Source organism: Paraburkholderia atlantica, assembly GCF_009362785.1.
Taxonomy (GTDB): domain Bacteria; phylum Pseudomonadota; class Gammaproteobacteria; order Burkholderiales; family Burkholderiaceae; genus Paraburkholderia; species Paraburkholderia atlantica.
Map to the genome: position 1 here is coordinate 400,501 of NZ_WHNQ01000002.1, position 89,795 is coordinate 490,295.

The following is an 89,795-nucleotide window of genomic DNA, read 5'->3' on the forward strand; positions in this document are numbered from 1 at the left end:
CCTCCGCGTTCAACTTCGCGAATCCGAACGCGTCGGTGCCGTCGCTGCCGAGCACGAGCGGCTACGTGCCGCCCGACCAGAACCGTCACCAGGACTACGTGCCGCAAGCGCCGACGGTGCAGACGGTGCCCAAGCAGGAAGCGGGTGTGCGCCCGGCTCGCGCGCTGCCGTACGAACTGTTCGTGCGCGTCGACGAAGGCTCGAACGGCAAGCTGACGATGCGCTTCGTCAATACGGGCCGAGTGGGCGCGGTGTTCCTCGTGTACGCGGCCAATAGCGCCGACGCGCCGCGCAGTTATACCGTCGAAGCGGGCAAGTCTCTGCAGGACACGCTGCTCGTCAACGCGGATGGCAGCTACGACTTCAGCGTGCACGGACCGAACGGTTTCCTGCGCCGCTTCGCGGGCAAGGTGGTCGCGCGCAACTGGTGGAATGGCTCGGATACCGCACGGCCGGCCGTCGCCGAAGGCTACGATGTCGCAAACGGCAATCTGCAACTGCGGCTCGAGAACGTGGGCAGCGCGCGTTGCCGGTTCACGATCGTCAACGCGTACGACAACAACCATGTGATCAAGCATTGGGTGCGCGGCGGCGACACCGACAATCTGTACCTCGATCTGCGCAAAGCATACGGCTGGTACGATCTCGCGATCACCGTCGATACCGACCCGACGTTCGCGCGCCGCATCGCCGGTCATGTCGAGACGGGCAATGACAGCATCAGCGACCCGGCGCTGGGCCGCTGAGCGTCGCTGTCACCCACGGCTGTAAAAGCAACGGCCGCTGGCTCTTCGAGCACAGCGGCCGCTTTTATCCGGCTATCGAGCGGGAAACCGCAGCCCCGCAAACCCACGCGAGCGTCTACGCTTCGAAATCGAGCCCGCCGATCAACGTAACCGGCTCACCCTGCGTATGCGTCGAGAAATCGAGTTCGCGCGCCTGGGTCCACGCGTTGAGCTTGCGCGGCAGCGCGGCCAGATATCGGGCGAAACGCGTCGCGCCCTGCTCCCCCATCAGTCTTTCTATTTCATCGCTGTCCCAGGTCAGATACAGATTCAACGGATGCGGGTAATGGCCGAGTTCGTCGAGCGGCGTCGCGTGAATCCGCAGGCGGGTGGGCTGCCCCTGTTCGCCATGCGGCAGCACGTCGGTGTGCACGGTCTTCGCGACACACGAGGCGATCGCCTCGGCAATGCGCGGCGCGAACTCCTGGTCGAAACGAATTGCACTGTCGGGGCGCATTCCAAGTCTCCGCTGTGATTCTCGTCGTGGGTGGGTCATCGTAGCAGACTCAGTTTTTCACCGGCGGGGTCGCGTCCGGGTCGTGCGTCACCGCCTCGCGCAGTGCCTTGCGGATCACCTTGCCGGTGGCCGTCATCGGCAGGCTTTCGACGAAGCGAATCTCGCGCGGATATTCGTGCGCAGCCAGACGCGTCTTTACGTGCTGCTGGATCTCGCGCACCACCGCATCGTCACCGACGAAGCCCGCTTTCAGCACGACGAACGCCATCACGATTTCTGTGCGCTCGCGATCGGGCACGCCGACCACGGCCGCCATCGCGACGGCGGGATGACGCAGCAGCGAATCTTCGATCGACGCCGGCCCGATCCGGTAGCCGGCGCTCGTGATCACGTCGTCGCCGCGCCCGACGAAGCGAATGAAGCCGTCCACGTCGCGCGTGCCGAGATCGCCGGTCAGCAGAAACTTGCCGCGGAATTTCTCGCGCGTCGCCGCCTCGTTGCGCCAGTAGCCGACAAACATCACCGGATCGGGCGAGGCCACGGCGATATCGCCGATCGCGCCGGGCGGCAGTTCGTTGCCGACGGCATCGACGATCGCGACATGGTGCCCCGGCACCGCGCGCCCGATCGCGCCGAAGCGCGGCTCGAACAGCGCCGCGCACGACGACACGACGACGTTGCACTCGGTCTGTCCGTAGAACTCGTTGATCGTGACGCCGAGCGCGTCGCGCCCCCAGCCGATCAGTTCCTCGCCCAGCGATTCGCCGCCGCTCGCGACCGATCGCAATGCAAGCCGCAGATGAGCGGGCCGCTCGACGCCACGCATCATCTTCAGCGCGGTCGGCGGTAAAAACGCATGGGAGACCGCGTGACGCGCGAGCAGATCGAACGCGGCGTGGCCGTCGAATTTCGCAAAACGGCGCGCGAGCACCGCGACGCCGTGATGCCACGACGGCAGCAGCACGTCGAACAGACCGCCGATCCACGCCCAGTCCGCGGGCGTCCACATCAGCGTCGCGTGGGCGGGAAAGCCCTGCTGCGACATCTCGACGCCGGGCAGATGCCCGAGCAACACGCGATGCCCGTGCAACGCGCCCTTCGGTTTTCCGGTCGTGCCCGACGTATAGATGATGATCGCCGGATCGTCCGCGGCGGTATCGACCGGCGTGAACTCAGCGGGAGCGCCATGCAACGCCTGCCAGAACGACCGCACGGGTGCGCCCGATGCTTCGTCATCCTGCTCGATATCGACGCTGAACACGTGTCGCAAGCCGGGCAGCGGGCCGCGGATTTCGTCGATTTTTTGCACGCCGGCCTGATCGGTGATCAGCGCGAGCGCACCGCTGTCGCCGAGCCGATGCTCGAGCGCGTCCACGCCGAACAGCGCGAACAACGGCACCGCGACCAGGCCTGCCTTGTAGGCCGCGAGATGCGCGATGGCCGTTTCGATCGATTGCGACAGGAAGATGCCGATGCGCTCGCCGCGCCGCGCGCCCGCCGCGAGCAGCGCATTGGCGAAGCGGTCGGACAGGGCTTTCAGTTCATCAAACGTATAGCGGGTCGCGCGGCCGTCGGCATCTTCGTAGATCAGCGCTAGACGCCCCGAGCCATCGGCCCACTTGTCGCATGCGTCGACGCCGATGTTATAGCGCGGTGGAATGCGCCACGTGAAATGGGCCGTGAGCGAATCGTAAGTCTCGCCATCGAGGTTCATCGTGTCTCCTGGATATCGTCGCTATCGCTGCATGACGTGATGCATGGCCCTCTTGCTTGCCGCCTCTGTGCGCGCATCGCGAGCGTTCGGCAGTTTAGCCCACGACCCTGCGGGTCCCGCTCGACGCCTCGCCTTGCGCAATTGAATTCGCCAGATACGACATAGTCCCGCCGATAATCGCCGACCCGTCGCGCTGAACTCAACATTTTGCGACAAGTCCTGTGTGATTCAAGCCCTTTACGTCTGACTTGTGCCGTGCCCGTCTAGGATCGTTACACAGCTTCGGCGCTTATGTTGCGCCGCATGATCGCTACCCCTGGATGACATATGCGCAAGGCAAGATTTGCATCGTTCTGGCACGGTCCGGAACTATCTCCCTATGAAATCGCCTGCCTGGATTCGTTCACGCAGTACGGCAGCGAGGTCGCGCTTTATAGCTACGAGCCGATCGCCGGATTGCCGCCCGGCGTGACCGCGAAGGACGCGACCACGATACTGCCGCGCGATTCGCTGAACGACTTCCCGATTCGCGGGGTGCCGTCCATCGCGCATTTCACCGACTATTTCCGCTTCGTGATGTTCACGAAGACCGACGAGATCTGGGTCGACACCGATATGCTGCTGTTGCGCGATTTCGATCTGAACGCCAAGGGCGATCTGATCGGCCGCGAGACGCCTTCGAGTATCTGCACAGCGCTGCTGCGGCTCGATTCGGATCAGCCGCGCCTGCACGAGTTGATTGAACGGGTCGAAGCGATGAAGGGTACGGCCATCAAGTGGGGCGACACCGGCCCTCGTCTGTTGACCGCCGTCTACGGCGTGAGGGCCGGTCTTCCCGAAAGCCTGTTCTATCCGGTGCATTTCAACGATTACTACAAGGTGTTCCTGCCGCGCTATTTCGAAGAGTGCGCGGCGCTCTGTTCCGACGCGTACACGCTGCATCTGTGGAACAACCGGGTCGTCAGGATGGGGCTCTTCAAGCGCATCGGCCCGCCCGTTGGGTCGTTCCTGCATCACGTGTTCGAGCAAACCGGCGCCACCGGACTGTTTCGCGAGTTTTATCCGGCGAGCGTGATGCAGGCGATGATCGACAACGCGGTGGAGAAGGTCGGCAGCGACGAAGGCGTGCGCAAGCTGCTGCGCGTCGGCGTGCCGATGGTCACGACGGCGATTGCGCGCAGACTCGGCGCCTGAGTTCGCCACTTCAGTTCGCGCCGCCCCTGCCCGAGCCCTGCGCCTGCTCCAGCACGAAGTCGATGAACGTCGCCGCCGCGCGCGTGTGATGCCGGTTCGGCATGTACAGCATGTACATGTGCGTGCCGAAGATACTGAGGCGCCAGGCATCGAGCGCGGTCAGCACGGCGCCGCGCTTCAAATCTTCCTGCACCACGTAGTCGGGCACGAGTCCGACGCCCAGACCGGCCAGCACCGCCTGCCGTAAAAATAGAAAGTTCTCGGAAATAATCGTCGGTTCGAGCAGCACTTCATGACGCTCGTCGCGCAGATATGCGGCGAGCCGCAACTGCTTGCCGATCACGGCCGCGGTGATCAGCGGCGCGGTGCGCAGGTCGTCGAGCGTCGCGGGCATGCCGTGCGTCCGCGCGAATTCGGGGGAGGCGCAGGCCACGTACCGGACCGGCCCCATGTCTCGCGCGACGAGGTTTTGGGGCGGCTCCGACATCACCCGCACGGCGATGTCGATCTCGTCGCGCATCAGATCCTCGACGCGGTTCTCGAACATCACATCGAGCACGATGCCTGGATAAAGCCGCTTGAACGCGATCAACCAGTCGGACATCACGAGCTGGCCATAGCCGCTCGGCACGCTCAGCCGCACCCTTCCTTGCAGACTCTGGCCCAGCGTCGTCACCGACTCGCGCGCGGCGAGCAACGCGTTGCGGATCGTACGGCCGTGCTCGTACAGCCGCAGACCGATCTCGGTCGGCTCGACGCGGCGCGTGGTGCGCCGCACCAATTGCAGGCCGACCGAACGCTCGAGCTGGTTCAGGTGATAGCTAACGTTGGCACGGCTCATCTTGAGCCGGCGCGCCGCTTCGCTCAGATTGCCGGCATCGAGGATGTCGACGAGCAGGGTCAGCGAATTGACGTCCATTGCGATGCCGTTGTCAAAATAATTTTGACAGTTTGTCAATCAACCATGTGATTGTCAATAAACGTTGACCACTCCAGAATCGGATGATCCGGCGCACTTCGCCAACTCAAACGGAGACATCCACGATGACCCTTTCCCCCTCAGCCGATGTCGTCACGCGCGAATTGCGCGGCAAGGTCCTGCTCGTCACGATCGACCACGCGCCGGTCAACGCGCTCTCCGCCGACGTGCGGCGCGGCCTGCTGGCCGCGATCGAAGCCGCTGACGCCGATCGCGCCGTCGAAGCCGTGCTGATCGTCGGCGCGGGGCGCAACTTCATCGCCGGTGCCGATATTCGCGAGTTCGGCAAGCCGCCGGTGCCGCCTTCGCTGCCGGACGTGTGCAACCGCATCGAAGCCTGCGCGAAACCCGTGATCGCCGCGCTGCACGGCGCCGCGCTCGGCGGCGGGCTCGAAGTGGCGCTCGCCGCGCATTACCGGATCGCCGTCGACGGCGCGAAGCTCGGCCTGCCCGAAGTGCAGCTCGGGCTGCTGCCTGGCGCGGGCGGCACGCAACGCACGCCGCGCCTGATCGGCGCGCCGGCCGCGCTCGATCTGATCCTGAGCGGCCGTCATGCGAGCGCGAAGGAAGCGCTCGCGCTCGGTCTGATCGACCGTCTCGGCGACAGCGGCGACATCCTCGCCGAAGGGCTCGCCTACGCGCACGAGCTGCTCGCCGCGCACGCCCCGGTGCGCCGCACGCGCGACGCCGCCGCCTTGAACGACCGCGCCGCGAGCCTCGCCGCTGTCGCGAAAGCACGCGACGAAACCGCAAAGAAAGCGCGCGGCCTGTTCTCGCCGCTGAAAATCGTCGACGCCGTCGAAGCCGCGATCGAACAACCCTTCGACGAAGGCCTGAAGTTCGAACGCAAGCTGTTCCTGCAATGCCTCGACAGCCCGCAACGCGCAGGTCTCGTTCACGCGTTCTTTGCCGAGCGCGAAGTGCTGAAAGCGCCTGAAACGCGCGACGGGAAACCGCGCGCGCTCGAGGCGATCGGCGTGATCGGCGGCGGCACGATGGGCGCCGGCATCGCGGTCGCGGTGCTCGACGCGGGGCTGCCCGTCACGATGATCGAACGCGACGAAGCGTCGCTCGCGCGCGGCCGCGCGCACATCGACAAGGTCTACGACGGGCTGATCGCCAAGGGCCGCCTCACCGCCGAGAAGAAAGCCGCGACGATGGCGCGCTGGAGCGGCAGCACGTCGTACGATGCACTTGCTCACGTCGACCTCGTGATCGAAGCCGTGTTCGAAGATCTCGACGTCAAAAAGGCCGTATTCGCCGAGCTCGATCGCGTCTGCAAGCCCGGCGCGGTGCTCGCGACAAACACGTCGTATCTGGATATCGAAGCGATCGCGGCCAGCATCTCGCGCCCCGCCGATGTGATCGGCCTGCACTTCTTCTCGCCCGCCAACATCATGAAGCTGCTCGAAGTCGTGGTGCCGAAGCAGGTCAGCGCCGACGTCGTCGCGACCGCATTCGAGCTCGCGAAGAAGCTGCGCAAGACGCCGGTGCGCGCGGGCGTGTGCGACGGCTTCATCGGCAATCGGCTGCTCGCCGTGTATCGCGCCGCCGCGGACGCGCTGATGGAAGACGGTGCGTCGCCGTATCAGATCGACGCGGCCGTGCGCGCGTTCGGCTTGCCGATGGGCCCGTTCCAGGTGGTCGATCTCGCGGGCGGCGACATCGGCTGGGCGGCGCGCAAACGCCGCGCGGCCACGCGCGATCCGAACGCGCGTTACGTGCAGATAGCCGACCGCCTGTGCGAGCGCGGCTGGTTCGGCCAGAAGACCGGCCGGGGCTTCTATCTGTACCCCGAAGGATCGCGCGGCGGCATGCCCGATCCCGAAGTCGAGGCGATCATCGACGCCGAACGCAAGCGCGCGGGCGTCACGCCGCGCAGCTTCACCGACGAGCAGATCATGCGCCGCTATATGGCCGCGATGATCAACGAAGGCGCGAACGTCGTGCACGAAGGCATCGCACTGCGCCCGCTCGACGTCGACGTGACGCTGCTGTACGGCTACGGCTTTCCGCGCTACCGCGGCGGTCCGATGAAATACGCGGACAGCGTCGGCCTGGCGACGATTCTCGCCGACATCCGCGAGTTCGCGAAGGAAGACCCGCTGTTCTGGCGGCCGTCGCCGCTGCTCGTCGAACTCGTCGAGCGCGGAGCGGATTTCGCGAGCCTGAACACGACGGCCTGAGCCGCCACGAACCGGACGGGACGACTGCGATGGATCTGAACTTCACCCCCGAAGAAGAAGCGTTTCGCGCCAGCGTGCTGGCGTTTCTGCGCGACAAGCTGCCGCGACGTCTCGCCGACAAGGTGCATGGCGGCCGGCGTCTGACCCGCAACGACATGGCCGAGTGGCACGCGATTCTGAACGCGCAAGGCTGGCTCGCGAATCATTGGCCCGAAGAGCACGGCGGCCCGGGCTGGAACCCGGTGCAGAAGTTCATCTTCGAAAACGAATGCGCGCTGGCCGGCGCGCCGCGCGTCGTACCGTTCGGCGTCAACATGCTCGGGCCGGTGCTGATCAGGTACGGCAGCGAAGCGCAGAAGCGTCACTGGCTGCCGCGCATTCTCGATGGTTCCGACTGGTGGTGCCAGGGCTATTCGGAGCCGGGCGCCGGCTCCGATCTCGCGTCGGTCAGGACGACCGCGGTACGCGGCACGGACGCGCAGGGTGAGCACTACATCGTCAACGGCCAGAAGACGTGGACCACGCTCGCGCATTACGCGAACATGATCTTCTGCCTCGTGCGCACCGCGACCGACGTGCGCAAACAGGAAGGCATCAGCTTTCTGCTGATCGACATGAATACGCCTGGCGTCGAAGTCCGGCCGATCATCACGCTCGATGGCGAGCACGAAGTCAATGAAGTGTTTTTCACCGACGTGCGCGTGCCGGCCGACAATCTCGTCGGCGAAGAGAACAAGGGCTGGACCTACGCGAAATATCTGCTGACCTACGAGCGCACCAATATCGCGGGCGTCGGATTTTCGGTCGCCGCGTTCAACCGTCTGCGCAAGATCGCCGCGCAACAGCGGCGCAATGGCCGGCCGCTCGCCGAGGATCCCGCGTTCGCGGCACGGATGGCGCGCGTCGAGATCGATCTCGAGAACATGAAGACGACCAACCTGCGCGTGATCGCGGCCGTGGCGGGCGGCGGCGTGCCCGGTGCCGAGAGTTCGATGCTGAAGATTCGCGGCACCGAAATCCGTCAGGAGATCTCGTCGCTGACCCGGCGCGCGATGGGCGCTTATGCCCAGCCATTCGTCGAGGACGCGCTGCACGAAGGCTTCGACGGCGTGCCGGTCGGCCCCGACGAAGCCGCGAGTGCCGCGTCGCAATACTTCAATAATCGCAAGCTGTCGATCTTCGGCGGCTCGAACGAAATCCAGAAGAACATCATTTCCAAAATGATCCTCGGACTGTAAGAGGCGCACGTCATGAATTTCCAGCACACCGAAGATCGCCGCATGTTGGCGCAAACGCTGAACCGGTTTATCAGCGAGCAGTACGGCTTCGCGACGCGCGACGAGATCGCGCGCTCGACGCAAGGCTTCAGCACCGAATTGTGGGCGCGCTTCGCGGAGCTTGGCGTGATCGGCGCATTGTTCGACGAAGCGAGCGGCGGTTTTGGCGGTGGCGGGTTCGATATTTCCGTGGTGTTCGAGAGGATCGGCCGGGGGCTCGTCGTCGAGCCGTTTCTCGATACGCTGATCGTCGGCCGGGCGATCGCTCGCAGCGGCAGCGACGCGCAAAAAGCGGCGCTCGGTTCGTTGATCGACGGCTCGCGGATCGTCGCGCTCGCGCATGGCGAACCGGACAGTCATTACGAACTGGCTCGGGTCGCAGCGACGCGCGCGCGGCGCAGCGTAAATGGCAGCAGCGGCACGTGGACTTTGCATGGCGCAAAGGCCGTCGTTCAGCATGGCGAGCATGCTCAGGTGGTCCTCGTCTCGGCGCGCACGAGCGGCGCGGACGATGCCGAAGCCGGCATCACGCTGTTTCTGGTGCCGACTGGCGCGGCCGGTGTGAGCGTGCGCGGCTATCGGAAGATCGACGGAGGACGCGCGGCCGAAGTGAGGTTCGACAATGTCACGCTCGACGACGACTCCGTGCTCGGCTCAGTGGACCAGGGCTTTGCGACGCTCGAATATGCGGTGAGCTGCGGCGTACTCGCGCTGTGTGCGGAAGCGGTCGGCGCCATGGACGTCGCGAAAGACTACACGCTCGACTATCTGCGCACGCGCAAGCAGTTTGGCGTGCCGATCGGCAGCTTCCAGGCGTTGCAGCATCGCATGGCCGATTTGCTGCTCGAAATCGAGCAGGCGCGCTCGGCGGTGATCAATGCAGCGGCGGCGCTCGAAGGCGGACGCAACGTGCGCGAGCGCGCGGTGTCGGCGGCGAAGTACAGCATCGGCCGGATCGGCACGCGGGTCGCGGAGGAATGCATCCAATTGCATGGCGGGATCGGCATGACGTGGGAGTTGCCGCTTGCGCACTACGCGAAGCGGCTCGTGATGATCGATCATCAGCTTGGGGATGAGGATCATCATTTGGAGAGGTTTGTGGCGTTGGGGGCCCAAGAGCAGTGATTCGCGCGCGAGTGCAAACGCGAACGCCGCACTCTGAGGGCTTCCCGGATAGGCGAATTCCCAAATTCACTTTTGACATGTCCTTGCCGGTGACGCGTCTGCCAGATTGCGCTCAGAGATGCGGATAGCCGCAGACGGCCGAAGCATTTGCATACGCACGCCTCGCCCAACTGTCGCCATGAGCGCGCAAGCGCGGCCGGTATACTTTCAAAAGGCACTTTGATATTGTCGCGGCCATGAATATAAACAATCATCGCGTGCGGGCCGCACTCGTCTTTCTGCTCGCTTTTATCGTTATCTGGTCTCGGGCAGCCATCCGGATTGAGCAAGGTTTTTTGTGGGCGGAAGACGCTCCGATCTTCATTCAACAAGCGCATCAGTTGGGCTTGCGCGCGATCCTGACAACCTATGCCGGCTACCTGCATCTGATCCCCCGGCTAATTGCGGAAACGCAGCGCGTTCTCTTGCCATTGCACGCGACTCCCTATTTTTTCGTGTGGTGCTGCGCGATCCTGACCTCAGGCGCATGCGCGTACGTTGCGTTTGCTCTGCGTGCGGTCACTCCTGTCACCGCGGCGTTCATGGGACTTGCGCCGGTTCTCGCGCCGCAGAACGGCGAAGTGCTTCTCACGATCACCAGCCTGCAATGGGTTCTGCTGCCTGCGCTGTTAGTGCTCCTGTGGGAAGCGGTATTTGAAAGCGACGGCCGCTGGGCTTTTCCGCGCGTCATCGCAGTGGGGTTGCTGGCACTGACAGGGCCGTTCGGCGTTCTCCTCGCGCCAGCCGTCTCTATAGGTATTGCACTGCGTCGGCTCCGGTCAAGGGCCGCGTCGCTGAACTGGCCGGTCATCGCGGCGTATTTCATTGCCATTGCGGTGCAGACTATTGTCATGCTGCGCCATCCGCAATCACCGAAAGGGATACACGATCTTCCGTGGCTCCCGTGGATGCTCCGGGCGATGTTCACGGACTTTCTACCGTCGGTGATGGCCACTAACACGGCCGGTTACCTGTTCGCCGTGCTCGTTACAGGTGTGTGCATTTTGTCGCGTGCGCGCTTGGTGTTCGTATGCCTTCTTTGGTTCAGCGTGCTGCTCTGGGGCTTGGGGGTCACGAGAGCGGAGCCGCTGATGCCGATCGTCTGGTACGGGTACGGAGCGCGCTACCTATATCCATGGGGCATTTTCTTGCTGTGGACTTTGACGTTATCGATCTCCACCGCCAAGAACGCGTTGCTCAAGCCGGTAGCGGGAGTTCTGATTTTCCTGGTTCTGCTCGCCTCGGGCGAAAGATTCGAAGCGGCTGTTCAGCAGCGGTGGGCAATTCAAACGAACGATACGTCCTATCACCTGACTGTTCCACCTGGCTGGTCGATCGATGTTCCGCGCTAAGTCTGATCGTTAGCATATTGCTAACTGCTAGCGTATTCTCTATCTCGCGTCAGCGCGACGGTGCAAGCGAGTTCGTTGCGGTACCGCATAGCGCAGGCCGTGAACCGTTCGAAGACTGCTGGAACGACCGTGTACTGATCTGTGAGGGTGGCACGCGTGCTGCCGTCGCTGCGCGGCGTACAGTCGCAGCGCGAGCTTCGCTCAAAACGATTCACGATAAAACACCGCGGGATGCAAAAGAAAAAGGACTTACAGTTTTCACCGTAAGTCCTTTTTTGATTTTGGTCGGGGCGAGAGGATTTGAACCTCCGACCACCTGCGCCCCATTTAGGTATATCGTCTTTTTCGCACCCTCCCGAGTCTTTCCGAGAACGACCAAAAAAGGCGTATAATCAGTGCTTTAGTTCAATTACTGGTTTTCAGACGTTCCCGGTCGATTCCGCGCGATTCTTCTTCGCGGTGGGGACACGGGTGGGGACACGGAATAGAAGGGCACAGCAATGAAGGTCTACACGGTCAGGCAACTGAAGGCGCTGACGACCGCCGACGCAGGCACGACGCTGCGCGAAGCGGGCGGGCTTGTCGGTCTGGTCCGCGCATCGAAGGCGGGCAACGTGACGGTCATGTTCAAGTTCGAATACAAGCGCGACGGCAAGAAGCGCGAACATGGTTGCGGCACATGGCCCGCCGTCGCCCTTGCCAATGTCAGGGCCGAGCGCGACGCTGCGCGGGCGCTTCTGAACAGCGGCGTAGACCCGATTGAAGCGCGACGCGCGGCCAGACTCGAAAATCAGGTGGCCGTCGAAACGCGGATTGAAGAAGCGCAAGCCGTACTTGACCGGGCGACCTTCGAAACGCGGTTCGGCGAATGGGAGCGCGCCGCACTGTCGAAGCGCAAGGATGGCGGCGCGGAAACCCGCCGCGCATTCGAGAAGGACATCTTTCCGGCGGTCGGCACGAAGGCAATCGAAGACGTGAAGCGCGCTGACCTGATGGCGGTCCTTGACGGCATCATTGCGCGCGGCGCAAATCGGCTTGCGAATCGTTGCCTTGGTGACCTGAAGCAATTTTTGACGTGGTGCGTTGACCGCGAAATTGTCGCCATGAACGTGCTTGCATCAATCACGAAAAAGAAGGTCGGCGGCGCGGAAGAAGAATCCGACCGTGTGCTGTCCGAAAAAGAATTGCGCGCCCTGCCCTTCGCCCTGAAGAACGCCAACCTGAAGAACACGACACAACACGCGATTCTGCTGATTCTCGCGACCGGCGTTCGCGTAGGCGAAGTCATTCGTGCAAGGAAGGCGCATGTCGATATGAAGGCGCGCGAATGGGTCATCCCGTCCGCCAATTCGAAGAACACTGACGCACACCGCGTCCACCTGTCCGACTTTGCCGCACATCACATGCGCTGCCTGCTGGAGTTTTCCGACAGCGAGGAATGGCTGCTGCCTGCCCGCAAGCGTGATGGCACTGAATCGCACGTCGATTTGAAGTCGATTTCGAAACAGATTGGCGACCGGCAATTGAAGTTCTTCGAGCGCGAAGCGCACGCGAACCGTTCAGTCAAGTTCGCGAATGCGCTTGTGCTGGTGCCCGACGCTGAAGAATCGTGGTCGCCTCATGACCTGCGGCGCACTGCCGCGACGATGATGCAGCAGCTTGGCGTGCTGCCAGTCGTGATTGACCGCGTGCTGAATCACCGCGAAGAAAGCAAGGTGCGCCGGACCTATGCTCGATACGACTATGCCGCGGAAAAGTCTGAAGCGTGGGGCTTGCTTGGCGAACGGCTGGAACTGCTGCTGCGGCCCGACGCTAGCAATGTTGTCACGCTTCCGGCCAATGCTGCCTGACCGCTTACCGGACATTCCCTGATACTTCCCGACCTACCACCTTGATACGATAAGTTTGATGGTCCGGCCTGCGACCCCGGCCCCCTGCACCTCAAGACTCCGGCTAGAGCTTGGATGCTGTCTGACATAGAGCCCCTTACCAGCGATGGAAGGGGCTTCGTCGTTTACGGGTCGCCTATTAACTTGGGAGACACATCACAAATGTCTATCGACATCAGAGAGGTTCTAGAACAGTCCCGCGCTGACCGTGTGGCGGCGGCCTTGCCACCTGGAAAACGCTGGCTAGTCGTGCAGGCGGCGTTCAAACGCTTTCGCGACGCGATGGAGGGAATTTCCGAAGTCGCGTCGGTAAACGCCGACAACTTGGCTGACCTCGGCGGCGACGAACTGACCTACCCGTTCAGGCTTAGCGAATACCTGGAGCCTGACCCGGAGTGCGGCGCCTGGTGTGTGCCGCTTTCATCGCTGCTCAAAGAAGCGCGCGTGATGGCGCAAATCGTCAACGACTGGACCGAACGGGTTCTGTCGGCGGCGAAGTCGCTTGAGTTGCGCGGCGGACAAGCCTATGACGCAGAGGATATGGCGATTCGAGACATACTGGCCGGTTTAGGCTATGAGGTGCGCGAAGATTTATCGATGGTCAACACGGCGTATGAACAACGGCTGGCAGAGTTGGGTGAACAGGTAGAGCGCCGGTCAAGGAGCAGGAAAGCGGACGAGGCGCGTGCGGGCTTCCGCCTTGTGCCGAAGACTGAAGCCGATAAGCAATCCCAAAAGCCGAAGCAGAAGCGCTGACACCTGAAACGGCAACTGCGCTCACGCAGCTAGCCATAAACGCGTCTCGCCGACGAACTCTAAAATCCGGCCCGCCACGCCCTCCGCAGCGGGTCGGCAGGGAAGATAATAGCTGGCATCGTCATCAGCACCTTCAGGGGGCTTCCATGACAGGTCGCGCTATTGCAACCAGTCCCGCAACTCGTGTGCGGAGCAACTCGCCCGTAGTCCTTCTCTGACAAATCGCAAGCTCTGCTCGCTGCTGGTATAAATGGGGAAGGGCGTGCAAACGACTCCGACAATCTCTGTGAAAGCTGAAAAATCGAAGTTGTCTCCAGCGGGTTCTCGATTGAGTCCTTCCACGACAGCATCCCATTGGGCGACATCTTCGTCGATTCTAAGGCGCTCATTTTCGACGATGCGGTAGGTACCCCGGTCGTATGCGCGGTCGTATATCCTGCTCTTGCTTGAAACAATCAGCAGCGTTCCGTCCTTCGTTGCCAAAGCATCGATGTCCGTGAGTCTTCGGCCTGCACGCCGAAGTTGTCGTCCGCGAAGTTCCCTAACGGCTGGAGGCGGTGCCCAAGGTGACTGGTCAACCATATCTTGACACTGCAACTCAAACGCTGCTCCGCGCACGTTGCCCAGCACCGGTGCCCTGGACATTTCTACCCGCTGCAAAAATGCGTGGGAGCAGCCTGCAATGTCTAGCAAGTACTGATTGGCATATCGACGACAAACGTTGCCAGCCATCACGGGCCAGAGAGACGCGTTGATTTGATTGACACTCGCAAGCCATTCGGCGGCCGTGGTAGGCCATTGGAAATCCGGCGTTTCTCTTGTCAGTATGGCTGCGACATCGGGAAGATAAGCGTCGAATAACTCTCCCATCCGTGTCGCGCCGCAGAAGAAGTAGCCCTGCTGGAGGATTGACCCAAATGCCCAAGGAATTTGTGCGATAAAAGCCGGCAACATAACGAGGAGTTGGACTAATGGTGCGACATCGCGCAAATACTCAGGTAATCGGGCTTCCCCATCGAACGGCTGGAGGACGTTACGCAAATCTAACGTCTTGAGCATATGGCGGGCCTCCACGGTGATTTCCACTTGAGCGCCGTTTGCATCTGGGTATTGAATGTCGGGATAGTAGCTTGGGTGGCAGCCAAAGGCCAAAAAGGCGGTCAGACCGAAGCGCTCAGCCGATTCAACTAAATCTGAATAGCGTGGCTCGACAGTGGCCAATCCAAGACCCGAGCCGAAGAATTCATGCGACCGGTCGTGCCGCTCATCGTATATTGCGATTGCGCTATCAATGTCAGGCGGAGTTTTCGCGACAAGGATTGCCTGACGTGCATCAAGCGTTGCGCCCTTGCCAATGCGCCGATAGACAATGTGTAGCTGCGAAAGTAGCTTCACCCGACCGACGAACGAGGCGAAATGACGGATAGCAGCGTCATCAACCGGGAAGGTGATTCTGTTGGCTAACTCGCTCCGGTCTTCCTTTGCGAATGCAGATGACACGACTTCCGCAAGAAGTTTGTCGTACCCTAATGTCGTGCCGTAACTACCGGAAAAGAAATCATCAGGCGCTCTCCGCAAGTACCATAGCCAGCGTACACCACCATACCCCGAATGCTCGCGCTGGATATGCGCTTGCGTGGCTGCAATGAATTGCTCCAGGTATTCGGCTGCTTCCGCGCCAACCAACTCAGCGCGGTTCGGGGGATTTTCCCTAAAGACCGCGACTGCGGTTTCAATCGCAGCCCTACCTGATACGTTACGCCATCCACCAGAAGCCGCACGGCCAAAGGCGATAACAGCAGGGTCAACGGCGAATGGGGTCATGTCAACTAACATCCATGTGTTAAGGTCCGGCAAGATAATCCCATGGCCAAGGTGTGTTTGTCAGCTTCCTTGAGCGTTGAGGTGCTGGGACGCCCGCCTCTCTTGAGCAACTTGCGATAACCATTGGGAACGCCGTTCGTGGAAGCGGTCATTCCGATGACGCCTGTCAGGTCGCGCCAGTTCCAACGGACGGAGAGTCTGGGCAACGGTTTATGGTTAATTCGTCGATGCACCGAAATCGCAAGGCGGCCAAGGGTTTCCATCGGAGTCGGGTGGGTATCGCGTAAGGTCACGCGCCGGTCAGCCCCGCGTCATAAACAGGATGTTTAGCGAAGAAGAAGTCTCCGGGCGGTGTCCGGTTGCATCGCACAAATCCGGAAAACTCCCCCCGGGTCTCTCCCTCTGTGTCGCCGCGTCACCGCCGCTACTTCCATAGAATCGGCGCATCTTCAGATGCGTGAATCACGGTCGATTGCTGACCCGCGCTGCGCTCCGCCTTGTCACTGGCTGCAGGGTTCGCGCGCAGCAGGATTCCAACGCCACCATCGAGTTCGACCAGCATGCGCGTGCCAGCGCCACCGCACTTCGAACCTTCCGGCCACACCATCGAGACTCCGACGACGCGCGTCTTCGCTGCGACGACCTTCGCAAACAGATAGTGCAGCGCACGTGCCGCTTCGAGGTTCGACAGATAGTCCGCCGCCTCCGCCATTTCCGGACTGTTCTGAAGCAGCGACTTCGACCAGCGACCCACTGACGCCGGGTCCATCGCCTGCGAGAGATAACGCACAGGCCTGCTTCCTTCACGCATGACCGCCTCCCTGCATCGAGCGCAGTGCATCAGCGTAGGCCATCGCAGTGCAAAGCTCGCACGCCATGAAACCAGCAATCACGACCGCTTCCTGAATGCCGGTCATCGGCTCGCCACGTTCTGCGCGCCCGCGGTCGTCTGATGCGATGGTCGATAGCACGGCACTGGCGAATTGTTGGATGAACTTCGCAGACACGCAGTCCTGTTCTCCGGTCATCATGTTTTCGCTCCCTTGCCAGTGGATGCAGTGGTCGCTGTGGCTTTGCCCGACTGCCTGAGCGCACGACTGACAGCGCCGGCATCCTGTACCCACGTTGCGACAGATGCATCCATCAGTGCCCAGTTCACAAAAGCGACGGCACGCATCGAGACAAGGTTCTGTTGCCATAGCGAAACCAGCTGCACCGGACCCTGTGCATTGGCGACACTGACTGCCGCCTGCTTGCTGGCGTCAATACCGACGCCGGAGTCAATCAGCTTCACGCGCGACGGGTCAATCAGCCCGAGCATGCCGTCGTCCATGCCAGTGGTCGTCACAGCCGGAATGCCGCAGATGTAGCCACCTTGCGCGCCGACCTGGTCAATCCCGAGCGTATTGAACACCGCCGCCATCAGCGGCGAACACACGAAGACCGCGCTTTCAATGTCGCCCTCGAAGTCAGCGATAAGCTGCGTTGCATCGGATAGCAGGTCGCCAGTCGAAGTAATCTCGGTGCCGTGATAGAAGATGCCACCCGGGCTGGTATCAGAAGGGGCTGCGGTCGAACAGAAGGTCTCGGTGATTTTGTCAGCGACAGCACGGGCCAGGTCGCGGTTCAGAATCGCATCACTCGCGTCCGAGATGACCTTGGCGAATTCTTCGGTCACGATGACCATGCCTGCCACTTTCATCGGCGACATGCGTTCAATTTGGAAAGCGGCGTCAGTCACCGGAATGACCAGAGCCTCCCCTACCCACGCCGCCGCCGTGCCTTCCGTTTGCTTGAGCATGGCCGCATAGGGCAGCACACGATGAAACCCGCCTGCAGTTGCCTCCCGGATTTTCGCGATGATTGAGCGTCGGTGAATGAGCGAAACGAAGTCCGCAGCGACTCCCTGCAATGCCACGTTATCTGGATTGTCCAGCGAATCCGTAGTCGTGATGGCCCGCTGCACTGCCTCTGCCTGCGGGCTGTGCAAACCGTGCTGCGCCGCCAGCATCGACCGGGCCTCGATAAGGTTGCCGCGCGACAATGCGACTGCGCGTGCTACCTGAATAAATCCGTATCGGGTCGCCATGACGTTTTGTCTCCGATGAGAGTTGAGTCATGACTGATGATGTGCATGCACGGCCTACCACTCCAGCGCGTTCTGCGCATCCTGCGCGATTTGCGCGGCAATGTCGCGCAGCAGGTAGCGCCTCCAGCCATGCGGACTGATACTGCACGGCCTGATGCGGGAGCGGCCCTCCTGCACCTGCATGCGCAACCCTGACGGCGAGAGATTCAGCAGTGCCGCTGCAACAGGTTCGCCAACATCACCAAGCGGCCCGATGCGGTGTCCGTTCTCGGCACACCACGCGCGCAGCAGCACTTCCGCTGCATCGGCATCAGGCATACTCGCCGACCAGCGAACCGCCAAACAGTGCATCCAGCATTGCAACCCCCTTCCTGTTAGTCCGGATGTGTGACACTGGTGACGCTAGTGACGCTTACCTTCTTTTATCTCTCCATGCGCGCGCGATATGTATCGATAGAGGAAACAAGCGTCACATGCGTCACAGCCGTCACGGTTCATCGTCGTCAAACACACCGAGTCCGACACAGCGATAAAGGCGCTCGCGTCGGGTGCGCTCATGGACTGCGCCCAAGTCGAGCATCCGCACCTTGAATTCCCTTGGCGATGCATACCGCCCTTCGTGGCCGTTCGCTTCGAACCATCGCCGGTAATCCGCATAGGCACGACTCGCAGACACAGACATGTCCTTGTCGAGCAGAAGTCGTTCACCTGCCCACAGGGCAAAGGTGTCGTTTTCCGAAAAATATTCGTCAGTTGCCTGCGTGACAGAGACAGGCATCGCGCCGAAGCCTTCGGCAATGACAGCCTTCGCGCCTTCGACCATCCACGCAGCGATGGCCGGATATTCCTGACGCAACGCGTCTTCAAGCGTTGAATCACGCCTGTTTTCTGGAACCTTGTGGACGAACGGAATGATGCGAAAACGCCGCTTTTCGGCTTCGCCCGTCTGCCGCAAACGCGGACGATGATTGCCAACGAACAGCAGCTTGCAGACCGGCACGAAGTCGTAGAAGTCCTGACGCATGTGACGCGCCGACATCTTCTCGCCGGACGAAATATCCTTGACCCGCTGCGAGTTCCACGCGCGGTTATCCGGCAGTTCGCCACAGGCCGCGAGTCGCGCGCCTTCGATATGCGCCATGCCGGTCGGGTGCTGGTCGTGCGCCGATTGAAGGAAAGTTTCGACCGCGACGGACACGAAGTAATCGCCCAGGATTTCACGCAGCACGCGCAGAAAGGTCGTCTTGCCGTTCGCACCGCCGCCAAAAAGCAGGAACACAAATTCGTGGCGCGTCGAGCCGGTCAGGAAGTACCCGCACATGTGCTGCAAAAACCGCATCATGTCGTCATCGTCCTGCGCCTTGCGCGGCTCGCCGTGCTCATCGAAGCCGTGAATGCATGCTCCGAGAAATGCGCGCCAGCGCGGGCAGTCGCCGCCGAAGTCTGGTGCGCACCCCGTCAGGCGGGTCATCATGTCTTCGGGGCGCGCGGCGCGCATCGAGCCGTCGCGCAGGTCAACGACACCTGTGGGTGTGGCAAGCAGCAGCGGACTCGCGTCGAATGTTCCCAGCGGACAGGTGCGCTCATCGGTGCGCGCGAGCTTTTCAACCGCGTCGATTACGCGGGCCGTCAGCCAGCGCGGTTCACCCCGGCACATTCCGCGTACCGTGCGGCGAATCATTTCGCGTGTCACGCGTGCGCCATCGTCCCGCTTCCAGTGCGTGCCCTCCCAGCGGAACCACTTGCCGCGCAGCGTTTCGAAAAGCAATTTTCCCTGCTGGGCGGATGCGAACACCACGGCAATCGCGTCTTCGTTCAAATCGACTGTCGCGGCGATTTCACCGGACAGATGCGGCGGGACCGCATCGAGCGGCACGAACATGCGTCCATCATTGCCGCGCGTCCGCTTCGCCTTCGGCGCAGTGCCGTTCGTGGAGCAGGCCTTCGCGAAAAACTTCTGGCGTGCGTCATCCACCCTCTGCGCATCGGCTTCAAGCGCGGACGGGGCTTGCCGCTGCGGGCTCGCATCGTCGGGGCGGTCAAGCACGCGGTCGGCGCTCATGCCTCCCCCTTCGGTCAGCATACTGACCGCGCGTGATGTGCGTTCGCTGCTCCTGATACGGATGTCGAATCGGCATGGGGACCTCCCTACACCGCCCAATTAGTTAGGACTGCTTTTTCTGTTTGGCACACTTCGGGCCGATATGCATGATGGCCTGCTATGCGATTGCTTCGGCTTCTGCGATGCGTGCAGCAATCCACGCATCAACCTGAGATTCGAGCCACGCGACGCGGCTTCCGCCGATAGGCACTGGGCGCGGGAACGTGCCTTCGTTCATGCGCCGGTAGATGGTCGTGGTCTTCAGGCCAGTCCGAGCCCTGACTTCCGGCAAACGGACAAGGCGCTCGCCGCGGCCATCTGATGCGCGGCAAGTGCGGTCGGGTATCGATTGGGATTGAGACATCTCCGTTCCTTCTGGAAAGAGCCCGGCGGGTCCGGGCTTTGAACGAAGTATTTGTTATCGAATACGGCGCGTCATGTCTAGTTTTCGCGATAAGTGAACATGACAAGAAGCGGAGACTGTTCTAGTGGCCAATCCAAAAGCGGTCTCGTAGCTCCTTGTAGGCTACTTCCCCGTAGTGCGGCTCAACGCCGAACGCCTCGCATACTTGCGCAGCGGCCTTTGCTACGCTCATCTTTGGGTTATCGCAGAGTACACGGTACACAGCCCAGCCGACCTTCAGCTTTTTATTTTCGGTGTGCGAGCGGATTTCGTCGTCAGTCGGTGCCGGCAACCACGGGAGAGGGAAAGCTTCACGCCATGACGCGCCGCGAAGCACAGACAGGAAGCGAAGGCGTATTTCTTCAAGCGCCCATTCGGGCATGTTTTCACGGTCGCGGGCGAACCATACGAGCAACTTGAAGGTGTAATCGTCATCGTCCCGTTTGCCCCGCCGCACGGCATCCATATGCGGACCAAAGTCGAAGTCAAACAGGTCTTCAATCAATTGGTCATCGGCCCTAGCGGCCCAGCGCGGGTCGGGGCGCTCCTCTTTCGGTTTACGTCCCATAACGTCCCCCGAATATCGACAGGACATTTTCAGGACGTTGCCGCGTGTTTTCAACACTGCCCAAGATTCGGGTGGGGACAAAGTGGGGACACGGGAAGCGGAAAAGAAAAAAGGACCTACGGCTTGCACCGTAAGTCCTTGATTCGTTTGGTCGGGGCGAGAGGATTTGAACCTCCGACCACCTGCACCCCATGCAGGTACGCTACCAGGCTGCGCTACGCCCCGAACAGAAGAAAAATTATAACAGACACTTCATTCGATTAGAACTGCCCGACACGAACAAAACGAACGAGTCCATGAACTAGTGGCCCAGCAGATCGATTACGCTCTGCAGTTCCTCGCGCAACTTCTCGACATCGACAGCAACCGTTGCCGCCGATGCCTGCTCCCGCCCCGCGACTGCGGCGGCAGCTTCACCCTCTTCGACCACCGCATCCGGCCCACCGCCGCCATGCGAATCGAGCCGGTTGCGCGCCCCATTGATCGTAAACCCCTGCTCGTACAGCAACTCTCGAATCCGCCTGATCAGCAGCACCTCGTGATGCTGATAATACCGACGATTGCCGCGCCGCTTGACCGGCCTCAACTGGGTGAACTCCTGCTCCCAGTAACGCAGCACGTGGGGCTTCACCCCGCAAAGTTCGCTGACCTCACCAATCGTGAAGTAGCGCTTCGCCGGAATCGGAGGCAAGACGACTTTTTCGATCGTCGCTGTCATCGTCAGTTAGCCGTGATGGGTTGCCCGAAAGCGCGCCAGTCGATCAGCGCGCGAAGCTCGCTTCGGCGCCGTTTTCGACGAGCGCCTTCAGCTTTTGACTTGCATGAAACGTCACCACGCGACGCGCCGCGATCGGAATCGCCTCGCCCGTCTTCGGATTTCTGCCAGGACGCTGCGGCTTGTCGCGCAACTGGAAGTTGCCGAAGCCCGACAGCTTGACGCTGTCGCCGCTCTCCAGCGCATCGCGGATCACCTCGAAGAACGCCTCGACCATGTCTTTCGCTTCCCGCTTGTTGAGCCCGACATTGTCGAACAGCAACTCGGCAAGTTCCGCCTTGGTGAGCGTCGGCGTTTCATTGGAAACGACGGCGGGTGATGTCGGAATATCTCGAATCATGGCGCTGCGTTGCGCCGTAAGAAGGGCTTCGAAATCACTCGAGTTCATTTCATTCATATCTATCAAATGGCGCGCCAAGCGTAAAACAATGGATGCGGAAACAGCCGTGCAATTGTTAAATGCGGGTTATCCGCGCAACCGTGCGCCATATACTCGAGCCAGACGTTCCACCAGAGTTTGAATAGCCAGATCGACCGTTTCATCCTGAAGGGTTCCGCCAGTATCTTGCAAGGTCACCCGGAACGCAAGGCTTTTCTCGTGCGCGGCCAGACCACCGGAAGTGTTTGATTTTGGACGAAATTCGTCGAAAAGCGCAACCTTCTGGACAGCCTTGCAGGCCGGTTCGGACAGCGCCTTCTGAAGCTCGTCGAGCAGCGCCTGAACCTCGATTTTCTGATCGACGACAACCGCAATGTCTCGTCGTACCGGCGGGAATTTTGAAACTTCCGACGGAATCGGCAATACGCGGTGCATTAATGCTTCCGCTTCGATTTCAAACAGAATCGGCGCATGCGGCAAATCATATTTTTGCATCCAGCGCGGATGCAATTCACCAATCCAGCCCACTGCGCGACCATTCAATTCGATACGCGCGCTGCGTCCTGGATGCAGCGCCGGATGCTCGGCCTTTGCGAACCGCGCGACCGCCGGTGCCACCAGCGCTTCGATGTCGCCCTTGACGTCGAAGAAGTCGACGGCACGCGTCGGTGCGCCCCACTGCTCATCGAGCGCGGGACCATAGGCGAGCGCGCCGATCATCTTCGGCTGGGCGAAGCCTTCGACGGTCAACTCGCCAGCCTTGATCGACGGATCGTGCAGGAACACGCGGCCTGCTTCGAACACACGTACGCGGTCCGCCGCGCGACGGTTCAGGTTTGTGCGCAGCACATGAATCAGGCTGCCGAACAGCGTGGTGCGCATCACCGACAGCTGGCTCGCGATCGGGTTGATCAGACGCACCGGCTTGCTGTTGCCCGCGAAGTCCTGCTCCCACTCGGCGTCGACGAAGCTGAAGTTCACCGTTTCTGCGTAGTCGCGCGCGGCGAGCGCATGACGGATCGCGTGGATCGAGCGTTGCGTCTCGTTGGTCGCGCGCATTTCGCTGGTCGCGACCGGCGGGCGCGCCGGAATCTTTTCGAAGCCGTAGATACGCGCGACTTCTTCGATCAGGTCTTCTTCGATTTCGATATCGAAGCGGTACGAGGGCGGCATCACCGAGAACGTGTCGCCGTCACGCTCGAACGACAGGCCGAGGCGCGTGAAGATCTGCGCGATTTCATCGGCGCCGATCGCCACGCCGATGATGCGGTTCGCGCGCGAAACGCGCATCTTCACGGGCACGCGCTTGGGTACGTTGACGACCTGGTCGTCAACCGGACCCGCTTCGCCGCCGCAGATGTCGAGGATCAACTGCGTGATGCGCTCGATATGATCGACGGTCGTCGCGTAGTCGACGCCGCGCTCGAAGCGATGGCCTGCATCGGTCGAGAAGTTGTATTTGCGCGAGCGGCCACGAATGCTATCGGGCCACCAGAACGCCGCTTCGAGATAGATGTTGGTGGTGTCGAGCGTGACCGCGGTGCTGTCGCCGCCCATGATGCCCGCGAGGCTTTCGATATGCTGCTCGTCGGCGATCACGCCGACCGTTTCGTCGAGCTCGACCGTGTTGCCGTTCAGCAGCTTCAACGTTTCGCCCTTGCGGCCCCAGCGCACGTCCATGCCGCCGTGGATCTTGTCGAGATCGAAAACGTGCGACGGACGCCCCAGTTCGAGCATCACGTAGTTCGAGATGTCGACGAGCGCGGAGATACTGCGCTGGCCGGAGCGCTCGAGACGCTCGACCATCCATTGCGGCGACTTCGCGCGCGCATTGACGCCGCGGATCACGCGGCCCGAGAAACGGCCGCACAGATCGGGCGCCGAGATTTTCACGGGCAGCGTTTCATTGAGCTTGACCGGGGCTGGCTTGATGTCGAGCGGGCGCAACGGCGCGCCGGTAATCGCCGACGTTTCGCGGGCGACGCCGAATACCGACAAACAGTCGGCCTTGTTCGGCGTCAGCTTGATTTCAAAAACGGTGTCATCGAGGTTGAGCGTCTCGCGGATGTCCTGGCCGATCGGCGTATCTTCCGGCAGGATCATCAGACCGCTGTGATCTTCAGAGAGCTTCAGCTCGCGCGCCGAGCACAGCATGCCCTGACTTTCGACGCCGCGCAGCTTCGACAGCTTGATCGCGAACGGTGCGCCGCCCTCTTCGACCGGCGGCAGTTGCGCGCCGACCAGCGCGACCGGCACCTTGATGCCGGGTGCAACGTTCGGCGCGCCGCACACGATGTTCAGCGTCGCGCCGGTGCCGGCGTTGACCTGACACACGTTGAGCTTGTCCGCATCCGGGTGCTTGACGACTTCCAGCACCTGGCCGACGACGATCTTCGAGGTCGGTGGCGCGGCCGGCCGCAGGTCTTCGACTTCGAGACCCGCCATCGTCAACGCGTGCGACAGCTCGTCGGTGGTCAGTCGCGGATCGACAAAAGTTCTGAGCCAGGATTCCGGAAATTGCATGGTTCTGTGTACGTTCTGATCAGGTTAGGTCCACGTCCGCCAGATGCTTCGTAGAGCCAGTGGTCTTGCGCCGGTTCAGCAAGCTCTGCCGGGGACGCTCGCGGCGCGCATCAGGTGCGCTACCGCGTTCTATGCTTTGTCGCGCTCGCGCGCGCCGGTTCACGCGAATTGACGCAGGAAACGCAGGTCGTTTTCGAAGAACAGGCGCAGGTCCTGCACGCCGTAACGCAGCATCGTGAGACGCTCGAGGCCGCTGCCGAAAGCGAAGCCGATGTAGCGCTCCGGGTCGAGACCCATGTTACGGATCACGGTCGGATGCACCTGGCCGGAACCCGAAATTTCGAGCCATTTGCCCGCGTTCTTGCCCGTTTCGAACTGCATGTCGATCTCGGCCGACGGTTCGGTAAACGGGAAATACGACGGACGGAAGCGCACGAGAATGTCGTCGCGCTCGAAGAATTTCTTCAGGAAGTCGGTATAGACGCCCTTCAGGTCCGCGAAGCTGATGTTCTCGTCGATCCACAGGCCTTCGACCTGGTTGAACATCGGCGAATGCGTGGCGTCGCTATCCACGCGATACGTGCGGCCCGGCACGATCACCTTGATCGGCGGCGTGTTGGTACGCGCGTAGCGCACCTGCATCGGGCTCGTATGCGTACGCAGCAGCAGCGGGCGGCCATCGGCATCCTTGCCGTCGACGTAGAAGGTATCCTGCATCGAACGCGCCGGATGGTTTTCCGGGCTGTTCAGCGAGGTGAAGTTGTACCAGTCGGTTTCGATCTCGGGGCCGTCGGCCACGTCGAATCCGATCGTACGGAAAATCTGCTCGACGCGCTCCCAGGCGCGCATCACTGGGTGCAAGCTGCCTGCATTGGCGCCGCGGCCCGGTAGCGTGACGTCGATCGCTTCAGCGGCGAGGCGCTGGTTCAGAAGCGCGTCGGCGAGCGACTGACGACGTGCCGTCAGCGCGGCTTCGACCTGTTGCTTGACGAGGTTGATCCGAGCGCCTTCTGTCTTGCGCGTTTCGGGATCGAGTTTGCCAAGGCCCTTCAACAGCTCGGTCAGCGCACCCGCCTTACCGAGAAAGCGCGCTTTCTCGTTCTCGAGGGTGGTGACGTCGGGGGCTTCTGCGAAGGCTTTTTGCGCGTCGGCGACAATCTGGTCCAGATCCATTGATCCCATCATTTCAACGTCAGTGTTCTATCGAAACAAAACTGGTTCTACCAACAAAAACGGGGCTCGGTGAGGAGCCCCGTTTTTGTTGCAGCGTCACCGAGACTACCGGATGTTCGCTGCAACGAACCACGCAGTTTTAATTGCCAGAAGCGCAATCAGGCTGCAACGGCGGCTTTCACCTGCTGAACGATCGCAGCAAAAGCAGCCTTGTCGAACACAGCCATGTCGGCCAGCACCTTGCGGTCCAGTTCGATCGACGCCTTCTTCAGGCCGTTGATGAACACGCTGTACGTCATGTCGTGCTGACGCACCGCCGCGTTGATACGCGTGATCCACAGTGCGCGGAACACACGCTTCTTGTTGCGGCGATCGCGGTAGGCGTACTGGCCTGCGCGCATGACCGCCTGCTTGGCGATGCGATAGACGTTATTGCGACGGCCGCGGTAACCCTTGGCCAGCTTGATGATCTTCTTGTGACGGGCCCGTGCGGTAACCCCACGTTTTACTCGAGGCATGTTTCGCTCCTATGAGTGTCGGTTAAGGGTTAAGCGAACGGCAGCATTGCGCGAACGGAGTTCAGATCGGAATCATGAACTGCCGTGGAGCCGCGCAGATGGCGTTTGTTCTTGGTGGTCTTCTTGGTAAGAATGTGACGCTTGAAGGCCTGACCGCGCTTGACGGTACCGCCCGGACGCACCACGAAGCGCTTTGCAGCGCTCTTCTTGGTCTTCATCTTCGGCATGACAACTCCATTATTAGATGGATATGGGTGTGCGGTCGGCCAGATGGCCATTTCCCGCCCTTCGAAACCCATTCCACTTGGTATGCAGACCACCGATACCGCCAGCGGCCGCTTTTCGGGAACGACTGCGCACTTTCATGCACGACATTCCGAAACTTTCTAACACCATGCCGGACACGCAGCACAGCATCAAACAATCTTGCGCCACCGGAGCGCGTGCCACATGACACGCCGCCGCTCCGGTCAACTGCTTCGCGCTTACTTCTTTTTCTTCGGAGCGAGCACCATGATCATCTGGCGCCCTTCCATTTTCGGCATCTGCTCGACCTGGCCGACTTCGTCGAGGTCGGTGCGCAGGCGTTCGAGCATGCGCATGCCGATTTCCTGGTGAGCCATTTCGCGGCCACGGAAACGCAACGTGATTTTCGTCTTGTCGCCGTCTTCGAGGAAGCGGACGAGGTTACGCAGCTTGACGTTGTAATCACCGTCGTCGGTACCCGGGCGGAACTTGACTTCCTTGACCTGGATGACCTTCTGCTTGAGCTTGGCCTCGTGTTGCTTCTTCGCTTCCTGGTACTTGAACTTGCCGTAGTCCATCAAGCGGCAAACCGGCGGAACCGCTTGCGGGGCGATTTCGACCAGATCCACGTCCTGCTGTTCCGACATGCGGAACGCATCAGCGAGTTTCACGATGCCGAGCGGTTCGTTCTCGACGCCGACCAGTCGCACCTCGGGTGCTGTAATTTCACCGTTGATGCGGTGCGCAGACTTATCAGTAGCGATGTTACGTTTCCTCTAAAAATTAAAAAAAACGAGCCGGGTACCAAGTGGTTTAGTTGAACGACTGCACGTCCTGGCGCAGACGCTCAATGAAGGCGTCAACAGGCATCACACCCATATCGACACCACCACGGGCACGCACGGCTACCGTTTGCGCTTCACGCTCCTTGTCACCGACCACCAGTAGGTACGGCACCTTTTCCAGCGTGTGCTCGCGTATTTTATAGCTAATCTTCTCGTTGCGCAAATCCGCCTCGACTCTAACCCCTTGTTTTTGCAACGATTGGGCTAGCGACTGCGCATATTCGGCCTGGCTTTCCGCGATATTCATCACGACGACCTGCATCGGCGCGAGCCAGGCGGGCATCGCACCAGCATGGTGCTCGATCAGAATCCCGAGGAAGCGTTCCATCGATCCGACAATTGCCCGGTGCAGCATGATCGGGCGACGCCGACTGTTGTCTTCGGCGACGTATTCGGCACCCAGACGCTCCGGCAATACCATGTCGAGCTGCAAGGTACCGCACTGCCACGAGCGACCGAGCGCGTCCTTGATGTGATACTCGACCTTCGGGCCGTAGAACGCGCCCTCGCCGGGCAGCTCTTCCCAGGTGACGCCGCAGGCGGTCAGCGCCTCGCGCAGCCCCTGCTCCGCGCGATCCCACGTTTCGTCGGTGCCGGCGCGCGCATCTGGACGCAGCGACAGCTTGATCTCGACGTTGTCAAAGCCGAAGTCGAGGTAGACGCTCATCGCCAGCGTGTTGAACGCGATCGATTCGCCGATGAACTGATCTTCGGTACAAAAAATGTGGGCGTCGTCCTGCACGAAGCCGCGCACGCGCATCAGACCATGCAGCGCGCCCGACGATTCGTTGCGATGGCACGAACCGAACTCCGCGTAACGCAGCGGCAGATCGCGATACGAACGCAGACCGTGGTTAAACACCTGCACGTGACCAGGACAGTTCATCGGTTTGATCGCGTAGTCGCGCTTTTCCGATTCCGTCGTGAACATATTTTCACGATAGTTCTGCCAGTGTCCCGACGCCTCCCACAGCGAGCGGTCCATGATCAACGGCGTTTTGATTTCAAGGTAGCCGGCGTCGTTCACGCGACGGCGCATGTACTGCTCGACCTGCTGCCATAGCGTCCAGCCGCGCGGATGCCAGAACACCATACCCGGCGACTCGTCCTGCATGTGGAACAGGTCGAGCTGCTTGCCCAGCTTGCGATGGTCGCGCTTCTCGGCTTCTTCGAGCATGTGCAGATACGCTTCCTGATCTTCCTTCTTCGTCCAGGCCGTGCCGTAAATGCGCTGCAGCTGCTCGTTCTTCGAGTCGCCGCGCCAGTAGGCGCCCGCGACTTTCATCAGCTTGAAGACCTTCAGCTTGCCGGTGGAAGGCACGTGCGGGCCGCGGCACAGGTCCGTGAAGCCGCCATGCGAGTAAAGCTTGATTTCGTCGCTGGCGGGGATCGATTCGATGATCTCGGCCTTGTACTTTTCGCCGATGCTCTTGAAGTACTCGACCGCTTCGTCGCGCGAAACCACGCGACGCGACACTGGCTCGTCCTTCTTCGCGAGCTCCTGCATGCGCTTTTCGATCTTTTCGAGGTCTTCCGGCGTGAAAGGACGGTTGTACGAGAAGTCGTAATAGAAGCCGTTATCAATGACAGGGCCGATCGTGACCTGCGCCTCCGGGTACAGATCCTTCACCGCATACGCGAGCAGGTGCGCCGTCGAGTGGCGGATGATATCGAGACCGTCTGCGTCCTTCTCCGTGACGATGGCCAGCGCCACGTCGCGATCGATCAGCGCGGACGTATCGACCAACTCCCCGTCGATCTTGCCGCCGAGCGCGGCTTTCGCGAGGCCGGGGCCGATCGAGGCGGCCACTTCGGCGACGGTCACCGGATGCTCGTACTGTCTAACAGAACCGTCAGGCAAACGTATCGAAACCATTGCGTTCTCCGTGGTGCCGACCGGCGGCGGCACATACAACCAGGGTCAAAAAGACAAAAAAAATGCGGCCCCGCTTTCGAGGGGCCGCATTCACATTTTATGCAAACATCACTGGCGAAAGTGGTCCTCGACTAGCGTCGCTCCGAAGTGGTTTCGGTCAACGTTCGCGGTGTCATAACCGTATTCGCCTTTTTGCGCTCAAAGCGCTTACTGCAGCTTGCGAAACCCCGGCGAGGCCGGAATTTCATTTCGTTGGTAGGCTCGATTGGACTCGAACCAACGACCCCCACCATGTCAAGGTGGTGCTCTAACCAGCTGAGCTACGAGCCTGAAGAAACGAGAGTATATGGGGTATAGCGCGGCTTGGCAAGCACTTTTATGCAGTGGCTTTAATTCGCCGCACCGCCAGCAGGTCTTTTCCCAACCGCCCGCGCCTCAATTCTTGCGCGTCGCCCGCACCACACCCGTGATTTCGCCCAGCAGCGTACACGCGCGCTGGATCTGCGCAGAGCTGGACACCTCGACGGTAAATTGCATGAACGCGGCATTGCGGCGCGATTGCGTCTTCACGCCGATCACGTTCATCTTTTCCCGCGCGAACACTTCGGAGATATCGCGTAGCAGGCCTTGTCGGTCCGTCGCCTCGATGCTGAGGTCGACCGGGTACACGGACTGGCCGCGGCCGCTCATCACGTCCGCCGACCAGGCGGTCTGCAGCACGCGCTCCGGCGCGCGCTCTGCCATCCGGCGGAACGTCGCGCAGTCGCTGCGATGCACCGACATACCTTTGCCGCGCGTGACGAAGCCGCAGATATCGTCGGGCGGTGCGGGCCGGCAGCAGCGCGCGAGCTGGGTGAGCAATGCATCGACGCCGACCACCAGCACGCCGGTTGACGCGCCGCGCGCGACGCTCGCACCGCTGCTGCGTTTCTCGAATTTCTCGGGCGCCTCGACCTCGGGCTCGGGCGGCGGCGCGTCCTGCAGCGCCTGCTCGACGAGCCTCAGACTGAATTCCTCCTTGCCGACCACGGAGAATAGGTCGTCGGTGCTCTTGAAACCAAGCCGCGCGGCCAGCTGATCGAGATTGACCGAGGTCTTGCCTTCGCGCTGCAGAGTTTTTTCAACCATCGCGCGACCGTTCGCGATGTGTTCCTGCAACTCGACCGCGTTGAACCACGCGCGCACCTTCTGCCGCGCGCGCGGGCTTTGCAGATAGCCAAGCTGCGGATTGAGCCAGTCGCGCGACGGACCGCCCTCCTTCACTGCCACGATCTCGACCGTCTGACCGTTCTGCAATGCGGTATTGAGCGGCACCATCACGCCGTCGACCCGCGCGCCGCGGCAACGATGCCCCAGCTCGCTGTGCAGGTGATAAGCGAAGTCGATCGGCGTCGCGCCGTGCGGCAACGGAATCACGCGCGCCTGCGGCGTCAGCACGTAGATGTGATCGTCGTCGAGCGTCGCCTGGCGCAATTGCTCCCACGGCTGCGCCGCGCCCGCTTCGCCATGCTCGCCCTCGGACACCTCGTCCTTCCACGCCAGCAGTTGCCGTAGCCAGGCGATCTTCTCGTCGTATTTTTCGCTCGCGGTGAACGTGCCGCCATAGCCGCGGGCACCCGCTTCCTTGTAGCGCCAGTGCGCGGCCACGCCGTATTCGGCGAAGCGATGCATCTCCTGCGTGCGGATCTGCACTTCGAACGCGCGGCCGTCATCGCCGATCACGACCGTGTGCAGCGACTTGTAGCCATTCGGCTTCGGCCGGGAGATGTAATCGTCGAACTCCTTGGGCACCGGCTGCCACAGGTTGTGCACGATGCCGAGCACGGTGTAGCAGTCCTTGATGTCCGGCACGATCACCCGAAACGCGCGCACGTCATACAGTTCGGCAAAGTCGAGCTGCTTGCCGCGCATCTTGCGCCAGATGCTGTAGATATGCTTCGGCCGACCGCTTACTTCCGCGCGGATATGCGCGGCGGCCAGTTCCTGCTGCAGGCGTTCGATCGCCTGCGCGACATAGCTCTCACGCTCGACGCGCTTCTCGTCCAGCAGCTTCGCGATGCGCTTGTAGGTGTCCGGCTCCTCGAAACGGAACGCGAGGTCCTCGAGCTCCCACTTCAATTGCCAGATGCCGAGGCGGTTCGCGAGCGGCGCGTAGATATCGAGCGTTTCGCGCGCGACGTCGGGCGACGGCGTGATCTTCGCGGCCGCGTAGTAACGCAGCGATTGCAGCCGCGACGCGAGGCGGATCAGCACGACGCGAATGTCCTGCGCGAACGCGAGCAGCATTTTGCGCAGCGCTTCGACCTGCGCGCGGCGCGCAGCTTGCGCGTCACGCCCGGCCTCGGGCATCGCGTTTTGCGCCGCTCGCAAACTGACCGTGCCGAGCCGCAGCAGCTTGCGTACGTCGCCGACCAGTTGCGCGACTTCTTCGCCAAAGTTGTCGGCGATCACGCGCTCCGGATCGTGCAGATGCGGTGTCAGCGCGAACAGCGCCGCGGCCAGCACCGCTGGCGGATCGACGTTGAGCTTGCGCATGATCGACGCCGTGCCCGCCGCGTGATCCGCGAGCAATTCGCCCGACGACAGCCGCACCTCGCCCGCATGTTCGCGCACGAACGCCATCGCTTCGTCGAAGGAACGATGGGGATGAGGCGCGTTCGTAACGGTTTCGGTATTCATGGTGCGACGGCCCGCCGGGCCAGACGATTCAACGGAAAATCAACAACAGTGCGGCCTCGCAACCGCAAATCAGCTGCGCTGCGCCGCGATCACGACGATTTCGACGAGGCACTTCGGATTCGCGAGCTTTGCCTCGACCGTCGCGCGCGGCGGCGTGTCGCCCTGCGCGACCCACTCGTCCCACACGGCGTTCATACCGGCGAAATGCGCCATGTCCGAGATGTAGATCTGCACCGACAGCAGCAGCGACTTGTCGCTGTTCGCTTCAGCGAGCAGACGGTCGATGTGGCCGAGCACTTCGCGCGTCTGGCCGGTGATGTCCTGATCGTCGTCTTCGGCGATCTGCCCCGCGAGGTACACGGTGCCGTTGTGCACGGCCATTTCCGAGAGACGCTTGCCGACGTGATAACGAATGACTGCCATGAAATGTCCTGAGCTGAGGGGTTGATCGAACTACATACCGCACGACACTGCTAATAAAAGCTTCTTGCGGAACTCAATATTATGACCCGTTCGCGGCCGAACCGATGAAGAACTCCCTCGCGAGCGCGATCTGGTCCGCCGCGAGAAACGCCGGCGCGTGCCCGACGCCCGCGATCTCCACGCTCGATACGGCACGCCCGGCCGACACCATCTTCGTGACCGTTTCACGCGACAGCAAATCCGACTGTTCGCCGCGCACCACGAGCACCGGGCCCTGGAACGATGCGAGCGAATGCCACAGCGCCGCTTCGCCGAGCTTCGCCGCTTCCTCGGTGACCGCCGCGAACGGCTGGGCGATGCGCGGGTCATAGCGCAGCACCCACGCGCCGTCGTCCTCGCGCAGCAACGGCGTATTGATTTCGCGCCATTCGTCCGGCGTCAGCGGGCCGAAGCCCTGCGCGAGTTGCGCCGCGTAGTCGACACCCTGTTGCAGCGTATCGAAGCGTGCGGGCTTGCCGAGGTAATCGCCGATGCGCTTGACCGCGACCGGCTCCAGATGCGGCCCGACGTCGTTCAGCAGCAGCTTGCGGATCGGTGTGTCCGGCAGACCGGCGAGTCCCATGCCGATCAGGCCGCCCATCGAAGTGCCGAACCAGTCGACGGTGTCGACGTCGAGCCGCGCGATCAGCGTAACCATGTCGGCGACGTATTGCGGCACCGCGTATAAGTTGGGGTTGGCGAGCCACGACGACAAGCCCCGGCCAACCACGTCCGGGCACACGACCCGATAGGTGTCCGCGAAGTTGGCGGCGAGTCGGTCGAAATCGCGCCCCGATCGCGTCAGTCCGTGCACGCACAGCAACACGCGCGGATTGGCCGGATCGCCCCATTCGGTGTAGGCGACGCGATGCAGGCCGGCAGCGCTCGCGCACTGCACGTAACGTTGACGCGGCTCGGGCCGCCCGGTGGTGGAAGCGGAAGTCGTTGCGGTCATCTGGTGTCCTTGCAAAGACGCTGCGGATTGGGCTGCGAACGATTGTAAACCGCTTCGTCGCGCGGCAAGCATCGGCCAGAAGGCTTAGGAAGATGGAGCAAACCGTCCGCCGCATCCGGCGCCGCGCGCCAAAAATAGAACGGGCGAGACTCGCGTCTCGCCCGTCCGGAAAACATCGTTGCCGCCGCGTGGTCGCATCGACGCGCGCAGCGGCGTTTCACCCGCGTCAGCTCACCGCGCTCACGTCGAGCGGCGCGCCGGTCTTCGCCTTGATTTCGTCGACGCTCACGCCCGGAGCAAGTTCGGTCACTTTCAAGCCGTTTTCGGTCACTTCGATCACGCCGAGATCGGTGATGATCTCGTCGACCACACTCACGCCCGTCAGCGGCAGCGTGCATTCTTCGAGGATCTTGTGCTGATCGCCCTTGGCGACGTGCTCCATCAGCACGACCACGCGCTTGACGCCCGCGACCAGGTCCATCGCGCCGCCCATGCCCTTGATCATCTTGCCCGGGATCATCCAGTTCGCGAGATCGCCCTTCTTGCTGATCTGCATCGCGCCGAGAATCGCCAGATTGATGTGGCCGCCGCGAATCATCGCAAACGAATCCGCCGACGAGAAAATCGACGACCCCGGCAGCGTCGTCACCGTCTGCTTGCCTGCGTTGATCAGGTCCGCGTCGACTTCGTCTTCGGTCGGCGACGGGCCGATGCCGAGCAGACCGTTTTCCGACTGCAGCCACACTTCGACGCCCGCCGGCACGTGGTTGGCAACCAGCGTCGGCAAGCCGATGCCGAGATTCACGTAAAAGCCGTCCTGCAGTTCCTTCGCCGCGCGCGCGGCCATTTCGTCACGAGTCCATGCCATGATCAGTCTCCTTTCGCGCGGACGACGCGTTGTTCGATGCGTTTTTCCGGATGCGCATTCAGCACGATGCGCTGCACGAAGATGCCAGGCGTGTGGATCGCGTCCGGGTCGAGCTCGCCCACTTCGACGATCTCTTCGACTTCTGCGACGGTGATGCGGCCAGCCATCGCGCACATCGGATTGAAGTTGCGCGCGGTGCGGCGATAGATCAGGTTGCCGGCCTTGTCGGCCTTCCATGCCTTGACGAGCGCGATATCGGCGGTCAGCGAATGTTCGAGCACGTAGTGGTTCTCGCCGAACTGGCGGGTCTCCTTGCCCTCGGCGATCTGCGTGCCAAAGCCGGTGTTCGTGAAAAACGCCGGGATGCCAGAGCCGCCCGCGCGCAGCTTCTCGGCGAGCGTGCCTTGCGGCGTGAATTCGAGCTCGAGTTCGCCGGCCAGGTACTGGCGCTCGAACTCCTTGTTCTCACCGACGTACGACGAGATCATCTTCTTGATCTGACGTGTCTCGAGCAGCAGGCCGAGGCCGAAACCGTCGACGCCCGCATTGTTGCTGATGCAGGTGATGCCCTGCACCTTCGAATCGCGCAGCGCCGCGATCAGCGCCTCAGGAATGCCGCACAACCCGAAGCCGCCGACGGCGAACGTCTGCCCGTCCTTGACGATGTCCTTCAGCGCCTCGGCGGCGCCTGGATAGACCTTGTTCATCTGTATGTCCCTTCCTCTATGGAAACCCGAAACCAACCTATACGCAGGCCGCCGGATCATTGCGGCTGATATCGCAACTGGCGAACTTCACGTCGCCTCACGATACCGCTACGTCATTCTAGTAGTCATCCGCGGCATGCGCCGCGTCGTCATCTGCCCGAAAGAGTACGCTGGGCCCGCCATGCGGCACAATACGCAAAAATACATAAGTACTTGCCGCCCCGCCCATGCCCGCCCTGGATTACCGCACTGCCTTTCACCTCGCGCCGATCGGACTCGTACTGTCGCGCGAGCGGACCATCGAAGACTGCAACGACGAACTCGCGTCGATTTTCGGCTACGCGCGCGACGCGCTGATCGGTCAGTCGTTCCAGGTGTTGTATCCATCGGCGGATGAGTTCGAGCGGATCGGCGCGCGCATTCCGCCGATCATGACCGCACAAGGCAGCTACGCGGACGACCGCATCATGAAGCGCGCGAACGGCGAGCTGTTCTGGTGTCACGTGACGGGCCGCGCGCAGCAGCGCACCGACCCGCACGCGGCGGGTGTCTGGACCTTCGAGGATCTGAGCGCGACCCGCCGGGTCGCGGTGGAACTGACGCCGCGCGAGCGCGAGATCGCCGCGCAACTGGTGACGGGCAAGACCAGCAAGCAGATCGGCCGCGTGCTCGACATCAGCCCGCGCACGGTCGACGTCTACCGTGCGCGGCTCATGCGTAAATACGATACGGGCAATGCGACCGAGCTGTTGCAGCGGCTGCTCGGGGATTAACAGAGAAAGGGAGTATGAGGCGCGCGATCGCGCGCTCAGGGAGCGCCGTCAGGCCGCCTTGACGAGCGCCGCGCTCTCGATGGCCGCGCGCAGGACGTCGGGCACCGGCATCGACTTGCCTGCCGCATAATCGATCCACACGCATCGCGCGGCGCCCCGCGCATAGAGCGTATCCGGCTCATCGGCACGCAGGAGCTCGAAAGCCGTATCGAAGCTGCTGCGCCCCGGCGTGGCCACCGACATCCGGCCGATCACGTCACCCGGATAGTGCAGCTGCTTCAGAAACTCCATCGATGCATTGACGATCACCGGCCCCTGCCCGTCCGGGCGCTCGCCGAGAAAGTCCATCTGTTCGAACCAGGAAATCCGCACCTGCTCCATGTAGCGGAAATAAACCGTGTTGTTGACGTGACCGAAGGCGTCCATGTCGCCCCAGCGGATCGGCATCGTCATTTCGAAAACTGCGTGAAAATCGCTCATGCTTTACTTCCGTTCTTCCTTTGCTGCCTGAGTGTTGAAACGTTTGACTGCGCGCTCACGCGAGCCCGAAACCGTCGTCGGCGGCGATCACCGAGCCGTTGATGAATTGCGATTCGTCCGCCGCGAGCAGCAGGAGCAGCCCGTCGAGGTCCTCCGGCTTGCCGACCCGATGACGCGGCAGCATCGCAATCAGTTTCTGCCCCTGATCGGTCGACCAGTGGTGATGGTTGATCTCGGTGTCGATATACCCGGGGCAGATCGCGTTCACATTGATGCCGTGCTTGCCCCACTCGAGCGCCATCGCCTTAGTCATGTGGACGACCGCGGCCTTGCTCATCGAATACAGGCCGATCTGCGGCAGCACGCGCAAGCCCGCCATCGACGCGATGTTGATGATCCGGTACGACGGCTTCTGCGCGTTGTTGCCGCGCATGATCATGCGCTTGGCGACTTCCTGCGCGACGAAAAAAGCGCCGCGCGTATTGGTGTCGAACACGTATTCGAAGTCCGCCGGCGTGACCTCGGACAGCTTCTGCGTAGTCGACACGCCGGAGTTATTGACGAGGATATCGATGGTGCCGGCCTCGGTCTCCGCATGCGCCACCGCCGACTTGATGCTCTGGTAGTCGGTCACGTCGAGCGACACGACGTGCGCGGCGCCGCCGGACGCCTCGATTTCCGCGCGCAGTTCCTTGAGCCGCTCGGTACGTCGGCTCGCCAGCACGACCTTCGCGCCCGCCTGCGACAGCACCTGCGCGAAGCGCTTGCCCAACCCGCTCGAAGCGCCGGTGATCAGCGCGACCTTACCTTCCAGATTGATCGAACGGCCCATTGTCTTTCCTTGTTCGGTTGTAGTGACAAAGCGGTTGAGGGGGTTTGGTACGACCGCGACTAAGGGTCTTTACCGTATCATGAAATAGTACGCTCGTGCTAATCTGTGCCTTTTGGGTTGCGGCGTGGGGATCGATCGCCCACAATACGAACCCGAAAAAAGCATTCTAACGGTAAGAGGAGCATCAATGACCCCCGCAAGTCTCATTGAGCAGTACGGCCCGCGCGAGTCGATGGAGTATGACGTCGTCATCGTCGGCGGCGGCCCTGCGGGCCTGTCGGCTGCCATTCGTCTGAAGCAGCGCGCCGCCGAACAAGGCGTCGAGCTTGGCGTCTGCGTACTCGAAAAAGGCTCTGAGATCGGGGCTCATATCCTGTCGGGCGCGGTGATGGACCCGCGCGCGCTGACCGAGCTGATCCCGGACTGGAAGGAGAAAGGCGCGCCGCTGACGGTCGACGTGACCGAAGACCGCTTCCTGTTCCTGTCGGCGACGGGCGCGAAGAGCGTGCCGAACTGGGCGCTTCCGGACAATTTCAAGAACCACGGCAACTACGTGATCAGCCTCGCGAACGTGACGCGCTGGCTGGGTCAGCAGGCCGAGGCGCTCGGCGTCGAGATTTTCCCGGGCTTTCCGGCGGCTGAAGTGCTGTACAACGACGACGGCTCGGTCAAGGGCGTCGCGACCGGCAATCTCGGGATCGGCAAGGACGGCGAGCCGACCGAGAACTTCCAGCTCGGCATGGAGCTGCACGCGAAGTACACGCTGTTCTGCGAAGGCGCGCGCGGCCACCTCGGCCGCCAGCTGAACGAGAAGTTCAAGCTGCGCGACGGCGTCGATCCGCAGGTGTACGGCATCGGTATCAAGGAGCTGTGGGAGATCGATCCCGCGAAGCACAAGCCGGGTCTGGTAATGCACACGGCCGGCTGGCCGCTCGAAAACGACACCTACGGCGGCTCGTTCCTGTATCACATGGACAACAACCAGGTCGTGGTCGGCTTCGTGGTCGGCCTCGGCTATTCGAATCCGTATCTGTCGCCGTTCGAGGAATTCCAGCGCTATAAGACGCATCCGGCGATCCGCGCGATTCTGGAAGGCGGCAAGCGCGTGTCGTACGGTGCGCGCGCGATCACCGCGGGCGGCCTGATGTCGCTGCCGAAGCTGGTGTTCCCGGGCGGTGCGCTGGTCGGCGACGACGCGGGCTTCCTGAACGCGTCGCGCATCAAGGGTTCGCACGCCGCGATCAAGACCGGCATGCTCGCCGCCGACGCCGCATTCGCCGCCGTGCAGGCCGGCCGTCAGTCAGACGAACTGACCGCTTATCCGGAAGCCTTCAAGACGTCGTGGCTCTACACCGAGCTGTATCGCGCGCGTAACTTCAAGCAGTGGATGAGCAAGGGTCTCTACCTCGGTACGCTGATGGTCGGCGTCGAACAAAAGCTGCTCGGCGGCAACGTGCCCTGGACGCTGCATCATCAGCATTCCGATCATGAGATGCTGAAGCCGGCTTCGCAGTGCAAGCCGATCACGTATCCGAAGCCGGACGGCAAGCTGACGTTCGACCGGCTGTCTTCGGTGTTCATCTCGAACACGAATCACGAGGAAAATCAGCCTGCGCATCTGACGCTGAAAGATCCGACCGTGCCGGTCAACGTGAACTGGCAGACCTACGCCGGGCCGGAGTCGCGTTATTGCCCGGCTGGCGTGTACGAGTTCGTGAAGAACGAAGAAGGCAACGAGCGGCTCGTCATCAATGCGCAGAACTGCGTGCACTGCAAGACCTGCGATATCAAGGACCCGACGCAGAATATCGTGTGGGTCACGCCGGAAGGCGGTGGCGGTCCGAACTATCCGAATATGTGATCGTTGTGCTATTTGCCTTTGCGACGCTGTGCGATAAGCGGCAGCGTCGCGAAGGCAAATTCCGATAGCGCGCTCGCGCTTTCGTCTGCTCGCGTTCTTGCGCGCTTCGTTGATCCCCTTCCCGATTCTTTTTTATGGCGGCTGGTGCGCCGCCAATCCCTGGGCCGCGTAAGCGTTAGGGCGCGCTCGCCGCGATCTTCGGCGTGCTCACGGCCACGTCGCCGCATTGCGCGCGATGTCGCAGCGCGTGATCGATCAACACGAGCGCAAGCATCGACTCCGCGATCGGCGTCGCGCGAATGCCGACGCACGGGTCGTGCCGCCCGAAGGTTTCGACGACCACCGGCTGCCCCGCCTTGTCGATCGAACGGCGCGGCGTGCGAATGCTCGAGGTCGGCTTGATCGCGATCGACACCGTAATGTCCTGCCCCGTCGAAATGCCGCCGAGCACGCCGCCCGCGTGATTGCCGACGAACCCCTCCGGCGTCAACTCGTCGCCATGTACCGAGCCGCGTTGCGCGACGCTCGCGAAGCCCGCACCGATCTCGACGCCCTTCACCGCGTTGATGCCCATCATCGCGTGCGCGATGTCGGCGTCGAGGCGGTCGAACAGCGGCTCGCCGAGGCCGACCGGCACACCGGAGGCGACCACGTTGATGCGCGCGCCGATCGAATCACCGTCCTTGCGCAGCGCGTCCATATACGTCTCGAGCTGCGGAACGATCTCCGCATTCGGCACGAAGAACGGGTTTTCGCGCACCTGCGCCCAATCGACGAACGGCACGTCGATTTCGCCGAGCGCGGCCATATAGCCGCGAATCTCGGTGCCGAACTTCTCGCGCAGCCACTTTTTCGCCACCGCACCCGCCGCGACCGTCGGCGCCGTCAGCCGTGCCGACGAGCGGCCGCCACCGCGGTAATCGCGGATGCCGTACTTTTGCCAGTAGGTGTAGTCGGCGTGGCCGGGGCGGAACGTCTCGGCGATGTTGCCGTAGTCCTTGCTGCGCTGGTCGGTGTTGCGGATCAACAGCGCGATCGGCGCGCCGGTGGTTTGACCTTCGAACACGCCCGACAGGATCTCGACCTTGTCCTCTTCCTGGCGCTGCGTCACGTGGCGCGACGTGCCCGGCTTGCGGCGATCGAGTTCGAACTGGATATCGGCTTCGTTGAGCGCCATGCCCGGCGGGCAGCCGTCGATCACGCAGCCGATAGCGGGGCCGTGCGATTCGCCGAAGGTCGTGACAGTGAAAAGCGTACCGATCGTGTTGCCGGACATGAGCGTCGTCCAAAGAAATTCGGGGAGAACGCTATTATGCCAGCCCGCTCGCCTCGAAGACGGGCCTGGCAACAGCGCTGGCCGAATGCGCGCGAGCGGCCGAGCTCGCCACCTCGGCATCCGCACACCGGCCCAAGGCTATTTGCGCGCGCCGCGCAGCTCGGTCACGATCTGCTGCAGTGTCTCGGGCGTCGCGAGCGCCGGGTCGATCGGCTCGCCGACCGCGAGGCTCAACCGGCTCATCACGCCCTTTCTGAGCGGACGCGGCCAGTGGGCATCGACCGCGCGCGAAAACACGCTGCCCCACAGACCGCGCAGCGCCATCGGAATAACCGGCGCCGGCGTGCGCCTGACGATCTCGGCGACGCCGTGGCGAAACGGGTTCAGCTCACCGGTGCGCGTCAGCTTGCCTTCCGGAAAGATGCAGACGAGTTCGCCCTCCGCGAGCGCCTGCGCGCACAGCTCATACGCACGCGCGAGCAGCGCCCCGTCCTGATGCGCGGGCGCAATCGGAATCGCCTTCGCGTGCCGGAACAGCCAGCCGACGAACGGCGAGCGGAAGATCTGGTAGTCCATCACGAAGCGGATCGGCCGCGGGCTTTCGGCCATGATGACGATCGCATCGACGAAACTGACGTGGTTGCACACGAGCACCGCCGCGCCGCGCTCCGGAATCCGCTCCGCGTGCACGAGCCGGATCCGGTAAAACGTATGCACGAGCAGCCACGCAACGAAGCGCAGCAGGAACTCGGGCACGAGCGAATAGATGTAGCCCGCGACCACCACGTTCAGCAGCGCGGTGACGAGAAAAATTGCCGGAATGCTGAAGCCGGCGGCGGTCAGGCCCATCGCCATCAGCGCCGACACGATCATGAACAGCGAGTTGAGGATATTGTTCGCGGCGATGATGCGCGCGCGATGACTCGGCTGACTACGGCTCTGGATCAGCGCATACAGCGGCACGCTGTAAAAGCCGCCGAACATCGCGAGCAGGAACAGATCGGCGAGCACGCGCCAATGCGCGGGCCGCGCGAGAAATTCGCCGACGCTGAGCAAATGCCCCGCCGGCGGCAGCGCGTGGCTCGCGAAAAAAAGATCGATCGCGAACACGCTCATGCCGATCGACCCGAGCGGCACGAGGCCGACTTCGATCCGCCGCTTCGACAGCCGTTCGCACAGCAACGAGCCGATGCCGATGCCGATCGAAAACGTGGCGAGCAGCACGGTCACGACGTCGGGATCGGCGGACAGTACGTCCTTCGCAAAATTGAAAAACGACGCGAGGAACGTCGCGCCGACGAACCACAGCCACGAAATGCCGAGCAGGCTCAGAAACACCGTGCGGTTCTCGTGCGCGAGCTTCAGATTGCGCCACGTTTCGCTGACCGGGTTCCAGTTGATGCGCAAGCCGGGCTGCGGCGCGGGCGTGGCCGGCACGAAGCCGGACACGGCGCGCCCGATCAGCGCGATCGCGATACACGCGCCAGCGAGCACCACCGCGCCATGCTCGGCGAACCCGGCGCCCGCTCCGCCGACGATCGTGCCGACCAGGATCGCGACGAAGGTGCCCATCTCGATCATGCCGTTGCCGCCGACCAGCTCCGTCTTCGACAGATGCTGCGGCAGATACGAGTACTTGACCGGCCCGAATACGGTCGAATGCACGCCCATCAGGAACGTGCACAGATACAGCAACGGCGCGCTATGCAGCCAGAAGCCCGCACCGCCGACCAGCATCACCGCGATCTCGAAAGTCTTGACGAGGCGCGTGAGCAACGCCTTGTCGTACTTGTCCGCGATCTGGCCGGAAGTGGCCGAGAACAGCACGAACGGCAGAATGAAAATCGCGGAAATCAGGAACGCCGCGGTTTTTGGGTCGACGCCCGAAAACCGCGCCGCCTGATACGTGACGAGCGACGTGAAGCCGATCTTGAACACGTTGTCGTTCATCGCGCCGAGAAACTGTGTCCAGAAGAACGGCGCGAAACGGCGCTGGCGAAGCAGGCGGAACTGGGATTCGTGCGCTTCGTGCGCGCGAGCGGCGCGCCGGGCGGCAGGCAACGGACGATCGTTCATGAAGTCAGAACAACGGCGCGGAAAATGGCATGGAAACGCACGGAACGGCGGACAAACGGGCCGGTGCGACGCGCGCCAGATCCGGACACCGGCCCGGATACAAAAAAAGCGCCCGCTTGCGCGCGCGCCCTGCCGGCAGATTCGCGCTCGCGGCAACGGCCGGAGCGCGACGTTCGAGCCACGCGCATCAACGCGCCGGCTGCTGGTCCTGTCCTTCCTGCTCTTCCGGCCAGTCGCGGATATAGGCCTTCAACATGCGATTCTCGAACCCCTGCTCCTCGACCACCGCCTTCGCGACATCGTAAAACGAGATGACGCCCATCAGCGTGCGGCTTTCCATGACGGGCAGATAACGCACGTGATGCTCGAGCATCATGCGGCGCACTTCGTTGACGTCGGTTTCGGGCGTGCAGGTGAGCGGATGGTCGTCCATCACCTTACGGATCGTCGACGTACCGACGCTGCCGCCGTTTTCCTTCAAGGTCAGAATGATTTCGCGAAACGTCAGCATGCCGACGAGGTCGCCGTACTCCATCACGACGAGCGAGCCGATGTCGTGCTCGGCCATGGTAATGACGGCGTCATGCAGCGTGGTATCCGGCGTGACCGTAAAAAGGGTGTTGCCCTTGACTTTAAGAATGTCGCTGACTCGCATCATCTATCTCCTGGTACCGCCAATCTTGCAATGCATTAAATGGTTGTTTCGATCCTATCGGAAAGGCCCATAAAAGGAAAGCGACCCGCCAGCCAAGGCTCGGCGGGGTTTCGGGGGCTCCAATTCATCTGACTTCCAGATAGCGAGCATGCCTCGCTCCCGGCACGAGCCGCACCGACCCGAGGTCCACCCCGCGGGAAAACCGCGCTTGAAGCGGCGCGCGCCAATGATAGGATGGCCGGCCTACCCTGATCATTCGCGTGGCCCTCGCGGCCCGCCGCACACGATGTCCGCCAACCGTTTCGATACGCTTGCGCTGCACGCCGGCGCTGCCCCCGACCCCGCGACCGGCGCGCGCGCGACGCCGATCTACCAGACCACGTCGTTTTCGTTCCGCGACTCGGACCACGCCGCCGCGCTGTTCAACATGGAGCGCGCCGGCCACGTCTACTCGCGCATCTCGAATCCGACCGTCGCCGTGTTCGAAGAGCGCGTCGCCGCGCTCGAAAACGGTGCCGGCGCGATCGGCACCGCGAGCGGCCAGGCCGCGCTGCATCTGGCGATCGCGACGCTGATGGGCGCCGGCTCGCACATCGTCGCGTCGAGCGCGCTGTACGGCGGCTCGCATAATCTGCTGCATTACACGCTGCGGCGCTTCGGTATCGAGACGACCTTCGTGAAGCCCGGCGACCTCGACGCGTGGCGCGCCGCGCTGCGCCCCAACACGCGCCTGCTATTTGGCGAAACGCTCGGCAATCCGGGCCTCGACGTGCTCGACATCGCCGCGCTCGCGCAGATCGCGCACGCGCACCGCGTGCCGTTGCTGGTCGATTCGACTTTCACGACGCCCTACCTGCTGCGCCCCTTCGAGCACGGCGCCGACTTCGTCTACCACTCGGCGACCAAGTTTCTCGGCGGCCACGGCACGACGATCGGCGGCGTGCTGGTCGACGGCGGCAGGTTCGACTTCGAGGCTTCCGGCCTCTTTCCCGAATTCACCGAGCCATACGACGGTTTCCACGGCATGGTGTTCGCCGAGGAAAGCACGGTCGCGCCGTTCCTGCTGCGCGCGCGGCGCGAAGGCTTGCGTGACTTCGGCGCGTGCCTGCATCCGCAGGCCGCGTGGCAACTGCTGCAAGGCATCGAGACGCTGCCGTTGCGCATGGAGCGTCACGTCGCCAACACCCGGCGCGTGGTCGAGTTTCTCGCCGGTCATGCGGCGGTCGAATCGGTTGTCTATCCCGAGTTGCCGACCCATCCCGACCACGCGCTCGCGAAGCGACTGCTACCGCGCGGCGCCGGCGCGGTGTTCAGCTTCAACCTGCGCGGCGACCGCGCGGCCGGGCGCGCCTTCATCGAAGCGCTGACACTGTTCTCGCACCTGGCGAACGTCGGCGACGCGCGCTCGCTGGTGATCCACCCGGCATCGACGACGCACTTCCGCATGGATGCCGCCGCGCTCGCCGCGGCCGGCATCACCGAAGGCACGATCCGTCTGTCGATCGGCCTCGAAGATCCCGATGACCTAGTCGACGATCTCAAGCGCGCGCTGAAGGCTGCGCAAAAGACCGCCGCTGCCGCACCTACTGCCACGAACGCCCCCGCCCACCCGGAGTCCCCATGATCGTCACCGTTCAAGGCAAACCGGCCTACGCCTACACCGGCGGCAAACCCTTCGACACGAGCCTGCCGACCGCCGTGTTCATCCACGGCGCCGAGCACGATCACAGCGTGTGGGCGCTGCAAAGCCGCTATTTCGCGCATCACGGCTTCGGCGTGCTCGCGCTCGACCTGCCGGGCCACCGGCGCAGCGCCGGCCCCGCGCTCGCCAGCATCGCCGCGCTGGCCGACTGGCTCGCCGCGCTGCTCGACGCCGTGGGCGTTACGCGTGCGTTCGTCGCCGGGCACAGCATGGGCTCGCTGATCGCGCTCGACTTCGCCGGCCGCTATCCGCAGCGCGCCACGCATCTCGCGCTGCTCGCGACCGCGCTGCCGATGACGGTCTCCGACGCGCTGCTCGATGCCGCGCTCAATCGCGAGCCCGAGGCGATCGACATGGTCAACCAGTGGTCGCATTCGACGCTCGCCGCGAAGCCCTCGTGCCCCGGCCCCGGCTTCTGGCTGCACGGTATGAACCAGCGGCTGATGGAGCACGTGTCCGCCAGCGGCGAGCCGCATCTGTTCCACACCGATTTCACGGCCTGCCATACCTATGCGGACGGCCTCGCCCGTGCAGCGCAGGTGCGTTGCGCGACGCGCCTGATCGTCGGCCGGCGCGATGCGATGACGCCGCCGCGCGCGGCGAAAGCGCTTGCCGATGCGCTCGCGCAGGCGGGCACGCCGATCGACACCGTCACGCTCGATGCGGGCCACGCGTTGATGACCGAGCAACCCGACGCGACGCTCGATGCGCTGTACAGCTTCGCTTTGCGGGCGCCGCACGAAGCGCGCTAAATCACGACGATACCCACGCCGAACCCGCCGCGCCATCTGCCGAATGGCCAGGTTGCGTTAGGCAGGCGATCGCCGGAGAATGATCGAAGCTGTCTTTTTCAGCCTCCGGAGGCCGTTATGGCTCATACAGCACATACCGATCACTTCGCGAGCTTCGCGGAGTTTTATCCGTACTACCTGAGCGAACATCGCAACATCGCGTCGCGTCGGCTGCATTTCGTCGGCTCGCTCGGAGTAATTGGCTTTCTCGCCATGGCGCTCGCCACCGGCAACTGGGTATGGCTGCCGGCGGCCGTGGTGTGCGGCTATGGCTTCGCGTGGGTCGGCCATTTCTTCTTCGAAAAGAACAGGCCGGCCACCTTCCGTCATCCGCTTTACAGCCTGATGGGCGACTGGGTGATGTTCAAGGACATCTGCGTGGGGAAGATTTCGTTGTAGTTTTACTAAGGCGGCTCGAAGTCGAGCCGCCCTGTCACGCCGCCTGGTGCGGCATCGAAGCGGCCGCGCGCTCGTCTCCGGGTCGCGCCGCCCTGGCCGCCGCGCGCGAGGCAAGCAACGCGGCGAGCGTCACTTTCAATTGGTCGTTGTCGAGCGCGGCGAGCAGCATGCCGCCGTCCACGCGCGTGGAGTCGAGTTCGAGCTGATACGACAGCTCCGCGCGGTCGATCACGAACAGGTCGTACAGCCGCTGCACGGTCACCTGCGCCGGGTTCGCAAGCAGCACGTAGTGCGGGCCGGTATGGTCCTCCTCCAGCCGCGCGATCCACTCGATCTCCTCGAGACGCTGTAACAGCATCAGCGTCGTATCCTTGTCGCGGCGAAGCATGCGTGCAAGCTCGGGCATCGTGTAGCCGCGTCTGCCGCCCTCACGCGCTTCGCACAGCCGCGCGAGCAATTCGAGCGAATCGAACAGATTGCTGCCATAGAACACCGGGCGGTGAAACTGACCGATGCGAATCGCCGGCAACGCCGATGCGATCATCGCGCCAGTCAGCGTGATGAACCAGCACAGATACATCCATACAAGGAACAGCGGCACCGCGGCGAAGGCGCCATACACCGCCGTATAGGTCGGAATACGGCGCACGTAGTAGCCGAAGCCGCGCTTGGCGAGCTCGAACGCGACTGCGGCGATCACGCCGCCAACCACCGCGTCACGCCATTCGACACGGCAGTTCGGCAAATAAACGTAAAGAATCGTGAACGCGAGCATCGTGAACGGCAGCGTGGCGCTCGCGAGCGCCCATTCGATCAGCGGTGTGATGCGCTGCGCGGCGCTAAACGACATCGACTGCGTGAACAGATACGACGAGATCGACAGGCTCACGCCGATCAGGATCGGACCGAGCGTGATGATCGCCCAGTACACGAGAATGCGCTGTGCGACGGGCCGCGCCTTGCGCACGCGCCAGATCACGTTGAACGCGGACTCGACGGTCATCATCGTCATCACTGCGGTGACGAACAGGATGATCATGCCGATCGTGGTCAACCCTTTGGCCTTCGACGCGAACTGGTTCAGATACTTGAAGATCTGGTCGTTCAGTTGCGCGGGCATCAGGTGATCGGCAAGAAAAAACTGCAGCGACGCCTGGAACGAGCTGAAGATCGGAAACGCGGTGAACAGCGCAAACGCGACGGTGGCGAGCGGCACGAGCGCGAGCATCGTGGTGAACGTCAGGCTGCCCGCGACCTGCGGAATCCGATCCTCGCCGATGCGTTGCGCGGCGAATTGCGCGAGCCGTTTGAGCGTGTCGAGATCGAAACGCACCCTAACCAACAAACCTGCCTCCTTGCCTGCTGAACCGTGAGAATGGAACTGCGGGAACCCCGTTCGGCACCTGGCCGAACGGCTATGAATGGCCTGTGCAACGGACCGAACCCCTATAATACCCGTTCAATGATGAGGCCTATGAAAGACATTCTCGTGCTTTATTACAGCCGTCACGGCGCCACGCGCGAGCTCGCGCTGGCAATCGCGCACGGCGTCGACAGCGTCCCCGGCATGCAGGCGCGTGTGCGCACCGTGCCGGCGGTTTCCACGGTCTGCGAGGCGAGCGAGCCGGACATCCCCGCCGAAGGACCACCGTACGTCGAGCTGCGTGACCTCGAAGAATGCGCGGGCCTTGCGCTCGGTTCACCGACCCGCTTCGGCAACATGGCGGCCGCGCTCAAATACTTTCTCGACGGCACCACGCCGCAGTGGCTATCCGGCGCGCTGGCGGGCAAGCCGGCCTGCGTGTTCACGTCGACCGGCAGCCTGCACGGCGGCCAGGAATCCACGCTGCTGTCGATGATGCTGCCGCTGCTCCATCACGGCATGCTGATCGTCGGCATTCCGTACACCGAGAGCACGCTGACCACCACGCAGACCGGCGGCACGCCGTACGGCGCGTCGCATTTCGCGCGCGCGGGCACGGCCGGCCATGGCATTTCCGCCGACGAACGGACGCTGGCCATTGCGCTGGGTGCGCGCGTTGCGCGCACAGCGGCGTCGATGTCCGAAAGGCCGTGAGCGAAAAACCGTGAACGACCCGCATCCGCAACCAACCGAACGCGACGACGCCCGTCGCGACGCCAGTGGCGCGGAATTCGGCAACACGTCGGCAGCCGCAACCGTCGTACCCGTGCAACCCAAAGCCGCCGCCGCGCTCGTCGCCGCTTTCACACTGATCGCGATGATCGTGCTTGCGGTCGCATGGGAATGGTGGCTCGCACCGTTGCGGCCTGGCGGCTCGCTGCTCGTGCTGAAGGCGTTGCCGTTGCTCTCCGCGTTGCCGGGCGTGTGGCGGCGTCGGCTCTATACGATGCAATGGGCGTCGATGCTGATTCTGCTGTATTTCGCAGAAGGCATCGTGCGCGGCTGGAGCGATCATGGCCTGGGCGCGCGGCTCGGCTGGCTGCAGGCGGCGCTTGCCGTGATCTTCTTCGCTTGCGCGCTCGCGTATGTCGGGCCGTTCAAGCGCGCGGCGAAACGAGCCGCAAAGCAAGCCGCAAAGCAAGCTGCAAAGCAAACCCCCAGCGAACCAACCCCGCCCGCCTGACGTCCAAGCTTCAAAACCGTCAACCGATCCACATGAACCACACCGCTTTTCTCGCCGCCTGCCGCGACGCCATCGGCGCGGCTCACGTACTGACCGATCCGCACGACACCGCTCCCTTTCTGACCGACTGGCGCCGCCGCTACACCGGCGCGGCCTGCGCGGTGCTGTGCCCTGCCACGTCCGAGGAAGCCGCCGCGCTCGTCAGGCTCGCGGTCGAACATCGCGTCGCGCTGGTGCCGCAGGGCGGCAACACCGGTCTCGCGGGCGGCGCCACACCCGACGCGAGCGGCGCGCAGGCGGTCATCAGCCTGCGCCGCCTGAATCGGGTGCGCGACATCGACCCGCACAACAACACGATCACCGTCGAAGCGGGCGTGATCCTCGCCGACGTGCAGAAGCACGCCGAAGCGGCCGGGCGTCTGTTTCCGCTGAGCCTCGCCGCCGAAGGCAGCTGCACGATCGGCGGCAATCTGTCGACCAACGCGGGCGGCACCGGCGTGCTGCGCTATGGCACCACGCGCGAGCTGTGCCTCGGCCTCGAAGTGGTGACGCCGCAAGGCGAACTGTGGGACGGCTTGCGCGGGCTGCGCAAGGACAACACCGGCTACGATCTGCGCGACCTGTTCATCGGCGCGGAAGGCACGCTCGGCCTGATCACCGCGGCGGTGATGAAGCTGCATCCGCAGCCGGCCGCGCGCGTGACCGCGCTCGCCGCGCTCGCATCGCCGCATGCGGCGCTCGATTTTCTCGCGCTCACGCAACGCGTCGCCGGGCCGCTCCTGACCGGCTTCGAACTGATGTCGGATTTCTGCCTGCGGCTCGTCGGCCGCCATTTCGAGCAGATGCGTTATCCGTTCGCCGAACCGCATGCGCAAGTCGTGCTGCTCGAGCTGTCGGACAGCGAAAGCGAAGAGCACGCGCGCACGCTGTTCGAGGGGCTGATGGAAACCGCGCTCGAACAGGGTCTCGTCGAAGACGCCGTGGTCGCGGAAAACCTCGCGCAGTCACGCGCGTTCTGGAATCTGCGCGAACACATTCCGCTCGCGCAGGCCGAGGAAGGGCTGAACATCAAGCACGACATCGCGGTGCCGATCTCACGCATCGGCCACTTCATCGAGACAACCGACAAAGCGATCGCGCAAGCCGCGCCGGGCGCGCGCATGGTCACGTTCGGCCATCTCGGCGACGGCAATCTGCACTACAACGTGCAGGCGCCCGAGGGCATCGATGCAAAGGCGTTTCTGCGGCAGTACCAGAGCCCGATCAACCGGATCGTCTACGACAGCGTGAATGCGCATCGCGGCAGCATCAGCGCGGAACACGGACTCGGCCAGCTGAAGATCGACGAAGCCGCGCACTACAAACAGGACGTCGAGGTGCGGATGATGCGCGCGATCAAGCAGGCGCTCGATCCGCTGAACCTGCTGAATCCGGGCAAGGTGCTACGCTAATGTCAGAAGCCTCCGCGACCCGGCGCGGCGGCGTTTCGCAGGAGTCGCATCCGTGAAGATTCGCGTGCTGTCCGATCTGCATCTGGAAAACGACGAGCCTGAACTGATCCCGCATGCGCGGGCGGATCTGGTCGTGCTGGCGGGCGATATTCACAACCACGCGGCCGGCCCGCGCTGGGCCGCACAGGCGTTCGACGACACGGTGCCGGTCGTCTACGTGCCGGGCAATCACGAGTACTACGACGGCGAGTTCGGCGCGCTGGAGAGCGCGACGCTCGACGCGGCCGCGCAGGTCGAAAACGTGCACGTGCTGAACAACGCCACGCTCGTCGATAGCCAGGGGCGCTGGCGCGTGCTCGGCACGACGTTGTGGACCGACTTCGCGCTGTACGGCGCGACGCCCGAAGCAATCGAGGAATCGATCGTCGCCGCGCGCCGCGTCATGCTCGACTATCGCGGGTTGATCCAGATGAACTGGCCGCACGACCCGCGCGACGCCGCCCGCGACTTCACGCCCGCCGATTCGCTCGCGCTGCACCAGCATGCGCGCGCGTGGCTCGCAAGCGAGCTGGCCAAACCGTTCGCCGGCCAAACGATCGTGGTCACGCACCATGCGCCGCATCGGCTGAGTCTGGCCGAGCGCTTTGCCGAGGACCGCGCGTCGGCAGGCTTCGTCAATCACCTGCCGGAGCTCGTGCGCGCGCCTGTTGCGTTGTGGATTCACGGCCACACGCATACGTCGTTCGACTATGTAGTGGACGGCACGCGTGTCGTGTGCAATCCGCGCGGCTATTTCGACCGGCGCACGCGCGAGTGGGAGAATCCGCTGTTTGCCTGGGACAAGGTCGTCGAGATCTAGCTGCTTCTAGCGGGCCGGCTCACCGCTCTCGCCGCGGCGCATCCTGTGACTCGACTTCGACCGGCACGAGCCGCGGCTGCTGTACACGCATGCGGCGCAGCAGATCGCGCGACGCGGCGACGCCGATCAATCCGAACATGACGGCCAAGCCGATCATCAGGTGCGTATCCATGGATGTGTCGTCCTTCAGTGGTTGCGAGGTGCCGAACGGCGGCGAATCCAGCGCGTCCGGCCACAGCGGCGACGCGTGAACGACACGTTAACAAATCGACTGCGCGGCAGAAGTAAAGAAATGTTGCGACGCGGCGCGTGTGTAACAGGCTGTCACGCCGCGCGCCCGTCGAACGTCAACGCATGACGAACAGGCCGTTCAGCTCCTCGCGAACTGCCGCAACTCTTCCTGATCCGCCGCCAGCGTCGAGGGCAACTCGTCGCGCAGGAATTCGACCCACGTGCGGATCTTCGCATCGAGATACTGCCGCGACGGATACAGCGCATACAGATTCATCTGCTGCGACGTGTACTCGGGCAGCAGCCACACCAGTTCGCCGCTGCGCAAACCGCTGATCGCCGAGTAGATCGGAATCAGCGCGATGCCCATGCCTTGGGCGACAGCCACCACCATCGCCTCGGCCACGTTCACCTGGAACGTCGCCGAGCCGAGCGAGACGACTTCCTCGCCGTTCGGGCCGTCGAAGGTCCATCTGTCGGGCGGGTACACCGGCGTCACCATCTGCAGGCAGGTGTGCTGCGCGAGGTCTGCGGGAGTTTGCGGCACGCCGTGCCGCTCGAGATACGCAGGCGACGCGCACGCAATGCTGAACGCGCTGCCAATGCGCTGCGACACGAGCCCAGAATCGGGCAGGCCGGTGGCGAGTGTCAGCGACACGTCGAAGCCTTCGTCGAGCAGATCGGGCATGCGCTGCGCGAGCGTCAGTTCGACATGCACGTCCGGGTAGCGCTGCTGGTAGCGGCTCACGGCCGGCACCACGTAGTGCTGGCCGAAGCTCGTCATCGCGTGGACCTTCAGCTTGCCGGACGGGCGCGCGTGCGCGTCGCTTGCCTCGGCCTCCGCCTGATCCACGTACGCGAGAATCTGCTCGCAGCGCTGCAGATAGCGCTCCCCCGCCTCGGTCAGCGCGATGCGGCGCGTGGTCCGGTTCAAAAGCCGCGTGCGCAGATGCGCCTCCAGATCGGAAACCGCGCGCGACGCATAGGCCGTCGTCGTATTCAGATGTTGCGCGGCGCCCGTGAAGCTGCCCGCTTCGACGACGCGGACGAATACGCGCATGTTTTGAAGCGTGTCCATACCTATCCTCTGTCGACCGGAGTTGGCGCTCTAGCCTTGCACCGGTCCCATGCAACACAGTTGCGAAAAAATCGGCAGCGATTGTTACACGATCAGCAAGGGCCATTATCTCATGACTTGTAAAAATGCCTTGCATCATTACCGGTTATTCCGCAATTGATCGAAAAATATAATTGCGCACAAGGTTCTATAGTCAAATTTGGAGGAAATCGTGCAGTCTCCGGTACGCAAAGGGATCGCCGCAGCCTCGGTTCTTACGATCCTATTAACAATCGCCGGATGCGCAAGTACCGGGGGCGTGGCGCCGCAAACGCGCACGATCAATCCTTCGTCGCTCGACGTGGGCAACGCGATTCGCGGCGCCAACGCCGATGCGCAGTGGCCCGCCGCCAACTGGTGGCGTGCCTATAACGATCCGCAGCTAAACCAGTGGATCGCGGACGCCGAAGCCGGCAACCCGAGTCTCGCCGTCGCCCAGGCGCGCGTGCGCGAGGCGGCGTCGATGGCCGGCGTCGCGCGCGCGGCGCTCGCGCCGCACGTCAACGGCAGCCTGTCGATCCAGCGCGAGCAGTGGCCCGACAACGTGTTCTACGGCCCGGGGCCGCTCGCCGGCGAGCAGTCGTGGAACAACACCGGCACGCTCGCCCTCGCCTATCACCTCGACTTCTGGGGCAAGGACAAGAACGCTGCCGAGCGCGCGCTCGACCTCGCGCACGCGAGCGCCGCCGACGCGCGCGCCGCGCAGCTCGAACTGCAGGCGAATGTGGTGCGCACCTATATCGAGATGTCGCTGAGCTACGCGCGGCTCGACATCGCGAAGGCCACGCTGCAACAACAGCAGCAAATCGTCGATCTGGCGAACCGGCGCCTGAAGGGCGGCATCGGCACGCAGCTCGAAGTGAGCCAGGCCGAAACGCCGATACCCGAGTACGAGCGCCAGATCGACGCGATCGAGGAAAACATCGCGCTCGGGCGCAATCAATTGGCCGCGCTCGCGGGCAAGGGGCCGGGCGCCGGCGACGCGATCCAGCGCCCGACACTGTCGCTCGCCGCGCCCGCCGGTCTGCCGGCCGCGCTGCCCGCGGATTTGATCGGCCACCGCCCCGACGTGGTCGCGGCGCGCTGGACGGTCGCCGCGCAGGCGCGCGGCATCGACGTCGCGAAGGCCGGGTTCTATCCGGACATCAACCTGCTCGCGTCGATTGGCGGCTATGCGGCGATGGGGCCGCTGTTCCAGTTCCTGAAGAGTCCGTCGCATAGCTGGAGCGTGGGTCCCGCGCTGACGCTGCCGATCTTCGACGGCGGCAGGCTGCGCTCGCAGCTCGGCGCCGCGTCGGCGGGCTATGACGAAGCGGTCGAGCGCTACAACCAGTCGATCGTGACCGCGCTGAAGGACATTTCCGACCAGGTGATCCGCATCCGTTCGTTGACCACCCAGGCCGACGACGCCGACCGCTCGGTCGCCGCCGCGCGCAGGAACTACGATCTGTCGCGCGAGGGCTTCCGGCGCGGCTTGACCGACTATCTGAACGTGCTGGTCGCGCAAAACCAGTTGCTGCGCGCGCAGGAAGGCGTCGCCAAGGTGCAGGCCGAGCGGCTCGGCGCGCATGCGTCGCTGATGACGGCGCTCGGCGGCGGTCTCGACGATCCGGCCAATGGACCGCGGGATAACGAAACACTGCCGGCGCATGGCAAGGGCAACAACGAAGGCAGGCGTGGCTCGGCAGATAACGGCACGGCGAAGGCAGATGCGAATGCCAACGCCAGGACAAACGCAGTCACCGCCGCCACCACCGCCTCGCGCGCCCCGAACGCGCCCGCGTCCGAGTAAGAAAGGCCATGTCCTCCTCGCCCTCCCCGTCGACCGCGCGCCCCGCGTCGTTCGCCGCGCTCTACGAAGCCGCCGCCCACTGGGCGCGCACCGACGGCCTCGTGTGGATGTATCTGTTCAAGTCGCTCGCCGCGTGTTTCCTCGCGCTCGGCATCGCGATGAAGCTCGATCTGCCGCAGCCGCGCACCGCGATGACCACCGTGTTCATCGTGATGCAGCCGCAAAGCGGCGCGGTGTTCGCGAAGAGCTTCTACCGGATCTGCGGCACGCTGGTCGGCCTGGTCGTGATGCTCGCGCTGATCGGCCTGTTCGCGCAACAGCCGGAGCTGTTCCTGATCACGACCGCGATCTGGGTCGGCATCTGCACCGCCGGCGCCGCGCGCAATCGCAACTTCCGTTCGTACGGCTTCGTGCTGGCGGGCTACACAGCCGCGCTGATCGGTATTCCCGCGTGGCAGCATCCCGACGGCGCGTTTCTCAGCGCGCTCACGCGGGTCGCGGAAGTCGTGATCGGCATCATCTGCGCGGGCGCGGTCAGCGGCCTCGTGTTTCCGCAGTTCGCCGGCCAGCAGATGCGCAGCACCGTGCGCGCGCGCTTCTCGTCCTTCGTCGAATACGTGTCGGCGTCGCTGGCCGGGCGCAACGACCGCGCGCAGATCGAGGCGACCAATGCGCGCTTCGTCGCCGACATCGTCGGCTTCGAGGCTGCGCGCAGCATGGCCATGTTCGAAGGTCCCGATTCGCGGATGCGCGGCGGGCGCCTCGCGCGTCTGAACAGCGAGTTCATGACCGCGTCGACGCGCTTTCATGCGCTGCATCAGCTGATGAACCGTCTGCGCGAGAACGGCACGCACGGCGCGGCGATCGCGATCGCCGCGCTCGAGCCGTACTTCAAGGAGATTGCGCCGTTGCTCGCGAAGTCGGGCGAGCCGGTGCTGAGCGCAGCCGACGCCGCGCACGCCGCGGCGCAGCTCGACACCTACAAGAGCGAATTGCCGAAGCGCGTGCGCGCGACGCGCGACGAGCTCGAAACGCACCCTGACGCGCCGCTGCTCGATTTCGACACCGGCGCCGAGTTGCTGTACCGCTTCATCGACGACCTGCACGCGTATGCGGCGACCTACGCGTCGCTCGCGGTCGACACGCACGCGCGCGAACGCTGGATCGAGCGCTATGAGCCGAAGACCAACGGGATCGCGGCTGGCGTCGCGGGCCTGCGCGCGGCCATCGTGATGCTGGTGCTCGGCGCGTTCTGGATCGCGACCGCGTGGCCGAGCGGCTCGACGCTGACGCTGGACGCGGCGGCCGTGTGCGCGCTCGCGTCGTCGTCGCCGGACCCGAAGCGCACCGCGTTCCAGATGGCCGGCGGCACGGTGCTCGCAACGCTGATGGGCATGACCGCGGTCTTCGGCGTGTATCCGCACATCGACGGCTTCGTGATGCTGTGCGTCGCGCTCACGCCGTTCCTGCTGCTCGGCGTGTTCATGACCACGCGTGCGAAGCTCGCGGGATACGGCATCGGCTACTGCATCTTTTTCTGCTTCCTCGCCGGCCCCGACAACGTGATCCACTACGACCCGAGTTCGTTCATGAACGACGCGCTCGCGCTGGTGCTGTCGATGCTGGTGGCGTCGATCGCGTTCGCGGTGCTGCTGCCGCCGTCCACGCCGTGGCTGCGCAACCGCCTGCTCGTCGACTTGCGCCGCCAGGTGGTGCTGGCTGGCCGCGCCGGTCTTGCGCGCGTGCGCTCACGCTTCGAAAGCGGCGCGCGCGATCTGATGTTCCAGATCAACTCGCTGTCGCAGAACGAACCCGAAACGAAGCGCGACACGCTGCGCTGGCTGTTTTCGGTGTTGGAGGTCGGCAACGCGGTGATCGACCTGCGCCGCGAAATCGCGACGCTGCCCAACGAGCCGCGCTACCACAAATCGGCACCGTGGCGCGTCGCGCTGCGTGCGCTGCGCGATGCGCTCGCCGCGCTGTTCGAGCGGCCGCGGGAGCGGCACTTCGAACGCGCGCTCGCGGCGACCGCCGATGCGATCGCGCAAGTACAGCAGCTGATGGCCGGCTTCACGCCATCGCGCGAAGAACGCCATCAGCTGCTGCGCATCCTCAGTCAATTGCATTTCATCCGTACCGCGCTACTCGATCCGCAGTCGCCGCTCGCCTCGGCGATCGGCACGCGCGCGGACACATCAGAAGAAGAAGGAACTCCTCATGCCGCGTGATATCGCCGTGCTCGATGCCTACGTGCCGGCCATTCTGCTGCTGTTCATCGCGGGTGCCGCGCTGACCTGGCTACTGGATCGCGTGATCGCCTATACGGGCCTGTATCGCGTGGTGTGGCACCCCTCCCTGTTCCGGGCCAGCTTGCTCGTGTCCGTGTGCGGCCTTCTCGGCCTCGCCGTTTATCGTTGATCAGAGTCGAAACATGACCATCCGAAATCTTGTGGGCTTCATCGCGACAGCCGTCATTTTCATCGTCGCGATCCTGATTGGCCGCGTGCTGTGGGTCCATTACATGGACGAACCGTGGACGCGCGACGGCCGCGTGCGCGCCCAGATCGTCAACGTCGCGCCGGACGTGTCGGGCGCGATCGTCGATCTGCCGGTCAAGGACAACCAGTTCGTGAAGAAGGGCGACCTGCTGATGCAGATCGATCCGTCGCACTACCAGATCGCGGTCGAGCAGGCGCAGGCCGCGGTGGCCGCGCGCAAGGCTGAATTGCAGATGAAGCGCGACGACGCGCAACGGCGTGCGGACATGGACTCGCAGGTGGTGTCGAAGGAAAGCCGCGAAAACGCGACGCACACCGCGTCCGCCGCCGGTGCCGCCTATCAGCAGGCGCTCGCCGCACTCGACGCCGCGAAGCTGAACCTCGAGCGCACGCGCGTCGTGTCGCCGGTCGATGGCTATGTGACGAACCTCTCGGTGTTCCGCGGCGACTATGCGACCGCCGGCGCCGCGAAGCTCGCGATCGTCGATAGTCACTCGTTCTGGGTGTATGGCTATTTCGAGGAAACCAAACTGCCGCACGTGCGCATCGGCGATCAGGCCGAAGTGCGGCTGATGAGCGGCGGCACGCTGCAAGGCCACGTGGAGAGCATCTCGCGCGGCATCTACGACCGCGACAATCCGCAAAGCCACGAACTGCTCGCGGACGTGAATCCGACCTTCAACTGGGTGCGCCTCGCGCAGCGCGTGCCGGTGCGCGTGAAAATCGACTCGGTGCCGGCCGATGTGATGCTGGCGGCGGGCACGACCTGCACGGTGGTCGTGCGGCCGGGGACGGGGTCCAACTCCCACTTCGCGTCGGCCAACGCGAGCTGACGAGCGCGTCGTTTTTTATAGCCGGAACTGCCTCATCGTCGTCTTCAGCACTATCCGCCTTGTCGTGTGCGAGGCGGTTAAGAACTTCGAACCTCTCGCCAGCGTGAAGCTGCGTCAAGGCAGCGGAAGCTTGCTGTCATCGAGCCGGCGCGGAGGATTGGCTCCCCAACGTGCTTTGACCTGTTCCGGAGTCTCGGGAGGCCATTTCACGCCCATTCTGATGATGCGGTCCCGGATTTCGACCAGTTTGACACCTGATTCGGAGGTGGGGCCTACATGTTCCATTTGCGATTCCAATTGTCTCGGAAACGAGATTCCATTGATGTTGTAAGTGTTCGGGTTTGCCCCGTGATCGAGAAGGTAATTGACTGCCCCGGTGTCATAGCCAGTTAGCGCTTCGTAGAGAGATGTGTTGCGCAACGAATCGCGCCGGTCCACATCCGCGCCACGCTCCACCAGCAGCTGGAGTGAGCTCAATTTACGATCGCTTGTAACAAAGAAAACGATGGGTCTGCGGCCCTCGATCATGGTGTTGGGATCAACCCCACCGTCCAGCATCGCGCGCAGGAATTCCGGGTGCGCGCTGTTGAGCATGGCCCCGAGCGGCTCACCAAAATCCGGCACTTCCTGCAAGGGATCGGCTCCGGCCTTCACCACCTCCGACATAACCGCAAGCCGATGCGGGTCGCGCTGCAATGCTTCCTGAAACGCAAAAAACAGCATCGTGATGTTCTTGCGTCCGGGCGTGTTCAGGTCAGTCTTCGGTGCCAGTCGCCGGACCTGCTCCATGTCGCCTCGCTCGATGGCCTGCGCCAGTTCGAGTTGCGGGCCGCTAAAGAAATCAGTGGCGGGAAATTTCTTCATTGCATGAACCGCAGGGGATAGCGCCAGTAACAGCACCGGCACGATCAGGATTCGGCTGAGTGTTTTCATCGCTTTCAGCCTCGTTATTCGTGTGCGAGGCGGTCCAAATAATCCTACCCACTCGCCAGCGTGAAGCGCTCGCCAAACAGGATGGCGAACCGGTTCATCGCGGACCTCCAGTCGAAGCGTGCCGCTTCGGTCTCTGCCTCAAGGCAGCGGAAGCTTGCTGTCATCGAGCCGGCGCGGAGGATTGGCTCCCCAATGTGCCTTTATCTGTTCCGGAGTCTCGGGAGGCCATTTCACGCCCATCCTGATGATGCGATCCCGGATTTGGACTAGCTTCCTGGAGGCCGGCGAATCAGGCGCGGGGGCGTTTCTGTCGATGTCATGAGAAAGCGCGAATGGGAACGATACGCCGTTGATGTTGTACGTGGACGGGTTCGCGCCGTGATCGAGAAGGTAGTCGATCTGGTCGAGTGCGTTGTTCATTAATGCTTCAAATAGCACTGAATTACGCAACGAATCGCGCCGGTTCACATTCGCGCCACGCTCCACCAGCAGCTTGAGTGAGCCGGATGTCGACTCCTTTGCAACATCAAAAATTATCGGGGTGCCTTCTGAAATCAAATTTGGATCAACACCGCCGTCCAGCATGGCACGCAGGAATTCCGGGTGAGAGCTGTTGAGCATGACTCCGAGCGGGTCACCAAAATCCGGCACTTCCTGCAAAGGATCGGCTCCGGCCTTCACCACCTCCGACGCAACCGCGAGCCGATGCGGGTCGCGCTGCAACGCCTCCTGAAACGCAAAAAACAGCATCGTCATGTTCTTGCGCCCAGGCGTGTTCAGGTCCGTCTTCGGTGCCAGTCGCCGGACCTGCTCCATGTCGCCGCGTTCGATGGCCTGCGCCAGTTCGAGTTGCGGGCCGCTAAAGAAATCAGTGGCGGGAAATTTTTTCATTGCATGAACCACAGGGGATAGCGCCAGTAACAGCACCGGCAGGGTAAGGATTCGGCTGAGTCTTTTCATCGCTTTCAGCCTCGTTATGACAGTGTTTCAAGTACGGTGATGTCCTCCGCCTTCTGCTGCTCGATGCCGTCAATTGCCTGCGTGATGAAGTGCCGCGACACGGGCGAGCCGCTGCCGGGAAGGAGATAGGGAGTACCGGCTGCACCGGGCAGCGGCGTCCAGGTCTGTGCGACGGTCAGAATGTCGCCGTTCACATGGTAGGCATTGATGTTCGATGGCGTGACCTGGCCGCCGTAGTGTTCGACCGTCTTCGGGTGCAGACCGGCGGCGTTGAAGCTCCAGCATTCCTTGCCGCTGGCGACGGATGCAGCCGAACACAGGCCACCGCCCAGCGAGTGACCTGTGATGTCGATAGGTTCTGTTGAGAAGGCTAAATTCTTACCTATATTGACGGCTCTGTTGTAATAGGGCGATTCCATATCCACGCTCTGGCTGAGGTTGTTCGACCAGTCGGCCAGACTCGTCATTTCGGTTCCCTTGAACGCGAGGGCGGGCTTCATATCGTTACCGAAGACCGTCGCATCCGGTTCGTATAGTTGCGCCCTGAAGTCCGAACCCTTGATCTTCAGGTCTTTTGGCTTCAAGCCATACCGATCCAGAAACTCCCTATCCCCGCTGCGGTTCGCCCACCCTTCGGGCACCGGCCCGGACGGCTCGTAGACATGATCGGAGAGTCTGGCCTTCTCCACCGCTACATTGTTGCGCGCGAGCCGTTCAGCCGCCGCCCGCACGCGCCCGGACATGGCCGCATTGCCCGCCACAATCAGCGCCTTGCGTGTCTGCCACCGCTGGGCCTTGGTCAGTGCCTGTGGTATCTCGATGTGTGTCGGTGTCGCCCTGGCTGCGCGCGCAGCGGCTAACCGAGCTTGCCAGGTGGCGGGATCATACTGGACGGACCGAATGGGTTCGCCGTCCGGATGACTGCCGGTCCTCGCTACGGGATTCCTTAGCGGCGTGCTGCGGTAAGGTGACGGAAACAGGCCATTACGCGGACCTCCAATGGCAAGCAGGTTACCCCGGCGAACCTCTTCGAGAAGAGCAACGATGACCCACCAGCCATCGGTGTCAGGGTTGCGGTGCCGCGCGCTATAAAAAAACAGCCAGCCACTCTTCTGGATACGCCTGACCAGTTCCCGGTCCTCCTCCCACTCCCTGTGATTCAGTGCGGCAATCTCAAGAAATTCCCGGGTCTCCGCCCTGGCCTTCTGACGGTCTGCTGCCTTGCCGAGGCACGCCTTATAGTGCCATTCGTCACAGATGACATAACAGGCACCCGGTGGCCGCTGGCAGAACAGCTCCACGGAGTGCATCTCAAATACGGACAGGGACATAGGTGTGTCGATGGTCTATCTGAAGTCGCTGCCGGAGTTGACAGCAGTCAGATAATTACCGTGCGACAGGCAGTCCGTACATGGGCGACTGCCCAAAATCGGCTTTCGATGAACCTCGCGGTGTTCGGCTGCGACTATGCGACCGCCGGCGCCGCGAAGCTCGCGATCGTCGATAGTCACTCGTTCTGGGTGTATGGCTATTTCGAGGAAGCCAGGCTGCCGCACGTGCGCGTCAGCGATCCGGCCGAAGTGCCTCGCGCAGCGCGTGCCTGTGCGCGTGAAGATCGACTCGATGCCGGCTGATGTGATGCCGGCGACGGGCATGACCTGCACGGTGGTCGTGCGGCCGGGAACGGGCCTCGGCTCCCACCGCGCCGCTTTCTACAGCCGGAACTGCCCCACCATCGCCTTCAGCCCGAGCGCCTGATCGTCGAGCGAGCGGGCCGCGGCGGTGGCCTCCTCCACCAGCGCGGCGTTCTGCTGCGTGCCCGCGTCCATCTGCGTGACCGCGAGATTGATCGCCTCGATGCCGGCGCTCTGCTCGGACGACGCCGCCGAAATCTCGCCGATGATGTCGGTCACGCGCTTCACCGCCTTCACGACTTCGTCCATCGTCTGACCGGCGTCCGCGGCGAGCGTCGAGCCGTTTCCGACGCGCTCGACCGACGTCTGAATCAAGCCCTTGATCTCCTTCGCGGCCGCAGCACTCCGTTGCGCCAGATTGCGCACTTCCGCCGCGACCACCGAAAAGCCGCGCCCCTCCTCGCCCGCGCGCGCCGCCTCGACGGCCGCGTTCAGCGCGAGGATGTTGGTCTGGAACGCGATCCCCTCGATCACGCCGATGATGTCGCCGATGCTGCGCGCGCTGTCGTTGATGTCGTTCATCGTCGCGACCACGCGGCTCACGACCGCGCCGCCCTGCTCGGCGATCTCCGACGCGTTGTTCGCGAGCGTGCTCGCCTGCTTCGCGTTGTCGGCGTTCTGACGCACCGTCGACGTCAGCTGTTCCATGCTGCTCGCGGTGCGCTCGAGCGCGAGCGCCTGCTGCTCGGTACGTTGCGACAGGTCCAGGTTGCCCATCGAAATCTGCCCGGACGCGGTCGCGATCGCATCGGCGCTCGATGCGATGTCGGCGACCGTCGTCGCGAGTCCGCTTTGCATGTCGGACAGCGCGAACAGCATGCTCGAACGGTCCTTGCCGCCGAGCGCGATGCGATTCGACAGATCGCCCGCGGCGATGCGGCGCGCGATTTCCTTCGCGTACGCCGGCTCGCCGCCGAGCTGCGAGGTGAGCCGCCGCACGACCCACGCGGCGATGCCGAACGCGAGCACGATCAGCGCGAGCGTCATCACCGCGATCATCACGAACGACGACTGGTAGATGAAGCCGGACGCGTCGATCGTTGCCTTCGCGGCGGTGCCGCGCTGGGTGACGAGTTCGTCGACGAGCTTTTCGAGCTTGCCGGTTTCGACGAGCAGCGACACGTCCTGGGTGCCGACCTGCCAGTTCATCTGCGACAGATCGAGCGGCTGCGCTTTGACCAGCGTGACGAAGTCGCGCAGATGGGTGCTCCAGATCCCGATCGCCGCGGCAAACGCCTTCTGCGCGCCGACCGCCTTCGCGTCGGACGGATCGACGTACTGCTGCAGCGTGCGCAGTTGCTCGTTCAGTCCGGCGAGGCCGCGTTCGATGTCGGCGCCGAGCTCGTCGCGCTCCTTCGCGGTGGTTGCGGTCAGCAACATCTTCTGCGCGCGGCTCGCGCGCAGCATGTAGCCGCGCGCTTCCTCGGCGGCGCGACTCGCGACGTGACCCTGGTCGTAGATCGATTGCGCGGACGCGTTCAGCCGGCCGATCTGCAGCAGCGAAAACACGCCGATCAGCAACGTGCCGGCGAGCAGGATCGCAAACGCGATCCGCAGCGTCGCCTTTACCGACAGGCCGTTGAACTTCGTTGCCGCCGCGCTCTGTGCCACTGCTTCCATAGTCCCCAACCCCTACGTGTCGACGCGCCGGAAAGGTCGGTTCCGGCGTCCCCGCTTGTCTCTCCGGGTCTACGGCAGCCAGCCGCGCGATCTTGAATGTCGCGCGATCAGACGGCGGCGGGTCGTGCGCCGCTTGCCGTTCCCGGTCCGATGTTCGACGCGCCGCTTCGTGAGCCGCGCAGTCGCGAGCGCTTTATACCGCAGACAAAAACCCGCCAAAAATGCCTCGACGTGCGGGACAAGGTGATTTGCCCTTCAGCACTGAAAGCAAAGCCATCCTGCCCCATGTCCGATTCGCGACAAAACTTGTCCTTACAATTCGCAACGGCCACATTAAACTTCGGCTACATAGTCAAAACGCCGGTTGCCGCGACGAAATGCCGCGAAGCTTCGCAAAACGCGCCTACGAAGCGCGCTGCCCGCGCCGGTTCTGCACCCATTTTTTCCTCTCACCGTTTGCCCGATCCTTTTTTACTAGCGTATGGAAACGAGCCTCGATAAAAGCGCCCTCGCCGGCGCATCCGCCACGGGGGCGAGCGCGTCCCCGGCCGTCGCCACGCCGGCGGCCGCCAAGGCGCAGCGCACCGTGTATTCCGTGCTCGGTGCGATCAGCTTTTCACACCTGCTCAACGACATGATCCAGTCGCTGATCCTCGCCATCTACCCGATGTTCAAGGACAACTTTTCGTTGTCGTTCGGGCAGATCGGCCTGATCACGCTGACTTACCAGATCACCGCGTCGCTGCTGCAGCCGCTCGTCGGCAGCTATACCGACAAGCATCCGAAGCCGTACTCGCTGCCGGTCGGCATGGGCTTCACGCTTGCTGGGCTGCTGCTGATGTCGGTTGCGCCGAACTTCAGCGTGCTGCTGGTCGCCGCGGCGCTGGTCGGCTGCGGGTCGTCGGTGTTTCATCCGGAGTCGTCGCGGGTCGCGCGGATGGCGTCGGGCGGCCGTCACGGTCTCGCGCAGTCGCTGTTCCAGGTCGGCGGCAATGCGGGTTCGTCGCTCGGGCCGCTGCTTGCCGCGCTGATCGTGATTCCACACGGCCAGCGCAGCATTGCGTGGTTCTCGGCGGCGGCGCTCGTCGCGATCGTTGTGCTCACGCAGATCGGCCGCTGGTACAAGCGGCATCCGTCGGTCAAGAAGGCGCGCGGCCACGCCGCCCATGCGGCGCTGCCGCGTAACAAGATCATCCTGGCGATGAGCGTGCTGGTGCTGCTGGTGTTCTCCAAGTACTTCTACCTCGCGAGCCTCAACAGCTACTTCACGTTCTATCTGATCGACAAGTTCCATCTGTCGGTGCAGGCCGCGCAGATTCATCTGTTCGTGTTCCTCGCGGCGGTCGCGGCGGGGACGGTGATCGGCGGGCCGATTGGCGACAAGATCGGGCGTAAGTATGTGATCTGGGTGTCGATTCTTGGCGTCGCGCCTTTTACGCTGCTGCTGCCGTATGCGAATCTGTTCTGGACTGGGGTGCTGACTGTTGTGATCGGGGTGGTGCTCGCTTCGGCGTTCTCGGCGATTCTCGTCTATGCGCAGGAGTTGATTCCTGGGAAGGTGGGGATGGTTGCCGGGTTGTTTTTTGGTTTTGCGTTTGGCTTGGGCGGCGTTGGCGCCGCGGTGCTTGGGCAGCTGGCTGACGCTACCAGTATTGCGTTTGTTTATAAGGTTTGTTCGTTCTTGCCGTTGATTGGGGTGTTGACTGTGTTGTTGCCGGATGTTGAAGAGAAGCGCGTAAAGGGGTGATGTTCCTGCGGGAGGGGGCCTTCTTTCGTTGTTCTGGCAACACCGCAAAGAACACCACCCTCTCCTTACACCCGCATACGTCTCCACAGAAAAAACCCCGCCGCAACCACGGCAACTGCAATACCGTCGACCACGCCCAGCATTGGCAAAGGATCAGTCCACTTATCCATGTTCGTCGTACGCGAGTAATAGGGCTCGCCACTCCCATACGCTTCGTTCAAGTTAATCACGTTGAACGCAGCAACCGAGACGACAAGGGCGAGCAAAACCATGCCAGCGAAAACACGGACAAACCTGGTTTTCCGCATGTCAGTACCCGACCGTTAGTGGAATGTAGCAATCCGGCGACGGCGTCGCCGCCTCCTTCAGGTCGCGCACGAAAGTTTCCATCCCAGCATGCAGGTTGATACAACCCGCGCTCCCCGCATGCGTGCCACCGTGAATAAAGAACCCTCCGCGTCCAAATGTCTGAGTTCCCGGATAGACATGAATCGTGATCCGATGATCGCCCCACGCGGCACGCGGAGCAAGGTTGTACCAATGGTTCTCCCACATCTGCGAAGGATCGATCCAGTATTGACCGGGCGGAATCGGACCCACACCCTCTTCGCGCTGACGCATCGACGAATAGTCGAATATGCCCCTGCTATCGGTTCTGCCGGACACTGCCGCATAGATGCGGGAAACCTGACCACTCATGCTCAAAAAACGACCATCAAAGCGTAGAAACACCTGAGACCTCGCGCAGGCCGGAACACGCGGACTACCACGCTCGGAAGCGTATCGATTGGGCAAGCAAACCTCCATGTTTGGGTAAAAGCGATGCGCCACATTGGCCGTCTCCACCCTACCTTGCATCGAGAAACCTGGATATGGGCGACGGATGAATCTGAGGAACAACGACTTTTTCCTGTTGCCCCTCGCCCTCGCGGCGAACCCGCTTGCCGACCCTTCCGCCCGTGGCTATGCTTGTGCGGATGACCCGCGCCGCGTCGGGCGCGCAAATTGCACGGCCGTCTCATACCCCCGTCCACTCCCGCCGCACGAGGATCGCCGCCGATGACCCGCTACCGCGATTTCCACCGCCGCTCGATCGAAAACCCCGAAGCCTTCTGGCGCGAAGAAGCCCAGCGCATTCACTGGCACACGCCATTCGGCACCGTGCTCGACCGCTCGAAGCCGCCATTCGCGCGCTGGTTCGTCGGCGGCCGCACGAACCTATGTCACAACGCGGTCGACCGCCATCTGGCCGAACGCGCACAGCAAAACGCGATCGTTTACGTGTCGACCGAAACCGGCATCGAGCGGCACTACACGTATGCCGAGCTGTACGCCGAAACCAACCGCATGGCCGCGGTCATGCGCTCGCTCGGCGTGAAGCGCGGCGACGTCGTGCTGATCTATCTGCCGATGATCCCCGAGGCGCTGTTCGCGATGCTCGCATGCGCGCGGCTCGGCGCGATCCACTCGGTCGTGTTCGGCGGCTTCGCGGCGCCGAATCTCGCCACGCGCATCGACGACGCGAAGCCCGTGCTGATCGTAACCGCCGACGCCGGCGCGCGCGGCGGCAAGGTGGTCGACTACACGCCGCTCGTCGACGAAGCGCTCTCACGCGCGAAGCACAAGACACCGCACGTGCTGCTGATCGACCGGCAGCTGGCGCCCGAGCGCCTGAACGCGCCCTACCTCGTCGCCTACGAGCCGCTGCGCGAACAGTTCTTCGACGCCCACGTTCCGTGCGAATGGCTCGAATCGAACGAGCCGTCGTACGTGCTGTACACGTCGGGCACGACCGGCAAGCCGAAGGGCGTGCAGCGCGATGTGGGCGGCTACGCGGTCGCGCTCGCGGCATCGATGGAATACATCTTCGAGGGCAAGGCCGGCGACACGATGTTCACCGCGTCCGACGTCGGCTGGGTGGTCGGCCACAGCTATATCGTGTATGCGCCGCTGATCGCGGGGCTGACCACGGTGATGTACGAAGGCACGCCGATTCGCCCGGACGGCGGCATCTGGTGGCGCCTCGTCGAACAGCACAAGATCAACCTGATGTTTACCGCGCCGACCGCGATACGCGTGCTGAAGAAGCAGGACCCGGCGCTGATGAAGGCAGCCGATCTGTCGAGCCTGCGCACGCTGTTTCTCGCCGGCGAACCGCTCGACGAACCGACCGCCGAATGGATCTCGACCGCGCTGAACAAGCCGGTGATCGACAACTACTGGCAGACCGAAACCGGTTGGCCGATGCTCGCGATTCCGCGTGGCATCGAGGTACTGCCGACCAAGCTCGGCTCGCCGGGCGTGCCGTCGGTCGGCTATAGCCTGACCGTGCGCGACGAGCTGACCGGCGAGCCGTGCGCGCCCGGCGAAAAAGGCGTGCTGACGCTCGACTATCCGCTGCCGCCGGGCTGCATGTCGACGGTGTGGGGCGACGACAAGCGCTTCGTCAGCACCTACTGGTCGAGCGTGCCGAACCAGCAGGTCTATTCGACGTTCGATTGGGGCGTGCAGGATGAGGACGGCTACGTGACGATCCTCGGCCGCACCGACGACGTGATCAATGTCGCGGGCCATCGACTCGGCACGCGCGAGATCGAGGAGGCGCTGTCGAGCCACGCGGCCGTCGCGGAAGTCGCGGTGGTCGGCGTTAACGATCCGGTCAAGGGTCAGGCGGCGATGGCCTTCGTCGTGCTGCGCGGCGCGCAAAGTGAAGGCGACCCGAGCGAGCGCGCGCGGCTCGCAGCCGAGCTGACGATGACGGTCGACCGCCATCTCGGCTCGATTGCGCGGCCCGCGCGCGTGGTGATGGTATCGATGCTGCCGAAGACGCGCTCCGGCAAGCTATTGCGCCGCGCTATCGCGGCGCTCGCCGAGGGGCGCGAGCCCGGCGATCTGCCGACGATCGAAGATCCGGCCGCGCTACAGCAGGTACGCGACGCGCTCGGCGACGGCACGAAGAAATAAACCAGCGGGCGCTCAGTCAGCGGCGTCCCGCGTGCCCAAAAAGCGCGCGAGGATCGCGTTCGAATACGTGCCCGCGATGCCGGTCAGGAACGACATGAACGATCCGGGCGCGTGGTCGTCGGCGGTATCGGAGATCGTGCGCACGACCGCGCACAGCACGCCGTACTCGTAGCAGACCTGCGCGATCGCGGCGCCTTCCATCTCGACCGCGAGCGCGTCGGGCAGCGCGTTGCGCAGCGCCGCGACGGCCGCCGCGCTCGCGACGAACTGATCGCCGCTGACGATCAAGCCGCGATGCACGCGCGGCTCGCGCGTGCCGAACCGGGCCGCGCAGGCTGCGCCTTCCTCGGCGACGAACTGCTCGCATGCGAGCGTCAGACGATCGGCGAGCGCCGCATCGGCGGCGAAGCGCGACATGCCGAGCAGCGGCACCTCGAAACGCGGAAACAGCGGCGACGCGTCGACATCGTGCTGCATCAGCGTGCTCGCGACGACGATATCGCCGACGTGCACATCAACGCCGACGCCACCCGCAACACCGGTGAACACAACGGCTTCGACATCGAACGCGTGGATCAGCGCGCTGACCGTCGCGGCCGCCGCGACCTTGCCGATGCGCGCGAGCGTGACGACACACGGCGTGCCGTGCACGCTGCCGACGTGGTAGTCACGCTGGCCGTACTTGACCGTGCGCACGCCAGACTCGGCGCGCATCGCTTCTATCAGGTCGCCGAGTTCCTGCGGCAGCGCCGCCAGAATGCCGAGCGGCCGCCGTGCACCATGGCTGACGTTCAAGGGCATGCTCATTCGACCGCCTGCAATTTGGCTACCGCCAGCGCCAGCCACTTTTCGCCGTGTCGCTTGAAGCGGACCTGCGCTTTCGCGTCGGTGCCGTTGCCTTCGAGCGCGGTGATCGTGCCTTCGCCGAACTTCGTGTGGAACACCTGCTGGCCGACGCGAAAGCCCGTTTCGGCCGCGCGCTGCTCGTTCGCGAAGGCGGGCGCCGGTGCGGTGGTCACCGCCGCCGAACCGCCGCCATAGCCCGGCCGCGCAAACCAGTCGCGCCCGTAACCGGCGTTGTCCGAGCGGCCGCCCCAGCGCGAGCCCGCCTCGACCTTCGGCGTGAGCCACTTCAGCGTTTCCTGCGGCAATTCGTCGAAGAAACGCGAGCGGATGTTGTAGCGGGTCTGGCCGTGCAGCATCCGGCTCTGCGCGAACGACAGGTACAACCGCTCCTTCGCGCGCGTGATCGCGACATACATCAGACGCCGCTCTTCTTCGAGGCCGTCCGCCTCCATCGCGCTGTTCTCGTGCGGGAACAGCCCTTCTTCCAGACCGGTGATGAACACCGCGGTGAATTCGAGCCCCTTCGCCGCGTGCACGGTCATCAGCTGCACCGCTTCCTGGCCGGCCTGCGCCTGGTTGTCGCCCGCCTCGAGCGATGCGTGCGACAGGAAGCCGGCGAGCGGCGTCATCGTGTCGGGGTTTTGCGCGGGATCGGCGATGCCCGGGGCATCGAGGACCACCGTGTTCGGATCGTCGGTCGCGACCGCGAGTTCGGGCGCCGCGCTCGCTCCCGGGCGCAGCGGGATCGAGCGCGCGGGCGTATCGAGCCCGTAGCCTTCCTCGCTGACGAACGCGGCGGCCGCGTTGACGAGTTCCTGCAAGTTCTCCAGCCGCTCCTGGCCCTCGCGCTCGTTCTGATAGAAGTCGGCGAGCCCGCTCGCGCGGACCACGTACTCGACGGTCTCCGGCAAGCTCATCTGCTGCGTGTCGGCGCGCATCTTGCCGATCAGGTTCGCGAAAGCGGCGAGGCTCGAGCCCGCCTTGCCGGCGACGTATGGAATTGCCGCGGCCATCGAGCAGTTGTACAGACGCGCCGCGTCGGCGAGTTGTTCGATCGACCGCGCGCCGATGCCACGGGTCGGGAAATTGACGACGCGGCCGAACGCGGTGTCGTCGTTCGGGTTGTCGATCAGCCGCAGGTAGGCGAGCGCGTGCTTGACTTCCTGACGCTCGAAAAAGCGCAGGCCGCCATACACGCGGTACGCGATGCCCGCGTTGACGAGCGTGTGCTCGATCGTGCGCGACTGCGCGTTGCTGCGGTAGAGCACGGCGATTTCGCTGCGCGACAGGCCGGTGTTGATCAGCGCGCGGATCTCTTCGACGATCCAGCCGGCCTCCTGCGAATCGGTCGCCGATTCGTAGACGCGCACCGGTTCGCCGTGGCCCGCGTCAGTGCGCAGATTCTTGCCCAGGCGCCGCGAATTGTTCGCGATCAGCTGGTTCGCGGCATCGAGAATATGGCCGTGCGAGCGATAGTTCTGCTCGAGCTTGATCAGATTGCGCACGTTGAACTCGTGCTCGAAGTCGCGCATGTTGCCGACGTTCGCGCCGCGGAACGCATAGATCGACTGGTCGTCGTCACCGACCGCGAAGATTGCGTTGTGCTGACCCGCGAGCAGCTTGAGCCATGCGTATTGCAGCTTGTTGGTGTCCTGAAACTCGTCGACGAGGATGTGCCTGAAGCGCGCCTGGTAATGCGCGCGCAGCGGCGGATTATGCGCGAGCAGCTCGTAGCAGCGCAGCAGCAGTTCGGGAAAGTCGACGACGCCTTCGCGCTGGCATTGCTGATCGTAGGCTTCGTAGAGCTCGACGAACTTGCGGTTGAAGTTGTCGGTGGCGTCGACGTCTTTGGGGCGCAGGCCCTGCTCTTTCGCGTTGTTGATGAAGTACTGGAGATTTTTCGCCGGGTACTTTTCGTCGTCGATGTTGAGGCCCTTCATCAGGCGCTTGATCGCCGACAGCTGGTCCGCGGTGTCGAGAATCTGGAACGTGGCGGGCAACCCGGCGTCGCGGTGATGCGCGCGCAGCATCCGGTTGCACAGGCCGTGGAACGTGCCGATCCACATGCCGCGCGTGTCGATCGGCAAAAGCGCCGAGAGACGCGCCATCATTTCGCGGGCGGCTTTGTTGGTGAAGGTCACCGCGAGGACGGTCGCGGGGGACGCGAGGCCTTGCTGGATCAGCCACGCGATGCGGGTGATCAGGACGCGGGTTTTGCCGCTGCCGGCGCCCGCCAGGATCAGGGCGGGCTCATTCGGGAGCGTTACGGCGGCGTGTTGTTCGGGGTTTAGATTGGAGAGGAGGTCAGGCATTTTTTTCGCGGAGCGCAGTTCGGGGGACATTATATGCCCCGGCGGGGGCGGCGCTTTTTTTGTCTTTGTTCTGGCTTTGTTGGCCTTTCCTTGCTTTGTTATCGGTCTATTAGCGTTGCCCCTGTGCGGGGCGGCACCTACTTTCTTTGCTGCTGCAAAGAAAGTAGGCAAAGAAGACAGCTCAAACCGCCAGCTCATAAGCGGGTCCCCTGGCTTGGCAGGGGTAGTGGTGCATCTGGAATCCGTGCCCCCGCACATTCCACGGCAGTGACAAAGCCGTCATCCCTCCCACTCCGCACTGCGTGCGTCGCGGACGGGTCAGCCGGGGAAACCGGCGGGTTTGCCCGCGCAGCGGGGGCCGTCGGCTGCGCTTCGGCGATGCGCCGAAACAGCCAGTGGTTTTGGAACGGGGATTCGGCGCGCGCAGCGCCGCCGGAAGAATGACTGCCTTGTCACTGACGCGGAATGTGCGGGAGCACGGATTCCAGATGCACCACTACCTCGGGCAGACCGAGGGACCCGCTTAAGAGTTAGCGGTTTGAGCTGTCTTCTTTGCCTACTTTCTTTGCAGCAGCAAAGAAAGTAGGTGCCGCCCCGCACAGGGGCAACGCTAATAGACCGACAACACAACAAGGAAAGGCCAAAGAAGCCAGAACAACGACAAACCAAGCCCCCGGCAGGCAAAACCCCCTCGTTAGCTATAATCAACCATTCTCCGCCTCCAAAATCCTGCTTTTAACCAGAAACATGAGCGACACCCCGAGCGACCCGACCTCGACGCTTGCAAAAAGCTTCGAACCCCACACCATCGAAGCCCACTGGGGCCCTGAATGGGAAAAGCGCGCCTACGCCGCGCCCTCCTTCGACGCAAACCGCAAGGATTTCTCGATCCAGCTGCCGCCGCCGAACGTCACGGGCACGCTGCACATGGGCCACGCGTTCAACCAGACCATCATGGACGGTCTCACCCGCTATCACCGCATGCTCGGCGAAAACACGCTGTGGGTGCCGGGTACCGACCACGCGGGCATCGCCACGCAGATCGTCGTCGAACGGCAGCTCGACGCGCAGGGCGTGTCGCGCCACGACCTCGGCCGCGAAAAATTCGTCGAGCGCGTGTGGGAGTGGAAGCAGCAGTCCGGCTCGACCATCACGAATCAGGTGCGTCGTCTCGGTGCGTCGATCGACTGGTCGCGCGAATACTTCACGATGGACGACAAGATGTCGGCCGCCGTGCGCGACGTGTTCGTGCGTCTGTATGAACAGGGCCTGATCTATCGCGGCAAGCGCCTCGTGAACTGGGACCCGGTGCTGCTCACCGCCGTGTCCGACCTCGAAGTGGTCAGCGAAGAAGAAAACGGCCACCTGTGGCACATCCACTATCCGTTGACCGACGGCTCGGGACATCTGACCGTCGCGACCACCCGTCCGGAAACCATGCTCGGCGACACCGCCGTGATGGTCCACCCGGAAGACGAACGCTACGCGCACCTGATCGGCAAGACCGTCACGCTGCCGCTGTCGAACCGCGAAGTGCCGATCATCGCCGACGATTACGTCGACCGCGAATTCGGCACCGGCGTCGTCAAGGTCACGCCCGCGCACGATTTCAACGACTACCAGGTCGGCCTGCGCCACAAGCTGCCGCAAATTGAAATCCTCACGCTCGACGCGCGGATCAACGACAACGCGCCCGAAAAATACCGCGGCCTCGACCGTTTCGAAGCCCGCAAGCTGGTGGTCACCGATCTCGAAGCGCTCGGCGCGCTCGAATCGGTCAAGCCGCACAAGCTGATGGTGCCGCGCGGCGACCGCACCGGCGTCGTGATCGAGCCGATGCTGACCGACCAGTGGTTCGTCGCGATGAGCAAGCCGGCGCCCGAAGGCACGTTCAATCCGGGCAAGTCGATCGCCGAAACTGCGCTCGACGTGGTGCGCAACGGCCAGATCAAATTCGTGCCTGAGAACTGGACCACCACGTACTACCAGTGGCTCGAAAACATCCAGGACTGGTGCATCTCGCGTCAGCTGTGGTGGGGTCATCAGATTCCGGCGTGGTACGGCGAGAACGGCGAAGTGTTCGTCGCGAAGACCGAAGAAGATGCACGCGCGAAGGCCGCCGCTGCCGGCTACACGGGCGCGTTGAAGCGCGACGAAGATGTGCTCGACACGTGGTTCTCGTCCGCTCTTGTGCCGTTCTCGTCGCTCGGCTGGCCGAACGAAACGGAAGAACTGAAGCACTTCATGCCGTCGTCGGTGCTCGTCACCGGCTTCGACATCATCTTCTTCTGGGTCGCGCGCATGGTCATGATGACCACGCACTTCACCGGCAAGGTGCCGTTCGACACGGTCTACGTGCACGGCCTCGTGCGCGACGCCGAAGGCCAGAAGATGTCGAAGAGCAAGGGCAACACGCTCGACCCGATCGACATCGTCGATGGCATCGACCTCGACGCGCTCGTCGCGAAACGCACCACCGGCCTGATGAATCCGAAGCAGGCCGCGTCGATCGAGAAGAAGACCCGCAAGGAGTTCCCGGACGGCATTCCGGCGTTCGGCACCGACGCGCTGCGCTTCACGATGGCGTCGATGGCCACGCTTGGCCGCAACGTCAACTTCGACCTCGCCCGCTGCGAAGGCTATCGCAACTTCTGCAACAAGCTGTGGAACGCCACGCGCTTCGTGCTGATGAACTGCGAAGGCCATGACTGCGGTTTCGGCCAACCGGCGCAATGTGGCGAATGCGGGCCAGAAGGCCACCTGCATTTCTCGCAGGCCGACCGCTGGATCGTGTCGCAACTGCAGCGCGTCGAAGCGGAAGTCGCCAAGGGTTTTTCGGACTATCGTTTTGATAATGTGGCCAACGCCATATACAAGTTCGTCTGGGACGAATATTGTGACTGGTACGTCGAGCTCGCCAAGGTGCAGATCCAGACGGGGCAGCCGAACCAGCAGCGTGCCACGCGTCGCACGCTTTTGCGTGTGCTCGAAACGGTGCTGCGCCTCGCGCATCCGGTGGTCCCGTTCATCACCGAAGCGCTGTGGCAGAAAGTAGCGCCGCTCGCGGGACGCTACCCGGAAGGCAAGGCCGAGGGCGAGGCGTCCATCATGGTGCAGCAGTACCCCATCGCGGAGCCATCGAAGCTCGATGAAGACGCCGAGCAGTGGGCGAGCGACCTCAAAGCGGTGATCGACGCATGCCGGAATCTGCGCGGCGAAATGAACTTGTCGCCGGCGGTGAAGGTGCCGTTGCTCGCCACCGGCAACGCGGAGCGTCTGCGTACATTCGCGCCTTATGCTCAGGCACTTGCGCGTCTCTCCGAGGTGCAGATCATCGCCGACGAGGCCGCGCTCGATGCTCAGGCGGATGGCGCGCCAATTGCTATCGTAGGAACGGACAAGCTCGTATTGAAGGTCGAAATCGATGCAGCGGTCGAACGCGAACGCCTGTCGAAAGAGATCACGCGATTGAGCGCCGAGATCGTGAAATGCAACGGTAAGCTGCAGAATCAGGCCTTCGTCGCGAAGGCGCCGGCTGCGGTCGTGGAACAGGAGCAGAAGCGGCTGGCCGATTTCGAAGCCACCGTCGGCAAGCTGAAGGCCCAACTGGCCCGCTTGCCGGCCTGATCGACGCGCCCGCCGTCCTCAACGGCGGGCAAGGATTTAACCAGAGGACTCAGGGTATTCACATGCTAAAAGTTACGAAGGCGGTATTTCCGGTAGCAGGTCTTGGCACCCGCTTCCTCCCCGCCACGAAGGCTAGCCCGAAGGAGATGTTGCCGATCGTCGACAAGCCGCTGATTCAGTACGCGGTCGAAGAGGCCATGGCGGCCGGCATCACCGAAATGATCTTCGTCACGGGCCGCAGCAAGCGCGCGATCGAAGACCATTTCGACAAGTCCTATGAGATCGAGGCCGAACTCGAAGCACGCGGCAAGGACAAGCTGCTCGAACTCGTGCGTAGCATCAAGCCGAGCCACGTCGACTGCTTCTACGTGCGTCAGGCCGAAGCGCTGGGCCTCGGCCATGCGGTGCTGTGCGCCGAGAAGCTGGTCGGCGACAACCCGTTTGCCGTGATTCTCGCGGACGACCTGTTGTACGGCACGCCGCCCGTGATGACGCAGATGATCGAGGTGTTCGATCACTATCACAGCTCGGTGATCGGCGTCGAAGAGATCCCGCCGCAAGACACGAAGTCGTACGGCATCGTCGATGGCAAGGAATGGGAAGACTCGATCATCAAGATGTCGGGCATCGTCGAAAAGCCGGAGCCCAGCGTGGCACCGTCGAACCTCGGCGTTGTGGGCCGTTATGTGCTGAAGCCGCGCATCTTCGATCACCTGCGCTCGATCAAGCCGGGCGCCGGCGGTGAATTGCAACTGACGGACGCGATCCAGTCGCTGCTCGCCGATGAACAGGTGCTCGCATACAAGTATCACGGCACGCGTTTCGACTGCGGCAGCAAGCTCGGCTACCTGAAGGCGACCGTCGAGTTCGCGCTGCGTCACCCGGAAGTGGCCTCCGATTTCGAAGAATATCTGCGTACCCGCTCGCCGGTTCTCGAAGGCTGACGCCAAGGTCAGGCTGAAACGAAGAAGGCGCTGTACCCGAATAATGGGGACAGCGCCTTCTTTTTTACATCGGACGGACAGTTTTACCGAATGCCGCTCAACGGCGCCGCATCAGAAACGTAAATACCTTGTCATGCGCCGAGCTTTCGACGATCTCGTTGCCGGTCTGCTTCGCGAACGCGGCGAAATCGCGCTGCGAGCCGGGATCGGTGGCGAGCACCTTGAGAATCTGGCCGCTTTCCATGTCGGCGAGCGCTTTTTTGGCGCGCAGGATGGGCAGCGGGCACATGAGCCCGCGCGCATCGACTTCCTTGTGAATCTGAATTTGCATCGACGATGACCTTCGGGACGGGGCGTCGCTGACGACGCCGGACAGAGGGTCAAATTCTACAGCAGCCGGCGCGGCGGCGCCGGGCAGCACACCGCTACAGCGTCACCGCCTCGCCGCTTTGCAGCGACTCGCGCAGCGCCACGCCGATACGCGTCGCTTCGAGCGCATCGGCGAGCGTCGCGCCACTCTGTGCCGCATCGCCCTTCCCCGCCCCGTTTTGCACCGACGCGACGAACGCGCGTGCCTCGTGCAGAAACGCGTCCTCGAACCGGTCGAAGAAGTTCGGCGTGCATTCGTTGCGAATGCCGGTCGCATCGTAGATCTCGACGCGGTTCGCGCGCGGATTGCGGCCGATCGTCAACGCGCCCGCGGTGCCGACCACTTCGCTATGCGTGTCGTTGCCGTGCGCCTGCGTGCGCGACGCGTAGAACATCGCGAGCTTGCCGCCCTCGAATTCGCAGATCGCCACGCCGTTGTCGACGTCGCCGAATTCGCGCAGACCCTCGTGCAGCGCGATCGTGCCAGCCGCGAACACGCGCGTCGCGCGCGGCTTGCCGAGCAGCCAGCGGGCGACGTCGATGTCATGCACCGTGCAGTCGAGAAAGATGCCGCCCGAGGTCGCCGCGAAGCGCACGAAGAAGCCGTCGTTGTCGTTTTTATCGGTGGTCTGCGAGCGCACGAGGAACGGCCGGCCGATCTGGCCGGCGGCGATTTTATCGAACGCGTCGCGGTAGCTCGGATCGAAGCGGCGCATGAAGCCGATCGTCGCTTGCAAGTGCGGATAGCGCACCGCTTCGGCCAGCACGCGCTCGCATTCGGCCACATCGAGCGACAGCGGCTTTTCGCAGAACACATGCTTGCCGGCGCGCAATGCGTCGACGATCTGCTGCGCGTGCAGCGACGAAGGCGTGACGAGCCATACCGCGTCGAGCTGCGGATCGGCGAGCAGGTCCGCGTAATCGGCGTAAAGGCGCGGCTCGGGTAGCGCATCGCGCGCCCACGCGAGTTCCGCTTCGAGCGGACTGCACGCAGCCGCGAGCGTCGCGCCCCGCACGCGATAGGCGAGATTCTCCGCATGCCGCTTGCCAAGCCGCCCAAGGCCGACGACGCCGATCCGCAAGCGCTCCGTGGCGGGCTTCATCACGCGGCCTCGCCGAGTTTGACCGCGCGGCCCTCGCGCCACGAACGCGTCGCGGCTTCGGCGAGTTCGAGCGCTTTCAGGCCGTCGGCGACGGTCGTGCGCACCGGTTTGCCGTGCGTCACCGCGTCGAAGAAATGCGCGATTTCGAGCGCGTACGCCGCACGATAGCGTTCGAGAAAAAACGCCTCGGGCACGTCGGTCGATACTTTGGTGTTCGAATAAGCGGTGACTTCGGTCGGCCGGACGTTGCCCGCCTGCAGCATGCCGGTGCTGCCGAGCACTTCGAAGCGCTGGTCGTAGCCGTACGCGGCGCGCCGCGTGGTGTTGATCTGGCACAGGCGGCCGCGCTTCGTGCGGATCGTCACCGCGGTCGAATCGACGTCTCCCGCGTCGGCGATTGCCGGGTCGGTGAGGCAACTGCCGGTGGCGTGCAGCGTGTCGGCTTCGTCGTCGAGAATCCAGCGGCAGATGTCGAAGTCGTGAATCAGCATGTCCTTGAAGATGCCGCCGGAGCGCCGGATGTAGTCGACCGGCGGCGCGCCCGGATCACGGCTCGTGACGACGAGCATCTCGGGCGTGCCGATCTCGCCCGCGTCGAGACGCGCTTTCAATGCGGAAAACGTCGGATCGAAGCGCCGCTGAAAACCGATCATGCACACGACACCCGCGCGCTCCACAGCTTCCGCGCACATCCGCGCGCGCTCCAGCGTGAGATCGACCGGCTTCTCGCAGAACACGTGCTTGTTCTGCGCGGCCGATTTGACGATCAGGTCCGCGTGCGTGTCGGTGCTCGAACAGATCACGGTCGCGCCGATCGACGCATCGCCGATCGCCCCGTCGATATCCGCGACCTGCGCGCCATGCTGCGCGGCGAGCGCGGCCGCTGCTTCGCGATTAACGTCGACCACGTATTTGAGCCGCACGCCGGGCTGCCGCGCGAGATTCGCCGCATGGATCTTGCCGATGCGCCCCGCGCCGAATACCGCGACGTCGATCGTGCTTACCGCGTCAGTCATCGTAGCCTCCAGTGTCGTTGGATTCTTCAACGTTCAGTTCGAGCTTGTACGCGAGCGCGATGAAAAGCGCCTGGCACAGGCAGATCGTGCTGGTCAGCGAGCGGAACGCGAACGCGCTGCCCTCTTTCACGTAGAGTTGCGTGCTCGCGTAGCGTGCGAGCGGCGAGAGTTGGCTATCGGTGATGACGAGCGTCTTCGCCTGATGATGATGCGCGACGCGCAGACAGTACTGCGTCTCCTTGCCGTACGGCGCGAAGCTGATCGCAATCACCACGTCGCCCTTCCTGACGCTGCGAATCTGCTCGCGATACATGCCGCCGAAGCCGGACACCAGATGCACGCGCTTGTGCGTGTGCTGCAACGCATAGACGATGTAGCTCGCGACCGGAAACGAACGCCGCACGCCGATCACGTAGATGTTGTCGGCCTGCTGCAGCATCTTCACGGCGGCGTCGAACTGCTTGTCGTCGAGGCCCGCTTCGAGTTCTTCCAGCCCGCCGCGCGACGCGGCGATGAACTCACGCGCGACCGCGCCGCCCGACAGCGTGCCGGGCTTCTCGTCGATCAGCTTGCGGATGCGCTGCTGATAGCTCGACGACGACACGCCCTGCCCCGTATACGCCTGACGAAACACCGCCTGCAGATCCGAAAAGCCGGAAAAGCCGAACCGCTGCGCAAAGCGCACGACCGCCGACGGATGCACGCCGCAGCTGGCGGCGATATCGCTGGTGCGATCCATCATCACGCTCGAGCGATGCTGCTCGATATACGTCGCCACGCTCTTCAACTGCCGCGGCAGCGACTCGTAGGTATCCGCGATGCGCTGCATCAATTCATCGACGCTCGGCAACGCCTCTTCGGTGATCTGTTCCGCCATGACTGCCTCTCGGGGTTTCCTGCAATGCGACAGACGCGCCCGCAGCCCGCCGCAACGCGCATCCGACGTTGCCGAGTATAGGCGGCTGCCCCATCAAATGGAACGTATTTTCCATTTTTATTTGTCATGAAATTTTCTTTGCAAGGCTTCGGAAGATGACCTACTCTTGGTCGTGAGCGATGGCGCTTCGGCCTCGTTGTGTGGGTCATCGGAATGGCAAGCCGCCCGCCAGGCGCTCCCTCAATAACGAACGACAGACCGAGAAAGGTGGAGACAATGAGACTTTGCAGAGGCAAGGCAACGCTCAGGATTCTGGTGACGGCGTTGACGTTGGCGACGGGATTCGGCGCGGCCTCGGCCGCCCGCGCGGCGGACGCTCACTTCGTGCTGATCAGCCACGCGCCGGATTCGGACTCGTGGTGGAACACGATCAAGAACGCGATCAAGCAGGCCGACGAGGACTTCAACGTTCAGACCGACTACCGCAACCCGCCGAACGGCGACATCGCCGACATGGCCCGTCTCGTCGAACAGGCGGCCGCACGCAACTACGATGGCGTGATCGTATCGATCGCCGACTTCGACGTGCTGAAGAGTTCGATCGGCAAGGTCACCGAGAAGCACATTCCGCTCGTCACGATCAATTCGGGCACCGAGGAGCAAAGCGCGAAGCTCGGCGCGATCATGCACGTCGGCCAGCCCGAGTTCGCGGCCGGCAAAGCCGCCGGCGAAAAGGCCAAAGCCGCCGGCATCAAGTCGTTCCTGTGCGTGAACCACTACGCGACGAACCCGGCCTCGTTCGAACGCTGCCGCGGCTTCGCCGAAGCGATCGGCGCCAACTTCAAGACCTCGACGCTCGACGTGGGCCAGGACCCGACCGGCGTGCAGTCGAAGGTCAGCGCGTTTCTGCGCAATCATCCCGATACCCAGGCGGTGCTGACGCTCGGTCCGCTGTCGGCCGACCCGACTTTGAAGGCGCTGCAGCAGATGGGCGTCGCCGGCAAGATCTGGTTCGCGACCTTCGACTTCGATAGCGACATCGCGAAGGGCATCCAGGACGGCACGATCCAGTTCGCGATCGACCAGCAACCGTACTTGCAGGGCTATATCCCGGTCGCCGTGCTGGCGATCGCGAAGAAGAACAACACCACCGACCCCGTGAAGATCCGCGAGGTCCTGCAGGCGAATCCGAAGTTCAAGGAGCGTCTAGCGACCTACGGGCTCGCACCGTCGTATGGGCCGCGCAATATCGGCTCCGGTCCGGGCTTCATCACCAAAGAAAATGTCGACAAGGTGCTGAAGTACGCGGGTCAGTACCGCTGAACGCACGGCAACGCATCGCATCGCGCGATCGAGCCGCCGCTCCAGCGGCAAGGTTGACAAGGCAGTGACCGGTGGGACGCAGTGCGTCTTGCCGGCCCTCGCCCGCTCAGAGGATTCGCACACGCCCACGGCATTGCGCCGATTCGCCGGTCGCGGGCGTATCAAGGAGAGCTTCAATGGGTGTCGCCGACCTGTTTCATCCCCATCACCGCAAGCAACCGCCGTCCGATCCGCAGGACCCGGGGCAGTCTGCCGCGTCGACCGCCTCGCAATCCGCTGCCGTCGACGAACGCGTGCGCGAGGAATCCTGGTTCCGCCATCTGCTCGGCCGACCGGAATTCGCGGCGCTCGCGGGCACCGTGATGGTGTTCATCGTGTTCGGCGTGGCCGCGGGCAATTCGGGGATGTTCAACCTCGACGGCGTGATGAACTGGTCGCAGGTCGCCGCCTATCTCGGCCTGATCTCGGTCGGCGCATGCCTGCTGATGATCGCCGGCGAGTTCGATCTGTCGATCGGCTCGATGATCGGCTTTGCCGGCATGATGGTCGCGTTGCCGACCATGTACTTCCACTGGCCGGTCTGGCTCGCCATCGTGTTCGCGTTCGTCGGCTCGATGCTGCTCGGCGCGCTCAACGGCTATCTGGTGATACGCACGCGTCTGCCGTCGTTCATCGTCACGCTGGCGTTCCTGTTCATTCTGCGCGGTCTGACGCTCGCGCTATCGGTGATGTTCGCCGATCGCACGATCATCTCCGGCGTCGGCGACGTCGCGCGTCAGGACTGGTTCGCGCACACGTTCTTCCAGGGCGTCGCGTTCCGAGGTCTGTTCGTTTGGCTTGGCCACCTCGGTCTCGTGAAGATGCTCGACAACGGCGCGCCGCTGGTGCCGGGCATTCCCAAGGTGCTGCTGTGGTGGTTCGTGCTCGCGGTGGTCTGCGCATTCACGCTCGCCAAGACGCGCTTCGGCAACTGGATTTTCGCGGTCGGCGGCGATGCCAACGCGGCCAAGAACGTCGGCGTGCCGGTGCGTCGCGTGAAGATCTCACTGTTCGTGCTGACCGCGTTCTGCTCGGCGCTGTATGCGGTGCTACAGGTGTGCGACATCGGTTCGGCCGCGGCCGACCGTGGTTTGCAGGCGGAGTTCGAGGCGATCATCGCCGCGGTGATCGGCGGCACGCTGCTGACGGGTGGCTATGGTTCGGTGGTCGGCGCCTGCTTCGGGGCTCTGATTTTCGGCGTCGTGCAGATCGGCATCACGTACACCAACGTCGATTCCGACTGGTTCCGCGTGTTCCTCGGCGTGATGCTGCTGCTCGCCGTGCTGTTCAACCACTACGTGCGCGGCCGCGTCGCGGCATCGCGCTAGACGGAGTTCACGATGAGCACCCCCGAACAGAACGCGGACGACATCATCCTGTCGCTCGAAAACGTCAGCCGTTATTTCGGCAACATCATCGCGCTGAACGACATCACGTTGCGGCTCAAACGCGGTGAAGTGCATTGTCTGCTCGGCGACAACGGCGCCGGCAAATCGACACTGATCAAGACGCTCGCGGGCGTGTATCAGCCGAGCAAAGGCACCTACCGGGTGGACGGCAAACCGGTGCACTTCACGTCGCCGAAAGACGCGCTCGATCTCGGTATCGCGACCGTCTACCAGGATCTCGCGCTGGTGCCGCTGCTCTCGGTCGCGCGCAATTTCTTCATGGGCCGCGAGCCGCAGAAAAAGCTGTTCGGCTTTCTAAACGTGATGGACCTCGAAACCTGCGCCACCACCGCGCGCGACAAGCTCGCCGAAATGGGCATCAACGTGCGCGACCCGCATCAGCCGATCGGCACGATGTCGGGCGGCGAGCGTCAATGCCTGGCCATCGCACGCGCGATTCACTTCGGTGCGCGCGTGCTGATTCTCGACGAACCGACCGCCGCGCTCGGCGTCAAGCAGAGCTTCAACGTGCTGAAGTTGATCCATAAGGCGCGCGCCAAAGGCATCTCGGTGATCTTCATCACGCACAACGTGCACCACGCGTATCCGATCGGCGATTCGTTCACGCTGCTCAATCGCGGCCGCTCGCTCGGCACCTTTACCAAACAGACGATCACCAAGGACGAAGTGCTCGACATGATGGCCGGCGGCGCCGAGATGCAGAAGATGATCGGCGAACTCGAAGGCGCGACGATCTGACCGATTCGCGCGGGATGTCCGGCCTCGGCGCGTTTCGCCCGGCCGGCCTCCGCGCACTGTTACTCAGGACTATTCATGGCTCACTCCAGCACCTCCAGCGGTTCCGCAGGCAACCGGTTCGCGCCGGGCCGTGCCCGCGACATCGTGTGCCTCGGCCGGCTGGCCGTCGATCTGTACGCGCAGCAGGTCGGCGCGCGGCTCGAAGACGTGTCGAGCTTCGCGAAGTACCTCGGCGGCTCGTCGGCGAACATCGCGTTCGGCTGCGCGCGGCTCGGGCTCAATGCAGCCATGCTCGCGCGCGTCGGCAACGATCACATGGGACGCTTCCTGACCGAGACGCTCACGAAGGAAGGCTGCGACGTGAGCCACGTGCGCGTCGATCACGAACGGCTGACCGCGCTCGTGCTGCTCGGCTTGAAGGACCGCGACACGTTCCCGCTGATCTTCTACCGCGAGAACTGCGCGGACATGGCGGTCGACGAAGCCGATTTCGACGAGGCGTTCATCGCGTCGTCGAAAGCGCTGCTGATCACCGGCACGCATTTTTCCACCGAGCAGGTCAATCGCACGAGCCGGCGCGCGCTCGAATACGCGCGCCGCAACGACGTGCGCACCGTGCTCGACATCGACTACCGGCCGGTGCTGTGGGGGCTCACCGGCAAGGCCGACGGCGAGACGCGCTTCGTTGCGAGCGAAGGTGTCAGCGCGCATTTGCAGCGGATTCTGCCGCTGTTCGACCTGGTGATCGGCACCGAGGAAGAGTTTCGCATCGCCGGCGGCAAGACCGATCTGCGCGACGCCCTCGCGATGGTGCGCGCGGTGACGCCGGCCACGCTGGTGCTCAAACGCGGGCCACTCGGCTGTCAGATCATCGACGGCGAGGTGCCTGCATCGCTCGACGCTGCGCCGATTCACGGCGGCGTCGAAGTCGAGGTGCTGAACGTGCTCGGCGCGGGCGACGCGTTCGCCTCCGGCTTCCTGTCCGGCTGGCTGCGCGATCAGCCGCTCGACGCCTGCGCGCGCGCCGCGAACGCAAGCGGCGCGCTGGTCGTGTCGCGGCACGGCTGCGCCCCTGCGATGCCGACCCCGGCCGAACTCGACTACTTCCTGCGCGAAGCGCAGGCCGATCCGCAGCGCATGCGCCGGCCGGATCGCGATGCGAAGCTCGCAAGACTGCATCGCGTGTCGCCGGCACGCAAAGCGTGGCACGAAGTGCTCGGCTTCGCGTTCGATCATCGCAATCCGTTCTTCGAACTCGCGCAGCAGACCGGCGCCGACGAAGCGCGCATTTCCGAGTTGAAGGCTTTGTTCGTCGAAGCGGTCGCGCAAACCGAACGCGCGTTGAATCTGCAGGGACGCATCGGCGTATTGATCGACGACCGCTATGGTCAGGACGCGCTGAATGCCGCGACCGGCCGCGGCTGGTGGATCGGCCGTCCGGTCGAGTTGCCCCACTCCGTGCCGCTGGTGTTCGATCATGGCCGCTCGATCGGCACCACGCTGATCGCGTGGCCGCAGGAGCACGTCGTCAAATGCCTCGTGCAGTTTCATCCGGATGAGCCGATCGAGCAGCGGCTCGAACAGGAGGCACAACTGCGCGCGCTGTACGACGCGACCCAGGCCAGCGGCCACGAACTGCTGCTCGAAGTGATTCCGCCGAAGCACGCGTCGCTGCCGCAGGGACCGGACATCGTGTATCGCGCGTTGAAGCGCCTGTACAACCTCGGCATCTACCCCGAGTGGTGGAAGCTCGAACCGATGGACGCCGCGCAATGGCAGGCCATCGACGCGCTGATCGCCGAGCGCGATCCGTATTGCCGCGGCGTCGTGCTGCTCGGCTTGTCGGCGGCGGTCGAGCAGTTGAGCGAAGGCTTTCGTGCGGCCGCGCAAGCGGCGACGTGCCGCGGCTTCACGGTCGGCCGCACGATCTTTCACGAACCGAGCCATGCGTGGCTCGCCGGTGAAATCGGCGACGACGAACTGATCGCGCGCGTGCGCCACACGTTCGAGACGCTGATCGCCGCGTGGCGCGGTGCGCGCGGCGACCCGACGGCGCATGGCGCACCTCATCACTCTCATCAGGAGCAGGCGGCATGAACGAGCGCATCATGCATGACGACACTCCATCCACCAGCGGCGCGACGCAAGCACCCGCCCGCTCCGGCGGCACGATCCGCCTGACGATGGCGCAGGCGCTGGTGCGCTATCTGGCCGCGCAACGCGTCGCCAGCGAAGACGGCACCAGCGTCGAACCGCTGTTCGGTGGCGTGTTCGCGATCTTCGGCCACGGCAACGTCGCGGGCATCGGCGAGGCGCTGTATCAGCATCGCGACGCCCTGCCCACTTTCCGGGCGCACAACGAGCAGGCGATGGCGCACAGTGCGATCGCTTATGCGAAGGCGCACTTTCGCCGCCGCATGATGGCCGCGACGACGTCGATCGGCCCCGGCGCCACCAATCTGCTGACCGCGGCCGCGCTTGCGCACGTGAACCGTCTGCCGGTGCTGCTGCTGCCCGGCGATATCTTCGTGTCGCGTGCGCCCGATCCGGTGTTGCAGCAGCTCGAGGATTTCAACGACGGCGGCGTATCGGCGAACGACGCGTTCAAGCCGCTGTCGCGCTACTTCGACCGCATCGTGCAGCCGGCGCAATTGCTGAGCGCGCTGCCGCGCGCGATCCGTGTGCTGACCGATGCCGCGTTGTGCGGCCCCGTCACGCTCGCGTTGCCGCAGGACGTGCAGGCGCAGGCGTGGGACTTTCCGGAGGACTTTTTCACGCCGCGCGTCGTGCGTATTCATGCACCCGCGCCGCGTAGCGACGATCTCGACGCCGCGTGCGCGCGCTTGCGGCACGCGAAGCGGCCGCTGATCGTCGCGGGCGGCGGCGTGCTGTACAGCCGCGCGGCCGATGCGCTGCACCGCTTCGCGAGCGCGCATGGCGTGCCGGTCGCGGAAACCCAGGCCGGCAAGAGCTCGCTCTCGTGGAACGATCCGCTGAATGCGGGCGCGCTCGGCGTGACCGGGTCGCCGGCCGCCAACGCGCTCGCGCATGACGCCGACTGCGTGCTCGCGCTCGGCACCCGGTTGCAGGACTTCACGACCGGCTCGAACACGCTGTTCACGCAAGCCGACGTGATCGCGATCAACGCGAATGGCTTCGACGCGCTCAAGCATCGCGGCTTCGTCGTCGAAGCCGATGTGAAGCTTGCGCTCGATGCGCTCGCCGGGCCGCTGCAAGGCTGGCTCGCCGAACGCGCGTGGACCGCGCGTGCGCACAAGCTCGCGGCCAGTTGGCGCGACACCGTGCAAACGCTCACGCATGCGCCACAACGCGACGCGGTGCTGCCCTACGAGGGCGACGTGATCGGCGCGGTGCAGCGTTCGAGCACGCGCTCGCCGACCGACGACATCGTCGTCTGCGCGGCCGGCACGCTGCCCGCCGATCTGCACAAGCTATGGCGCGCGGGCCGGCCCGGCGCGTATCACGTCGAATATGGCTACTCGTGCATGGGCTACGAGATCGCGGGCGGCCTCGGCGTGAAGCTCGCGCGGCCCGAGCGCGAGGTCATCGTGATTCTCGGCGACGGCAGCTATCTGATGATGAACAGCGAGATCGCGAGCTCGGTGATGCTCGGCGCGAAGCTGATCGTCGTCGTGCTCGACAATCGCGGCTTCGGCTGCATCAACCGGCTGCAACAGGCTTGCGGCGGCGCACCGTTCAACAATCTGCTCGACGATTGCGCGCACGGCCCGGAAGGCGTGCCGCGCATCGACTTCGCCGCGCATGCGCGCGCGCTCGGCGCGCAAGCCGAACATGCGCGCAATCTCGCCGAACTCGAAGTGGCGCTGCAACGCGCACGCGCGGCCAAGGGCACGTACGTGATCAGCATCGACACCGACCCCGCTCGCACCACCGAAGACGGCGGCTGGTGGTGGGAAGTCGCGGTGCCCGAAGTATCGACGCGCACCGAAGTGCGCGACGCTCGCGCGAAGTACGACGCGCAGCTCGCCGCGCGCGCGGCGCCATCTGCAACGCCGCCGTCCCAGGGCAGCGATCACGACTGAAAACCATGAGGACTTCGGCATGACTGCTTTCGACGTACGCATCGGCATCAATCCGCTGTCGTGGATGAACGACGACCTGCCGTCGCTCGGCGGCGAGACGCCGCTCGAAGTCGCGCTGACCGAGGGCCGCCAGATCGGCTATCAGGGGTTCGAGCTCGGCAACAAGTTTCCCCGCGAGCCGCAAGCGCTGAAAACGCTGCTCGCGCAATACGACCTCGCGCTCGTGTCCGGCTGGTACTCGGGACAACTGGCCAAACGCAGTGTCGCGGAAGAAATCGACGCGGTCGGCCCGCATCTGGAATTGCTCGCGCAGAACGGCGCGACCGTGATGGTGTATGGCGAAGTCGCCGATTCGATCCAGGGCGCGCCGCGCCCGCTGTATCAACGGCCGCGCTTTTTCAGCGACGCGCAATGGGCCGACTACGCGGCACGCGTCGATGAATTCGCGCGCTACACGCTGAGCCGCGGCGTGCGGCTCGCCTATCATCATCACATGGGCGCGTATGTCGAAACGCCCGCCGACGTCGATCAGTTGATGGCGCGCACCAGCGACGCGGTCGGCCTGCTGTTCGACGCCGGGCACATCACGTTCGCGGGCGGCGACCCGGTGGCCGTGCTCGACAAGCACATCGCGCGCGTTTGTCACGTGCACTGCAAGGACGTGCGCCCCGCCGTGATGAAGCTCGCGCGCAATCGCAACTGGAGTTTTCTGGATGCGGTGATCGCCGGCGCATTCACGGTGCCCGGCGACGGCGCGGTCAATTTTCCGGCGCTGATCGACCGGCTGAAGCGGCATGGTTATTGCGGCTGGCTCGTCGTCGAGGCGGAGCAGGACCCAGTGGTCGCGCCGTCGTTCGACTATGCGCAGAAGGGGTACGGAACTTTGCGGGCGCTCGTCGATGCGCCGCTCGGCAAGGAGGCAGCATGAGCTTATTGGTAAAGGCAGAGCGCGAAGGCCAGACGATCGCGCGCGTGACGCCGCAGTCGGCTTGCTGGCGCTATGTAGGATTCGCCGCGTATCGGGTCGGCACGAACGAACTCGTGTACGTATTCGAACCGGCGCGCGAAACGTGCATCGTCGTGCTGAGCGGCGCGGTCGATATCCAAACGCCGGATACGACATGGAGTTCGCTCGGTTCGCGCGACAGCGTGTTCGAAGACGCGGCGCCGTACGCGGTATATCTGCCGCCGAACGTGCGCGCGACGGTGCGCGCGAACCGCGACGCGGAAATTGGTGTCGCGAGCGCGCCGGCCAAGGGCGAGTATCCGGCGCGGCTGATTGAGCCGGCGTCGATGAAGCGCTCGACGCGCGGCAAGTCGCTGAATACGCGCTATGTGTGCGACATTCTTCCGCAGACCGAGCCGGCGGAGTCGCTGCTGGTGGTCGAAGTGAGAACGCCGGGCGGTCACGCGTCGAGCTATCCGCCGCACAAGCACGACACCGACAACATTCCGCACGAAAGCTCGCTCGAAGAAACCTATTATCACCGGCTCGATCCGCCGCAAGGCTTCGCATTTCAGCGCGTCTACACCGACTCGCGCGATATCGACGAATCGATGGCCGTCGAGGATCACGACGTCGTGATGGTGCCGCGCGGCTATCATCCGGTCATCGTGCCGTATGGCTACGACTCGTACTATCTGAACGTGATGGCCGGCAGCCAGCGGGTCTGGCATTTCCATAACGATCCGGCACACGAGTGGATCATGAATAAGGATGCTTGACCATCCGTGAGTCTCGACGCGGTCGGCCTCGACGCGGTCGGCCTCGACGCGGTCGGCTTCGACGCCGTCGGCCCGTCAGGGCCCCTGCCCGTCACACCAACAGGTTGGCGGGTTCAGCGCGCACCAAGCGTTCGATATTGCCCATCAGCTGATCCGCGAGGCTTTGCTGCGCCTCATCCGAAGCCCAGGCCACGTGCGGCGTCACGATCACATTCGGCCGCCTGGCGATCCGCATCGATGGATTTTCGGACGCGGGCGGCTCGCCTGGCAGCACGTCGAAGCCTATTTCGCTGATCAGCGCTTCATCGACCGCGCACGAAAGACTGCTCATCGACGAGCCCACCCCTGGCCGTATCGATGATGAGCGGCTTGCGCTTCATCCCGCGGAACGGGCCGTGGATGGTAATCACGTCGCTCGTTGCCAGCATCTCGTCCCACGGCGTGTACAGCGGCCCGAGTCCGTCGCGGTCTTTGTGCGCGGCGAACAGCGGCCGCATGCCGAAGGCTTTCGCGATCTCGGCCTATCCGCTGCCACTGTCTGGAGAGCCAGTTACTGGCTCAACGCAAACCGGAAACGGGGACACTCATCGCGCCGTCGAGACTCAATGGGTTGAAGGTAAACGGCTACACGCTGAACCTGCTCAAATCGCGCGCGGATCTGCGCCAAACTGAAGAGCTTTCAGGATTGGCTATTCGAGGAGCTTGGGGCGGGATGAAGCGTCTGCCGAGAATCTTTGCTCAATCAAACGCAATCCCCCTTTTGGCCGTCGTGACGACGGAATATCTGACGTCGCGCGCTTCCCCGCATTAACAAGCGGTGCTGCCGACATACCAATCCCTCATCTCAGACTCGGCTTATTTTGTTTCTATCTCAAAAATCTAAACTGAACTCAGTTTCAGAGATTTAGCAGAAGCCGCTTCAGGTTGATCCGGGCAGCGTCGCAGGTTGTTTCTGTTGCCTCAATCCCGCAATTTCGTAGCTGATATTGGAAAACCCAAAAGCGCGACGACAGTCTCCTATTACTTCGCATCCCTACCGTTATATCTAACTCCGATAGGAATCACATCATGAACAAGTCCTACATCAGCATCTGGAATGAAGCGCTCGGATCTTGGGTGGCAGCTTCCGAGAATATGTCGGTGCGTGGCAAGCGAAGCAAGTCGCGGACTGTGGCTGGGACGATCGCCACTGCCCTCGTGCTGGCCGGAATGTCGGGCACAGCTGCATCAGCCGTGATCGGCACGCCGGTTGAGGCGACAAATGGGAGCTACTCCGGAACGGACACGGATTCCGCCTCTGCCACAGGTGATGACGCAGTAGCGGTTGGTGCAGGGGCGACCGCATCGGCGCAGGGAACAACGGCGCTCGGCGCGGCCAGCGTTGCGGGCGGACAGAATGCTACTGCGATTGGCATTCAGGCGACCGCGTCCGAAGGATCGAACGCTATCGGATGGAATACGACTGCGTCTGGAATTGGCAGTACTGCAATCGGCCAATTCGCGAACGCCGCGGGCGCCTGGAGCACGGCGCTTGGTTTCGAAGCGGAAGCGACCAACGACATGTCGATAGCCATCGGCACGTTGGCGGCCGCAAATGCGGACAATTCCGTGGCGTTGGGCGCGTACTCGGTTGCCGATCGCGCAAATGTGGTGTCGGTCGGCAGCGCGGGTTTAACGCGCCAGATCACGAATGTGGCGGCCGGCACGGAAGACTCGGACGCGGTCGTCGTGTCGCAGCTCAAGAACGTGACCACGGCGCTCGGTGGCGGTGCCGCGGTCAATGCAGATGGTTCCATCGCGTCGCCTGCCTACAACGTGGGGGGTACGGCGGTCGACAACGTCGGCGATGCAATCATCAACCTCGATGGCCGCACCACGCAGAACACGTCGCAGATCACCAGCCTGTTGAATGGCTCGGCCGGTCCGGTGCAGCAGGACGCAAGCACCCGTGCGATCACGGTCGCGAAGGACATGGACGGCACGGCGATGAACGTGGCGGGCACGGCGGGCAACCGCACGGTGACGGGCGTGGCCAATGGCGCAGTGAGGGCAACGAGCGTGGACGCGGTGAATGGCAGCCAGCTGTATGGCACGGCGTGGAGCACGGCCCGCGCGCTGGGCGGTGGTTCGATCGTGCTTGCGGATGGCTCGATCAGCGCGCCGAAGTTCAGCGTGGGTGGCACGACGGTGTACAGCGTGGCCGAAGCCGTAACGAACCTCGACGGTCGCACGACGCAGAACACGGGCGACATTGCGCAAAACGCGACCAACATCGCGAGCGTGCAGAACCAGTTGTCCGAAGGTACGGTGGGTCTGGTACAGCAGGACGCGAACACGCGCGACATCACGGTAGCGAAGGACATGGACGGCACCGTGGTGAACGTGGCGGGCGCGGCGGGTAACCGCACGGTGACGGGCGTGGCGAATGGCGCAGTGAACGCATCGAGCGTGGATGCGATCAACGGCAGCCAGCTGTACGGCGCGGCATCGAGCACGGCCGAGGCACTGG

Annotated in this window: 81 protein-coding genes, 2 tRNA genes and 1 pseudogene (1 of these 84 running past the window's edge); 36 read left to right on the forward strand and 48 right to left on the reverse strand. The window is 63.4% G+C overall.

Going from position 1 to position 89,795, the window contains the following annotated elements; translation table 11 throughout:
• On the forward strand, positions 1-746 hold the end of the coding sequence (locus GCT19_RS04095; RefSeq protein ID WP_152851075.1) for a phosphocholine-specific phospholipase C. It extends 1,372 nt beyond the left edge of the window; 746 of the gene's 2,118 nt are visible here — the last part of the coding sequence; its start codon lies beyond the left edge, outside the window; it ends in the stop codon at positions 744-746.
• A 115-nt stretch (positions 747-861) separates the two neighbouring features.
• On the opposite strand, the gene GCT19_RS04100 is transcribed toward GCT19_RS04095, so the two are convergent.
• On the reverse strand, positions 862-1,242 hold the full coding sequence (locus tag GCT19_RS04100; RefSeq protein WP_018435267.1) for a DUF5594 family protein: 381 nt from the start codon (positions 1,240-1,242) through the stop codon (positions 862-864).
• Positions 1,243-1,291: 49 nt separating this feature from the next.
• Positions 1,292-2,956, reverse strand: a complete 1,665-nt coding sequence (locus GCT19_RS04105) for an acyl-CoA synthetase (protein WP_152851076.1) — start codon at positions 2,954-2,956, stop codon at positions 1,292-1,294.
• 327 nt (positions 2,957-3,283) lie between these two features.
• Between GCT19_RS04105 and GCT19_RS04110 the strand changes: the two genes are divergently transcribed.
• Positions 3,284-4,150 carry a hypothetical protein gene (locus GCT19_RS04110; protein WP_152851077.1) on the forward strand — a complete coding sequence of 289 codons (867 nt, stop codon included), beginning with the start codon at positions 3,284-3,286 and terminating at the stop codon, positions 4,148-4,150.
• Between the two features lie 10 nt (positions 4,151-4,160).
• Here GCT19_RS04110 and GCT19_RS04115 read toward each other — a convergent pair whose 3' ends face one another.
• Positions 4,161-5,069, reverse strand: a complete 909-nt coding sequence (locus GCT19_RS04115) for a LysR family transcriptional regulator (protein WP_152851078.1) — start codon at positions 5,067-5,069, stop codon at positions 4,161-4,163.
• A gap of 125 nt (positions 5,070-5,194) precedes the next feature.
• Between GCT19_RS04115 and GCT19_RS04120 the strand changes: the two genes are divergently transcribed.
• The 6 genes from GCT19_RS04120 to GCT19_RS04145 all read left to right on the forward strand — a co-directional run bounded on the left by GCT19_RS04120 (position 5,195) and on the right by GCT19_RS04145 (position 13,753).
• A complete protein-coding gene (locus GCT19_RS04120) occupies positions 5,195-7,315 on the forward strand; it encodes a 3-hydroxyacyl-CoA dehydrogenase NAD-binding domain-containing protein (RefSeq protein ID WP_152851079.1) in 2,121 nt (706 codons plus the stop codon).
• Between the two features lie 29 nt (positions 7,316-7,344).
• Positions 7,345-8,553, forward strand: coding sequence for an acyl-CoA dehydrogenase family protein (locus GCT19_RS04125; protein ID WP_152851080.1), 1,209 nt, complete (start codon positions 7,345-7,347; stop codon positions 8,551-8,553).
• Positions 8,554-8,565: 12 nt separating this feature from the next.
• Positions 8,566-9,717: an acyl-CoA dehydrogenase family protein gene (locus GCT19_RS04130; protein WP_152851081.1), complete on the forward strand. Its 1,152-nt coding sequence runs from the start codon at positions 8,566-8,568 to the stop codon at positions 9,715-9,717.
• A gap of 236 nt (positions 9,718-9,953) precedes the next feature.
• Positions 9,954-11,108 (forward strand): hypothetical protein, encoded by a 1,155-nt coding sequence (locus GCT19_RS04135; protein WP_152851082.1) that lies wholly within the window; start codon positions 9,954-9,956, stop codon positions 11,106-11,108.
• A 500-nt stretch (positions 11,109-11,608) separates the two neighbouring features.
• Positions 11,609-12,958 (forward strand): tyrosine-type recombinase/integrase, encoded by a 1,350-nt coding sequence (locus GCT19_RS44785; RefSeq protein ID WP_152851083.1) that lies wholly within the window; start codon positions 11,609-11,611, stop codon positions 12,956-12,958.
• Positions 12,959-13,159: 201 nt separating this feature from the next.
• Positions 13,160-13,753 (forward strand): hypothetical protein, encoded by a 594-nt coding sequence (locus tag GCT19_RS04145; RefSeq protein WP_152851084.1) that lies wholly within the window; start codon positions 13,160-13,162, stop codon positions 13,751-13,753.
• A 159-nt stretch (positions 13,754-13,912) separates the two neighbouring features.
• Here the strand turns inward: GCT19_RS04145 and GCT19_RS04150 are convergent, their stop codons facing one another.
• The 23 genes from GCT19_RS04150 to GCT19_RS04265 form a co-directional block, all read right to left on the reverse strand.
• Positions 13,913-15,577 carry a hypothetical protein gene (locus tag GCT19_RS04150; protein WP_152851085.1) on the reverse strand — a complete coding sequence of 555 codons (1,665 nt, stop codon included), beginning with the start codon at positions 15,575-15,577 and terminating at the stop codon, positions 13,913-13,915.
• Between the two features lie 424 nt (positions 15,578-16,001).
• Positions 16,002-16,367, reverse strand: a complete 366-nt coding sequence (locus GCT19_RS04155; protein WP_152851086.1) for a hypothetical protein — start codon at positions 16,365-16,367, stop codon at positions 16,002-16,004.
• A gap of 13 nt (positions 16,368-16,380) precedes the next feature.
• Positions 16,381-16,608 carry a hypothetical protein gene (locus tag GCT19_RS04160; RefSeq protein WP_152851087.1) on the reverse strand — a complete coding sequence of 76 codons (228 nt, stop codon included), beginning with the start codon at positions 16,606-16,608 and terminating at the stop codon, positions 16,381-16,383.
• Positions 16,605-17,666, reverse strand: a complete 1,062-nt coding sequence (locus GCT19_RS04165) for a phage major capsid family protein (protein ID WP_152851088.1) — start codon at positions 17,664-17,666, stop codon at positions 16,605-16,607. The genes GCT19_RS04160 and GCT19_RS04165 overlap by 4 nt, the downstream gene beginning before the upstream one ends.
• A gap of 54 nt (positions 17,667-17,720) precedes the next feature.
• Positions 17,721-17,984, reverse strand: coding sequence for a hypothetical protein (locus GCT19_RS04170; protein ID WP_152851089.1), 264 nt, complete (start codon positions 17,982-17,984; stop codon positions 17,721-17,723).
• 169 nt (positions 17,985-18,153) lie between these two features.
• Entirely contained in the window at positions 18,154-19,728 is a 1,575-nt protein-coding gene (locus tag GCT19_RS04175) for a phage/plasmid primase, P4 family (RefSeq protein WP_152851090.1), read from the reverse strand.
• 157 nt (positions 19,729-19,885) lie between these two features.
• A complete protein-coding gene (locus tag GCT19_RS04180; RefSeq protein ID WP_152851091.1) occupies positions 19,886-20,131 on the reverse strand; it encodes a helix-turn-helix transcriptional regulator in 246 nt (81 codons plus the stop codon).
• A gap of 121 nt (positions 20,132-20,252) precedes the next feature.
• A complete protein-coding gene (locus tag GCT19_RS04185) occupies positions 20,253-20,738 on the reverse strand; it encodes a hypothetical protein (protein WP_152851092.1) in 486 nt (161 codons plus the stop codon).
• 148 nt (positions 20,739-20,886) lie between these two features.
• Positions 20,887-20,963 (reverse strand) — tRNA-Pro (locus GCT19_RS04190).
• Positions 20,964-21,039: 76 nt separating this feature from the next.
• Positions 21,040-21,456, reverse strand: coding sequence for a MerR family transcriptional regulator (locus GCT19_RS04195; RefSeq protein WP_018435259.1), 417 nt, complete (start codon positions 21,454-21,456; stop codon positions 21,040-21,042).
• A 43-nt stretch (positions 21,457-21,499) separates the two neighbouring features.
• The gene (locus GCT19_RS04200) at positions 21,500-21,910 is read right to left on the reverse strand and encodes an integration host factor subunit alpha (protein ID WP_008918798.1); all 411 of its coding nucleotides are present in this window, start codon (positions 21,908-21,910) and stop codon (positions 21,500-21,502) included.
• A 69-nt stretch (positions 21,911-21,979) separates the two neighbouring features.
• Positions 21,980-24,415 carry a phenylalanine--tRNA ligase subunit beta gene (pheT, locus tag GCT19_RS04205; protein ID WP_152851093.1) on the reverse strand — a complete coding sequence of 812 codons (2,436 nt, stop codon included), beginning with the start codon at positions 24,413-24,415 and terminating at the stop codon, positions 21,980-21,982.
• Positions 24,416-24,574: 159 nt separating this feature from the next.
• Positions 24,575-25,588 carry a phenylalanine--tRNA ligase subunit alpha gene (gene pheS / locus GCT19_RS04210; RefSeq protein ID WP_193727368.1) on the reverse strand — a complete coding sequence of 338 codons (1,014 nt, stop codon included), beginning with the start codon at positions 25,586-25,588 and terminating at the stop codon, positions 24,575-24,577.
• A 158-nt stretch (positions 25,589-25,746) separates the two neighbouring features.
• A complete protein-coding gene (rplT, locus tag GCT19_RS04215) occupies positions 25,747-26,106 on the reverse strand; it encodes a 50S ribosomal protein L20 (protein ID WP_006052502.1) in 360 nt (119 codons plus the stop codon).
• Between the two features lie 29 nt (positions 26,107-26,135).
• The gene (gene rpmI, locus GCT19_RS04220) at positions 26,136-26,333 is read right to left on the reverse strand and encodes a 50S ribosomal protein L35 (protein ID WP_006052501.1); all 198 of its coding nucleotides are present in this window, start codon (positions 26,331-26,333) and stop codon (positions 26,136-26,138) included.
• 258 nt (positions 26,334-26,591) lie between these two features.
• A complete protein-coding gene (infC, locus tag GCT19_RS04225) occupies positions 26,592-27,116 on the reverse strand; it encodes a translation initiation factor IF-3 (protein WP_075643713.1) in 525 nt (174 codons plus the stop codon).
• Positions 27,117-27,165: 49 nt separating this feature from the next.
• Positions 27,166-29,073, reverse strand: coding sequence for a threonine--tRNA ligase (gene thrS, locus GCT19_RS04230; protein WP_152851094.1), 1,908 nt, complete (start codon positions 29,071-29,073; stop codon positions 27,166-27,168).
• 253 nt (positions 29,074-29,326) lie between these two features.
• Positions 29,327-29,403, reverse strand: a tRNA-Val gene (locus GCT19_RS04240).
• A gap of 105 nt (positions 29,404-29,508) precedes the next feature.
• Positions 29,509-31,752 (reverse strand): RelA/SpoT family protein, encoded by a 2,244-nt coding sequence (locus tag GCT19_RS04245; RefSeq protein ID WP_152851095.1) that lies wholly within the window; start codon positions 31,750-31,752, stop codon positions 29,509-29,511.
• A 69-nt stretch (positions 31,753-31,821) separates the two neighbouring features.
• Positions 31,822-32,175 carry a RidA family protein gene (locus GCT19_RS04250; protein ID WP_018435253.1) on the reverse strand — a complete coding sequence of 118 codons (354 nt, stop codon included), beginning with the start codon at positions 32,173-32,175 and terminating at the stop codon, positions 31,822-31,824.
• Between the two features lie 79 nt (positions 32,176-32,254).
• Positions 32,255-33,169: an alpha/beta fold hydrolase gene (locus tag GCT19_RS04255; RefSeq protein ID WP_152851096.1), complete on the reverse strand. Its 915-nt coding sequence runs from the start codon at positions 33,167-33,169 to the stop codon at positions 32,255-32,257.
• A 226-nt stretch (positions 33,170-33,395) separates the two neighbouring features.
• Positions 33,396-34,037, reverse strand: a complete 642-nt coding sequence (locus tag GCT19_RS04260) for a CoA transferase subunit B (protein ID WP_152851097.1) — start codon at positions 34,035-34,037, stop codon at positions 33,396-33,398.
• 2 nt (positions 34,038-34,039) lie between these two features.
• Positions 34,040-34,744, reverse strand: a complete 705-nt coding sequence (locus tag GCT19_RS04265) for a CoA transferase subunit A (RefSeq protein WP_018435250.1) — start codon at positions 34,742-34,744, stop codon at positions 34,040-34,042.
• A gap of 227 nt (positions 34,745-34,971) precedes the next feature.
• Between GCT19_RS04265 and GCT19_RS04270 the strand changes: the two genes are divergently transcribed.
• The gene (locus tag GCT19_RS04270; protein WP_018421157.1) at positions 34,972-35,517 is read left to right on the forward strand and encodes a LuxR C-terminal-related transcriptional regulator; all 546 of its coding nucleotides are present in this window, start codon (positions 34,972-34,974) and stop codon (positions 35,515-35,517) included.
• Between the two features lie 48 nt (positions 35,518-35,565).
• Here GCT19_RS04270 and GCT19_RS04275 read toward each other — a convergent pair whose 3' ends face one another.
• Positions 35,566-35,997, reverse strand: coding sequence for an acyl-CoA thioesterase (locus tag GCT19_RS04275; RefSeq protein WP_018435249.1), 432 nt, complete (start codon positions 35,995-35,997; stop codon positions 35,566-35,568).
• A gap of 55 nt (positions 35,998-36,052) precedes the next feature.
• Complete coding sequence (locus GCT19_RS04280; RefSeq protein WP_013089927.1) at positions 36,053-36,829, reverse strand: SDR family oxidoreductase; 777 nt, start codon at positions 36,827-36,829, stop codon at positions 36,053-36,055.
• 187 nt (positions 36,830-37,016) lie between these two features.
• Here GCT19_RS04280 and GCT19_RS04285 point away from each other — a divergent pair, with 187 nt between their 5' ends.
• Positions 37,017-38,690 (forward strand): electron transfer flavoprotein-ubiquinone oxidoreductase, encoded by a 1,674-nt coding sequence (locus tag GCT19_RS04285; RefSeq protein ID WP_013089928.1) that lies wholly within the window; start codon positions 37,017-37,019, stop codon positions 38,688-38,690.
• A 175-nt stretch (positions 38,691-38,865) separates the two neighbouring features.
• On the opposite strand, the gene aroC is transcribed toward GCT19_RS04285, so the two are convergent.
• From aroC to GCT19_RS04300, 3 genes are all read right to left on the reverse strand, one after another.
• Positions 38,866-39,966 (reverse strand): chorismate synthase, encoded by a 1,101-nt coding sequence (gene aroC, locus GCT19_RS04290; RefSeq protein ID WP_152851098.1) that lies wholly within the window; start codon positions 39,964-39,966, stop codon positions 38,866-38,868.
• A 138-nt stretch (positions 39,967-40,104) separates the two neighbouring features.
• Positions 40,105-42,042 carry an MFS transporter gene (locus GCT19_RS04295; protein ID WP_152851099.1) on the reverse strand — a complete coding sequence of 646 codons (1,938 nt, stop codon included), beginning with the start codon at positions 42,040-42,042 and terminating at the stop codon, positions 40,105-40,107.
• Positions 42,043-42,229: 187 nt separating this feature from the next.
• Positions 42,230-42,697, reverse strand: a complete 468-nt coding sequence (locus tag GCT19_RS04300) for a CBS domain-containing protein (RefSeq protein ID WP_026228653.1) — start codon at positions 42,695-42,697, stop codon at positions 42,230-42,232.
• Between the two features lie 286 nt (positions 42,698-42,983).
• Here GCT19_RS04300 and GCT19_RS04305 point away from each other — a divergent pair, with 286 nt between their 5' ends.
• The 3 genes from GCT19_RS04305 (at position 42,984) to GCT19_RS04315 (ending at position 45,589) form a co-directional block, all read left to right on the forward strand.
• Entirely contained in the window at positions 42,984-44,321 is a 1,338-nt protein-coding gene (locus tag GCT19_RS04305) for an O-acetylhomoserine aminocarboxypropyltransferase (protein WP_152851100.1), read from the forward strand.
• Complete coding sequence (locus tag GCT19_RS04310) at positions 44,318-45,151, forward strand: alpha/beta fold hydrolase (protein WP_152851101.1); 834 nt, start codon at positions 44,318-44,320, stop codon at positions 45,149-45,151. The genes GCT19_RS04305 and GCT19_RS04310 overlap by 4 nt, the downstream gene beginning before the upstream one ends.
• Positions 45,152-45,268: 117 nt before the next feature.
• Positions 45,269-45,589: a DUF962 domain-containing protein gene (locus tag GCT19_RS04315; protein WP_018435242.1), complete on the forward strand. Its 321-nt coding sequence runs from the start codon at positions 45,269-45,271 to the stop codon at positions 45,587-45,589.
• A gap of 34 nt (positions 45,590-45,623) precedes the next feature.
• Here the strand turns inward: GCT19_RS04315 and GCT19_RS04320 are convergent, their stop codons facing one another.
• Positions 45,624-46,934, reverse strand: a complete 1,311-nt coding sequence (locus GCT19_RS04320) for a YihY family inner membrane protein (RefSeq protein ID WP_083788681.1) — start codon at positions 46,932-46,934, stop codon at positions 45,624-45,626.
• A gap of 129 nt (positions 46,935-47,063) precedes the next feature.
• Here GCT19_RS04320 and wrbA point away from each other — a divergent pair, with 129 nt between their 5' ends.
• The 4 genes from wrbA to GCT19_RS04340 are packed head-to-tail and all read left to right on the forward strand — an operon-like array spanning position 47,064 to position 50,505.
• On the forward strand, positions 47,064-47,666 hold the full coding sequence (gene wrbA, locus GCT19_RS04325; RefSeq protein ID WP_013089936.1) for an NAD(P)H:quinone oxidoreductase: 603 nt from the start codon (positions 47,064-47,066) through the stop codon (positions 47,664-47,666).
• Positions 47,667-47,676: 10 nt separating this feature from the next.
• Positions 47,677-48,195 (forward strand): DUF2069 domain-containing protein, encoded by a 519-nt coding sequence (locus GCT19_RS04330; RefSeq protein ID WP_321576747.1) that lies wholly within the window; start codon positions 47,677-47,679, stop codon positions 48,193-48,195.
• 32 nt (positions 48,196-48,227) lie between these two features.
• Positions 48,228-49,646 carry an FAD-binding oxidoreductase gene (locus tag GCT19_RS04335; protein ID WP_152851102.1) on the forward strand — a complete coding sequence of 473 codons (1,419 nt, stop codon included), beginning with the start codon at positions 48,228-48,230 and terminating at the stop codon, positions 49,644-49,646.
• Positions 49,647-49,698: 52 nt separating this feature from the next.
• Entirely contained in the window at positions 49,699-50,505 is an 807-nt protein-coding gene (locus GCT19_RS04340; protein ID WP_176135539.1) for a metallophosphoesterase, read from the forward strand.
• A gap of 19 nt (positions 50,506-50,524) precedes the next feature.
• On the opposite strand, the gene GCT19_RS42595 is transcribed toward GCT19_RS04340, so the two are convergent.
• On the reverse strand, positions 50,525-50,677 hold the full coding sequence (locus GCT19_RS42595) for a hypothetical protein (protein ID WP_013089940.1): 153 nt from the start codon (positions 50,675-50,677) through the stop codon (positions 50,525-50,527).
• A gap of 198 nt (positions 50,678-50,875) precedes the next feature.
• Positions 50,876-51,814, reverse strand: a complete 939-nt coding sequence (locus GCT19_RS04345; RefSeq protein WP_018435237.1) for a LysR family transcriptional regulator — start codon at positions 51,812-51,814, stop codon at positions 50,876-50,878.
• 211 nt (positions 51,815-52,025) lie between these two features.
• Here GCT19_RS04345 and GCT19_RS04350 point away from each other — a divergent pair, with 211 nt between their 5' ends.
• The 4 genes from GCT19_RS04350 to GCT19_RS04365 are packed head-to-tail and all read left to right on the forward strand — an operon-like array spanning position 52,026 to position 56,976.
• Positions 52,026-53,645, forward strand: a complete 1,620-nt coding sequence (locus tag GCT19_RS04350) for an efflux transporter outer membrane subunit (protein ID WP_321576748.1) — start codon at positions 52,026-52,028, stop codon at positions 53,643-53,645.
• A gap of 8 nt (positions 53,646-53,653) precedes the next feature.
• Positions 53,654-55,873 (forward strand): FUSC family protein, encoded by a 2,220-nt coding sequence (locus tag GCT19_RS04355; RefSeq protein WP_018435235.1) that lies wholly within the window; start codon positions 53,654-53,656, stop codon positions 55,871-55,873.
• On the forward strand, positions 55,863-56,063 hold the full coding sequence (locus GCT19_RS04360) for a DUF1656 domain-containing protein (protein WP_013089944.1): 201 nt from the start codon (positions 55,863-55,865) through the stop codon (positions 56,061-56,063). Before GCT19_RS04355 ends, GCT19_RS04360 begins: the two co-directional genes overlap by 11 nt.
• A gap of 13 nt (positions 56,064-56,076) precedes the next feature.
• The gene (locus GCT19_RS04365; protein WP_152851104.1) at positions 56,077-56,976 is read left to right on the forward strand and encodes an efflux RND transporter periplasmic adaptor subunit; all 900 of its coding nucleotides are present in this window, start codon (positions 56,077-56,079) and stop codon (positions 56,974-56,976) included.
• Positions 56,977-57,090: 114 nt separating this feature from the next.
• Here the strand turns inward: GCT19_RS04365 and GCT19_RS04370 are convergent, their stop codons facing one another.
• From GCT19_RS04370 to GCT19_RS04380, 3 genes are all read right to left on the reverse strand, one after another.
• On the reverse strand, positions 57,091-57,909 hold the full coding sequence (locus GCT19_RS04370; protein ID WP_018435233.1) for an ankyrin repeat domain-containing protein: 819 nt from the start codon (positions 57,907-57,909) through the stop codon (positions 57,091-57,093).
• Between the two features lie 138 nt (positions 57,910-58,047).
• Complete coding sequence (locus GCT19_RS04375; RefSeq protein ID WP_152851105.1) at positions 58,048-58,869, reverse strand: ankyrin repeat domain-containing protein; 822 nt, start codon at positions 58,867-58,869, stop codon at positions 58,048-58,050.
• Between the two features lie 14 nt (positions 58,870-58,883).
• Positions 58,884-60,200: a DUF2974 domain-containing protein gene (locus GCT19_RS04380; protein ID WP_152851106.1), complete on the reverse strand. Its 1,317-nt coding sequence runs from the start codon at positions 60,198-60,200 to the stop codon at positions 58,884-58,886.
• Between the two features lie 111 nt (positions 60,201-60,311).
• On the opposite strand from GCT19_RS04380, the pseudogene GCT19_RS04385 reads away from it, so the two are divergent.
• Positions 60,312-60,627 (forward strand): annotated as a pseudogene (locus tag GCT19_RS04385) (hypothetical protein); the annotation flags it as partial.
• Here GCT19_RS04385 and GCT19_RS04390 read toward each other — a convergent pair.
• Positions 60,582-62,183, reverse strand: coding sequence for a methyl-accepting chemotaxis protein (locus GCT19_RS04390; RefSeq protein ID WP_152851107.1), 1,602 nt, complete (start codon positions 62,181-62,183; stop codon positions 60,582-60,584). The pseudogene GCT19_RS04385 and the gene GCT19_RS04390 sit on opposite strands and share 46 nt — an antisense overlap.
• Before the next feature lie 96 nt (positions 62,184-62,279).
• Here GCT19_RS04390 and GCT19_RS04395 point away from each other — a divergent pair, with 96 nt between their 5' ends.
• Positions 62,280-62,684 carry a hypothetical protein gene (locus GCT19_RS04395; RefSeq protein ID WP_152851108.1) on the forward strand — a complete coding sequence of 135 codons (405 nt, stop codon included), beginning with the start codon at positions 62,280-62,282 and terminating at the stop codon, positions 62,682-62,684.
• Positions 62,665-63,930: an MFS transporter gene (locus GCT19_RS04400; RefSeq protein ID WP_152851109.1), complete on the forward strand. Its 1,266-nt coding sequence runs from the start codon at positions 62,665-62,667 to the stop codon at positions 63,928-63,930. The genes GCT19_RS04395 and GCT19_RS04400 overlap by 20 nt, the downstream gene beginning before the upstream one ends.
• A gap of 65 nt (positions 63,931-63,995) precedes the next feature.
• Here GCT19_RS04400 and GCT19_RS43215 read toward each other — a convergent pair whose 3' ends face one another.
• Positions 63,996-64,238 carry a hypothetical protein gene (locus GCT19_RS43215; protein ID WP_152851110.1) on the reverse strand — a complete coding sequence of 81 codons (243 nt, stop codon included), beginning with the start codon at positions 64,236-64,238 and terminating at the stop codon, positions 63,996-63,998.
• 1 nt (position 64,239) lies between these two features.
• Positions 64,240-64,662, reverse strand: a complete 423-nt coding sequence (locus GCT19_RS43220; protein WP_321576749.1) for a tlde1 domain-containing protein — start codon at positions 64,660-64,662, stop codon at positions 64,240-64,242.
• Positions 64,663-64,989: 327 nt separating this feature from the next.
• On the opposite strand from GCT19_RS43220, the gene GCT19_RS04415 reads away from it, so the two are divergent.
• Complete coding sequence (locus GCT19_RS04415) at positions 64,990-66,894, forward strand: propionate--CoA ligase (protein ID WP_018435227.1); 1,905 nt, start codon at positions 64,990-64,992, stop codon at positions 66,892-66,894.
• 12 nt (positions 66,895-66,906) lie between these two features.
• Here GCT19_RS04415 and GCT19_RS04420 read toward each other — a convergent pair whose 3' ends face one another.
• Positions 66,907-67,701 (reverse strand): 5'-methylthioadenosine/adenosylhomocysteine nucleosidase, encoded by a 795-nt coding sequence (locus GCT19_RS04420; protein WP_152851111.1) that lies wholly within the window; start codon positions 67,699-67,701, stop codon positions 66,907-66,909.
• Positions 67,698-70,052 carry a UvrD-helicase domain-containing protein gene (locus tag GCT19_RS04425; protein ID WP_026228648.1) on the reverse strand — a complete coding sequence of 785 codons (2,355 nt, stop codon included), beginning with the start codon at positions 70,050-70,052 and terminating at the stop codon, positions 67,698-67,700. The genes GCT19_RS04420 and GCT19_RS04425 overlap by 4 nt, the downstream gene beginning before the upstream one ends.
• Before the next feature lie 747 nt (positions 70,053-70,799).
• On the opposite strand from GCT19_RS04425, the gene GCT19_RS04430 reads away from it, so the two are divergent.
• The gene (locus GCT19_RS04430; RefSeq protein WP_152851112.1) at positions 70,800-73,679 is read left to right on the forward strand and encodes a valine--tRNA ligase; all 2,880 of its coding nucleotides are present in this window, start codon (positions 70,800-70,802) and stop codon (positions 73,677-73,679) included.
• Between the two features lie 62 nt (positions 73,680-73,741).
• A complete protein-coding gene (gene galU, locus GCT19_RS04435) occupies positions 73,742-74,623 on the forward strand; it encodes a UTP--glucose-1-phosphate uridylyltransferase GalU (RefSeq protein ID WP_013089956.1) in 882 nt (293 codons plus the stop codon).
• Positions 74,624-74,720: 97 nt separating this feature from the next.
• Here galU and GCT19_RS04440 read toward each other — a convergent pair whose 3' ends face one another.
• The 4 genes from GCT19_RS04440 to GCT19_RS04455 form a co-directional block, all read right to left on the reverse strand.
• Entirely contained in the window at positions 74,721-74,948 is a 228-nt protein-coding gene (locus GCT19_RS04440) for a sulfurtransferase TusA family protein (protein ID WP_026225937.1), read from the reverse strand.
• 100 nt (positions 74,949-75,048) lie between these two features.
• Positions 75,049-76,095, reverse strand: a complete 1,047-nt coding sequence (locus GCT19_RS04445) for a Gfo/Idh/MocA family oxidoreductase (RefSeq protein ID WP_152851145.1) — start codon at positions 76,093-76,095, stop codon at positions 75,049-75,051.
• Positions 76,095-77,111, reverse strand: a complete 1,017-nt coding sequence (gene iolG / locus GCT19_RS04450) for an inositol 2-dehydrogenase (RefSeq protein WP_152851113.1) — start codon at positions 77,109-77,111, stop codon at positions 76,095-76,097. The genes GCT19_RS04445 and iolG overlap by 1 nt, the downstream gene beginning before the upstream one ends.
• Positions 77,104-77,988 (reverse strand): MurR/RpiR family transcriptional regulator, encoded by an 885-nt coding sequence (locus GCT19_RS04455; RefSeq protein ID WP_018435220.1) that lies wholly within the window; start codon positions 77,986-77,988, stop codon positions 77,104-77,106. Before GCT19_RS04455 ends, iolG begins: the two co-directional genes overlap by 8 nt.
• A gap of 276 nt (positions 77,989-78,264) precedes the next feature.
• Here GCT19_RS04455 and GCT19_RS04460 point away from each other — a divergent pair, with 276 nt between their 5' ends.
• From GCT19_RS04460 to iolB, 7 genes are all read left to right on the forward strand, one after another.
• On the forward strand, positions 78,265-79,311 hold the full coding sequence (locus GCT19_RS04460) for a sugar ABC transporter substrate-binding protein (protein ID WP_026228647.1): 1,047 nt from the start codon (positions 78,265-78,267) through the stop codon (positions 79,309-79,311).
• A gap of 176 nt (positions 79,312-79,487) precedes the next feature.
• Positions 79,488-80,678 carry an ABC transporter permease gene (locus GCT19_RS04465; RefSeq protein ID WP_152851114.1) on the forward strand — a complete coding sequence of 397 codons (1,191 nt, stop codon included), beginning with the start codon at positions 79,488-79,490 and terminating at the stop codon, positions 80,676-80,678.
• A gap of 12 nt (positions 80,679-80,690) precedes the next feature.
• Positions 80,691-81,497 (forward strand): ATP-binding cassette domain-containing protein, encoded by an 807-nt coding sequence (locus GCT19_RS04470; RefSeq protein WP_018435217.1) that lies wholly within the window; start codon positions 80,691-80,693, stop codon positions 81,495-81,497.
• A 75-nt stretch (positions 81,498-81,572) separates the two neighbouring features.
• Positions 81,573-83,594, forward strand: a complete 2,022-nt coding sequence (locus tag GCT19_RS04475; RefSeq protein ID WP_152851115.1) for a bifunctional 5-dehydro-2-deoxygluconokinase/5-dehydro-2-deoxyphosphogluconate aldolase — start codon at positions 81,573-81,575, stop codon at positions 83,592-83,594.
• A complete protein-coding gene (gene iolD / locus GCT19_RS04480; protein WP_152851116.1) occupies positions 83,591-85,561 on the forward strand; it encodes a 3D-(3,5/4)-trihydroxycyclohexane-1,2-dione acylhydrolase (decyclizing) in 1,971 nt (656 codons plus the stop codon). Before GCT19_RS04475 ends, iolD begins: the two co-directional genes overlap by 4 nt.
• 19 nt (positions 85,562-85,580) lie before the next feature.
• Complete coding sequence (gene iolE / locus GCT19_RS04485; RefSeq protein WP_152851117.1) at positions 85,581-86,489, forward strand: myo-inosose-2 dehydratase; 909 nt, start codon at positions 85,581-85,583, stop codon at positions 86,487-86,489.
• Entirely contained in the window at positions 86,486-87,286 is an 801-nt protein-coding gene (gene iolB / locus GCT19_RS04490) for a 5-deoxy-glucuronate isomerase (RefSeq protein WP_018435213.1), read from the forward strand. Before iolE ends, iolB begins: the two co-directional genes overlap by 4 nt.
• 91 nt (positions 87,287-87,377) lie before the next feature.
• On the opposite strand, the gene GCT19_RS43225 is transcribed toward iolB, so the two are convergent.
• Complete coding sequence (locus GCT19_RS43225) at positions 87,378-87,617, reverse strand: hypothetical protein (RefSeq protein WP_227749166.1); 240 nt, start codon at positions 87,615-87,617, stop codon at positions 87,378-87,380.
• Positions 87,589-87,783: a hypothetical protein gene (locus tag GCT19_RS43230; RefSeq protein WP_227749167.1), complete on the reverse strand. Its 195-nt coding sequence runs from the start codon at positions 87,781-87,783 to the stop codon at positions 87,589-87,591. The genes GCT19_RS43225 and GCT19_RS43230 overlap by 29 nt, the downstream gene beginning before the upstream one ends.
• Before the next feature lie 113 nt (positions 87,784-87,896).
• Between GCT19_RS43230 and GCT19_RS43235 the strand changes: the two genes are divergently transcribed.
• Positions 87,897-88,097, forward strand: a complete 201-nt coding sequence (locus GCT19_RS43235; RefSeq protein ID WP_227749168.1) for a hypothetical protein — start codon at positions 87,897-87,899, stop codon at positions 88,095-88,097.
• Between the two features lie 257 nt (positions 88,098-88,354).
• On the forward strand, positions 88,355-89,795 hold a 1,441-nt coding region (locus tag GCT19_RS04505; protein WP_265334605.1), incomplete at its 3' end, for an ESPR-type extended signal peptide-containing protein.

Excerpts from the sequence above, each read along its gene's own strand:
- GCT19_RS04100 (WP_018435267.1), bottom strand. The coding sequence starts at position 1,242 with ATGCGCCCCGACAGTGCAATTCGTTTCGACCAGGAGTTCGCGCCGCGC.
- GCT19_RS04105 (WP_152851076.1), bottom strand. The coding sequence starts at position 2,956 with ATGAACCTCGATGGCGAGACTTACGATTCGCTCACGGCCCATTTCACG.
- GCT19_RS04110 (WP_152851077.1), top strand. The coding sequence starts at position 3,284 with ATGCGCAAGGCAAGATTTGCATCGTTCTGGCACGGTCCGGAACTATCT.
- GCT19_RS04115 (WP_152851078.1), bottom strand. The coding sequence starts at position 5,069 with ATGGACGTCAATTCGCTGACCCTGCTCGTCGACATCCTCGATGCCGGC.
- GCT19_RS04120 (WP_152851079.1), top strand. The coding sequence starts at position 5,195 with ATGACCCTTTCCCCCTCAGCCGATGTCGTCACGCGCGAATTGCGCGGC.
- GCT19_RS04125 (WP_152851080.1), top strand. The coding sequence starts at position 7,345 with ATGGATCTGAACTTCACCCCCGAAGAAGAAGCGTTTCGCGCCAGCGTG.
- GCT19_RS04130 (WP_152851081.1), top strand. The coding sequence starts at position 8,566 with ATGAATTTCCAGCACACCGAAGATCGCCGCATGTTGGCGCAAACGCTG.
- GCT19_RS04135 (WP_152851082.1), top strand. The coding sequence starts at position 9,954 with ATGAATATAAACAATCATCGCGTGCGGGCCGCACTCGTCTTTCTGCTC.
- GCT19_RS44785 (WP_152851083.1), top strand. The coding sequence starts at position 11,609 with ATGAAGGTCTACACGGTCAGGCAACTGAAGGCGCTGACGACCGCCGAC.
- GCT19_RS04145 (WP_152851084.1), top strand. The coding sequence starts at position 13,160 with ATGTCTATCGACATCAGAGAGGTTCTAGAACAGTCCCGCGCTGACCGT.
- GCT19_RS04150 (WP_152851085.1), bottom strand. The coding sequence starts at position 15,577 with ATGACCCCATTCGCCGTTGACCCTGCTGTTATCGCCTTTGGCCGTGCG.
- GCT19_RS04160 (WP_152851087.1), bottom strand. The coding sequence starts at position 16,608 with ATGATGACCGGAGAACAGGACTGCGTGTCTGCGAAGTTCATCCAACAA.
- GCT19_RS04165 (WP_152851088.1), bottom strand. The coding sequence starts at position 17,666 with ATGGCGACCCGATACGGATTTATTCAGGTAGCACGCGCAGTCGCATTG.
- GCT19_RS04170 (WP_152851089.1), bottom strand. The coding sequence starts at position 17,984 with ATGCCTGATGCCGATGCAGCGGAAGTGCTGCTGCGCGCGTGGTGTGCC.
- GCT19_RS04175 (WP_152851090.1), bottom strand. The coding sequence starts at position 19,728 with ATGAGCGCCGACCGCGTGCTTGACCGCCCCGACGATGCGAGCCCGCAG.
- GCT19_RS04180 (WP_152851091.1), bottom strand. The coding sequence starts at position 20,131 with ATGTCTCAATCCCAATCGATACCCGACCGCACTTGCCGCGCATCAGAT.
- GCT19_RS04185 (WP_152851092.1), bottom strand. The coding sequence starts at position 20,738 with ATGGGACGTAAACCGAAAGAGGAGCGCCCCGACCCGCGCTGGGCCGCT.
- GCT19_RS04195 (WP_018435259.1), bottom strand. The coding sequence starts at position 21,456 with ATGACAGCGACGATCGAAAAAGTCGTCTTGCCTCCGATTCCGGCGAAG.
- GCT19_RS04200 (WP_008918798.1), bottom strand. The coding sequence starts at position 21,910 with ATGAATGAAATGAACTCGAGTGATTTCGAAGCCCTTCTTACGGCGCAA.
- pheT (WP_152851093.1), bottom strand. The coding sequence starts at position 24,415 with ATGCAATTTCCGGAATCCTGGCTCAGAACTTTTGTCGATCCGCGACTG.
- pheS (WP_193727368.1), bottom strand. The coding sequence starts at position 25,588 with ATGGATCTGGACCAGATTGTCGCCGACGCGCAAAAAGCCTTCGCAGAA.
- rplT (WP_006052502.1), bottom strand. The coding sequence starts at position 26,106 with ATGCCTCGAGTAAAACGTGGGGTTACCGCACGGGCCCGTCACAAGAAG.
- rpmI (WP_006052501.1), bottom strand. The coding sequence starts at position 26,333 with ATGCCGAAGATGAAGACCAAGAAGAGCGCTGCAAAGCGCTTCGTGGTG.
- thrS (WP_152851094.1), bottom strand. The coding sequence starts at position 29,073 with ATGGTTTCGATACGTTTGCCTGACGGTTCTGTTAGACAGTACGAGCAT.
- GCT19_RS04245 (WP_152851095.1), bottom strand. The coding sequence starts at position 31,752 with ATGAATACCGAAACCGTTACGAACGCGCCTCATCCCCATCGTTCCTTC.
- GCT19_RS04250 (WP_018435253.1), bottom strand. The coding sequence starts at position 32,175 with ATGGCAGTCATTCGTTATCACGTCGGCAAGCGTCTCTCGGAAATGGCC.
- GCT19_RS04255 (WP_152851096.1), bottom strand. The coding sequence starts at position 33,169 with ATGACCGCAACGACTTCCGCTTCCACCACCGGGCGGCCCGAGCCGCGT.
- GCT19_RS04260 (WP_152851097.1), bottom strand. The coding sequence starts at position 34,037 with ATGGCATGGACTCGTGACGAAATGGCCGCGCGCGCGGCGAAGGAACTG.
- GCT19_RS04265 (WP_018435250.1), bottom strand. The coding sequence starts at position 34,744 with ATGAACAAGGTCTATCCAGGCGCCGCCGAGGCGCTGAAGGACATCGTC.
- GCT19_RS04270 (WP_018421157.1), top strand. The coding sequence starts at position 34,972 with ATGCCCGCCCTGGATTACCGCACTGCCTTTCACCTCGCGCCGATCGGA.
- GCT19_RS04275 (WP_018435249.1), bottom strand. The coding sequence starts at position 35,997 with ATGAGCGATTTTCACGCAGTTTTCGAAATGACGATGCCGATCCGCTGG.
- GCT19_RS04280 (WP_013089927.1), bottom strand. The coding sequence starts at position 36,829 with ATGGGCCGTTCGATCAATCTGGAAGGTAAGGTCGCGCTGATCACCGGC.
- GCT19_RS04285 (WP_013089928.1), top strand. The coding sequence starts at position 37,017 with ATGACCCCCGCAAGTCTCATTGAGCAGTACGGCCCGCGCGAGTCGATG.
- aroC (WP_152851098.1), bottom strand. The coding sequence starts at position 39,966 with ATGTCCGGCAACACGATCGGTACGCTTTTCACTGTCACGACCTTCGGC.
- GCT19_RS04295 (WP_152851099.1), bottom strand. The coding sequence starts at position 42,042 with ATGAACGATCGTCCGTTGCCTGCCGCCCGGCGCGCCGCTCGCGCGCAC.
- GCT19_RS04300 (WP_026228653.1), bottom strand. The coding sequence starts at position 42,697 with ATGCGAGTCAGCGACATTCTTAAAGTCAAGGGCAACACCCTTTTTACG.
- GCT19_RS04305 (WP_152851100.1), top strand. The coding sequence starts at position 42,984 with ATGTCCGCCAACCGTTTCGATACGCTTGCGCTGCACGCCGGCGCTGCC.
- GCT19_RS04310 (WP_152851101.1), top strand. The coding sequence starts at position 44,318 with ATGATCGTCACCGTTCAAGGCAAACCGGCCTACGCCTACACCGGCGGC.
- GCT19_RS04315 (WP_018435242.1), top strand. The coding sequence starts at position 45,269 with ATGGCTCATACAGCACATACCGATCACTTCGCGAGCTTCGCGGAGTTT.
- wrbA (WP_013089936.1), top strand. The coding sequence starts at position 47,064 with ATGAAAGACATTCTCGTGCTTTATTACAGCCGTCACGGCGCCACGCGC.
- GCT19_RS04335 (WP_152851102.1), top strand. The coding sequence starts at position 48,228 with ATGAACCACACCGCTTTTCTCGCCGCCTGCCGCGACGCCATCGGCGCG.
- GCT19_RS42595 (WP_013089940.1), bottom strand. The coding sequence starts at position 50,677 with ATGGATACGCACCTGATGATCGGCTTGGCCGTCATGTTCGGATTGATC.
- GCT19_RS04345 (WP_018435237.1), bottom strand. The coding sequence starts at position 51,814 with ATGGACACGCTTCAAAACATGCGCGTATTCGTCCGCGTCGTCGAAGCG.
- GCT19_RS04355 (WP_018435235.1), top strand. The coding sequence starts at position 53,654 with ATGTCCTCCTCGCCCTCCCCGTCGACCGCGCGCCCCGCGTCGTTCGCC.
- GCT19_RS04360 (WP_013089944.1), top strand. The coding sequence starts at position 55,863 with ATGCCGCGTGATATCGCCGTGCTCGATGCCTACGTGCCGGCCATTCTG.
- GCT19_RS04365 (WP_152851104.1), top strand. The coding sequence starts at position 56,077 with ATGACCATCCGAAATCTTGTGGGCTTCATCGCGACAGCCGTCATTTTC.
- GCT19_RS04370 (WP_018435233.1), bottom strand. The coding sequence starts at position 57,909 with ATGAAAACACTCAGCCGAATCCTGATCGTGCCGGTGCTGTTACTGGCG.
- GCT19_RS04375 (WP_152851105.1), bottom strand. The coding sequence starts at position 58,869 with ATGAAAAGACTCAGCCGAATCCTTACCCTGCCGGTGCTGTTACTGGCG.
- GCT19_RS04380 (WP_152851106.1), bottom strand. The coding sequence starts at position 60,200 with ATGTCCCTGTCCGTATTTGAGATGCACTCCGTGGAGCTGTTCTGCCAG.
- GCT19_RS04390 (WP_152851107.1), bottom strand. The coding sequence starts at position 62,183 with ATGGAAGCAGTGGCACAGAGCGCGGCGGCAACGAAGTTCAACGGCCTG.
- GCT19_RS04395 (WP_152851108.1), top strand. The coding sequence starts at position 62,280 with ATGTCGCGCGATCAGACGGCGGCGGGTCGTGCGCCGCTTGCCGTTCCC.
- GCT19_RS04400 (WP_152851109.1), top strand. The coding sequence starts at position 62,665 with ATGGAAACGAGCCTCGATAAAAGCGCCCTCGCCGGCGCATCCGCCACG.
- GCT19_RS43215 (WP_152851110.1), bottom strand. The coding sequence starts at position 64,238 with ATGCGGAAAACCAGGTTTGTCCGTGTTTTCGCTGGCATGGTTTTGCTC.
- GCT19_RS04415 (WP_018435227.1), top strand. The coding sequence starts at position 64,990 with ATGACCCGCTACCGCGATTTCCACCGCCGCTCGATCGAAAACCCCGAA.
- GCT19_RS04420 (WP_152851111.1), bottom strand. The coding sequence starts at position 67,701 with ATGAGCATGCCCTTGAACGTCAGCCATGGTGCACGGCGGCCGCTCGGC.
- GCT19_RS04425 (WP_026228648.1), bottom strand. The coding sequence starts at position 70,052 with ATGCCTGACCTCCTCTCCAATCTAAACCCCGAACAACACGCCGCCGTA.
- GCT19_RS04430 (WP_152851112.1), top strand. The coding sequence starts at position 70,800 with ATGAGCGACACCCCGAGCGACCCGACCTCGACGCTTGCAAAAAGCTTC.
- galU (WP_013089956.1), top strand. The coding sequence starts at position 73,742 with ATGCTAAAAGTTACGAAGGCGGTATTTCCGGTAGCAGGTCTTGGCACC.
- GCT19_RS04445 (WP_152851145.1), bottom strand. The coding sequence starts at position 76,095 with ATGAAGCCCGCCACGGAGCGCTTGCGGATCGGCGTCGTCGGCCTTGGG.
- iolG (WP_152851113.1), bottom strand. The coding sequence starts at position 77,111 with ATGACTGACGCGGTAAGCACGATCGACGTCGCGGTATTCGGCGCGGGG.
- GCT19_RS04455 (WP_018435220.1), bottom strand. The coding sequence starts at position 77,988 with ATGGCGGAACAGATCACCGAAGAGGCGTTGCCGAGCGTCGATGAATTG.
- GCT19_RS04460 (WP_026228647.1), top strand. The coding sequence starts at position 78,265 with ATGAGACTTTGCAGAGGCAAGGCAACGCTCAGGATTCTGGTGACGGCG.
- GCT19_RS04465 (WP_152851114.1), top strand. The coding sequence starts at position 79,488 with ATGGGTGTCGCCGACCTGTTTCATCCCCATCACCGCAAGCAACCGCCG.
- GCT19_RS04470 (WP_018435217.1), top strand. The coding sequence starts at position 80,691 with ATGAGCACCCCCGAACAGAACGCGGACGACATCATCCTGTCGCTCGAA.
- GCT19_RS04475 (WP_152851115.1), top strand. The coding sequence starts at position 81,573 with ATGGCTCACTCCAGCACCTCCAGCGGTTCCGCAGGCAACCGGTTCGCG.
- iolD (WP_152851116.1), top strand. The coding sequence starts at position 83,591 with ATGAACGAGCGCATCATGCATGACGACACTCCATCCACCAGCGGCGCG.
- iolE (WP_152851117.1), top strand. The coding sequence starts at position 85,581 with ATGACTGCTTTCGACGTACGCATCGGCATCAATCCGCTGTCGTGGATG.
- iolB (WP_018435213.1), top strand. The coding sequence starts at position 86,486 with ATGAGCTTATTGGTAAAGGCAGAGCGCGAAGGCCAGACGATCGCGCGC.
- GCT19_RS43225 (WP_227749166.1), bottom strand. The coding sequence starts at position 87,617 with ATGAGCAGTCTTTCGTGCGCGGTCGATGAAGCGCTGATCAGCGAAATA.
- GCT19_RS43230 (WP_227749167.1), bottom strand. The coding sequence starts at position 87,783 with ATGCGGCCGCTGTTCGCCGCGCACAAAGACCGCGACGGACTCGGGCCG.